Genomic DNA, 115,343 nt, shown 5'->3' with positions numbered 1-115,343 from the left:
CTTGACCTGCTGATAGAGCGGCAGATCGCCGATTTCGTCGAGGAACAGCGTGCCGCCGTCGGCCTGTTCGAAATAGCCTTTGTGCGCGACCACCGCGCCCGTGAACGAGCCTTTCGAATGGCCGAAGAACAGCGATTCGAACAAGCCGTCGGGAATCGCGCCGCAGTTCACCGCGACGAACGGGCCCGCGCCGTAGCGCGAATGCTTTTCGTGCAGCAGTTGCGCGATCCGCTCCTTGCCGACGCCGGTTTCGCCTTGCACCAGCACCGGCGTGTCACAGTCGGCGAAGGTATCCACTTCGTGCAGCAGCGACTGCATGCACTCGGAATTCGCGATCATCGCGCTGGCTTCGAGCGTCTTCGCGTTGTGCGCGCGCAGTTGCATCACCAGCTTGGTCGTCATCCCGCGCAACTCGGCGCAGGTGAAATCGAGCGGCAGGACATGCGAATACTCGGACGGATACATCTTCGGATCGTGATCGCGGGGCGCCGCGCCGACCCACACCACCGGCATCCCGTGCGCGGCCTGCCAGTCGCGCAGGATCAACGCGCCGCTATCGATCACCGACACGCTGATGATCGCCAGCGACGGTCGCTGCGCGCTGCGTTCCGGCGAAATCGCGATGTCGTCGGCGCGGATCACTTCGACGTCGAAACTCGCCATGCAGCGCGCGACCCGATCGACGATGTCGGCCTTGCCTTCCCAAACATAGATATCGAGTTCGTCGATTTTCAGAGGTGTTCTCATTGCCGGAAAAACCTAGTTGACGAGTTGGGCCGTGCCGCACATCAGCGCATGGTTGTTGACGGTCGCGGTGCCGACCTGAACGCCGAGCGCGCCGAGCAGCGGCACCAGCACGGCATCGAGTGTCGCGAAAATGGGGTTGAGCGCCGACGTGAGCACGGGCGTGATGATCGGACTCAGCAAACCAAGCAATACGTTGGTGTTGATCAGGCCGCCCAGCACGCTGACGTTGAGCGTCGTCGGCAAGGCGGCGAGCACGCTGCCGGTCAACGTGCCGACATCGCTACCGACCGCGTTCGAGTTGACGGTCTGGGAACCGACGCCGCCGTTCTCCGCCGTGAACTGCACCGTGGTCGGCGAACTGGGACCGACGCTCAGCTTGCCCGTCGGTCCGAGCGTGACGGCGACGCTGAGCAAGCCCTGACCGAGCTTCAGGATGTTGATCGGCTGCGTGCACGCGGCGTCGGCCGCAATGCACACCGACGCGATCTGCGGTTTGACCTTGATCGATGCGATCGTGGACGCGTCCGACGTATCGCAGTCCACCGAACTCAATTCGGCGGTGCCGGAACCCGACGACACGGACAGCACGATCGGCGTATTGAGCACCTGCACGATGAAGCCCGGAATCAGCGTGCCCGACAACGGCAGCGGCGCCAGCGTGACGCTCGCCGTGACCTGCGACACACGCGCGACGGTGCGCGGATGGCCCTGCGCGTCCGCGCCTTCGCCGATCGCCATCACCGGCGGCTGCAACAGTTGCAGCGACACGCCGGTCACGCCCGTCAGACCCGCGTTCACATTGACGATCGGCCCGCTCGTGCCGTTGCCTTTCCAGTTGCTCTGCGCAATCTGCGCGCTGATCAGCAACGCTTCGAGCGGGTTGATGGTCGCGGTCAGCGCCGAATTCACGTTCGACAGACCGATCGCCAGCAATCCCGGCGACGTGGTTCCGCCGTCGCCGATCGTGAATTGCTGGCCGCCCGGAATTTTCACGTTCAGTGCGCCGAGCAGGCTCGCGTTCGCGGTATCGCCGCCCGCCGTCAACGCACTGACCAACGCCGCCGACAACTGGTCGTACGTGACGCTGGTGGCGAGCAGGCCTTGCATGGTGGTCGCGTTCAACGCCACCATCAGTTGTTGCAGCGACACGTTCGCGTTCGCCAGTCCCTGATAACTCCCGACCGACAGATTCACCGACGCTTTCAGCAAGCCGCTGAGAATCCCGTTCAGCAACGCGGCCTGCTGCGTGTTGATCGTCGCGAGACCGGTGCTCAGTGAAAACGCGTCGATATTCGACACTTGCGCGGTCGCGCTCGCACTCACCGTCTGGCTCGGGCCGATAAACATGATCGGCACGCTGCGCGACACGTCCACCTTCAGCGCGTTGGCCGGCGTATCGGTGCTGCTGACGAATTGCGGTGTCGTGCCGGCGGGCGAACCGGCGGGCGCCTGGAACCGCCCGCACGTGACGGTGAGCGTGGCCGCGCCATCCTGACCCGCGACATAACCGTTCTGCGCGGCAATCTGGGTCGCCGCCGGCGTGGCGTCGGCGCAGCTTCCGGCGATCCGCTGGATGCCAGCGAGCACCGCCAGATCGGCGACGCTTTGCAGATCGCGACGCGCGAGATACAGGTTGCCGATATCGAGCACGCCCAGCGCCGCGACCGCGACACCCAGCCACAACGCAGCGACGATCGCGGTGACGCCGCGCTGCCGCCGACGCCCGCATCGTTCGCGGATCGGGCCGATCGCGCCGACGCGAATCCGCAGCGACGCGCGGGCGCGGATCGCGGCCGTCGCGGCCGTCGCGGCCGTCGTGGCCGTCGTGGCTGGGGCCGTGGCCTGCTGCGGGTTCCGCATCGTGACCGGCATCCGGGCGGGCATCCTAGTTCGCGCTCCCGCCGCTGCTGCCGCCGGTGTTGCTCTTCGTCAGCGCCGAGCCGTATGTCGCCGGGATCTTCGCGTTGAACGAGTCCATATAGCGGCGATATGCAGCGGTCGCCTCCGCGCCGAGCATCGGCTGGATGGGCGCGGCTTGCGCGTTGCTGCGCTGCAGATCGAGCCACGCGGTCGTCGATTGACCGGGTTCGCTGACGCGCGCGGGTTCCATGTCGGCCGATGCCGATGCGGTTTGCGCGTGCGCCGTCGCGACTGGCCACACGGTGCCCAGCGTGAGCGCCGACATCAACGTTCCAAGCAGCCGCCATGTTCGCATCGACGCGCGCATCGGTGCGCCGTGACGCGCGTGACTGTCGTGACGCGCAGCCGCCGCGTTCCGTCGTGTGTGTGTCATGTCCGTTCTCCCTGATCCCGCCCGCGCGATCGCGAGTACTCGTCTGTCATCGCGCGTCGTGCGTGTTTATCGTGTCATTGCGCAAACCGCTGCAACATCCGTGGTGCCTTGTCGATGCCTTGCGCACTTCCCTGCGCGCTGAGCATCGCCTGCACATCCGCCTGCGTCGCGCCGCGCGGCGCCGGCGCCGCCGCTGCCTGTGTGCTTACGCCTCCGCTTCCGCTTCCGCCAGCGTTGCCGTTCGCCGACGCCGCGTCCGCCGCCGCACTCGCGCGCTGACGCGAACGCTGCAACGTAGCGATCTGCGCCGCGTCGCTACGGATCGCGGCGCGCACGTCGGGCGCGAGTTTCTGTTGTTCGATCAACGCCTGCGCCTGCGCGGCGTCGCCGGACGCAAGCAGATACAGCGCGACATTGCTGACGATCTTCGGACTCTGCTGATCCAGTTCCGCCGCCTTCATCAGCGGCACGCGCGCCGCCGCGACGTCGCCGTTGCGCAATTGCGCATAGCCGAGATCCGACAGCACCGACGCGTCGGTCGGCGCGCGCTGCGCGGCCTCGCCGAGTTGCTGCGCGGCCTTCGCGAAATCGCCCGACGCGCCCGCCAGCAAACCCAGCCCGCGATAGCCGCGCGCAGCCAGCGGCGTCGACAGCAATTGCGCGTAGGCCTGTGCGCTCGCTTGCGGCTGGTCGGTCAGACGCAGCGCATCGGCGCGCAGCAGGATCGTGTCGGGGCTTGCGCCGTACTGCTTTTCGTACTGGTCGATATGCGCGAGCGACGCGAAGTACAGGCCTTGCGACTGCATCCGGTCGATCAAGCCGAGATACACGCCCGGCGTATCCGGCGCCGGATCGCGACCGGCCTGCTGGATCATCGCCTGCCGCTCCGCCTGCGCACCCACGCCGTAGCCGTCGAGCTTCGATGCGCACGCGCCCGTCAACGCCAGCGCCGTCAGCGACGCCGTCCACCACACGGCGCGCAACGCACCGGCTCCCCACTTCATACCGTTAGCGCCGGTCATCACTTCGCTCCCTTCGTCGCATGCATGCTGCCAAGTTGCTTCGATACCGCCAGCACGCCCGGCCCTGCCGTGACGATCAGCAACGCGGGCAACAGCGTCACGATCATCACGCCCGTCATCTTCACCGTCAGCCGGCCGATCCGTTCGCGCAGCATTGCGCGGCGCGTTTCGCGCAAACGGTCGCCGAACTGCTTCAGCGGTTCCTGCACCGCGCCGCCGTGACGGTCCACCTGAATCAGCAGACGCACGATCGCGCGTAAATCCTCGTTGTCGAAGCTCGCGGCCAGCCGGTTCAGCGACTGCTCGCGCGAGCGGCCCGTCGCAAACTGGCGCTGCGCGATTTCGAGTTCGCCGGACAGCACCGGCAACACGCCACGAAAATCGTTGACCATCACCTGCAAGCTCTGGTCGAGCGACAGCCCGACGCCTTGCAGCAGACGCAGCAGATCGACCATCATCGGCAGTTCGTCGACTACCGCGCGTCGCCGCGATGCAGCGCGCCGCGAGATCAGCAGCTTCGGCAACATAAAGCCGCCGATCAACGCGATCACTAGCCGCGACACCGGTCCGACACCGAACCTCAACCCGCCTTCGACCGCCATCACCAGCATCGGCAGCGCGCCCGCGCCGATCAGCCGCGAAATCAGGAACAGACCGCGCGAGCGCGCATCGACGAAACCGCATTGTTCGAGCAGCCGCCGGTCTTCGTCGGCGACGATCTGACGGCCCAGCGGCGTCTCGAGCAACACCATGCCGAGATGCGCGATCCGCAGCACCAGACCCTTGATACCGGTCGGACGCGCACGCGGCGCCTGCGCGTTGCGCGTGGCGTCGTCGTCGCGCGACGCGGCGGCGGTCTGCTGCGCGCGCCGGTCGAGCGCCGTCACCAGCACCCGTTCGCTGCGCCGCGCGACGGCCGCGCGCGCAAGTGCAGTCACCGCGAACAGGAAGATGCCGAGTGCGGCGAGCGCCAGCGCCAGCGAAGCCAGATGGGCGGGAGCGAGTGTCATCAGCGCGCCGCCCGCATCGTGATGGTGGCGAGGTTCGACGTGAATGCGATCGCGAACAGCGTTGCGTGGACCATGATTGCCGTCACTTCAGCCGCGCGAGGCGGAACAGCAGATACGCGCCGAGCACCTGCAGCCCGAACGCCAGATACACCATATTGCGACCCGTCGCGTCGTACCACATCGCGCCGAAATACTTCGGATTACCGAGCGCCAGAAACCCGCCGATACCGATCGGCAGCATGGCCAGCACCCACGCGGACATCCGCGTTTCCGACGACATCGCGACCAGTTCGCGCTCGGCCTGTTCGAGGTCGCGCATAAACGACGCCATCCGGTCGAGCATCACGTCCGCGCGACCGCCGTATTTCACCGACAGACGCAACACCGCGCCGATCAGTTCGAGTTCGCTCGCGCCGTACACGTGCGCGACCTGCGACAGCGCGCGGTCTATTTCGACGCCGGTGCGCAACATCCGCGACACGTGATCGAGGCATTCGCGCAGCGGCGCCTCGGTGGTTTGCAACGAAGCCTGGAACGCGGCCGGCACGCTGTTGCCGAGAATGATCAGCCGCACGATGCCGTCGAGAAACAGCGGCAGCTGGCGGACGATTTTCTGGCGACGCTTCTGCATCCGCCACGAAACGATGAAGTACAGAAAACACGTGCACGCGATCGCGGCGACGCTCGCCGCCACCCAGCCGCCCACTCGTGCCGACCACATGCAGAGCGCGAACGTCAACGCCGCCGCAATCGCGACCGCCACCCGCGCGTTTTTCACGCCCGCACGGGTGGACGCCATGTCGAATGCGTTTTGCGCGCGCGCGGCGAACGCGCGCCATCTGGCCTGCAAGTGTTCGGCGTTGCCGGCATTGCCGTTGTTCGCGGCATTCGTGGCGTTCACGGTGTTCGCCGCGCTCGTCCCGCTCGCGCCTTTTGCCGCGTGACCCGCTTGCGGCTGCGCGCCGCGCGCAGCCGCGCCGCCCGCCCCTGCGCCGCCCACGGCCGACGGCATCACCGCCGCTGCGGCGGTCGCCATCCGGCTATCGATAAAGCGCTCCGTGCTCGCACGGCCCTTGCGTTGCGCGCCACGTTGCAGCAAGAGCAGCGCACCGGCCGCGCACAGCAGCGCCAGTGCCGCGATCACGACGACCGCGCTAGACATTGAAGCCTCCGCCGAACCCGCCGAAGCCACCGCCGCCGCGCGAGTCGGCCGCTCCGCCGAGCACCTGACGGAAGCGCGCGAGTTTCGGCGAATGCGGATGAATCCCGAGCGACACCCATTGATCCCGCTCTTCGCCGTCCTGCGTCAACACCGGCTCGTAGCGGTACAACTCCTGAGTCGCGATGATGTTGTCGGACAGGCCCGTCACCTCGGTGATCGACAGGATGCGGCGGCGTCCGTTCGACAGACGCCCGATCTGCACGATAAAGTCGATCGCATTGGCGATCTGGCGGCGCAGGCTCGATTCGGTGCCCTGAAAGCCCGCGAAACCCGCGAGCATTTCCAGCCGGTACAGACATTCGCGCGGCGAACTGGCGTGGACCGTCCCCATCGAACCGTCGTGGCCGGTGTTCATCGCCTGCAGCATTTCCAGCACTTCGCCGCCACGCACTTCGCCGACGATGATCCGGTCCGGACGCATCCGCAACGTGTTGCGCAGCAGGTCGCGAATCGACACCACGCCCGCACCGTCGAAGCCGCCCGGCCGGCTTTCCAGCCGCACCACGTGCGGGTGATTCAGCGACAGCTCGGCGGTGTCCTCGATCGTCACGACGCGTTCGGCGTCCGGGATATAAAACGCCAGCGCATTGAGCAGCGAGGTCTTGCCGGAGCTGGTGCCGCCCGACACGAGAATATTGCAGCGCGCGGCGACTGCGGCTTCGAGCAGCGCGCCGATCTCCTGATTGAAGGTGCCGTTGGCGAGCAGATCGTCGGGACGCAGCGGGTCTTTGCGGAATTTCCGGATCGACACGATCGGGCCGTCGATCGACAGCGGTTCGATCACGACGTTGACGCGGCCGCCGTTCGGCAGACGCGCATCGACCATCGGATTGGATTCGTCCAGACGCCGGCCGATCGGCGCGAGAATGCGTCGCACGATCCGCAGCAGATGCGCGTTGTCGGCGAAACGCACCGGAATCCGCGTGAGGATGCCGTGCCGCGACACGTACACGTCGTTATAGCCGTTGATCAGGATGTCTTCGACGGCCGCGTCGTTCAGCAGATCCTCGATCGGTCCGAAACCGGCCAGTTCCTTGGTCAGCGCTTCGGCGATCAACCGCACTTCGCTTTCATTGATCGGAATCCGGCGCAGTCGCACGAAGCTGTCCATTTCCAGATCGACGAACTGGTTGATCGCATTGCGCGACCAGCGGCCGAACTCCGCGCCGAGTTCCTCGATCCGCGTGAGCAGATGTTCGTGCGCCGCGTTCTTGATGTCCTGGAACTGCTGGCTATGCGCGAACGCCGGAGCGTCGTCGGCAAATTCGATGTCTTTTGCCATCGTCTATGACCGCTTGTGGGAAGTTGGAATGAAGCGCCGCAGCGCGCCGAGTTTCGATCCGGCATTCGCGTGCGCCGCGCCGCCGAGCCGGTCGATCAACGGTTCGAGCGCGCGCACGTACGGGTCGCGCGGCGCGGCGTCGGACAGCAACTGGCCTTGATTGACGGTCTGACCGAGCACGATGCGCCGGTCGGGCAGTGTCGCGAGCAACGCGATGTCGAGGCGCTGCGCGATCTGCGCGGGCGTGAGGCCGAGCGCGGCTTCGTGCTTGTTGACGATCAGCCGCAGCTTCGTGGTATCGACGCCGTGTTCGCGCAAGCCGTCGAGCATCTCGACGGCCGACACGATCGACGCGACGCCCTGGTCGCACAACAGCCAGATTTCGTCGGCGACCTGGACGACGTTGGCGATGAATTCGGAATTCGAGAAGCCGCCGAGATCGACGATCTGCTGGTCGAAGAATGCGCGCAGCCGGTTCAGCAATCCCACCGACGACGCATACGACACTTCGCGCATCGCGCTCAGGTTGGCGGGCAGCGAACTCAGCGCAAGGCCGCTTTCGTGGTGCGACAGCGCGGTATGCACGAAGGTCTGGTCGAAGCGGCGCACGTTGCGCACGGCTTCGACGAAATCGAATTCGCTGCGGGTGTTCAGCAGCAACGAGCCGTCGCCGGCGGGCAGACCGAGATCGAGCAGCGCGGCCTGACGGCCTTCGGCCGCGTCGCGCCGATGCAGCATCACCGCGAGATTCGCCGCCAGCGTGCTCACGCCCATGCCGATCCGCGCGCCGAGCAGCACCGTCAGATGGCCGTGACGGCTGACCGGCTCGACGAGGTTGTCGATCACCTGGCGGGTGATCCGCAACGCTTCTTCGGCCGGTGCGGAGAAGTCGATGAAATCGCGCACGCCCGCGCGCAACGCGGCGAGCGCGCTCTCCGGTTCCGTCACCGAACCCGTCGCTACGATCTGCAAGCCCGGATACGCCAGGCGCGCCGCACTCACCGCCGCGCTCGCGGCCGCCGCCCGTCCGCCCGAAAAATCGACGAACAGCAGCGCCGGATTCAGGATCTCGATCCGCTGGCGCAATTGCAGCGCGTCGAGCGTCACCGCTTCGACCGCGCCCGCACCGACCAGCGTTTGCCCCAGCCAACGCACATGGTCGTCGGTCAACGAGGCGAACACAAAAATGTCGGTGACGGCGGGTTCAGTCAATGATTGCGTTCTCGCGTTCATGTTGGACATCCCTTTGCAGCGCAAGCGACCGAAGCCGCCCGACGGCCGCACTCATGTACAGCGTCTACTTCGAAAAACCAGGCACCGCGTCGTGCGCCGCGGCACCGCCCAGCAACGAGCGCCAGACCGGCCCGTTACGCTGTTCGGACTGCTCGCCCGGCGTGGCCGGCAGCGCCGCGCCCTTCTTCAGCGGCGACACCAGATGCGGTGTGACGATGATCACCAGTTCCTTCTCGTTCTGCTGATAGCTCAACTGCTTGAAAAACGTGCCGATGATCGGCAGATCGCCGAGCAAAGGCACTTTCGACACGTTCGACATCGTTTCGCGATCGATCAAACCGCCGATCACGAAGCTCTCGCCGTCACCGAGTTCGACGGTGGTATCGGCGCGACGCGTGGTGATGGCCGGCACCGACACGCCGCTGACCGTCACGGCGTTGGTGAAATCGAGCTGGCTCGCTTCGGGCGCGACCTTCAGCGCGATCCGGTCCGGACTCAGCACGGTCGGCGTCAAGGTCAGACCCACGCCGTACGGCTTGTAATCGATCGACGTCGAGCCGAGACCTTGCGGCGCGGGCACAGGAATCTCGCCGCCCGCGAGGAAGCTGGCGCTTTGTCCCGACAGCGCGACCAGCGTCGGTTCGGCCAGCACGCGCGCGAGGTTGTTGCTTTCCAGCAGGCTCAGATCCGCGAAGATCCCGTGCGTCGCCGAGCTGAACACGAGATTGAACGCCGACGACAACGGCGACGCGAGCGCCGGACCGATCGTCGTCGACGTGGTCGGATCGATCCGCGTCGCCGGCAACGTCACCGACGTCGACTGGTTCGGCCCGAAGCCGCCGAACGAAAAACCGTTGTTCTGGCGAAAGAAGTTGAAGCCCGCCTGCTTCAGCACCGAACGGCTGAACTCGACGACCCGCACATCGACCTGCACCACCGAGCGCGTCGCGATCGTCGAGGTATCGACGCCGTTGCCTTTCGCGCCGACCGCGTCCTCCGCCACCGCGACCGCCCGCTGATGCGCCTGCATCGTGCTGGCCGTGCCCGCGATCAACGCGGTCTTGCCGGTCACATCGACGCTCGGCGTATCCGGTCCCAGCAACGCGCGCGCGGCCGCAGGGACGACGCGCACCGTGTACGAAACCGGCGCATCGCGATTGCGCTCCCACAGCATCAGGCTGGTGGTGCCGGGCGCCTTGCCGATCAGCAGCACGCCGCCGCGCCGGTCGGTGCCACGCTCACTTCGCTCGCCGCGAATGATCAGCACGTCGGCCACGCCCGGATCGCCGATCGCCACCCGTTGCCATTGATGACCGCCGGCCAGCGGCTGCTGCGCACCGACCGTCAGTTCGATGGTCTGCGGCGCGGCGGCATCGCGCGATTGCAGCGTGTCGCGCGCGGCGCCCTGAGTGCTGCTCGACGTATTACGGGCCGGGCTGTTCGCGCCCGCCGCGTCGCTCGACGGTGCATTCAGGCCCAGGCCGAGGCCGGCGCCGATCGCAAACGCGACCGGCAGCCATTCGTGCAATCGTGCGGTCCATCCCAACGTGCTAATGCGTTTTCTTGTCATGTTCTATCGGACGCGTACGAACCGCCCATTCCCTGAAACCGCTACCAGGCGACCGTCTCGGCTCGCCCGCCCCGTATCACTTCGATGCCCGCGTCGCGTCCGTTCGCCCCGTGCGATCCGCTCTCGCCGCTGCCCGACGCCATCAGCCGAAGCTGCGATGCCATGCCCGCCGGCACCGGCGGCAACGGTGCGATCCGGTTCGCCGACGCGCTACCGCCATTGCCGTTACCAGCGTTGCCCGACAGTTCGTCGAGCGCAATCCCGGCGGCGGCCCGCGTCGAGCCGTCGGGATGCACGGGAGTCGTGCCGGGGATCGTCTGCGCGACGCCTTGCGTCGTTCCTTGCGTCGTTCCTTGCGTATGTCCTTGCGTGAGTCCTTGTGTGCTTTGCGCGACGGTCTGCAGCGTGCCTCGCGTGCCTTTTTCCGGAACGGCGACGGGCGCGGACACGGCTGGCACCACACCGCGCGCCACCGTCTTCAGCACGCCGGGCGTCGGCGCAAATGCGCTCGCGTCGAGCACGTCGTCGTCGCGCGGATTGCGCAACGCAAAGGTCAACCGGCCCGACGCTTCGGCCAGCGTCAGGCGATCGACGTCGCCCAGCGGCACGGCCAGCACCGCAGTGCGGGTCAGGCCGCTCGGATCGCTCTGTCGCGTGTTGCCCGCCGTCACGTTGCCGAATGCCAGCACACGCACTTTCGACAGCAACAGACGCGTCTGGCTGCGATCGATCTCGCCGCTCGAACCACCGCCGGAGTCGCGCCGCAACGTGAAAAACACATCGACGAAATTGCCGGGACGCAGCCGGTTGCCCACCGCGTTGCCTTCATCGACATGCACGGCCAACGCGCGCTCGCCAGGCTGGATGCCTTCCGCGAGACCCGACGACAACTGCGATTCGAGCACCGGCGCATCGGCGCCGACTTCGACCACCGGCACACGGCCGGTCAGCGTGGCGGGATCGCTGAATGCGCCATTCGGGTTGATCGGCAGCGACTGCACGCGCAGTGCATCGGCCTCGATCGGCTGGCCGGGCGCAAGCGGACGCGTCGCGACCACCACCGGGTAGCTGACCGGAACTGCGCTTGCGGACGGTGCGACAACCGGACGTCGCGCCAGCATCCACGCAAAGATGCCGAGCAGCAGCGCCAGTCCGATCAGAAGGCCTGCGGCAATCCTCGTCAGGTTCGGCATGATTCAGTCAACGAAATCGCTAGAGCGGTTAAGCGGGATTGCAGATTGCCCGTATCGGGGCAGCGTCGCACCTGATAATGCTAAGGATGGCGAATCAGGTACATAAGATGGGTTACGGCAAATTCGTGCACAGACCTGAGAGAACACAGGGATGACCCTCACAACATGTTCTGTGGATTCAACTGCACGGTCGCACTGCTGACGATCCAGTCGGGCATCGTGTACGTGAGGATCGGCAACGCGGGCAGCAGCGGATCGCTGCTGTAGTGATACTTCAGCGTGACGCTGACGCACTCGAGCGTCGGGTCGTACGTACAGCCGCCAGCCGCTGTCTGCGTGTTGCACGTGATGGTCTTGCCCGTGAAGGTTGCGAGCGCCGCGGTGGCCGCCGTGCATGCCGCGCTCTGACGCAACGTCAACGACGTGGCGATGGTGCTTGCCTGCTTCCAGTTCAGTGCGGCGCGCGCGCCCTCTTCGGCGGCCATCGTCATGTTCTGCTTGAGCACGAAGATCAGGCTGAACGACACGAGGCCGTACATCAGCACGAAGAACAGCGGGAAGATCATCGCGAATTCGACTGCGCTCGATCCGCGCGAGGTCCGGCGCGACGGTTTCGAATCGCGCGACGCACGCGAGCCTGTCGACAACCTGGGGCGCTTCGGCGCAATCGGGCGGTCGGTGGCGGCGTTCATCGCGCGAGTCCCGCGAACGGTTGCAGCAGCAGCCACGCGGCGGCCGGCACGGTCAGACACGCGGCGTACGGTGTCGCACGACGCTCGCCGAACGCGAAAGTCGGTGCGCGGCGGCCGAGCGTCGCGAGTGGCGTGCGGGTCGCGATCAGCAGCGCCGCAGCATGAATCCCGCCAATCAGGCTTGCCGCCACCCATAAGCCGAGCAATGCATGAATACCGCACCATGCGCCGAGTACCGCGAATATCTTGACGTCCGCCGCGCCCATTACACCGAGCGCATAGAACGGCAACAAAACCGCGAAACCGACCGCCATGCCGAGCAGTGCCTGAAATGAATGGACGCCGAAAGGATTATGTTGGGCAAATGCGCAAACAAATGCCGCGACCAGACCGGCCGCGGCAAGCAGATTGGGTATACGACGATTGCGGCAATCACAAACGGCAACCGCGACAGCCCACACGATAAACACGACGCCGCTAATCGACAGGCTCATTTTTAAACCCGACAGGCAGAATTAAACACGTGAATCGCTTTCGGCGATTCACGTGAAATTGCTTATTGACAGCATTCTTACCTGACTGGATTAACCGGTCGTCTTGGTGCCGGTTGCGCCGGTGATCGAGTTGCCGATCGAAGTGAACGCGTTGGAAATATCGGTACCCAGCGTCGATGCGGCACCCGCAATTGCGACAGCGATAAGACCTGCGATCAACCCGTACTCGATCGCGGTTACGCCCTTGTTTTCTCTCAGGAAACGTGTGATGAAGCTTTTCATTTTTTGGCCCTCGGAACAGCATTGAATATAGATACGCAAGCTGGGTTACTGCCGGACCCGGTCGGTGCGAAGGCTCGATGTACTCTCATCCATCAAGCCGGGTGTTCTGCACTGCCGAACCCTGACGTCACAGCTGGCTTAAATAAGCAACAGGCATGGGTGTGTCTGTTCGATATCGCACCTCCCTTGTGAAACTTCGATGCGTAACGGATTTATATCCCAACAATTCATGTTAAGCAAACGTTCCGGATATTGCCTGTTGTTTTGGAAACAACGTTTGTCTAGACAGAGTAACGGCATTAGGTACGGTCGCCCACATAGGATTAACCATGAGTTAGACGTGGTGCACTAACTACCGGGGTCGTTGAACTCTGCTTCTGTTCGAATCGAAACTCCTGTTTCAAGCAAATTAAATCGATCGTGCGTTACGCCGCACGTCGTAACGCGTCGCCCGTCCCGTTACGTTACGCACCTCGCACTTCGACCTTGAATCAAGTCGCTTTATCTGCTTGTCCGCGTTTTCGCGTTTCAGGCCGTTATCGCGCAAACACCGACGCCATAAGGCCGGCGACGCCATCCGGATTAATTGTGTGGGCCTGGAATTGCAATTGGCATAGCTGTTGCAGAGATAGGTTCGCGGCACTAACCAAAACACACGAATTTCCGAGGGCGCCATGACCATTCAAACGACCAGCTACGGTTTCCGGACCACGATGATTGCCGCGACGGTGGCAACCCTTCTTTCACTGAGCGCATGCGGCGGCTCGGGTTCGCTGAGCCAGGGCACGGGCAGCACCGGGAGTGGCAGCGACGGCGCCCTGACCACTGCCGGCGGAACCGGCTCGATGGGCTCGAACGGCACGGGCTCCGCCAGCGGTTCGGGCAGCGGCTCAGGCACAGGCAGCACCGACACCGGCGGCACCACGACGACCGCCACCGCCAACGCGCTCGGCGCCGTGACGGCCAACACCGGCGGCGTGATCAGCGATACCGGCACGACCGTTTCGACGATCGGCTCGACCATCGGCTCGACGTCGCTGCCGGGCGTCAGCTCGCAAACCACCGAAGCCACCGGCAAAGTCGTATCGGATCTCGGCGCGGCCGTCACGACGCTCGGCAACGGCGTCGCGCAAGGTCTCGGCCAACTCGGCGCATCGACCAATCCGGTCGGCACGACGGTATCGAGCGTCGGCGGCGTCGTCACGCAGGTCGGCAACGCCGTGACGGACACTGGCGCGGTGGTATCGAGCCTCGGCAGCGGCGCACTCGCCCCGCTGTCGCCGATCACATCGCCGCTCGGCAACGTGGTCAGCACGCTCGGCGGCGCGCTCGCGAACGGCGGCGGTACGCTGACCACCGCACTCTCGACCGGTCCGGTCCAACAGATCACGCAGACGCTCAGCACCGCCATCACGCCGATCACATCGACGGTCGCATCGACCACGCAGACCATCGGCAACACGACCGGTCTCGGCACGCCGGTCGCCGGTCTGCTCGGCACGCTCGGCGGCGGTCTGGGCACGGTCGGCGGCAAGCTCGCGTCGGTCGGCGGCAATCCGCTGACGGCCGGCCTCGGCACCATCGTCACCGATACCGGCAAGACCGTGACCTCGGTGGGCGGCCTCGTCACCGGCGGCACCTCGACTAATCCGCTGTCGCCGCTGACCAGCGCGTTGAGCAGCCTGTCCGGCGTCACCGGCGGCGGCCTGAGTGGCGGCAGCAGCCCGCTCGCGCCGGTCACCAGTCTCCTCACCACCGTCACCAGCACGTTGAGCACGGCAACCGGCGGATCGAAGAGCCCGCTCGCGCCCGTCACCGGCCTCACCTCGACGTTGACCAGCGCATTGAGCAGCACGGCCGGCAGCGGCAGCGGCGCGGCGGGCGCACTGGCACCGGTCACCGGTCTGCTCGCCAGCGTGACGGGCACGCTCGGCAGCGCAACCGCCGCGACCACGGCCAGCACGAGCACCACGACCAGCAGCACCGGAACCGGCCTGTCGTCGACCAGCGGCACGGCATCGGGCGCGGCGGGCGGCTTGCTGTCGCCGGTGACGTCACTGGTGGGCGGACTGCTCGGCGGCATCGCGAAGAAATAAACAATCGGAAATCGACGGCAATCAGTTAATCGACGTCGATTAAAGACATTAATAACAAGCATTCGAAAGCCGGTATTAAGGCTTTCATCAACCAGACCGATATCCAGAAAGAGATCGAGGAGCACACGATGACGATCAGCGCGCGTTTTTTTATTCCCGCTGCGGCAAGCGCAACAGTTTCGTCGCTGCGCGCGCCGCTCACGGCGATCGGGCTCGCGTGCCTGCTCGCAGCGTGTGGCGGCGGTGGTGTCACCGCGCCGCCGACCGCTTCAGGCAGCGGCAGCGGTAGCACCGGAACGGGTTCGACGGGCAGCGGCACGACCACCACCACATCGGGCACATCCGGCGTCGTGACGACGGCGGCGCAAACCGCCAAGGATCTCGGCAGCACGATCGCCGCGCAAACCATTCCCGGCGTGAGCCCGCAAGTCACGCAAGGGCTCGGCGACGCGGTATCGGGCACCAGCGGCACGCTGACGACGCTCGCCGACGCGGTCAGCACCGGCCTTGGCCAAACCGGCTCCACGGCGAATCCGGTCGGCACCACGGTCGCGGGATTGGGACCGGTCGTCACGTCGACGAGCGGCATCGTCAAGGGCGTCAGCACGGCTGTCGGCGGACTCGGCATGGGCAACCTCGCGCCGCTCTCGCCGGTCACGACGCCGTTGACGAGCGTGCTCGACGCGGCGGCCAACACGTTACAGGCGGGCGGCGGTTCGCTCGGCACGGCGTTGTCGTCGGCGCCGGTCCAGCAGATCACGCAGCCGTTGAGCACGGCGATCACGCCGATCGTCGCGACCGCCGGTCAGGTCACGCAGACCGTCGGCACGACGAGCGGGCTGGCCACGCCGGTCTCGGGCGCGCTCGCGCAGCTAGGCGGCGCGCTGAGTTCGGCGGGCGGCATGGTCGGCTCGGCGACGCAGAATGCAATCGGTTCGGACGTGGGCACGTTGATCGGCTCGCTCGGCAACACCGTGACCAACGCCGGCGGTCTGGTGAACCCGTACGGCGCGAACGGCGCCGCGCCGATTCCCGGTCTGATCACGAGTCTGGTCGGCAGCACGGCGACGCCGGTGCTGGCCGGCACCGGTGCCGCACCGAATCCGCTCGGACCGCTGACCGGCGTGCTCGCGAGTCTCGGGCTCGGCAGCAATCCGCTCGGCTCGGTCAACACGCTGCTGGGCGGCACGCCGCTGGCGGGTTTGACGTCGATTGCGAGCGGCACGCCGCTCGGCTCGCTGACGTCGCTGACTTCGATTACGTCGCTGACGTCGATCACGTCGCTGACCTCGATCACGTCGGGCGCGAGCGGGTCGTCCGGTAGCGCCGCAAGCGGCGCACTGCTGTCGCCGGTCACGACGCTGGTCGGCGATCTGACGGGCACGCTCGGCACCGCAACCGGATCGTCGTCATCGGGTTCGGGATCGGGATCGGGTTCGGCAACGGGCGGTGTGTCGTCGCTGCTCGGCGGCCTGCTCGCGGCTCGCAAGTAATGAGCAAGTAGCAAGTAGCAACGGGCAACGCAATGCAGTTCGCAGTACCACGTGTTCCGCACGCAACGAAATCGATCGCGTTGCACGCGGAACACGTGACGCATCAAATCGGCGCATGGCAACATGCGACCAGACACACATATAAGCGATCGTGACCAGACCGGCATCGGCGGCGCGTTTGCATGAGAGAAGGCATTACGAGGGCAGTCGATGAAATCCAGACAATGGACACTCCTGCTTGCGGCTATCGCAGCGGGCGCAGTGCACGCACAGTCACGCCCCCCGCCGGGCGGCAATCCCGTGGGCGGCAATCCGCTGGATTCGATCCCGCAAATCAAGGCGCCCGACAAAGGCCCCAACGTGACGCTGAACGTCGCGCCACAGGCGGCACCGCTTCAGGCTCTCCTCGCCCGTCACATCACGCCGTCGAAGGTGCAGATCGAAGGCGTCAAATCGATTCCCTTCGATGAAGTCGCCTCGCGTTTCACACCGCTCGTCGGCAAAGATACGACCATCGGCGATCTGATCGAGGTCGCCAACGGCGTCACCCGGCTCTATCAATCGCGCGGCTACGCGTTGTCGTTCGCGTTCGTGCCCGCGCAAAGCTTCGACGGCGGCGTGGTGCGCGTCACCGTGGTCGAAGGCTATGTATCGGCGGTTAAGGTGACGGGCAAGACCGGCGCGCTCGAAGACAAGATCCGCGCGATCGCCGATCACATCACCGCCGACCGCCCATTACGACGCGAGACGTTCGAACGCTATATCAACGTGCTCGGTCTGCTGCCGGGCGTGAAGGTCGCCGCGAACGTCGCGCCGCCGACCAATACCGATGGCGCGACCACGCTCGAACTGAACGTGGATCGCAAACCGTTCGACGTCAGTACCGGCATCGACTTCAATCATCCGGGCGTGCAAGGCTTGCTGACCGTCACCGAGAACGGCCTGACGAAGTTCGGCGAACAGCTGAGCGTGTCGGCGCTGCTGCCCAAAGGCCGCGACAACGTCACGTATCTGGCCGCGCACGCCGCCGTGCCGATCGGCACCAACGGCATCACCGCGAAGATCGACGCGACGCACTATCGCGGCAACCCGACCGACAATCCCGGCTTGCCCGGCTTTGTCGAACGCACGGTGATCAACGACCGGATCGGCGGCTCGCTGTCGTATCCGCTGTTGCTGAGCAATACGCGCAGCTTGACCGGCACGGCGTCGGTGTATGCGTCGCATGACGAAGACCGCTATCACAACACTGTCAACGGTGCGCAGATCGGGCTGCGTTCGCAGGTTCGCGTGATGCAGTTGCAAGCCGATTACGCGGACGTGCAAACCGGTCAGGTGCGCAAGGCGAGCGTGAATGTCGCGAAGGCGTTCGACATCCTCGGCGCGTCGAAAGCGGGCGACTCGAACATTCCCGGCGTGATCCAGACCAACCCGGCGTCGATCACGTTCGTGCGCACCGGCGGCAGTTTCTCGCAGACCAACGAGTGGCCGTTGAAGATCGGCACAGCGGTGTCGCTGACGGGCCAGTACAGCCCGAGTTCGCTGCCGACCTCCGAGCAGATTTCGTTCGGCGCGCAGCGTTTCGCGCTCGGCTATCAACCGGGCGAAGCGTCCGGCGATTCCGGCTGGGGCGCGAGCGTCGAAGTCAATCGCGCGTTCGCGCTGGGCTTCACGTATCTGCGCACGATCACGCCGTATGTGTCGTTCGACATGGCGCGCGTGTATCTGCATTCCGGCACGCCGGCGCCGTCGAAGCTGTCGTCGGTGGCGTTCGGTTTTCGTATCTCCGATTCGAAGTACTACAGCCTCGATCTGTCGGTGGCGAAGCCGGTCGGCGATGCGCCGGTCGAAAGCGCATCGCGCAGTCCGCGCATCAACGCGACGTTCTCGTATCAACTGAACTGAGTTCGAAGCGGGTTGGATCGCGCTGGATCGGGCCGCTTGATGGCGGGCGGGAAGCCCGCGTGATGCCCTCTTCGCGCGATGCGCGTCGATGTGTCGCCGGGCACGCGTGCGATCGCTGATTAGAGTGTCCACTATCAAACGGACACGGCACTTTCACGTATTCTGCCTGGGTCCGATGGACGACCCGATGCGCCTGCATCGCGTCACGGCCGCCGTTGCCAGGCGGCCGTCATCACAATGTCGCGCGACCACGATCGTGACGACTTTCTCAAGGAGGAAGACAGATGCCCCACTTCACGCACCGCGCTGCAAGCCGCTCGAAACGTTCGTTGCGCCATGTCGCGCTGGCTGCCGCGCTGCTCGCGAGCGCCGTCACCGCGATGGCGCAAACCAGCACGCCGATCGGCACCTGGCAAACCATCGACGATCACACCGGCCAGCCGAAAGCGCTGGTTCAGATCAGCCAGGACGGCAGCGGTAATCTGAGCGGCAAGGTCATCAAGGGACTCGGTCCGAACGATCAGCCCGACCGTCGCTGCACCGCCTGCACCGACGCGCGCAAAGACCAGCCGATCCTCGGCATGACGATCATCGACGAGATGAAAAAGGATAGCGAAGGCTGGGATGGCGGCCGCATTCTCGATCCGGAAAACGGCAAGCTGTACAAGTGCAAGATGCACCTGGAAGACGGCGGCAACAAGCTGGTGGTGCGCGGGTATATCGGCGTGGCGCTGCTCGGCCGGTCGCAGACGTGGGTTCGCCAGCAGTAAGCATCCACAATAAAAAACCGGCCGACGATTTACTCGTACGGCCGGTTTGTTTTGAGCGACGCGTCGCTCAGCGGGCGGACACCATCACGCCGCGTGTTTGAACGGATTGTTATACGTGAACGGCGGCGGCAGCGTCGGTTTGACCGGTGTGCGTCCGTAAGTGGGCCGCGGCGGCGGGGTGTCGGACGCGCCTTCGGCTTTTTCGTCGACGCTGGGATGCGAGCGCATTCGCGCCTCCATCAATGCGCACAATGCCGCGCTATCTTCGCCGAACAACTGGTCCACCACCCGACGCAACACCCCCGATTCATACCAGGCCTTGAAGCGGCGATGACACGTTTGATACGACGGGTATTTGCGGGGCATGGCGGACCACGTCGCGCCGCTGTACATCACCCACAGTACGCCGTTGAGCACCGAGCGCGTATTCGCGAGCGGCCGGCCACGCAACTCCGAACGCGGTCGCAGTTCAGGAAGCAGCGCCGACACGCGTTGCCATTCTTCGTCGTTGATATCACGATACGGGGTCATTAACTTCTCCTTTGACAGAACCGTGAGGAGAAGATAAAGGCTCACCAAAAGCCGGAATATAAGACCAGTCCGAATCCTGAAATTGTGCTTGAGGCCCCGCCGTATCGGGTGCGGCGTGCGCGACTTATCGCAAAAGGACTTTCGCGAACACGCCCGGACAGGCACAGGGCGCGCTCAGGTCAACGACGTATCGACGATCCGGCGCGGCGTATCCAGATATTCCTTCGACTGCATTTCGACGATCCGCGACACCGTCCGCGTGAATTCGTTGGCCATTGGACCGTCGATATACAGTTCTTCCGGCGGCACCGCGGCCGACATCAGCAGCTTGACCTTGTGGTCGTAGAACACGTCGATCAGCCACGTGAAGCGGCGCGCCTCCGACTGCATGCGCGGCGTCATCTGCGGCACGTCCGACAGCACCACCGCGTGGAAACGGCTCGCCAGTTCGAGGTAATCGTTTTGCGAGCGCGGACCGCCGCACAGCGTCGCGAAGTCGAACCAGACCACGCCGTCGGCCTTGCGCAACGCCTTCAGTTCGCGCTTCTCGATATGCAGCAGCGGACTCTCGTCGGGCACGGCGGCCAGACGGCCGAACGCGTCGCGCAGGGACTTGTCGGCGGCGGCGCCGAGCGGCGTGTGATAGACCTCGACCTGCGCCAGCGTGCGCTGCCGGTAATCGATACCGGCATCGACGTTCACCACGTCGAGCTTGCTCTTGAGCAGTTCGATGGCGGGCAGCATCCGGTCGCGATGCAAGCCGTCCGGATACAGCGTGTCGGGCGCGTAGTTGGACGTCATCACGAACTGCACGCCGTTCTCGAACAGCTTGTCGAGCAGACGGTAAAGAATCATCGCGTCCGCGATATCGGACACGTGGAATTCGTCGAAACAGATCATCCGATAACGCTTCGCGATACGTCGCGCGAGTTCGTCGAGCGGATCGGACTGGCCTTTCAGGTCTTCCAGTTCACGATGCACTTCGCGCATGAACTCGTGAAAGTGCAGACGCGTCTTGCGATGCAACGGCACCACCGTGAAAAAGCTGTCCATCAGGAAGCTCTTGCCACGCCCCACGCCGCCCCACATGTAGACGCCGCGCGGCAGGTCCGGGCGGATCAGCAGTTTCTTGAACGCATTCGAGCGGCGCGACTTGTATTCGGTCCACTCTTCGAAACACTGCTGCAGACGATCGACCGCCGCGCGTTGCGCCGGGTCCGATGTGTAGCCGCGCGTCTGCAGCTCTTTTTCGTAGTATTCGGTGACGTTCATCTTGGGTACGGCCTGCGGTAAAGCGTGGGTACGACAAATGAAGAAGGCGGGAGGGATTCACCCCGCCCGCCTTCGGTCTGTGATGCGAATGCGGTCCGAAGACCGCAGGCATTACATGTTCAGCGCGCGCTTGTCGACAGCCAGCGCAGCTTCACGCATCACTTCCGACAACGACGGGTGCGGATGGCAAATGCGGCCGAGGTCTTCCGACGCAGCCTTGAATTCCATCGCCACCACGGCTTCCGCGATCAGGTCCGATGCGTTTGCCGAGATGATGTGCACGCCGAGCAGTTCGTCGGTCTTCGCGTCGGCGATCATCTTGACGAAACCGTCCGCCTTATTGATGCCCAACGCGCGGCCGTTCGCCATGAACGGGAACTGGCCCGTCTTGATCTCGCGGCCTTCGGCCTTCAGCGCCTGTTCCGTCTTGCCGACCCACGCGATTTCCGGTTCGGTGTAGATCACCCACGGAACGCAGTTGTAGTCGATGTGCGGCTTCTGGCCGTCGATGATTTCGGCGACCAGCACGCCTTCGTCTTCGGCCTTGTGCGCGAGCATCGGGCCACGCACCACGTCGCCGATCGCGTACACGTTCGGCACCGACGTCGCGCAATGGTCGTCGACGTCGATGAAGCCGCGTTCGTTCGCCTTCAGGCCGATCGCTTCGAGGCCGAGGTTGTCGGTGTTCGGCACGCGGCCGATCGACACGATCAGGCGGTCCGCGTCCAGCGTCTGCGCGTTGCCGTCCTTGTCCGTGTACGCAATCGACACGCTGCTGTCGGTCGTCTTGATCTCGCCGACCTTCACGCCGACGTGGATGTCCAGACCCTGCTTCTTGAACTGCTTGGCCGCTTCTTTCGCCAGCGACACGTCAGCCGCGCCGAGAAATTCCGGCAGCGCTTCGAGCACGGTCACGTCCGCGCCCAGACGACGCCACACCGAACCGAGTTCCAGACCGATCACGCCCGCGCCGATCACGGCGAGCTTCTTCGGCACGGAGTCGAACGTCAGTGCGCCTTCGTTGTCGGCGACGATCTTGTTGTCGACCGGGATGTTCGGCAGATGACGCGCCTTCGAACCCGTCGCGATGATCACGTTTTTCGCGGTGACGACTTCGGCTTCGCCTTCGCCCGACACTTCGATCTGCACGCCTGCGTCGGTCTTGCCGGCAAACTTGCCGTGACCCTTGAGCCACGTGATCTTGTTCTTGCGGAACAGGAATTCGATACCCTTGGTCATCTTCTCGACGATGCTTTCCTTGCGGGCCAGCATCTTCGCGATATCGACCTTGACGTTTTCCACGGAAATGCCGTGGTCGGCCAGGTGATGCGACGCGTTTTCGAATTCTTCCGACGACGCCAGCAGCGCCTTCGACGGGATGCAACCGACGTTCAGGCACGTGCCGCCGAGCTTCAATGTGCCGGCCGGGTTCTTCCACTTCTCGATACACGCAACCGTCTTGCCGAGTTGCGCAGCGCGGATAGCCGCGATATAGCCGCCGGGACCGGCACCGATCACGACGACGTCAAATTCCTTGGACATGAGAATCCTTTCGATGACAGAACGGCGCGCGGCCATGCTTCATGGTGCGCGCCGTCCGGTTCAAACAGTTGCTGTGCCACCTAGATGGTGGCAAGTACGTTGAATTACAGGTCGAGCAGCAGACGAGCCGGGTCTTCCAGCGCATCCTTCATCGCGACCAGCGACAGCACCGCTTCGCGGCCGTCGATGATACGGTGGTCGTACGACATCGCGAGGTAGTTCATCGGGCGGATCACGATCTGGCCGTTTTCGACGACCGCACGTTCCTTGGTGGCGTGCACGCCCAGGATTGCGGATTGCGGCGGGTTGATGATCGGCGTCGACAGCATCGAACCGAACACACCACCGTTCGAGATCGAGAACGTGCCGCCCGTCATTTCTTCGATCGACAGCTTGCCGTCCTTGGCCTTCTGGCCGAATTCGGCAATCTTCTTCTCGATGTCCGCGAGGCTCATCTGGTCGGCGTTACGCAGGATCGGCACCACCAGACCGCGCGGCGAACCGACTGCGATACCGATGTCGAAGTAGCCGTGATAGACGATGTCGTTACCGTCGATCGATGCGTTGACCAGCGGGTACTTCTTCAGCGCGTGAACGGCCGCCTTCACGAAGAACGACATGAAGCCCAGCTTCACGCCATGTTCCTTCTCGAACTTGTCCTTGTACTTGCTGCGCAGATCCATCACCGGCGCCATGTTCACTTCGTTGAACGTGGTCAGGATGGCGTTGGTTTGCTGCGATTCCAGCAGACGCTCGGCGATACGTGCGCGCAGACGCGACATCGGCACGCGCTGTTCCGGGCGGTCCTTCAGCCACTGGTCGGCGGAAGTCGGGGCCTTGACGTCCGGCAGCGACGGCTTGGCAGCCTTCGGTGCGGCGGCCGGTGCCGGTGCCTTGGCGGCCGGAGCGGCAGGGGTCGAGCCCGCTGCGCCCAGCACGTCCTGCTTCGTGATGCGGCCGTCGCGGCCCGTGCCTGCGACGTCCGACGACGACAGATTCTGTTCAGCCATCAGCTTCGTGGCGGCCGGCGACGACGCCGTGGACGCGCCAGCGGCAGCCGTTGCGGCTGCGGGCGCCGGTGCTGCGACCGGTGCGGGCTTGACTTCGGCTTCGACGGCGGCTTCGCCGGCCTTGCCTTCGGTGTCGATCTTTGCGATCACCTGATCGGCCACGACGGTGTCGCCGTCGTTGCAGATGACTTGTGCGAGCACGCCGGCCGACGGGGCCGGGACTTCCAGCACGACCTTATCGGTCTCGATTTCGATGAGGATTTCGTCTTGCGCGACAGCCTCGCCGGGCTTCTTCTTCCACTGCAGCATCGTGGCTTCCGAAACCGACTCCGAAAGCTGGGGAACCTTGACTTCTACAATAGCCATTGTGATTTTCCTGAAACGTATCTGGTGACAACGAACCGTCTGCGGACCGTGCATGAACCTTTCAAACGCGGTACGGGAAAGCGCATGCGCTTTCCCGGTTCGGTTCTATGGGTTATTTAGCGATCGATGCGCTCTTCAGACGGCCGAATGCCCCTTCGATCAGCGCCTTCTGCTGCTCGTAGTGCTTCGCGTAGTAGCCGACAGCCGGCGATGCGGAAGCCGGACGGCCGCTGTACGCGAGCTTCTGGCCTTCCTTCATGCCTTCCTTCAGGTGGTGCTCGATGTAGAACCACGGGCCCTGATTTTGCGGCTCGTCCTGCACCCAGACCACTTCGGTCACGTTGTCGTACTTCTTGATTTCCGCTTCGAACTGCTTGTGCGCGAACGGATACAGCTGTTCGATACGCACGATCGCGACGTCGTTCGACTTCACTTCGCGGCGATGCGCCAACAGGTCGTAGTACACGCGACCCGAGCAGACGACCACGCGCTTGACCTTCTTCGCTTCGATCGTTTCGTCCACTTCGCCGATCACCGGCTGGAACGAACCCTTCGCCAGTTCCGACAGATCCGAAACCGCTTCCTTGTGACGCAGCAGCGACTTCGGCGTAGCGACGATCAGCGGCTTGCGGAACAGGCGGATCATCTGACGACGCAACAGATGGAAAATCTGCGCCGGCGTGGTGGGCTGAACGACCTGCATGTTGTGGTCTGCGCACAGTTGCAGGAAACGCTCGATACGTGCCGACGAGTGCTCCGGACCCTGACCTTCGTAGCCGTGCGGCAGCAGCATCGTGAGACCCGACACGCGGCCCCACTTCACTTCGCCCGACGAGATGAACTGGTCGATCACGACTTGCGCGCCGTTGACGAAGTCGCCGAACTGCGCTTCCCACGCGACGAACGTATTCGGTTCAGCGGTCGAGTAACCGTATTCGAAGCCCAGCACCGCTTCTTCCGACAGCACCGAGTCGATCACGTTGAACTTCGCCTGACCTTCGGCGATGTTCTGCAGCGGCACGTACGTGCCGTCGTTCCAGCGTTCGCGGTTCTGATCGTGCAGCACCGCGTGACGGTGCGTGAACGTGCCGCGGCCCGAGTCCTGACCGGTCAGGCGCACTGCATAGCCCGACGCGACCAGCGACGCGAATGCCAGGTGTTCGCCCATGCCCCAGTCGAGCTTCGCTTCACCACGGCCCATCGCGCGACGGTCGTTGAGAACGCGCTCGACCAGCGGGTGAACCTTGAAGTTTTCCGGCACCGTGGTGACGCGCTCGGCGAGGCGCTTCAGTTCGGCGAGCGGCACGGCCGTGTCGGCTGCGTCGGTCCACTTGCGGTTCAGGAACGGAACCCAGTCCACCGCGTACTTGCTCTTGTAGTTCGACAGAACCGGGTCGACCGTGTGGTGACCTTCGTCCATCGCCTTGCGGTACGCCTTGACGAATTCGTCGCCTTCGGCTGCCGTGATCACGCCTTGCTGCACCAGCTTTTCAGCGTACAGCGCGCGCGTGCCCGGGTGCTTGGCGATCGTCTTGTACATCAGCGGCTGCGTGACAGCCGGCGTGTCCTGCTCGTTGTGACCCAGCTTGCGGAAACAGACGATGTCGACGACGACGTCCTTGTGGAACTGCATCCGGAAGTCGATAGCCAGCTGCGTCGCCAGAACGACGGCTTCGGGATCGTCACCGTTCACGTGCAGAACCGGCGCTTCGATCATCTTGACGACGTCCGAGCAGTACAACGTCGAGCGCGAGTCGCGCGGGTCGGACGTCGTGAAACCGATCTGGTTGTTGATGACGATGTGCAGCGTGCCGTGCGTGCCGTAACCGCGCGTTTGCGCGAGGTTCAGCGTTTCCATCACGACGCCCTGGCCTGCGAAGGCCGCGTCGCCGTGGATCTGCACCGGCAGAACCTGCACGCCGCTGTCGTCGCCGCGACGGTCCATCCGGGCCTTCGCCGAACCTTCGACCACCGGGTTCACGATTTCCAGGTGCGACGGGTTGAATGCGAGCGACAGGTGAACCGGGCCGCCTTCCGTCGACACGTCCGACGAGAAGCCCTTGTGGTACTTGACGTCGCCAGCCGGCAGGTCGTCGACGTGCTTGCCTTCGAATTCAGCGAAGAGGTCGGCCGGCATCTTGCCGAGCGTATTGACCAGCACGTTCAGACGGCCGCGGTGGGCCATGCCGATCACGATTTCCTGGACACCCTGCGCGCCGCCGTGACGGACCACTTCGTCCATCGACGCGATGAAGCTCTCGCCGCCTTCGAGCGAGAAGCGCTTCTGACCGACGTACTTGGTGTGCAGGAAGCGCTCGAGGCCTTCAGCAGCCGTCAGGCGATTCAGGATGTGCTTTTTCTTCTCGTTCGAGAAATTCGGCGTGGAACGGATCGATTCGAGCTTCTCTTTCCACCAGCGCTTCTGTTCCGGATCGCTGATGTACATGTACTCGGCGCCGATCGTGCCGCAGTACGTGTCGCGCAACGCCTTCACGATATCGCGCAGCGAAGCCTGTTCGAAACCGAAATACAGGTTGTTCGCGTTGAACGTCTGGTCCATATCGGCTTCATTGAAGTCGTAGAACGCAGGTTCAAGTTCGGGGATAGCGGGACGTTCGCGGCGCTTCAGGGGATCGAGGTTGGCCCATTGCGAGCCGAGGAACCGATATGCGCCAATCAGGGATTGCACGAAAACCTGCTTGCGTGCGGTAGTGAGATCTTCACCGCCGGCAGCCGTGCGCGGGATAAAGGCGTTCGCCTTGGCCCGTTGAGCAAACGATTCGACGATCGGGCCGTGGGCCACGTCGTTGGCAGCACTGCCATCCGATGCAGGGACGTTCTGCAACGCGTCGAAATAGCTACGCCAGTTCTCGGGCACTGACGCCGGATTATCGAGATACGTCTCGTACATTTCTTCTACGTACGGAGCGTTGCCGCCGAACAGATAAGAGTTCGACTGGAATTGCTTCATCATGTTTACGCTCACCTTTCTTCGAGTTTCTCGAGAAATAGCGGGTTGCTCAACCTTCCGCGACACGGCCTGACCGTTGGGCGGATTGCGCTAATCAAGTCTTGCTTGGAAGGACCTTAACTTGCATCAGCGGAAGCATATCACAGAATGGCCACTCCAGATAGCTGACCAATCGTCGCAAACGCCCGTCGCAGCTAGCTTTCAAGGCCATTTCGAGATGCGATTCGCGATCGTTTTGCGTCCTGAAATAGCCTTTTGTGCGCGTCCGGATGCAAAGTCTGCACAGGATTACGGCGCGATTCCGACGGACCTGAGCCCGATTGACGCAAAAATGCAAAAAAGCCGCCCGAGGGCGGCTTTCTTTCCATTTCCGAAGAGCCGCATGATGCGGCTTCTTGCGAAACACGGCTTGACGCTTAGTCCACCGCGCCCTTACGGCTGGCGCTGCGACGCTCGTGTTCCTTCAGGTAACGCTTGCGCAGACGGATGGACTGCGGCGTCACTTCGACGAGTTCGTCGTCGTCGATGAATTCGACTGCGTATTCCAGCGACATCTGGATCGGCGGCACCAGGCGCACGGCTTCGTCGGTACCCGACGAACGCACGTTGGTCAGCTGCTTGCCCTTGATCGGGTTCACGACGAGGTCGTTGTCACGGCTGTGAATACCGATGATCATGCCTTCGTACAGCGGCTCACCCGGCGACACGAACATGCGACCGCGATCCTGCAGCTTCCACAGCGCGTACGCAACCGCCGCGCCGTCGTCCTGCGAGATCAGCACGCCGTTACGACGCTCGCCCACCGCGCCTTCACGAACCGGCTGATACGAGTCGAACGTGTGGCTCATCAGGCCCGTGCCGCGCGTCAGCGTCAGGAATTCCGACTGGAAGCCGATCAGGCCACGTGCCGAAATACGATATTCGAGGCGCGTACGGCCACGACCATCGGACGCCATGTCGAGCATTTCGCCCTTACGACGACCCAACTCTTCCATCACGCCGCCTTGATGGCCGTCTTCCATGTCGACCGTCAGGTTTTCGTACGGCTCGTGCTTCACGCCGTCGATTTCCTGCATCACCACGCGCGGACGCGACACGGCCAGTTCGTAGCCTTCGCGACGCATGTTTTCCACGAGAATGGTCAAGTGCAGCTCGCCGCGACCTGCCACTTCGAACGTGGTTTCGTCACCGGTTTCTTTCACGCGCAGCGCGACGTTGTGGTTCAGTTCCTTCATCAGACGATCGCGGATCTGGCGGCTCGTGACGAATTTGCCTTCCTTACCGGCCAGCGGCGACGAATTCACGAGGAAGTTCATCGTCAGCGTCGGTTCGTCGACGGTGATCATCGGCAGCGCTTCCGGGGTGTCCGGTGCGCAGATGGTCACACCAATGCCGATTTCTTCGATACCGTTGATCAGCACGATGTCGCCGGCTTCAGCCGAGTCGACCTGCACGCGCTCCAGACCCTTGAACGACAGAACCTGGTTGATCTTGCGGTTGAGGATCGCGCCGTCAGGGCCCGAACGCACGGCGACCGACATGCCCGGCTTGATCGTGCCGCGCGTGATACGGCCGACGCCGATACGACCGACGTACGACGAATAGTCCAGCGACGTGATCTGCAACTGCAACGGCGCTGCCGGATCGGCCGGGCGAACCGGAACGTGTTCGAGCACGGCTTCGAACAGCGGACGCATATCGCCTTCGCGAACGTCAGCCGTCAGGCCGGCGTAACCGTTCAGACCCGATGCGTAGACGATCGGGAAGTCGAGTTGTTCGTCGGTTGCACCGAGCTTGTCGAACAGATCGAACGTCTGGTTGATCACCCAGTCGATACGCGCACCCGGGCGGTCGACCTTGTTGATCACGACGATCGGACGCAGGCCGAGCGCCAGCGCCTTCTTCGTCACGAAACGCGTTTGCGGCATCGGACCTTCGACGGCATCGACCAGCAGCAGCACCGAGTCGACCATCGACAGCACGCGCTCCACTTCACCGCCGAAGTCGGCGTGGCCCGGCGTGTCGACGATGTTGATGTGCGTGCCTTCGTACTCGACCGCGCAATTCTTCGAAAGAATCGTGATGCCACGTTCCTTTTCGATGTCGTTCGAGTCCATCACGCGTTCGGCGATAGCCTGATTGTCGCGGAACGTAGCGGTCTGACGGAGAAGTTGGTCGACGAGCGTAGTCTTGCCGTGGTCGACGTGAGCAATGATGGCGATGTTGCGTAGGGCGCGGGTCATAGGAACCTGGAGACGGTTGAGTGCGCACCAGCTGCTCAGCGGACAAACCAGCGAACCAGCCCAAAGCGCACTTTTGGGAACCCAAAATTATAGCACGCGATCGTGAAGGTTTCTGGTAATCCCTGATATCGCATGCTGGGCGAGGGTTTCCGGGCGCCCGCTTATCCTGGAAAGGCGGTACTTCATACATTTAGAGATACGTCCGCAGGCGCTGCGGACGCGCCGGGAACGGTCGGCCACGCACCTATCGAAGCATGCAAACCGATTGCTCCCTGTTTTGTCGAGAAACCTTTGCTCAGTCTGCAATAACGCTTGCCGCGTCAACTAACCGCGCCCTATAATCCTGCCTAGTCAACCATTGCATTCGCACGAGACTCATGCCGGCTCCGTCTTACACTCCGCCGCCCGAAATCGCCGACTACCAGCTGGGAGAAAGCGTCGGGTATCTGATTGCGCGGGTGAAATCCACCATGTCGAACATGGTGACCCAACGCACGATGGCCGAACTCGGCATCACCAGTCAGCAAGGCAGCATCCTGTTCATGGTGGCCAGCGGCAAATGCCTGCTCGCGGCGGAACTCGCCCGCGAATACGGCATCGACGCCAGCGCGGTCACACGGCTGATCGACCGGCTGGAAAAGCGCGGCCTGCTGACGCGGGTGCGCAGCAGCGAAGACCGGCGCGTCGTGCGGCTCGCACTGACAGACGAAGGTCTGTCCATCGCCCGCCGCATGCCGGCCATTTTCAATAGCGTGATCGATAACCTGCTGGGCGGCTTCACGCCCGAAGAAGTGGGCTTCCTGAAAAGTATGCTGCGTCGCGTGTTGATCAACACCGGCGACCTGACCGGCGTGGCGCGTGACACGACGACCAATCTTGACAGTAAATCGTAAGAAATTGGTTGCACCGTCCACCATTCAAATCCACTCACACTCAAAGAGTCGAGCGATGAAATCCCTTTCCCTGTCCGCGCCCGCGCTGTCTCGCCGGGCCGCTGTCGCCGCTGCGGTGACGGCGTTCGCCCTCGCGGGGTGCGCGAACTACATCGGCATCAAGAGCGACAAGCAGATCGCGTCGCCGGGCCAGTTCGAGTCGTCGCAAAGTCTGCCCAGCCAGAGCGGCCAATGGCCGTCGCTCGACTGGGCGAACCAGTTCGGCGATCCGCAACTGAGCGCGCTGATCAACGAAGCGCTGGAAGGCAGCCCGTCGATCGCGCAGGCGCAGGCGCGCATCGCGAAGGCGTCGTCGTATATCGAGACCAGCCGCTCGGCGCTGTATCCGAAGGCCAACGCCAGCTATTCGTGGAACCGCGAGCTGTTCTCGGGCAATGCGCTCTACCCGCCTCCGTACGGCGGCACCTGGTATAGCGAGAACAACGCGCTTGCGAGCGCGTCGTGGGATCTGGACCTGTGGGGCAAAAACCGCCAGCGTCTCGGCCAGGCCGTGTCGCAGGAAAAGGCGGCGGAAGCCGACATGCAGCAGGCGCGCGTGACGCTCGCGGCATCGGTGGCGAGCACGTATAACCAGCTGGCGCAGCTGTACGCGCTGCGCGATATCGCCCAGCGCGAAATCGCGAACCGTCAGGATATCGGTCGTATTACGAACGGCCGGGTGGCGGCGGGCCTCGACACGAATGTTGAACGCCAGACCGCCAGCGGCAATATCGCGACCAGCCAGTCCAGCCTGACCGAACTCGACGGCCAGATCACGACGACCCGTTACCAGTTGGGCGCGCTGCTCGGCAAGGGTCCGGATCGCGGGCTGCAAATCGCCCAACCGGCGTTGTCCGCGGGCGCCGCCGTCACGCTGCCCGATAACATGCCCGCCGATCTGATCGCGCGTCGCCCGGACATCGTCGCCGCGCGCTGGCAGGTCGAGGCAGCGATGCACGACGTGAAAGAAGCGAAAGCCGAGTTCTTCCCGGACATCAATCTGGCCGCAGGCTTCGGTTTCGACGCGTTCGGCTGGGGCCGTTTCCTGAACTTCGCGAGCCGTCAGGTCCAGTTCGGACCGGCCATCCATCTGCCGATCTTCGATGCAGGCGCGCTGCGTTCGCAATTGAAGAGCCGCTATGCCGATTTCGACCTCGACGTCGCGAACTACAACCAGGCGCTGATCAACGCGCTGACGGATGTGGCGACGCAAGTGTCGTCGATCCGCTCGGTTGACCAGCAATCGGGTGACGCTCAACGCGCGCTCGACGCGTCGACCAAGGCGTATCAACTGGCCGTGATCCGCTACAAGGCCGGTCTGTCGCCGCAACTGCAAGTATTGACCGCCGACCAGAACCGCCTCGCTGCCGAGCAGACCGTGACGAATCTGAAGATGAAGCGCCGCGATATGCAGATCGGGCTGATCAAGGCGCTGGGCGGTGGCTTCGACGCGACGCAAACCGGTCTGATCGTGCCAACCGACGCGCCCGCGTCGGCACCGGCGGCGCAAACCGCGGCGCAGGCGAGCAAGCCCGCCACGAACTGAACGCCGCGCGCAAGAACACAAAACAGATGCTTATCCGCATAAACGACGCAGATTGAGAGAACACGGAGCATATCAATGAGCACCCCCCAGCAACCCGCCGCACAGCCGGCGAACAGCGGCAAACGCAAGCGCATGATGACGTTGCTCGTTATCGTGATCCTGATTGCGGCGATCGCCTACGGTCTGTACTACTTCCTCGTCGCGCGCTTCCATGAAGACACCGACGACGCGTACGTGAACGGCAATGTCGTGCAGATCACGCCGCAAGTCACCGGCACGGTGGTCGCGGTGAACGCCGACGATACGCAGACCGTGAAGTCCGGCGATCCGCTCGTCGTGCTCGATCCCGCCGACGCGCGCGTTGCGCTGGAGCAGGCCGAAGCGAATCTCGCGCAAACGGTACGTCAGGTGCGCGGCCTGTTCGCCAACGACAACCAGTACCAGGCGCAAGTCACGCTGCGTCAGTCCGATCTGTCGCGCGCTCAGGACGACCTGAAGCGCCGGATGACGATCGCGCAAACGGGCGCTGTGTCGCAGGAAGAAATCTCGCACGCACGCGACGCCGTCGCGAGCGCGCAGGCTTCGCTCGAAGCGGCGAAACAGCAACTGGCGTCGAACCGCGCGCTGACCGCGAATACGTCGATCGCCGATCATCCGAACGTCCAGGCCGCAGCCGCCAAGGTGCGCGACGCGTATCTGGCCAACGCGCGTAACACGCTGCCCGCGCCGGTCACGGGTTACGTCGCGAAGCGCTCGGTGCAGGTCGGCCAGCGCGTGTCGCCGGGCAATCCGCTGATGGCGATCGTGCCGCTGAACGGCGTGTGGGTCGATGCGAACTTCAAGGAAGTTCAGTTGAAGCACATGCGCATCGGCCAGCCGGTCGAACTGACCGCCGACGTGTACGGCTCGTCGGTCGTGTATCACGGCAAGGTGGTCGGTTTCTCGGCGGGCACGGGTTCGGCGTTCTCGCTGCTGCCCGCGCAAAACGCGACCGGCAACTGGATCAAGGTCGTACAGCGTCTGCCGGTGCGTATCGCACTGGACGCGCAGGAACTTGAAAAGCATCCGCTGCGCATCGGCCTGTCGATGCAAGCCGACGTGAGCATCAAGGACGAAAACGGCAGCATGCTCGGAGAAGCGAAGAACACGGTCTATCAGACCAACGTCTTCGACAAGTACGGTGACGAAGCCGACGCGGAAATCGCTCGGATCATCACGGAAAACGCCGGTCAGAACGCGCAGAGCGTCCAGGGCGCCAGCACGCAGAAACCGGCTGACCACGCAAAGCCGGCGGCCGCGAAGCTGATGTAAGCGGCGACGCTCAATTTAAGGCTTTTCATGGTTCAGGCTAACGCGCAACTCCCTCACCCGCCGCTCGAGGGCGCGAAACTGGTGATCGGCACCATCGCGGTGTCGCTTGCCGTGTTTATGAACGTGCTCGACACGTCGATCGCGAACGTGTCGATCCCGTCGATCTCCGGCGACCTCGGCGTGGCGTCGGATCAAGGCACGTGGGTCATTACGTCGTTCGCGGTCGCCAACGCGATCTCGGTGCCGCTGACCGGCTGGCTGACCGACCGGATCGGCCAGGTCCGCCTGTTCATGGCGTCGATCATCCTGTTCGTGATCTCGTCGTGGCTATGCGGCCTCGCGCCGACGTTGCCGTTTCTGCTGGCGTCGCGCGTGCTGCAAGGCGCGGTTGCCGGTCCGATGATTCCGCTGTCGCAAACGCTGCTGCTGGCCAGCTATCCCCGCGCGAAAGCGCCGATGGCGCTATCGATGTGGGCGATGACCACGCTGATCGCGCCGGTTGCCGGGCCGATTCTCGGCGGCTGGATCTCGGACAACATTTCGTGGCCGTGGATCTTCTACGTGAACATTCCGGTCGGCACGGTTGCTGCGATCGCCACCTGGGCGATCTTCCGCAATCGCGATTCCGTGATCCGCAAGGCGCCGATCGACGGCGTCGGTCTCGCGTTGCTGATCACGTGGGTCGGCGCGCTGCAGATCATGCTCGACAAGGGCAAGGATCTCGACTGGTTCGCGTCCACGACGATCGTGGTGCTGACACTGGTCGCGGTGATCGCGCTGGCGTTCTTCATCGTGTGGGAACTGACGGCCGAACATCCGGTGGTCGATCTGTCGTTGTTCTCGAAGCGGAATTTCACGGGCGGCACGGTCGCACTGTCGATCGGGTACGGGCTGTATTTCGGCAATCTGGTGTTGCTGCCGTTATGGTTGCAAACGGATATCGGCTACACCGCCACCGATGCCGGTCTGGTGATGGCGCCGGTCGGCGTGTTCGCGGTGCTGCTGTCACCGTTGACGGGCAAGATCTTGCCGCGCACCGACCCGCGTTATATCGCGACGCTGTCGTTCCTGGTGTTTGCGCTGTGCTTCTGGATGCGTTCACGTTATACGACGGGCGTCGATACGCAGTCGCTGATGCTGCCCACGTTGATTCAGGGTATCGGCATGGCCGGATTTTTCATTCCGCTGGTATCGATCACACTGTCGGGCTTGCCCGGCAACCGGATTCCAGCGGCGTCGGGCTTGTCGAATTTCGTGCGGATCATGTGCGGCGGGATCGGCACATCGATCTTCCAGACCGCGTGGGATCACCGCACCATTCTTCATCACGCTCAGCTGACCGAGCAGGCGAATGCGTACAACCCGACGTTCGCGCAATCGGTCACGCAGATGGGCGCGGCGGGAATGAATCCGACGCAGGCGTACGGGATGTTCAATTCGATGGCGACGCAACAGGCCGCACAGTTGGGCGTGAACGATCTGTTCTTTATTTCGGCGGGGATTTTTATCGCGCTGATCGCGCTGATCTGGATCACCAAGCCGGAACGCGCGGGCGGCGATGCCGGCGCGGCAGCTGCGGCGGCGCACTGACGCAGATGTAGCTCCGACCGGAACGCAGCATTAAAAAAGGCGGGACCGCATCACTGCGGTCCCGCCTTTTTGTTGTGCGCTATCTGCTACGCGGAGTGCACCGTGTGCGCTTAACTGCCTGCCGTCACGATCAGCCGGTCCGGCGCCAGCACGCCTTCACCGAGTTTCGCCACGCCCAGCAACTTCGCGCGGCCGGCCGTGTAGACGCGCACACGCGGCGCATCGGCGGTGTCGTCGGGAAGCATCAGATCGGCGAGTCGCAGACGTTGGCCGTGCAGGAAACGACGCGTCGCGTCGTCGTCGAGTTCGACTGCCGGAAACGTGGACAGCAGCGCGTCGACCGGCTGCAACCACGCGTCGCGCGCGCCCTGTTCCGCATCCGACAATCGCGTCGAGCGTCACTGCGTTTTCCAACGTCAACGCGCCGACGCCCGTGCGCCGCAACATCACCAGATGCGCGCCGCAACCCAGCACTTCACCGATATCTTCCGCGAGCGTGCGCACATACGTGCCCTTGCTGCACGTGACGCGAAACGTCACGTCGGGCGAATCCGGCAACGTGCACGCGATCAGATCGAGCGCGTGAATCGTGACCTGGCGCCCTTCGCGCTCCACCGTCTGTCCGGCGCGCGCGTATTCGTACAGCGGTTTGCCGTCGCGTTTGAGCGCGGAGTACATCGGCGGGATTTGCGTGATCTCGCCGCGAAACTGCGCGATCGCCGCTTCGACCGCCGCGCGATCGCATGTGACGTCACGCGTTACGACGGCTTCGCCTTCGGCGTCGCCGGTGGTCGTGCGGATACCGAGACGCATCGTCGCTTCGTAGGTCTTGTCGGCCTCGAGCAGATCCTGCGAAAACTTGGTGGCTTCACCGAAACACAGCGGCAGCAGACCGGACGCGAGCGGATCGAGCGTGCCCGTGTGGCCTGCCTTCTTCACCAGATAGAGACGTTTCGCGCGAATCAGCGCGTCGTTGCTCGACAGGCCGACGGGCTTGTCCAGCAGCAACACGCCATCGAGCAATCGACGCGGCACGCGAGGCCGTTGATTTGCAGTCATATCAGCTTTAGAACCGGTTCTGGATCAGTCTTCTTTCGCGCGGTTCGCGTTCGCTTCGTCGATCAGACGTGACATTTCGACAGCCTGTTCGATGGTCTTGTCGTAATGGAAATGCAGCGTCGGCACCGTGTGGATATGCAGGCGTTTGAACAGCAGGTTATGCAAATGGCCGGCCGCATGATTCAGCGCGACCTGGGTTTGCTCCGGGTCGCCGGTCAGCGTCGTGAAAAAGACCTTGGCGTGCGCGTAATCCGGCGTCAGTTCGACGCTCTGGATCGTGACCATGCCGACCCGCGGGTCTTTGACCTCGCGCATCAACTCGGACAGATCGCGCTGGATCTGATCGGCGATCTGCACGTTGCGATTAGGGGAAGAACGTTTCTTGGGCATGATGAATCCGTGATCGCTATCGACGGATAGCAAAGTTGGGTTCGTGCGCGGCTGGCTCGCAGCGCTGCACGAATGGCAAGCACAAAAGCAAACGGGCGGGAGGGGCGCAAGCGCCCGCCCCGCCCGTTCAGCGTTGCGCCTGAATTACAGCGTACGCGCCACTTCGGTGACTTCGTAGACTTCGAACTGATCGCCTTCGACGATGTCGTTGAAGTTCTTGATCGACATACCGCACTCGAAGCCCTGACGGACTTCCTTCACGTCGTCCTTGAAACGCTTCAGCGAATCGAGTTCGCCGGTGAAGATGACGACGTTGTTGCGCAGCACACGCACCGACGAAGAGCGCTTGACGAAACCGTCCGTGACCATACAGCCGGCCACCGCGCCGATCTTCGGTACCTTGAAGACCTGACGGACTTCGACCATACCGGTGATGACTTCGCGCTTCTCCGGAGCCAGCATGCCCGACATCGCCGCCTTCACCTCATCCACTGCGTCATAGATGATGTTGTAGTAACGGATGTCGATACCGTTGGATTCGGCCAGTTTGCGAGCCTGTGCATCGGCACGCGTGTTGAAGCCGATGATGACCGCTTTCGAAGCCGTTGCCAGGTTGACGTCCGACTCGCTGATGCCACCGACCGCGCCGTGCACGATCTGCACGCGGACTTCGTCCGTGGACAGCTTGAGCAGCGACTGAACCAGCGCTTCCTGCGAACCCTGCACGTCTGCCTTGACGATAAGCGGCAGGTACTGAACTTCGCCTTCGCCCATCTGTTCCAGCATGTTTTCGAGCTTCGCGGCCTGTTGCTTGGCCAGCTTCACATCGCGGAACTTGCCTTGACGGAACAGCGCGACTTCACGTGCCTTGCGGTCGTCCGGCATCACGATCATTTCTTCGCCGGCTGCCGGAACTTCCGACAGACCTTGAATTTCGACCGGGATCGACGGGCCGGCCGACTTGGTCGGCTTGCCGGTTTCGTCGAGCATTGCCCGCACGCGACCGTAAGCGCTACCTGCCAGCACGACGTCACCGCGATTCAGCGTACCCGACGTGACGAGGATCGTTGCAACCGGACCCTTACCCTTATCGAGCTTCGCTTCGATGACCAGACCCTTGGCCGGTGCGGCGACCGGTGCCGTCAATTCCAGCACTTCGGCTTGCAGCAGCACCTGCTCCAGCAGATCGTCGATACCCGCGCCGGTCTTTGCCGACACCGGCACGAACGGCGATTCGCCACCGTACTCTTCCGGCACGACGCTTTCCGCGACCAGTTCCTGCTTCACGCGATCCAGATTCGCATCCGGCTTGTCGATCTTGTTGATCGCGACGACCAGCGGCACGCCGGCAGCCTTCGCATGGGCAATCGCTTCCTTCGTTTGCGGCATCACGCCGTCGTCGGCTGCGACCACCAGAATCACGATGTCCGTTGCCTTTGCACCGCGAGCACGCATGGCCGTGAAGGCCTCGTGACCCGGCGTGTCGAGGAACGTGATCACGCCACGCGGCGTTTCGACGTGATATGCACCGATGTGCTGCGTAATCCCGCCCGCTTCGCCTGCGGCAACCTTCGCACGACGGATGTAGTCGAGCAGCGAGGTCTTGCCGTGGTCGACGTGACCCATGACGGTGACGACCGGCGGACGCGGCAGCGCTTCTGCGTCGGAGATTTCGCCTTCGACCAGCATCGCTTCCGGATCGTCCAGCTTCGCCGCGACCGCGTGGTGGCCCAGTTCTTCGACGATGATCATCGCCGTTTCCTGGTCCAGCATCTGGTTGATCGTGACCATCTGGCCGAGCTTCATCATCACCTTGATGACTTCCGAAGCCTTCACCGACATCTTGTGCGCGAGGTCGGCCACCGTGATGGTTTCCGGCACGTGCACTTCACGAACGATCGGTTCGGTCGGCGCCTGGAACGTGGTGTTCTGATCCTGATGCTTGCCGCGACCCTTCGGGCCACCGCGCCAGCCACGATCGACACCGCCGCTCGAATCGCCACGCGTCTTGATACCGCGGCGCTTCGCTGCGTCGTCCTGCCAGCCGCCCTTGCCGCCCGGCTTCTTCTTGTCGCCTGCCGACGGTGCCGGCGTTGCCGACGGTGCAGCGGCCGTTGCCGGCTTCTTTGCAGCAGCCGGACGAGCGGCTTCACCCGCCGGACGTGCCGGCTTGTGCAGCGTGCCCTTCGCTTCGGCGGCCTTGGCCGGCTCGACAGGCTTCGGTGCCGGTTCCGGCGCCTTGACCTGCGCCTTGCGCGGCGTGTTCATCATTTCGCGGATTGCGCGTGCTTCGGCTTCAGCCGCAGCACGACGCTTGGCGATTTCGGCCTGCTCGGCGCGCGCCTTGTCGGCGGCTTCGCGAGCGGCGTCTTCCGCCTTCTTCGCAGCTTCGCGTTGTGCAGCGCGTTCGGCGGCAGCACGCTCGTCGTCCTGTTCCACCGGCTTCGCAGCAGCGGGCGCAGGCGTCGGCGCGGGCTGGGCGGCAGCCGCCGGCTTCGCGGCAGCCTGCTCGACCTTCTCGACTTGCGCCGCGCGAGCCTGTTGCGCAGCCGCTTCGGCCGCGGCGCGCTTCTTCGCCGCTTCTTCTTCCGCACGACGACGCTCGGCTTCAGCCGCAGCCTCACGCGCCTGACGTTCGGATTCTTCGCGCTCCAGCTGTTCCTGGCGCGCCTTCAATTCCTGAGCCTGCTTCTCGAGCAACTCGGCTTCGTGACGTGCTTCTTCCTCACGACGCTGAAGTTCGAGGTCTTCGGCCTCGGCCACATTATTCGATGCTTCCGCGCCTTCACCGGTCGCTTCATCGCGGCGGACGAACGTGCGCTTCTTACGCACCTCGACCTGAATGGTGCGAGCTTTGCCTGTCGAGTCGGATTGCTTGATCTCCGACGTATGCCGCTTCGTCAGCGTGATCTTGCGCTTGTCGGCATCCGTCGAACCATGCGACTTGCGCAAGTGGTCGAGCAGGCGCGCCTTGTCGGTCTCGGACAAGGTATCGGCCTCGCTTGCTTTCTCGACGCCCGCTGCCTGCAGTTGTTCAAGCAGCACGCCTGCAGGCATTTTCAGTTCCGCGGCAAATTGGGCTACGTTGTTACTCGCCATTCATTCCTCTTAATGCAAGGACCAATTCCTTGCGGTTAGCATCGGGTCATGCGGCCTGGCGGCCGCTTTCAGGTCAGTGGTTCATGGTCATAGATCTCATTGAAACCAGTGTTCACGGGCCTTCATAATCAACGCCTTCGCGGCGTCGTCTTCCATACTGGTCATCTCGACCAGTTCATCTACAGCCAGCTCGGCCAGCTCGTCGCGTGTCTGAACCTGATGTTCAGCCAGCTTCGCGAGCAGGTCGGCGTCCATTCCGTCCAGGCTCTTCAGGTCGAGCGCAACGTTTTCGACCTTTTCTTCGTTTGCAATGGCTTGCGTCAGCAACGCGTCGCGCGAGCGATTACGCAGTTCGTGAACGGTGTCTTCGTCGAACGCTTCGATTTCGAGCATCTCGTTGAGCGGCACATATGCGATCTCTTCGAGGCTCGTGAAGCCTTCGTCGATCAGGATGTCGGCGACTTCTTCGTCGACATCGAGACGCGCCATGAACAGGTCGCGCAGAACGCCGCGTTCCTGGTTCTGCTTTTGCGCAGATTCGTCCGGCGTCATGATGTTGATCTGCCAGCCGGTGAGTTCGCTGGCAAGACGGACGTTCTGGCCGCTACGGCCGATTGCGACCGCCAGTTCGCTTTCGTCTACGACGACGTCCATCGAATGTTTTTCTTCATCGACGACGATCGACTGGACGGCTGCCGGCGCGAGCGCGCCGATCACGAACTGGGCAGGGTCTTCCGACCATAGCACGATGTCGACGTTTTCGCCACCGAGCTCATTGCGCACTGCTTGCACGCGCGAACCGCGAATGCCGACGCATGTGCCGATCGGGTCGATACGCTTGTCATAAGCGACCACACCGATCTTTGCACGCACACCAGGATCACGCGCCGCAGCCTTGATTTCGAGCAAGCCCTGCTCGATTTCCGGCACTTCCATTTCGAACAGCTTCATCAGGAATTCGGGCGCCGTACGGGACAGCTCGATCTGCGGACCGCGAGCGGTGCGATCGACCTTGCCGATATAGGCGCGCACGCGGTCGCCCACGCGCAGGTTTTCCTTCGGAATCAGCTGATCGCGGCGCAGCAGCGCTTCGACACGGCCGGTTTCGACGATGAAATTGCCCTTATCCAGACGCTTGACCGCGCCGGTCATGATGCTTTCGCCGCGTTCCAGGAAGTCGTTCAGGATCTGCTCACGTTCGGCGTCACGAACCTTCTGCAGAATGACCTGCTTGGCCGCCTGCGCGCCGATGCGACCGAATTCGATCGACGGCACCGGTTCTTCGATGAACTCGTCGAGCTGGATTTCCGGATTCTGTTCACGCGCCTCGAACAGCAGAATTTCTTGATCCGGCTCTTGCAGACCGGCTTCGTCCGGCACGACTTTCCAGCGACGGAAGGTTTCGTGCTCGCCGCTCTCACGGTCGATATGGACGCGGATGTCCGCATCTTCTTCGAAGAGTTTCTTGGAGGCCGAAGCGAGCGCCGCTTCGAGCGCGGCAAATACCACGTCCTTGTCGACGTTTTTCTCGCGTGCCAGCGCATCCACCAGCATCAACACTTCGCGACTCATTGTTTGCGGCTCCTAAAGTCAACTTTCGGAACGAGGCGAGCTTTATCAATATCCGCGAGCGTGAAATCCAGCATCGCGGCGCCTTCCTTCCCTTCAAATTCCAGACCGATCGTTTCGCCTTGTGGAGCATGCACGATGCCCCGGTACGATTTCCGTCCGTCCAATGGCTTTTTCAATGTGATTACCGCTTCGCTGCCTGCGAAGCGCTCGAAATCTGCCAGCTTTTTCAGCGGGCGATCGAGACCCGGCGACGAAACTTCGAGCCGCTCGTATTCGATATTTTCGACCGTCAGAACGTGCTGGAGCTGACGCGTGACCTTCTCGCAATCTTCAATTGCAATACCGGCTGGCTGGTCGATATAGATGCAAAGCATCCCGCGCCCGGTGCGCTCGAGATCGACGAGTTCGTAGCCGAGGCCCACGACCGTGGTTTCAATCAGTTCCGTCAGTTGCACAGTGCCCTCTAAGATGTTCGCGCGGCGAGCCTGCGATACACCATGCGGGCCGCGCGCCAGACCGGCGCACGTTAGTGCTACCCGAGATGCCGAACCACTCCAAACTTGAGCGGCAAAAAAAAATGGGCTAAACGCCCATCATCTTATTGCCAGTGGTCGCACCTGAGCCGCACATGAAAAGCCGCACGCCCAGCGACTCCGCGATTGTAGCCATTTTTCGGGACAAACGCAAACCGCCAGACGGCCACCCACGCGCTTTTCGGCCTGATTTTGAGTCAATTACCGCCTGATGTGAGGCGGTAACCGTCAATTTTCAAGTCGTCGTCAGCGCGCTGGAAAGTCTGTTGAAAGTAAGTATCAAAATGCCCGGATATAACCGGGCATTCGATCATTCGGCTTGAGCGCCAGCCGGAATCTTGCGGACCGCGGAGCGGCGCCACAAGTGCCCGGCCACGCGTTTTAACGACCGCGCGAGCGACCGCGCGGTGCGCCGCGATTCGCGCCGCCGCCGGCCGGATTTGCGCCGCCCGCGCCGCGATTGGCGTTGCCGCCGCGATTGCCGCCTGCGCCTGCACCCGGACCACGTCCGCCGCCATTGCCCGGCGCAGCACCGCTACCGCCGCGCTTGCCGCCGGCCGCACGGTTGCCGTTACCGTTTCCGGTCGGCGCGCGATTGCCGTCGACATCACGGCCGCCACGCTGACCGCCCGAACCACCCAAGCCGCTGCTCATCGGACCGGCAAAACCAGCGCCGCCGCCGCGCGGGCCACGTGCGCCGCCGCCGAAGCCAGCACCACCGCCACCGCCAGCCGGACCACGTCGGCCTTGACCACGAGGGCCAGGCGTTTGCTGATCGAAACGGCCGTGCGACATCAGAACCGGCTCGCGATTGATAAAGCCCATCGACGTCTGCATCGGATCCGGCTGACGACGCTCCGGCGCGGCATTGCGACCGCCCTTCTCTTCAGCCGGCGCCTTCAGACCCACCGACGCCATCAACGCGCGCACCTGGTTGTCTTCGAGCTCTTCCCAACGACCGCGCTTCAGGCCCTTGGGCAGCGCGATCGGGCCATGACGCGTACGGATCAGGCGACTGACCATCAGGCCGGCCGCTTCGAACATCCGGCGCACTTCGCGGTTACGCCCTTCGGCGAGCGCAACGTGATACCAGTGATTCGTGCCTTCGCCGCCGCCGTCGCGGATTCGCAGGAAGCTGGCCGGGCCGTCTTCCAGCTCGACGCCGTGCAGCAGCTTCTGGCGCATGCCTTCCGCGAGTTCGCCGACCACGCGCACCGCGTATTCACGCTCGACGCTATAACGCGGATGCATGAAGCGGTTTGCCAGATCGCCCGACGTGGTCAGCATCAGCAGACCTTCGGTATTGAAGTCGAGACGGCCGACGGCGAGCCACTTGGCCGTTTTCATCGGCGGCAGGTTGTCGAACACCGAAGGACGGCCTTCCGGATCGGCATGGCTGACGATTTCGCCCGTCGGCTTGTGATAGATCAGCACGCGCGGCGGCTTGTTGGCCAGCTTGCGCTTGACCGGCTTGCCGTTGATGCGCACCTGGTCGGTCGGCATGATGCGCTGACCGATATGCGCCGGCTCGCCGTTCACCGAAACACGACCGGCGATGATCAGTTCTTCCATATCGCGACGCGAGCCCATGCCCGCTTCGGCGAGCACCTTGTGCAGCTTCGGTGCGTCGTCGTCCGGCGACAGCACGCGCTTCGGCGCCTGCGGCTTGCCACGGCGCACCATCGGAGCGCGCACGCCGTCGTTGGTGCTGTTGTCCGCATCGAATGCAGGCGATGTCACGTACGAGAACACGTCGTCCTGGCCGGCTTCCGTCGGCGCGGCCGTCGCTGCTGCGCCCGCAGGATTCGCTGCGTCGCCGCCACGGCGATTCTGACGCGGCTTGCCGCCTTCGCGCCGGTTACCGCGCTCACCGCTGCGTTCGCCACCACGTTCACCGCTGCGCTCGCCCGCTGCGGCGCGACCGCCGCCTTCGCCGCCGGCCGCTGCATTGCGGCGGCCGCCTTGACCCTTGCCCTCGGCGCTCTTGCGCGGCATCCGCACTTTCGCGGCGACGACACCGTCCGGCGGCGCCTCGGTGACGACCGGCGCAGCTTGTGGCGCGTCGCCATCCTGCGCGGGCGCGCCTTCGGCTTTACCCTTCGTCCCCGCGCGACGCCGCGCGATCAGGCTGCGCGGACCACGGCGCAGGCCGCGGCGCGGACGCTCCTCGCCGTCGCCCTCGGCGGCGTCGGGACGCGGTGCGTCGCCGGACGATGCCTGCTGCGAGCGCGCGTCGTCGGCGTGCGCGGATTTCACGGCGCGCTCGGATTCGGACGAATCGGTGTCGTGGGTATGTGTCAAAACAACCTCAAATGTCAGGTCGCGCGCGCCCGTTGCGGGCGCGGCAAAAGTTCGGTTACGTCAGGCGCTACGCGACGCGGTTTCGTCGTCGGTCAATTCGCCTGCGTCCTCGGCAGGAGCCTGGCGACCTTGTGGATCGTCTTGCGCCGCCTGTGTCGGGTTCGGTCCAGCGGCGAGATCCGCATCGCGGAGTTCGTCGGGGCCGTGCGCGGGTAATGCCGGATCCGCCGGATCGGCGTGTTCGGCCGGCTCCGCGTTCGATACGGCACCGGCGGCATGCTCGGCGTCGCCGGATTGCGAATCTTCGGGTGTTGCAGGTAATGCGTGTGCTTCGGGTGTTTCCTGATGCGTGTGGATTCGCGCATCGGACGACGCATCGACACCATCGCCGATCTCGGCTTCAGCCGCTACTTCGGGCTGAACACCATCTGCGGCGAGTGCTGCGTCATCGTGTGGTGCGTCGGCGCGTTGCGCTTCGGCGTGCTGTGCGTCGGCTTGCGACGCATGAACCGCCGCGTCCGCTTCGTCCGCGCCGGCATTGTGCTCGACTGGTCCGGCAACGGAAGTCTCAGCTATTTCCGTTCCCGCTTCGATCGCGACAGCCGCGACGCCCGATTCTCCCGCTCCGATTTCAGCGCCACTGTGTTCCAGCGCGCTTTCGACGGCTTGCGCGGACTCGCCTTCGGCGAATTCGATCGCATGCTGACCGAGCAGATCGACATTCAGTTGCGCGGACGGATCGACCAGCGGCGGCAATTCGTCGAGCGCGCGCAGACCGAGATCGTCGAGAAACTGACGGGTGGTCGCGTACAGCGCCGGACGGCCGGGCACATCGCGATGACCGATCACTTCGATCCAGTTACGGTCTTCCAGTTGCTTGACCACCTGCGTGTTCACCGTGACGCCGCGAATTTCTTCGATATCGCCGCGGGTGACCGGTTGGCGGTACGCAATGATCGCGAGCGTCTCAAGTACCGCGCGCGAATATTTCGGCGGTTTCTCGGGATGCAGACGATCCAGATAAGTCCGCATCGCGGGTTTGCTTTGAAACCGCCATCCCGACGCCAGCCCGACCAGCTCGACACCGCGCCCAGACCAATCCCGCTTCAGGTCTTCGAGCAACGTGCGGACCGTGTCTGCCGACACGCCGTCGGCAAAGAGCTTGCGCAATTCATTGAGCTTTAACGGCTCCTGCGCACAGATCAAGGCAGTCTCGAGGACGATCTTCGCCTCTTGGGTATTCATGCAGCTAGGTCAGACCCTGTGGTCAAAGAACCGGATCAAAACGACGAAACAGACGATATGGAACTGAAGACGCGCTCGCCCGATTCTGATCGGTCATATTGATGGGAGCACGCACCGGGGGGAGGCGAAACAGGCATCGAGCCAGACCCAGCCGGACGGAGCAGCGAAATTCCTGAAGGGAATCGCGTGAACTGAGCGCCATATTACGCAAAAACGTCCAGTGCGTAAAGACGAAATCCCGGCACACCGCATGCCGACGGCGCTCCACGGGCGGCTGTCCGGGGCTGGTCAGGCGCAGACGGTCGCGCCCGATGGATGCGCCGCCGACTAGCGATTCCCGAGAAACTGCCGCAAGCGTTCGACACCCATATCGAGCCGCGCCGGGTCGCACGCGTAGCACCAGCGGACGAAGCCCTCGCCTTCCGGTCCGAACGCGCTGCCGGGCGCGAGCCCCAATCCCACTTCGCGCACCAGCGACTTGCACAGCGTCAGGCTGTCGGACGCGCCGGGCAGGCTGAAGAACAGATACATCGCGCCGGGCGCGGCCTTCACGTCGACTCCGGGCAACCCCGACAACGCCTGCACCAGATGATCGCGCGACGCGTGCAGGTCGGCGACCAGCGCGCGTGTGACGGCTTCGCCCTGCTCGACCGCCGCGACGCCCGCCAACTGCACGAACGACGGCGCGCACGACGTGTTGTACTCGACCAGCTTCGCGAGATCGTCCATCAACGCGGCCGGTGCGACCAGCCAGCCTAGCCGCCAACCGGTCATCAGCCACGCCTTCGAGAACGAATTCACGCAGATCACACGTTCGTCGCGCGATGCCAGATCGAGGAACGACGGCGCGCAGCCCGCATCGTCGGAACCGGCGTAATAGAGCCGCTCGTACACTTCGTCGGCGACGATCCAGATGCCGTGCCGACGGCAATGGTCGAGCACGACTTGCTGCTGTTCCCGCGACATCACCCAGCCGGTCGGATTGTTCGGCGAATTGAGCAGCAGCATCTTCGTCTGCGGCGTCAGCGCGGCCAGCAGCCGGTCGAGATCCAGCGCCCAGCCATTTGCACCGTATTCGAGCGCGACCGTTTCGACCTGCGCGCCGAGGATCTTCGGAATCTCGACCAGATTCGGCCACAACGGCGTGACGGCGACCACCCGCTCGCCCGCGCCCACCACCAGCTGTGCAGCCAGCATCAACGCATTGACGCCCGCGCTCGTGACCGCCACGTGATCCACCGACGTCGCGCCGTGCAGCGCGCTGACATAACCGGCGAGCGCCGAGCGCAACGGCGCAATGCCCAGGTTATGCGTATAGAACGTCGCGCCGGCCGCGAGCGCATCGCTGGCGGCGTCGCGGATAAATTGCGGCGTGGTCCGGTCGGACTCGCCGAACCAGAACGGCAACACGTTATCGACGCCGAAACCGGCGTTCGCCACTTCACGAATCTGGGAAGGCCGCAGCGCGCGCACGGCGTCGCGTGCGTTCGGAGCGAGCCGGACCGAGTCAGTCATCGGAACATCCTGAAATTTTTTGAGGGCCAATGCAGCGAGACCGCCAGTGTAGCGTGGCGCGAACAATCAGATCAGATCAGATCAGATCCTCGGCACGCGCCGGAAGACGCCGGATCAAACCCCACACCGCCTCCGCCGCCGGCGACAGCGACCGGTCGCGCCGCCGCACGAGTTCGACCGTGCGCTCGGCGCGCGGCACCAGCGGGCGCGTGACGAGCGGCGCGTCGGCGGGCAGCGGCAGCGCCAGCCACGGCAGCACGCTGATTCCGATCCCCGCCTCGATTAGCCCGAAAACCGTCGCCGGATGCCCCAACTCCTGCACCACGTTGGCGCTGACGCCGTGTTGCGCGAGCAATGCGTCGATCAGCGGACGACTGCCGGACGCATAGTCGAGCATCACCAGCCGCTCGCCGGCCAGATCCGCCCATTCCACCTGCCGGTGCGCGGCGAGCGGATGATCGTTGCGCGTGACGATGCAAAACGCGTCAGTCATCAGCGGCTCGCTGTGCAGGTCGTCGGCTGCGACCGGACCGATCACGACGCCGAAATCCACTTCGCCCGACTTGATCTTGCGGATGCCGTCGCTTTGCACGTCGTCGCGCAGCGCCAGCGCGATATACGGAAACTGCTGACCGCACGCGGCCAGCACTTGCGGCATCAGACGGCACGCGACCGTCGGACTGGCCGCAACCACCACCCGCCCGCGCCGCTGTTCGCCGATTTCACGAATCTCGCGCAAGGTCTCGTCGAGATCGGTCAGCAACCGCGACACGCTCGACACCAGATTACCGCCCACATCCGTCAACTGGACTTCCCGCGTGGTCCGGTCGATCAGCTTCAGACCGATCTCCGTTTCCAGTTCGCGCACGCATCGGCTGACCGCCGATTGCGTCAGGCCGATTTCATCGCCCGCGCGACTAAAGCTCTGCAATCGCGCGACTTCGATGAAAACCCGCAATTGCCGCAGCGTCACATTCATCTTCTAGCCTCATCAATGAAAACAATTAATGCATTTTATATCGTTTCGAGACGAGCCAAAAAGCCCCGCAATCGTTTCGCTGCGATGCAGCAAAGAGGCGCAGACGCACGGCTGACGGGCCTGATTGCACAAGATTGGTGATTGTCCCGATTTGCTGAATGGTTTTTTTGGATTCTCATACGCCCCTAGCTAACACCGCCGCAGCCCCGATGCTGCGGGCTTTCCGGCGATTTACACGCACTTGGCACGCTTCATGCATTTGAAAGCGTACAGGGTCGGCGTCGAGGTTCCTGGTTCACGGGAACCGAGATATGCCAGATCCGGCCTGGGCACTCGAAAGAGTGCATGCAGAGTGCGCGGCGCGGGGCAGCGCACCGGAGTTAGCTTCGCTGAGGTGATACATGATGCTGTTCGACGATTTGAGAGACAACGAGTGGGCGCTGGTCGAGGCACTGTTCTGCGCTGAACCGGCACGTAGCGAACGACGCGGTCGTCCGCGTGTGGAAGCGCGTGCTGTGGTCAACGCTGTGCTGTGGGTGCTGTCGACGGGCGAAGGCTGGTCCAAACTTCCGGGCCGCTATCCGTCGCCGCCGACGTGCCGCCGCCGTTTCGACGAGTGGCAAGCCGACGGTACGCTCGCGGAAATTGTGAAACGACTCGGCACGAGCGGCCGTGAAGTCTCGCTGCGCGGCCGGATCGGCGCGACAGCAGCGAAGCCGCCGGCACCGCCGAGCCGCGATCGCCTGCGCGGCGCATTCTGGACCAATCCGGAATCCTGGCGCGCTCCGGTCAAGATGGCCTGATGAATTGTGTGTGACGATCGTGCGCTTCAGGCGCGCGATCGTCATCACTTCATCGTCCTCTGACCCGTTTGCGACGGACAATCGGCGGAATCCGTTCCTGCCCGATACGACCTCACGGTCATCGACAGCAGCCCGAAGGCACACCGCCTTCAGCTTTGTCACCAACACGCCGGCACCGGCGTTGTGCTTGACTCCCTCTCGTGGACTCCGATATGGCACCTGCTTCGTGCAGCGAGCCAGACTTGTCGTGCGCGTCGGTTCCGCGAATCTGCCGGATGACAGCCGCGTGGCAACGCACGCACCGGAAAGCGGCATCACGTGACGGTTCCGATTTGCGGCTCACCCGTTTTAGCGCTTCGAACCGGAATTCGCACGTAGCCCGTGTGGCAGCGAGCACGAAGCGCGCCATCCGATGAAGGCGGCACTTCACGAAACATCCATTTACTTTTAATTACAGCGTGCTTTCGCCGATGAGCCTACCGTAGACGTATGCAAACAAGCCTGCATCGCCCGGCTTGACGGGAGCCCCACCATGAAACCAATGTCACTGCTTCTGTGCGGCATTGTCGTTTCGTCGCTCGCCGCACCTTTGTTGGCGCAACAGCATCAACAGGGCTGGAACTGGCCGCCCGATCGCCCCACGGCGATCGAGACGCGTCAGCAGAACGATCATCCTCATGACTTCACGCCGCCTGCACCGCGCGGCGACCTGCGCGGCGATATCGCAAGCAACGTGCGCACGCGTCCGGAGCCGAATCGCGATGAGTCGCCACGGCGGCATTGAAGTGCAGTACGAAAACATTCGGTAATCGGGTGGAACCACACTGCCCGCAGCAAGTCTCATTGAATGCCATCAGCACAGCGTGGCAGAAGTAATCCGGTATGCCCGTATCCTCGTGATACGGGCTTTTTTTGGCCGGTTCAATATGCGGCGACGAATGCGCACGCGTACGACGTCCACGTGTGAACGCTCAGGAAAGCGACGCGGATCAGAAGCGAACGGGAAGACGAGTTGAGGAGAGCTTGAAGACGGCTTGAAAACCGATGACACCGGATAAAAAGCCCGGTAACGGCGTATCGCGCGGGGCGAAGAGTCCTCATCGCCGCTCGTCGGAGCAGCGAGGCATTTGAGTCGGAAGCCGATGCCGGAGTTACGGCCTGGCTTCGAGCACTGCGGCCGGCTCGGGATGCAGCGCGACGTATTCGTTTGTCCGGTGCGCGTCCCAGGTCAGAGAGCGTTCGTCGCGAGCGAGCCGTTGAAACTCGGCCCTGCCCCGATCGGTCAGCACGGCGATATCTACGGGTGCATGAAAACCGGGAGCCGGTGCGACGGTGCGCTGGCGAACCGTTTCCATCAGGCCTAGCGCGCGCAGATATCCGAATACGCCCGGGCGTCGAGCCCATGGCACCTGGCGATATTGCGCCCGCCTCAGCGCTTCAAGTACCGCTTCGTTGGAATACGTGGTCATCTCACTTCTTTCTTAAAGTGCAGCCATGACACAACTTTGCGCAGCACATCACGGCGTCGCTCGTGACGCGCGTAGCACCCACCCGTAGCCGGAGTGCACGCGGGATCGCCGCGGTCGCCTCCTGCCTGGCGCTGTTTGTTGTCTTTCAGGGACCCCCGTATTACCGCGTGATAGCGTTCTGCTGGCGAGCCGACGATGCAACCATTGCGGTGCGATGGCCGGTGCGTTCGCGTGTCCCTAAACCCATACGTTACCCCAATTAAATTGATTCTATTCACTTTATTAGTGCTTTTTTTTGCAGCAATCCTGCTTTGGAAACGCGCCCGCGTGCCGCTCGCAATCGCCGCTGCGCTGCTGTTCTGGCTGATCGGCGCCGGATGGCTCAGCGCGCCACTATTGCACTGGGCGCAAGACAACCGGACCAACGGTGAAGCCACGCACTTCGCGGCGCGCACCGCAATCGTGGTGCTGGGCGGCGGTACGGAATACGACGATGACGACCATCTGATTCCCAAGCACGACGCGCTGACGCGCGTGAAAGTGGCCGCCACCACCTATGCCGATTGCCGCAAAACCGGCGCGACGTGCACCGTCATCCTGAGCGGCGGCAATCCTCAGCATCACGAAGCGGCCGAAGCCGACGTCTACCTGCCCTATCTGCTCGAACGCGGCGTGCCGCGCACCGACGCGATCGTCGAAAACCGCAGCCTGACCACATACGAAAACGCACGCTATGTCGCCGGCATCGTGAACCACAATGGCTACGACGCATTGATCGTCATCACGTCCGCCTACCATATGCCGCGCGCGCTGCTCGACTTCCATCGTTTCGCAATGTCGCCGCAACCGCTGATCTCGAATACGCGCCACGTGCGGGTCGGATTTCTGCCGCGAATCGATAACTGGATCAGCGCCGAAACCGCGCTGCACGAACTGATCGGGATTGCACAATTTCATGTGTATCGTGCAATCGGACGCTTTTAGGCGAGTGTTGTTAAGGATGTTTTTAAGTGTCGACAACGCCGTTCGCGCCCTGCGACTTCGCACGCATTCGCTGGAATGTGGCGGTTTCACCCACGTTTTATTGACCGATTCACCGGATTATCCGAACAAGCTGCGACGCAGTGTGGTGTAACGGGATGTAACGATACGCGGGCAAGGTTACAAAATCTGTCGTGGAGCGGAAATTGCTGCCTAGAATTCACTGTCTTCCCGGTCGGAAGGGCGTAAGCCGGCCATAACCACTGTACGGAGGTAACGATGAAAAAAGTGTCCCTGGCGATTCTGGTTTCCCTCTCCGCGTTGACGGGCGCCGCGTATGCGCAAGACAACGGCGTCATGATGAGCACCGACCCCGCCAAGGCGGCCGATGTCGAACAGCGCGCGCAAGCTCTCCAGGCGCAGCAGCAGATGAACGACAGCGCGCCCGCGCCGATGCACAAGAAGCCGATGCATCACAAAAAGCCTGCCAAGAAGATGAGCGCCGCGCCCGCCGACGCCGCAAGCCAGTAATCCAGCGCGCCGACGCGCGTCGAGCGCCCGGTTGCAAGGAGAGAAAGCCGAAGCCGGTCATGCCGGTTTCGGCTTTTTAGTTGCTGGGGCGCGGCTGACGGTATGCTAAAGTCGCGCACCGAAATTTCCCCAACCCATGCGCACCTTGGTGCGGAGGACAGAATGAGCAACATCCAACTGGATATCGAATGGACCGAAGCGGCGTCGCGCAAGATCGAGAAGCTGATGCCGCGCGGCGGACAGGAAGCGTATCTGGCGCTGCCGCCGGTCGAGTGCCTGCCGATGGAAGGCGACGTGCTGTTTCTTGGCCCTGACGGCAAGCAGCAACCGTTCATCGTCGTGGAGCGTCAATATCACCACGACGGCGACGCCGACTGGACCATCATCCTGATCCTCGACGTGCCGCAAGCGGCGCATTGATATCCCGCTGACGCGACGCCGCGCCGGGCAACCGGCGCGCAAACCGCGACCAGCGAACAGAATGGCCGGCGATGCATCCGACGATGCATCGCCGGCCGTTTCATTTTCGTGCTGCGCAAACCGCAAAACGCGGCCGCAAACGTATCGCTGCAACAGTGCGCACAGCCCGCGCCGAAAGCGCTTCCACGCCCGCCACGAGAGTCCGCAACGGACGTGTCCGGCCGCACATTTCACGGGTGGTTTAACCCGTACAGTCACTCCATATTCGAACTGCTAGACTGTTTTCGACCAATCCGTGGAGACCAGCGTGGCTGCCAATGTTCTGCGAGTCTGCGGGGCTGGCCGGCATCGCCGTGCCCGGCTGACGACCGCACGTCGGTACGGTGCGGCAAGGCTGCGCGTTGAGCTTTCCACCTTACCTTGGGTCATGACTTGCGCGCCGCTCTCTACCCTTTCGCCTCTGCCGCCATGCCGACCGTCGACGATCCGACGCTGACCGGTCTTCTGCCGCATCTCACGCGCGAAGAGTCCGGCTGGACCGCCACCTGGCGCGCGCTGACCTTGCACAGCGTGTTCCAACCCGTGCTGTCGATCACGCATCAGCGGATCGTCGGATACGAGGGTTTGTTGCGCGCGTTCGATCCGGTCGGCTTGCCGGTGTCGCCCGAAGTGCTGTTCTCGGGCACGCGCTCGGCTGCCGAAGCGCGTGAACTCGACCGCATCGCGCGCTGCCTGCACGTCGCGAACTTCATGGATCAGGGCATCGAAACCGGCTGGCTGTTTCTGAACACGCGGCCGCAGGTGTTCGAGACCGGCTGGCCGCAACGCGCGTTTATCGACGAGTTGTCCGCGCATTTCGGCCTCGCGCAAGAGCGCATCGTGATCGAAGTGCTGGAGCAACCGGCGGACGACGAATCGGCGGTCGCGAGCATGCTGACTGCGTCGCAGCCGCGCGACTTCCTGATCGCAATCGACGATTTCGGCACCGGCTTCTCGAACTTCGACCGCGTGTGGCGCTTCCGCCCGGACATCGTCAAGCTCGACCGTTCGCTGGTGCAGCGCGCGGCCAAACAGGAAGGCGACGATTCGCTGATCAGCCATTTGATCGCGATGCTGCATCAGTCCGGTGCACTCGTGCTCGCCGAAGGCGTCGAGACCGACGAAGAACTGATGATCCTGATGCACGCCGACGTCGATTTCATTCAGGGCTTCCGCCTCGGCCAGCCGAAAGGCTCGATCGAGGCCGCCTCTGCACTCGTGCCCGGCGTGCTCGAATCGATGTGGAGCCAGTACGCCGACTACGAACGCGCGCATGCACGCGGTCCGCGTCTCGGCTTCGACGGCTTTGCCGAAGCCGTGCTCGACGCGGCGAAAGACTACGCGTCGAACGGCGATCTGACGGCGGCTGCGCAACATGTGTTTCGGGTCGCGTCGGCGCGTCGCGTGTTCGTCACCGACGAGCGCGGCGAGCAGATCATGCCGTCGGTGACGGCCTGCTATGTCCCACCGCCGCCGCAACGCCTCGCGCCGCTGTTTACCGACGTCAAGACCAACTGGTCGCGTCGCGCGTATTTCAAGCACGCGCTAGCCGCGCCCGGTCGCGTGACGATGATGGGACCGCACTGCTCGCTGATCGACGGCGAGGATTGCTATACGGCGGCCGTGGCGCTCAAACGCGGCGACGCCACCTATGTGTTGTGTGCGGATTTCATTCCCGCCGGTGCCTCGGCGAACGGGCCGGGTTGCGGGCGGCGTTGAGCGCGTGCTGAACCGGACTGATTGAGTGCGGCAAAACCCGCGTGTTCAATCGTCCGTGTGACCGCGCCCGCGTCCGGATTTGATCTCGCTGCGCTTCGACTTGCCGTCGAGCCGACGCAGATTCGACGCCCGCGTGGGCCGCGTCGCGACCCGATGCTTGCGGGTCGCGCTGACGCTCTCGATCAACTGCTCCAGCCGCGCCAGCGCCGCCGCCCGGTTCATCTCCTGCGTGCGGTGTTCCTGCGCCTTGATGATCACGACGCCGTCTCGCGTCAAACGATGATCGGACAGCGCCAGCAGACGCATCTTCAACACTTCCGGCAATGACGACGCCCGCACGTCGAAGCGCAAGTGAATCGCGCTCGATACCTTGTTGACGTTCTGACCGCCCGCGCCTTGCGCGCGCACTGCGGTGAGTTCGATTTCGTTCGGCGGGATCGGATAGCGGACGGTCATGGTGTCGATGATGGACGGCGAATTGCCGGTGTGCCAGTGTACACAGCGCTATCGGCGACGGGTTGCGGGCTGACCGGGAGATCGCCGATACTGGCGCGCTGCCGTCTGTTTCCCACCTCGCCCCTCACACCTGTCCAGATGAAACTGCGTCCTGCGTTCGTGCTCGAAATGCTCTTCAACCTGCTGCTGCCGTGGCTCGCTTACCGGTATGCGCAGCCGCATTGGGGCGAGACCGGCGGCCTGATCGCGTCGGCGGTTCCGCCGCTGGTGTGGAGCGCCGTCGAACTCGCGCGCTTTCGCCGCGTCGATGCGCTGAGCGCGATCGTGCTCGCCGGGATCGTGCTGTCGATCGGTGCGATGGCGCTGGGCGGCAGTCCGCGCATGCTGCTGTTGCGCGAATCGCTGGTGTCGGGCGCGGTCGGCGTCGCTTTTTTGATGTCGCTCGCGATGCGCCGTCCGCTGATCTTTCACCTCGCGCGCGCGACCGTCGCCCGCGAATCTGCCGATGGTCCCGCGCGTCTCGACGCCGCGTGGCACGAGCGCCCCGCGCTCGCATCGACCTTCCGGCTGATGACGCTCGTATGGGGCAGCGGACTGACCGCCGAAACGGCAATCCGCGCGTGGCTCGCATGGACGTGGCCCGTCGAGCGCTTTCTGGTGGTGTCGCCGGTAATCAGCTACGCGATCTACGGTGGACTGACCGCCTGGACCTTCTGGTTCCGCAAGCGCCTGCAAACTCGCGTCACCGTGTCCGCCGCGCCGCCGAACGCGCAGTAGCCGGCGCGGGCCGCGCCATCTCGGCGATCCGCGCCGCCAGCCCCGAATCGCGTTGCGTCGGCGTCGCGACCGCCTGCGCGAACACAGCGCGCGCGCCGATCACCTCGACCCGCGTCCGCGCACGCGTGATCGCCGTATAGACCAGCTCACGCGACAACACGCGACTGAAGCTGGACGGCAACATCAACACCGCATGCTCGAACTCCGAGCCCTGCGACTTGTGCACCGTCAACGCGAACGCGGTGTCGTGCGGCGGCAGCGCGGCCGGCGACACCGCGCGCATCCCGCCGTCGCCGGTGCGGAAATACACGCGCAACGCGCCGTCCGCGCCCGGCAACGCAATGCCGATATCGCCGTTGAACAGACCCAGCGCATAGTCGTTGCGCGTCACCATCACCGGACGTCCCGGAAACCATTGCGCGCCCACAGCGAGCGGCACGCGCGCCGCGCGGCGAACCTGCGCGGACATGGTGGCATTCACCTGATCCACGCCGCGCTGACCGGCGCGTGTCGCGCACAGAATGCGGAACCGGTTCAACGCGTCGAACAGCGGTAACGGATCGGGCGAGTCCGAGGCCAGCGCATCGGCGAGCGCGTCCGCATACGGTGCGAATCCGGCCGCCAGTCGCGCGACCGTACGCTCGCCCGGCGACGCCTGCGTGTCTTCGTAGAGCGCGGCGGCGCACGGCGCGGACGGATCGATGTCGAGCGTGTCGAGCGCTTCGGTTGCAGCGCCGCGCCGGATCGCCAGCGACAGACGGCCAATCGCCGAGTCGAGTCCGAACCGGTAATTCCGTTCGAGCCAGACGACGCAGTCGGCCAGCGGCGTGTCGGTGTTGGCGCCTGCTTTTGCATGCGCGCGTGCGTCGCCATCGGCAAGATCGCTGGCGTCGGCGCCGCCAAAGTCTCCGGCAAAGCGTTCCGCGCCACCCGCGCCGGCATCGTCCGCCCGATCGAACCCGGCGAACGCGTCGTCGCCGCCGAAGCCCGCGAACCCGTCGAATTCGTCGACGATGTCGCCGTCGTCCTGCGGCGCATCGGCACGCGGCAACGCCGCCGAAAACTGCTGCGGATCGATCTGCAGCGCAGCCGCGATCGCATCCACGCCCGCCGTCGAAAATCGCGGCTGTGCGCTCAGTTCCGCGAACACCGCGCCCGCTTCGACCGCCGCGAGCTGGTCCTTGTCGCCGAGCATCACGAGCCGCGTATGCGGCGCGACCGCGTCGAGCAGATGCGCGGCCATCGCGACGTCGATCATCGACGCCTCGTCGATCACGATCACGTCGTAAGGCAACGGATTATCGCGATGGTGGCGGTAGCGCCCGTTCGGCCCCGAGCCCAGCAGACGATGCAGCGTATACGAGGTTTGCGGCAAGCTGTTCGCCAGCTCCGGCGGCAGATCGCCGGCTCGCGCGAGCAACGCTTCCTGCATCCGTTGCGCGGCCTTGCCGGTCGGCGCCGCGAGCGCGATCCGCAAATCCGCGCGGCTATCGAGCAGGCACGCCAGCACGCCGACCACCGTGGTCGTCTTGCCCGTACCCGGCCCGCCGCTGACGATCGTCAGCCGTCCGGACAGCGCCATCACCGCCGCAACACGTTGCCAGTCGACCTCCGCGTCGCGCGGCTCGCCGAAGTAACGCAGCAGACGCGCGTGCAACACGTCTGCGCTGGCGGCCCGATGCGCGTCCGATCCTTCCGCAGCGCTGACCGCGCCCGCATGCGCGACCAGTGAACGGGCAAGGCGTCGCTCGTAATCGTAGTAACGCGCGAGATAAAGACGCCCCTGTCCGTCGACGACTAGCGGCCGCAACGCCGACGCCGCCTGCGTGCCGTCGCACGCGACGCCGCTGTCGAACAGCGCACGGCGCACCTCCGCGGCCGCCGCGTCGTAACGCAACGCCAGCACCGGCAAGGGCACGCAGACGTGGCCTTCGGCGGTCGCGCGACTTGCGGCGAACGCCGCGCGTGCCGCCCACCGGATGCTTGCCGGCGACGCGCCCGAGCGCCGCGCGAGCATGCCGATGCGCCGCGCGAACCCTTCGGCCAGCGCCATACTGAAATCGGCCGGCGCGGGAAACGCCGGAAGATTCAGTTCGATATCGAAACCCGCCTGAACCGGTGTGCTCATACCGCACCTCCGCGCATCAGCGCGTCGAGCGCGACCACGAGTTCATACGATGGACGCCGCGCATGCACGCCTGCCGCGCGACTGTCGCCGCCCGCGTCACTTGTGAGGTCGCGCCACGAAGGCCGCACCCCGCGCACGAACAGATACAGATAACCGCCGATATGCGTGTCGTACGCGTAATCGCGCACGCGAACCCGCAAATAACGATGCAGCGCGACCGTGTAGAGCAGCGCCTGCAAGTGATACGCGTGACTCGCCATCGCCGCTTCGAGCGACCCCGCGTCGTAGTCTTGCGCCGATTCGCCGAGGTGATTCGACTTCCAGTCGAGGATCCAGAAGCGCCCTTGATGCTCGACGATCATGTCGATAAATCCTTTGACGAAGCCGCGCAACGCGCCGTTTTCGAGCGCGACGTCGGGGTAACCGTGCGCCGTCAGCAACGCGCGCAACGCATGAAAATCCATCGACGGCGCGGCGAACATAAACTCGAGTTCATTCAGCCGACGCTCGGGATCGAGCGTCGCGAGCGTGAAGCCGGGCACGAGTTCGGTTGCGACCACGTCCGCGAGCAGGTTGTGCATCATCGCCGGCAGTTGCGCGGCAAGTTCCGGCGCGGCAGGCGCAGGCCGCTCGCGCAACGCGCCTTCGATCGCTTTGGGCCACGTCGAGCGATCCGAGAAATCGGCCAGCTCGAACATCCGGTGCAGACAGTCGCCCGCCGCCGCGCCGCGCGGGAAATGCAGGATGTCGTCGGCCGGCACCACGAATGCGTTCGGCTCGCCACGGCGCAGATCGAGCGCGAACGCATCGAGCGACGCATCCTTCAACGCATCGGCTAGCTCATCGTGATCGGGCCGCGCGTCTTCCAGTTGCAACGCGCTCGCTTCGAGCCGGTGACCCGCCGCGATCAAACCGCTGAAACTCGCCATGCGCCACTGATCGCGCAATTGACGCCGGTTCGAACGCGCGCGCATCGTCTGGCCGCTGTCGTCGCGGCTTTCGAGCGGCGTGCGCCCGGCCGGTTCCGGCAAACGCCCGATCGAGATCGGCCCCATCGCGAGCGCGCGCCACCGGTTCATCACCTCGGATTCTTCCGGCGGGTCCGTCAGCCAGTCGTCGAACTGATAGCCCTCGCCCGCCACCAGCCAGTTCAGCACGCTGCGCCGCGATTCCTTGGTCGAGCGCTTGGCCAGATACGCGCCCGTCACCAGATAGCAGCGATACACCGCGCGCGTCAGCGCCACATAAACGAGGCGCGCGCGTTCGGCAGCCTGCTCGCGCATCGCGTGACGCGCCGCACGTTCGGCCTGCTCGTCGTCCGCGCCGTAATGGAGCACGGCGTCGCCGCTGTCGTCGTGATATTCACGCGCATCGGGCAAGCCGGTGGAAGGCGGATCGCGCAACGCGCCGTCGTTCAGGAACGGACAGAACACGACCGCATATTCGAGACCTTTCGACTTGTGGACCGTGACGATCTGCACCAGATTGCGGTCCGATTCGAGCCGCAGTTGCGCCTCTTCGCCGCCACCGCCTTGCGCGCGTTGCGCGGCCAGCCAGCGCAGCGTCGGCGCGATGCCCGGTTGTTCGGCGGCACGCGCCTGCACGAGTTCGGCCAGATGATTCACGTTAGTCAGACGACGCTCGCCGTCCGCACCCGCAACCAGCCGCTGCGCGACCCGCAATTCGCGCATCAGCGTGCGCCACATCACCGCGAAGCCGCGCTCATGCCACAAGGTCCGGTAACGCGAGAAGCGCTCAACCCAGCCCATTGCGTCGGCGGCATGCGCGGGGTCGTCGGCGGATGCGGGCGCGTCGGCGACCTGCTCCATCCGCCACAACGCGGACGCGTCGAGACCCAGCCAGTCGGTCGACAAAGCGGCGCGCAACCGACGCAGATCGCCGGGCGTATCGACCGCGGCCAGCACCCGTTCGATCTGCTCGGCGTCGAGCGTCGCGAACACCGACGCCTGCGCCAGTTCCACGCTGCCGACGCCCCACGCGGCCAGCACGCGCTTGATCAGACTGCCCTGCTTGTGGGTCTGCACCAGCACCGCGATATTGCCCGGCGCGAGCGGCGTATCGCCGATCATCACCGCGCCGTTGCGCGCCCCGCGCAGCAGCCGCACGATCTCGGCCGCACAGGCTTCGGCGGCGGCGCGCTGCGCGTCGCGCTTGGTCAGCGCGGCATCGCCCGACGGCAAGGTCCAGATGCGGAAATCGCCGTTCGCGGACGGCGTGTCGAACGCGTCGAACGGATCGGCCTCGCCAGCGGTCGCGTCGGTCAACGGCGGACGCTGGCGCGCGCCCGCTTCGACCGGTTGATAGTCGAGACCGTCGAGCACGAACGCGCGCGGATTCGCTTCGAAAATCCAGTTGCACGCGGCGACGATCGGCGCGGTGGAACGCTGGTTGACGGCCAGCGTATAACGCGCCGACGCTGCCGCACGCGCGGCCAGATACGTATGCAGATCCGCCGCGCGAAAACTGTAAATGGCCTGCTTCGGATCGCCGACCAGGAACAGCGGTCCGGCAGGCGCGAAAATGCGGCTGAAGATCGCGAACTGCAACGGGTCGGTGTCCTGAAACTCGTCGATCAGCGCAGCCGGATAGCGCGCGCGCAACGCATCGGACAACCACGGATGCGCGGCCAGCGCGCGATAGAGATTCGACAGCAGATCGTCGAACGACACGACCCGACGCGTGCGCTTGCGCGCCGCGAGTTCGACGGGCGCGTAGTCGAGCCAGCGCTGCACGATGTCGAGCCAGCGCGCGCGTTGCGCGTCCTCGGCCGCGACGACCGCCGCCGCGAGTTCGTCCGCGTGCAGGAAAAACGGATGCTCGGGTGGCTCGAACTTGACCTTGGTCGCCTTCTTCAACGCCGACGCAGTCAGCTTCAACGCCGCGCGCGGTGGCGCGGCGTGGCAATCGTCGAGCGCGAAATAGTCGTTCCACGCGGCAATCGCGGCCGCGACGAGTTCCGGCTTGTGCGAGGTTTTGCTCAGCCGCTCCTGAACCTGTTGAAGCAGCGCGACGATCGAATCGCGTTCCGCGCGCCACATCGCGCATGCGGCGTCGAAACCGATCCGTGGATCGGCTTCGACCGTCGACGTGGCCAGACCATTCGCGCCGCCCCAACGCAGCACCGCGAGCGGCTTCTTCAGACGACGCGCCAGTTGCTCATCGAGCGATGCCGGCCCCGCGCGTTTGCCCACCAGCCACGCGGCGAACGCCGGAAAACGCGCGGCGACCGGCTCGACGCGCTCGCGCCAGAAGTCGGCGGCGAGTTCGAAGCGCAACGACGCGTCGTCGGCTTCCATATCGAACGCGAACGGCATCGCAGCGGCAAACGGCGCTTCCTGCAACGCGCGCTGACAGAACGCGTGGATCGTGTGGATCGCGGCCTGATCGAACGTGCGCAACGCGCGTCGCACGATCTTCCCGGCTTCGTCGCGATCGATGCCGCCGTCGTACGCGAGCGTGGTGTCGAAAAGTTGCTCGATAAACGGGTCGCCTGCAGGGTCGTCGAGTTCGATTGCGCGTTGCAGTTGCGCAAGCCGTCCGCGAATCCGCTCGTGCAGTTCGGCGGTGGCCGCTTTCGTGAACGTGACCACGAGGATCTGATCGGCGTTCAGCTTCTTTTCGAGCAGCAGACGCACGTACAGCGCGCAGATATTCCACGTCTTGCCGGTTCCCGCCGACGCCTCGATCTGGTTCACGCCGTCGAGCGCGCATCCGAATACGTCGAGCGCTTCGGGTGCCTGCGCCTGGGTCCATCCGGCCGCGCTCATGCCGCACCTCGCAGATGCGCGACCAGCGGCGTAAAGACCAGTGACGCGAGCGCGCCGAACGGTTCGTCGAGCGATAACGGCGTGCCGCGCAACGCGATGCGCAATGCCGGATCGTCCGACTCGCCGCGCACCCGGTCGCTCATCCACGCCGATTGCGCGGCGGACTCGCTGTCGCTGATCTTGGCCCACGCGCTCTTCGGGAAAAAGCGCAACGGCAGCCGACGCCCCGCGCCGTAGAGCGCAACCAGCGGCGCGAGATGGTCGAGCGGCGCACTGACCGGCGCGAGTTCGAACGACTCGCCACTGCCGTGCCACACGGTGCGGCGCGAGCCGTCCGGCAGCACCGCGCAGTAGACGAGATGGGCGAGCCACGCCGACAGATAGTCGCGCGCGGAAGGTTTGGCGTAGCGGAAAATCACGTGTCCTGTTTCAGTCAGCAGATTCAAGGTGCCGTGCAGTTGCAACGGCTGTCGAACGCGCGCGCTGTCGCGCAGCGCGGTGTCGTGCGGGCCGAACAGCGCAATGCCGCCGGTATCCGGCCATTGCGGCACGACGTCGAGCACGAACGGCCGACGCTCGACACCACCGGCCACTTCGCGGCGCACGCTGTCGGCCAGCTGGTTCAAGGCATTCAGTTCGCGCGCGCGCCACACCGCGCCGGTCGCGCCGCCCGGCAATTCCGGGCTCGCTTCCGCGACACGCCGCACGCGTTGGTGCAAGGTGGCGTCGCTGTGCGCGTACGCATCGTCGCGCTGGTCCGCGCCGCTATTGAGCAGCACCGGCAACAGCCGCTCGGCGAGCGTGTCGCGCCCGCCGTAGTCGAGCTCGAACGGTTCGGTGTCGAGCAGTTCGCCTTGCGCGTCTCGCAACACGATGCCGAGCCGATCGCGCAACAACGCGCGCGCCGGATGTCGCCAGAAACGGTCGAAATCGTCGAACGCGATCAGAGGGTCTGGATCGGCGGGAAGCGGTTCGGTGAAGAACGGCCGGACCGGCACGCCCGACGGATCGCGCGGCGCGGCCAGCAATCCGGCCAGTTCCGCGCGGTCGCTGTCATAGGTGAACAGACCGGATTGCGCGCCGAAGTAGTCCGACGCGAAAGCCTGCAACGGATGCTCGACGATAAACGCGCCGCGCGCCGTTTCGACTGCCTTCGGGCTCGCATCGGGTCCGGCCGACACCTGCGCCAGATAGTCGAGCAGTTCATCGACGAGCGCCGCGGGCGGCAACGGCGCGTTGTCGCGAATGCTGCGCCCGGTGTAGGCGATCAGCAGACGGTCGCGCGCGGCCAGCAGCAGGTCGAGAAAAAGGTTTTGCTCGTCGTCGCGGCGCTGGCGGTCGCCGGGCTTGCCGAACGCGGCCATCAGATCGAACTCGTCGGCGCGCGCGAGGCTCGGCAACACGCCGTCGTCCATTCCGAGCAGACACACGACCCGATACGGCAAACCACGCAAGCTCGTCAGCGACGAGAACGTCACGCTGCCCCAAGGCACGCCGCCGCGCGCCGGATCGTCGAGCGCTTCCGACAACGCCGTACGCACCACCGACGCCGGAATCGCGACGTTGTGCGCGCCCGCGCGCATCGCGTCGCTCATCGAATCCAGCGCATCGCGGACATCGGCGATCGAATCGGCAAACTCGACGCCCGGATCGAAGCACAGCGCCAGGGTTTCGAGCAGCAACTGGGTCCATTCGCCCGGCTTCTGATCCACCGCCACCGCGCGCGAAAAGCCGTCGATGTCGTCGACGAAACGGCCCAGACGGCCGAGCAGTTCCGCATCCGAGCCGTCGGCGCCCTCGACCGGCAACCATGCATCGACCGGCTCGCCGCCGTCCGGCATCGCGTAGCCGAGAAAGAGCCGCGTCAGCGCGTCGGAGAATGTGTGGCGCGCGACCGGCACGTCGGCTTCGGTCGGCTCGACGGGGGTGATGCCGCGCCGCGCGCCTGCCGCCGCGAGCCATTCCTGCGCCGCTTCCAGCGATGCGGCGTCGATTCCGTAACGCGCGCCGACGGCATCGACGCGCAGCCATTCGATCAGGTCCGGCGCACCGACGCTGCGCTCCGGCAACGCGAGCCAGTCGAGCAGCAGTCGCGCGACCGGGTTGGCCTGCGACGGCGGCAAGCCGGTAATCCGGTACGGAATCCGGCGCGTGTCGCCTGCGGGCGCGGTGCCGAACACCGCGTCGATCAGCGGACCGGCCACGCCGAGATCCGGAAACGCGACCAGCACGTCGGACGGTTGCAGGTCGTCGAACTCGTCGAACCAGCCCAACAAACGATCGTGCAACACTTCGAGCTGACGCGACAGGCTGTGGCACACGTGTATTTCGATGCCGCGTTGTTCCGGCATCACACCCGACTCCAGTTCCGGTTGCAGATCGAGCATGCCGTTTTGCAATGCGGCGAGCCATGTGGACGCCGGATTTTCCACGTAGTGTGATGCGTCGGCGAATGCGGCGCTCTCGGTCAGCTCGTTCAGCATGTGCAACTGCGCCTGGGTTTGACGTCCCCATTCGGCCAGCAACGGATGACCGCTGGTCTGATAGTCGAGCTGGTTGGCCGCGTCGAGCGATTCGATGCGCCCTTCGCTGACGATGTCGAACCAGAACTCGCGGCACGGGTTCATCACGTACAAACGCACGTCCACCCAACGCGACAGTTCGCGCAACAGCGCGACGTGCAGCGGCGGCATGGTCGGCAACGCGAACACGCTGACCGACTCCGGCCACTTCGCGCGCGAGATCGCGTCGAGATCGAGCGAGCGCACTTCCTCGAGGAAGCGGTAGGCAGGCGGCAACGCCTGTTCGCTCGCGTCGGACTTCGCGCCCCTGCGCGAGACGGGCGCCACCGGAATATCCTGCTGACCGTTGCGGTCGCCCTGAAGTTGCGCGAGTTCGGCGAGCAGCGCGCGCCACAACGCGGCCTGCCAGCGCTCGTCCTCGCGCGCGGCTTCGCTCGCGCCGACCAGACGCGGGCCGCCTTCGTCGGTTCCGCCCGCGAAGATCGAGCCGCCCTTCTGCCAGTGCAGCAACCATTCCGGACGATAGGTCAGATAGTGATCGAGCACGGTGGCGACGCGGCGCGCGAGTTCGTAGCGCATGGTGGCGTCGGCGGCATCGAGATAGGTGCGAAGACGCGGCGACGCGTTCCACGGCAGCGAGTCGTGCGGGTCGCCGAGCAGACGGTAGCAGCGCCACACGAGGCGATCCGGCGAGAACGGCGAGCGCTGCGGCACTTCGATCACACCGCCGATCCGCGCCCATAACCACTGCGCGAGATAGCTGAATTCGACGTTCGCGCACACGCCCTGGCGCACGGCGATATCGAGTTCGAGCCGACGCCTCACGGCCGCGCTCGGCACGATCACCGGTTGCGCGGTCCAGGGGCTGGACGGGGTGGCCGTCAGACCGTCGAGCAACGCATCGACGAGCGTTTCGTAACGGTTCGAATAGAAGAGCTGGAGCATGGAACCTATGGAAGCAGGCGGGCGCGCCGTCACATGACGGGCAGCCGCGAAAGACATGAAGCGACAGCATAACAAAGCGACACTTTCAACATAACCTGGCCGAATGGCCGAGGTCAGGAACGACGCGAAATCAGTTAGACTCGACGGCAGTTTTTATCGGACCTGCGCCGGTCGCCGGCCGGTCTTCTTTCGTCGTTTTTTTCATCTGAGTGAAAACCCAGGTAGTCGATGCGCTATTCGGTCGAGATAAAAAAGTTTCTCTACAGCCAGTATTTTTATGGCGGTCTGCGTATCGCGGTCGGCGTATCGTTACCGGCTGTTCTGTGCCTGATCGTGTTTCACAATCGCGAACTCGGTTTCACGATTGCCACCGGCGCGCTCGGCGCATGCGTCGTGGATATGCCGGGGCCGCTGAAGTACAAGCACAACGAGATGCTCGCGTGCTCGGTGATCGGTTTTCTGTCGGCGCTGGCCACGGGTCTGGCCACCGTCAATTCGGTCGCGCTGTGGTGCACCGTCGTGCCGCTGACCTTCGTGCTGTCGTTGATCGTCGTGTACGGCAACCGCTGGCCGCAAATCAGCTTCGCCACGCTGTTCATGATGATCATGACGCTGGAGGAGCATTTCACGCCGATGCAGGCGCTGATCAACGCGTCGTGGATTCTCGCGGGCGGGCTCTGGTACACGTACTGGTCCACCTTCGTCAGCCGCTGGCAGATGCACCGGATCGAACAACAGGCGCTGGCCGAAAGTGTGTTCGCGTGCGCCGACTATCTGCTGGCGCGCGCGCAGTTTTACGATCTGGATAACGACCTCGACGAGTGTTACCGCAATCTCGTCGCGATGCAGATCGCGGCCGTCGAACGTCAGGACGCCGCGCGCGACATCGTGTTGCGCAACCTGCCGAAGCTCAAGAGCGGCAAGCTCGATCCGCGCCGGGCAATGCTGTTCAACCTGTTTATCGATACCGTCGATCTGCATGAACTGTTCGTCGGCACGCACACGGATTACCCGCTGGTGCGCAATACGTTCGGCGGCTCCGACCTGCTGACGTTCTATCGCGATCTGATCCGCAAGGCCGCGGCCGATCTCGAAGATATCGGTCTTTCCGTGTTGCAGAATCATCCGCCGCGTGCGCGCGTCAACGTGAAGGCGGAATTGCGCGCGATCGAGTTCGAAATCGAACTGATGCGCAAGCAGGAACTGCCGACGAAAAATCCCGAAGCGTATTCGGCGATCTCGGCCACGTTCCGTCGGCTGTGGAGCGCCACGCGTCTGATCGACAAGATGCGCCGCAACCTGTCGAGCGAAACCGGCTCGTCAGAAACCGAATTGCGGCTCGATCAGGCGTTGACGCGTTTCGTGTCCAGCCGGCGCGTGCCGTTCCGGCAGATCTTCTCGAACCTGACGATGGCCTCGCCGAGTTTCCGGCATGCGTTGCGCGTGACGATCGCCGTCGCGGTCGGATTCTGGCTGGGACGCCTGCTGCCGCTGACCAACGCGTACTGGATCGTGATGACCACCGTCATCATCCTGAAGCCCGGCTATTCGCTGACCAAACAACGCAACGGCCAGCGGATCGTCGGTACGCTGATCGGCTGTACCGCGAGCATCGCGCTGATCGTATTCGTCAAGGAACCGCACATCCTGCTGGTGGTGATGTTCGGCTCGATGGTGATGAGCTACAGCCTGCTGCTGTTCAATTACGCGGCGAGCGTGGTGTTCACGTCGTCCTACGTGTTGCTGATGTTTCATCTGCTCGCGCCGGGCAGCATGCACATCATCGGCGAACGTGCGATCGACACCGTCGTGGGTTGCGCGATCGCCATTGCCGCGAGCCATCTGTTCCCGTATTGGGAATACCGCTTGATGGGCAAGCTGGTCAACACGATGATCGCGGCGACGCGGCAATATCTAGAAGCGAGCTGGTGGTGGAGCGGCAAGCCGTTGGCCGGTGCGGCGACGGTCGCCGCGGCGGTCGTCACCGAAGGCGGCGCGTTCGCACCCGCCGCGGCCTTGTCCGGAGGCGCGGGGACGCTGGAGTTGAGTGGCGTGGCAAGCGGCGCAGCGGGCGGCAATACGACCGTGACCAGCGCGACCGCAAAACCGGCGGCGGCTAGCCCGGCGGCATCGGCCGCCGCGACTGCGCTCGAACGCGACTACCGTTACCGGCTGGCTCGCAAGAACGTCCACGTTGCGTTCGCCAATCTCGGCCAGGCGTTTCAACGGATGATGCTGGAGCCGAAGAACGCGCAGAAGTTCGTCCCGGAACTGAACGATCTGCTGGTGCGCAGTCACGTGCTGGCATCGCAGATCACGGCTGCCGCGCCGTTGCTGCGCACGTCCGCGCAACAGGCGGACAGCGTGTCGCAACAGCCGCTGCAACGCGCGCTCAGCGCGATTCGCGACAACCTCACGCAAGCGGAAAACGGCGAAGCGCCGCCCGCGGATCAGGCCGATGTCAACAAGCAGTTGTCCCGCGAACTGGACACGATGGTGATCGAAGCGGAGAAGTCGGAAGACTACGGCGCGGACGCCGTGCACGAACTGAAGCTGCTCGCGCATCAGTGCAAGCAGATGCTGGCCGCGTCGACGCTGATTCGCAAGGCGGCGAGCGTGATCCGACTGCCGGATCAGTGAGAGACGTGGGCTACGTGACGGCTGTCTGTGGCCGCGCGCACCGCTGACGTGCCGCGCGACGCGATTACTGCGAAGCGCCCGTCGCGGCAGCCGCGCCAGTCGAGTTGACGCCGGTGCCGCCGGCGTTGGCGGACGTGCCGCTGCTGCCGACCGCCAGTGCAGCCGCCGCCGAAGCCGGTGACGTGGCGCTCGCGTTCTGCGCGTCGAACTCGTGCTTCTCGGTGATGGCGTTATAGGCCACCGTCGCAATCACCAGCAACACCACGACCACGATAAATATGGCCACACCAACGGTCGGGTTCTTCTTTTGCGGTCGATTCATGGGCAGGCTCGTTGAACGACGATATCGGGGACAGCAGGAATTCTACGCCGTGCCGCCTTGCGAAAGCCTTGCATAAACGGCACGTCCGGCGACGCAGCGCAAACCACCGGGCGTGATGCCCGATTGCGCACGCGTCAGCGTGGATGCGCAACCGCTTCCGGACGCACCGGCAACGCGGTCGAATATTTCAGCTGTTCCATCGCAAAGCTCGAACTCACGTCCGACAGCGGCACCGACGCGATCAGTTGCTTGTACACGCGGTCGTAATCGTCGATGCCCGACACCACCACGCGCATCAGGTAATCGGTCTCGCCGCTCATCCGGTACACCTCGACGACTTCCGGAATATCACGAACCGCGAGCGTGAACGCCTTCGCCCACGCCTCGGTGTGCTGGTTGGTGCGGATCGCGACGAACACCGTCGTGCCCACCCCGAGTTTGCGCGCATCGCACAGCGCAACCTGCGCGCGGATCACGCCGGTTTCCTTCAGACGCTGAAGCCGCTTCCAGCACGGCGTCTGCGACAGGTTGACCTGCTGCGCCAGTTCCGCCACCGGCATGGTTGCGTCCTGCTGAAGCAACGCCAGCAGCTTCTGATCGATCATGTCCATTCCCACGCCCGCCCATTTATAGAATTTTTTTCTACTTCCTGTGCCAATCACAGCAATTATATGAAAACTTTTTCTCCGGACAAATGGGTATAAATAAGGGATACGACGTTCCGCTCAACCGCATCAGCCACCTCGCCGCCGTCGCGCGGCACAACCGATCATGAACCCTGCAATCCGTCCGCACGCCATCCTCGCCGAGCGCGCCGTTCATGGCGCGGCCATTCACGAGATCGGCGGCGACGTTACGCCGTCCGCATCGAACGATGCGCCGTTGATGCGCCTGTGCGCCGCGCTCGATGCCGCTTTCGACGCGGCTTCCGATAGCGCTTTCGACGATCCGGCGTTCGGTGCGGCCGTGCGTGCGGCGCTCGCGCAAGCCGTGGCCGATCCTGCGCTGCTGACGTCCGCGCAGCGTGAAGGCGCGGCCGCCACCTACCGTCGTCATCTGCTCGCCGCCGATCCGCGCGGCCGGTATGCGATTGCGTCGCTGGTGTGGATGCCCGGTCAGGCGAGTCCGGTGCACGCGCATCACACGTGGTGCGGCTACGCGGTGATCGACGGCACGTTGACGGAATCGGTGTATCGCTGGGACGACGCGCGGCAATGCGCCGACGAGATCCGCTCGCACCCGCGCACGACCGGCGCGGTCTCGTTCGCGCCGGGTGGACGCGACGGCGTGCACCGGCTGATGAACGTCGCCGATGCCGACACCGGCGCAGCGGCGGTATCGCTGCATATCTACGGTGTTTCCGGCGAACAGATCGCCACGCACGTGAACGATGTCGTCGCGGTCGCGCCGCGCGAAACGATGGCGGCTTGAAAGACGCGCCGACGTCGCGAGCGGTGCGAGCGAAAAAAGCGCGCTAGGTTTTTCCCACGTCGCCGGCTGTGGGAATTTGCGGTGGAATCGGCGCGGTCTGACCTGTCGGCGGCGGAGCGGGCCGCGGCTCGTGCGACACATCCCGCGCCGCTCCGACACCGGCTACACCCGCTACGCCCGATACACCCGCCATACCCGCCACCTCGGCCACATCCACCAGCCCCGCCCTGCCTGCGGCCATCCGCTCGCGTCGAAGGCTCGCGGCACGCTCGGCGGCGGCCACCGCCAACGCCGCCTCGGCTTCCGCCTTCTCCATCGATTCAACCGTTTCCAGCGGCTCGCCCGCTTCGTCGGTCAGCACCGTCGAGGGCGCTTCGTCGTCCCGCAGCGGCTGGCCTTCGCTGTCTTTCGGCGACTGATACAGCCGCATCTGCGGCACCGGAATCTGGATACCGGCCTCGTCCATCTTGCGCTTGAGCCGCGCATTGAACGCCCGCGCGACGCTCCATTGCTGCAATGGCCGCGTCTTGATCTGACCTTTGACGACCATCCAGTTCGGATCGAAACGGTCCAGTCCCCACACCTCGATCGGCCCCAGCATTTCGCGTCGATAGCGGAAATCGGCCATCAGGTCCGCACCGACATCGCGGATCAGTTGCGTGACTTCGTCGACGTCCGCCGAGAAATCCATCCTCACTTCGAACACCGCATACGCGAAATCGCGCGACAGGTTCTTCACGATCTTGATCTGCGAGAACGGAATGGCGTGGATCGCGCCCTGCCCGTCACGCAGCCGCACGGTACGAATCGACAGATGCTCGACCGTGCCCGCGTGACCGCCGTCCACATCGATCCAGTCGCCGACCGAAATCGTGTCTTCGATAATGATGAACAGCCCTGTAATCAGATCCGACACCAGCGATTGCGCGCCGAACCCGATCGCCAGCCCGATCACGCCCGCGCCCGCCAGCAGCGGCGTCACGTTGATGCCGAGGTTGGCGGCCGTGACGATGCCCGCGATCGTCACGATCAGCACGAACAGCGCGTTGCGCACCAGCGGCAACATGGTTCGCGCGCGCATGCTCGGATTGCGCGCCTTGTTGCGCGGACCGGTGGGCGTGAGCGCTTCGAGAATGGCCGTGTCGACGAAAATCCACAGCAGCCACGCGATAAACACGGTCGACAGAATCGCGACGACCGAATGCGCGATGCCGCGCGCGGCGACGTTTTCCTCGATCATCGCGGCCAGCGACACGTCCCACAGACGCGCCGCCATTTCGAGAAACGCGAGCCAGATAAACAGCACCAGCAAGGTGCCCGCGAATTTCAGCAGCCGCATCAGATACGGCGAACGGCGCGCGCGCTTGCGCATGTTGTGCGGACGCGTGACCCGCAACACGATGGCCGACAGGAAAAAGGCGATCACCAGCAGCAACGCGGTCACCACCGAGATCTGCAACACGTTTTCCGACGACCCTGAACCGCCGAGTGTCGCGATCACCGAAATGCCGGACAGCACCAGCACCGGCACGTGCCACAGCGACGCGAGCACGTCGAAGCCGTCGGTGGCGGCCTTGTGGGTGTGACGCTGCTCGTAGGGCCGGTTGCGGATCAGATGCGCGACCGGACGACGGAACGCTAGCGCGAAATAAAGCGCCAGCGACGCCGCCGTCATGTTCGAGATGGTCGAGATCAGACCGGCGAGATTGGTGCCGAGTTGATGGGACACGTCGTAATTGACTGCCGCGTCGCCGAGCGCACCGAATACGCCGATCATAAACAGCAGCTTGCGCGCCTGTTCGATCAGCAGCCGCACCGCCGTGCGCCGGTGTCCGGAGCCGAACAGCGAGAACATGATCAGGCAGATCGCCGAAAACACCGCACCCGCGACGATCGCATAAGCGACCACCATGCCGAGCGTGCGGCCGAGCGCGTCGGGCATCGCGCGCACGAACATCAACGCGGCGAGAAACGCGAGCAGCCACGGACCGACGCGCCGCAACGCGTAGACCAGCAACTGGCGCGTGGTCGGATTCGGGTCGAGCCGCATCACGATGCCGAAGCGCCGGTAGACGCGCAATTGCAGATGGATCAGCACCCACACGCACGCGCCCCACCCGGCCAGCATCGCGAACATGTCGAACAGGATGCGGCCGAGGCTTTCATGCCCCTGGCTGGAAACGATCGTATAAAGCTCGTTGCCCGCCGCATTCATCCGGCCGGACCAGTAATGGACGGGCGTGCGGCCCTGCTCGACATCGGCCTCGAACGCTGCGATGCCCGACGCGATCGCGCCAAGCAGGCCGGGGCTCGGCTGGACCGGCGCGGGCGGCGCCACGTGACTGGTGACGTCGCGGAGCTTTTTCAGTTGCGCGACCAGCGCGGTGCGTTGGCGGTCGCTGTCGAGCGTGGCGATCACGCTGTTCAGCGACTGCGCGAGTTCGGCCTGGCTGGCCGGCGACGGCGCGGACGCGGCATCGGCCGCCGACGCGCTGGATGCCGCCGCAGGCGCGACCGTCGCGCTATTGATCAGGCTTTGCAGCGCCGGAATCACCGGCGTCGCGGTCGCACCCGCCGCATGCGCAGGTCCGGACGCGAGCAACCCCATCCCGCCGAGCGCGAACAGGCACGCAACCGTCCAAGCCTGAATCGCGGACAGCCGCGAAACCCGCATCGGACAATCGGTCGAAATCCTTGAGAAACGTGAAAAGCCCGCGAGAACGGGCTGAAAAAACAGTCGGGCGAGGAGGGAAAACGCGGCGTGGCGTGCCGGTTGGCCGCCGGTAGACGGCGCGGCCCCGGTTCCACGCCGCCGCAGACATGACTTCATGGCGATTGGTGACAAAACGGGACACGCCAGTGTAGCCGCAGTGCGATAGCGGCGCGGTTTGCGTGCGTAACCGAATGTTAGGACGCTTGCGCGTTTGCGCCGGAGCGCATCGCGGGCGCCGTCAATCGTGTAATTAGTAAGCGACCGTTGCAATCTGACGGACGAAGCGGCCTTGCTCCAGTTCATCGACAAACGCGATCGCGTAGTCTTCCGCCGAGATGCGGCTGTTGCCTTCGCTGTCGGCGATCAACGTGTTCGCGCCCGTGCGGAACTGGCCGGTGCGCTCGCCCGGCGCGATCATCGCGGCCGGCGCGAAGAAGGTCCAGTCGAGATCCGTCACCGTTTGATAAAAGGCGAGCACGTCGCGATGCGCGAGCGCGATGGCCTTGTAGGCATCCGGAAAGCCGTCGACATCGACCAGTTGCTTGCCCGGCGCCACTTCCAGCGAACCCGCGCCGCCGACCACCACGACGCGCTTGAGGCCCGCCGCACGCACGCCTTCGACCAGCGCCTTCGACGCTACCGTCAGCGTCGCGAGGTCGTTCATCGGCGGGGCGTACGCGCTCGCGACGACATCGTGACCGCGCACCGATGCAGCAACGCTCGACGCGTCGAGCAGATCCGCCGACGCGGCCTTCAGATTGGCGACGTCGGCCGGCACGCGCGACGGATTGCGCGACAGCGCCGTCACCTGATGCCCGCGACGCGCGGCTTCCGCAGCGATCCGCGAACCGACCATGCCGGTGGCGCCGAACAGCGCGATCTTCAGTTGCTTGCTCATGGTAATGCTCCTCGAAAAAGACGTTTATGTAACCGTGACGATTACATATAAAGCGGAAAAAATAGGGGCATTCGCCCCCGGTTCCTGATTTCGATGCCGATCTGACCACCGTCGCGCGCAGCGCTTTGTACGCTGCACGCCGGTTTCGGATCGCAGCCCGCCTACGCGGTCGATCGGCGTTTGCGTTCCAACTTGCGCTCGGCGCGGACCAGATCGCCGGTCGCGTCGGCCAGCGTACGACCGGCCAGCGACGCTTCCATCGCCTGCTGCGCTTCGTCGATGATGCCGCGCAACACCGTCTGGATATTACGTCCGACCATGCACGCCGGATTCGGCTCCTCGCGATGCATCGCGAACAGCTGTGCTTCGTCCACCGCGCGATACACGTCGAGCAGCGAGATGTCCTGCGGCGGCCGCGCCAGCAACGCGCCGCCACCCGCGCCCAGTTGCGACGTGGTGAGTCCGGCTTGCGCGAGCATGGTCAGCAGCCGGCGGATCAGCGCAGGGTTCGTGTTGACGCTCCCGGCGATGATGTCCGACGACAGCGGCACGCCCTGCTGCAACGACAGCAACGCAAGCACATGAACCGCAAAGGCGAACCGGCTACTCGTATTCACTGCAAACGCACCTCACGCCGTCACGCGGCGATGTGTAACTATGGTAATTACATTTAACCGATGTGTCAAACCGGCCGACCGGTCGCGACGCACACGGCGAAACGCCGCCTATTTGTCCATCTGCTTCTGCGCGTCGCTGCCTTCGCCCGACGACGAAGACGACGATGCGGTCGAACTGGCGTTCTCGTTCGACCATTGCTGCAACTTGCGGCCTGCGTTTTCCAGTCCGGCGCCGGTCGTGGCCGCCGCGTGGTTGACGGCGGCGTTGGTCGCGCTCGCCGCGCTCTGGAAGTTGCTCTGCGCGTCCGATGCAAGGCTGCCCGGATCGATCTTCACCGTCGGCACGGTCGATGCCGATTCGAGGTTCGACTGCGCGGTCGCCTTGGTGTTGTCGACCTGCTGGCCGACGTAGCTGGCGGCCTGATCGAGCTTTTGCCCGGCCAGTTGCGTCGCGGCGTCGAGCTTCGCGCCGACCTGGCCGGCCGTCGCGTCGTTCTTCTGGCACGCGCCGAGCACGACGAGACACGCGAAGGCGAACGCGGACCGGCGCAGGAGCGGAGAGTTAAACAGTTCAGTCATGGTGATGTATGGCCGCTCGACGCGGCGTATGCATGCGGAAACGCGCTCATGATACGCCGTTGCGCGTCGTGATCCGGAGATCGTAATCCCGATCCGGTTGCGGATTCGTCGTCATCCTGTCAAACCCGCTGGAGTAGACTGCAACACATTCGATGTGGTCCGGGTGAGTCCATCTTCACAACAGGAGGCATGCGATGGCAGCAAAGAAGATTCTGTTTCTGACCGGCGATTTCGCCGAAGATTACGAAACGATGGTGCCGTTTCAGGCGCTGCAGGCGGTCGGTCATACGGTCGATGCCGTCTGCCCCGACAAGCGCGCGGGCGATCGCATCAAGACCGCGATCCACGATTTCGAAGGCGATCAGACCTACACCGAAAAGCCTGGGCACCAGTTCACGCTCAATGCGACTTTCGATGACGTCGAAGTCAGCCGCTACGACGCGCTGGCAATCGCAGGCGGACGCGCGCCGGAATATCTGCGGCTCAATCGTCGCGTGATCGAAATCGTGCGGCAGTTCGCGGAAGAGAAAAAGCCGATCGCTGCCGTCTGTCATGGCGTGCAGATCCTGGCCGCCGCCGACGTGATTCGCGGCAAGCGGATCGCCGGCTACCCGGCCTGCGGACCGGAAGTCAAACTGGCCGGCGCCGATTACGCCGACATCCCCGTCGATGCCGCCGTCACCGACGCGAACTTCGTCACGTCGCCCGCATGGCCCGGTCATCCGGAATGGCTGCGGCAGTTCCTCGTGCTGCTCGGCACGCGCATCGAACTCTGACGCGGCATTGAATCGAACCTGACGATGCGCATCCAGCTGCAACGCGGGCCGCCCATGCGCGGCCCGTTTCTTTTCCGCGGCGACAAGACACGCCACGCCACGCCACACGCACGTCGGCGCGGTCGCATTTCCAACGGCTCAATCCGTTTGAGATTCATCCGATAGCCCGTCCAGCAAGGCTTTCCCTAAAGTTGAAGCTGACTTTGGAGTAGCTTCGATGGAACTGACTGACTGGATCGTGGCGCTGGCTGTCGCGTTGATCGCCATTGCGTTTTTTTGCCGTCGTGCACCGGCCACATGGTCGCCGGAAAATCGCGCGCGGCGTTTTGCCGGCATGCGCACGCTGGCGCTTGCGGCGTTATCGCTATGGATGGCATTGCTGCTGATCGCACGTGGCGTGTTTTCCACCCGCGGCGTGCCCGGCGTTCACGCTGAACCGCTCGTCGCGCTGAGCGTCGCCGCCGCGTTGATCACGCTCACCGCGTGCTGCGCGTTTCGCGCGATCAGGCTACTGAAGCCGCGCCGGCTGTTCGCCTGTTGACGGCAGCGCCGCAGCGGCATTCGCTTCCGCGTTCGCGCTGATAGCCGCGTCGAGGGTCGCGTCGAGACGCGCTTCGCCCGGCGTGGCACTGCGTTGCGCCGCCGGTCGCGTCGGCGTGGCGCCTTCCCGAGGTGTCGGCGGCGTCGCTTCCGGCAGCGACAGATAAAACGTGGTGCCGACCCCTTCGGTGGATTCGGCCCATACCCGGCCGCCGTGCCGCTCCACCACGCGCCGCACCAGCGCCAGCCCGATCCCCTCGCCCGCCGCGACATTGCGGTGCAAACGCTGAAACGCGTTGAACAGCCGCGGCAACGCGACGGCCGGAATCCCGAGCCCGTTGTCTCTCACGTAGAAAATTCGCAACGAATGCACGCCCGGCGGCGCAGGCGTCGTGCCGATCTCGATCCGTCCGTCGCGCGATGCGTCCAGATAATTGACCGCATTACCGAGCAGATTCGCGAAAACCTGTTCGAGCGCGGTGGGATCGCCCCACACCGACGGCAAGCTCTCCACCTTGACGTGCGCGCGACGCGCGCGGATCGACACCTGCATCGCATCGATCACGCGCTGCACCAGATCGGCGACATCGACCGGTTGGCGGCGATATTCGACCCGTCCGACCCGCGACAGCCGCAACAACGCGTCGATGATGTGCGACGCGCGCAATACGGCCGTCTGCAGATAATGCAGCGCCTCGCCGATATCCTCGTCGACCACCTGCTCGATATGCTCGCGCTGCGCCGGCGTCAGCGACGACGCGCGCACGGCCGCACGCAAGTCGTCGCATGCGTGGATCAACTCTTTCGAAAACCCTTGCAGATTGACCAGCGGCGCGCGCAGATCGTGCGACACGCTGTAGATGAACATCTCGTTTTCCTGCGTCTGCTGACGCAAGGTTTCGTTGATTCGCGCGAGATCGTCGGCGCGACGCGCGAGGTCGGCCTGGAAGCGCGCCTGCAAACGCTCCGCTTCGAGCAGACGCCGGCTGGTGTCGTGCAAGGTCTGATCGAGACGGCCGATTTCGTCGGTGCCGGGCGTGAGCGGCGCGAGCGGTTCGTTGTTCGCCAGACGCTGCGCGTTGTCGGAAAGCTGCGCAAGACGCCCGCGCATCCCGCGCGTGAACAGCCACACCGCCATCGCGACGAACAGCAGCGAGCCCAGCACGGCCGTGACGATTAGCGTCAGTTGACGTTCGCGCGCGGCTTCGGCATCGGCGGTGCGCTGCGAATCGAGACGCCGCTCTTCGGCCTGAAATTCGGCGATCTGCACGCGAAACCGGTCCAGCACGTCGGTGCCGGCAAGATCGCGAAAACGCTCGACCACATCGCGACGACGCCCCGAACGCAACAGATCCTGCACCCGGTCCGACCATTGCCGATACGCCTGCGCGGCCTGCCGGATCTGCGCCGCGCGCGCCACTTGCGCGGGGTTGTCCGCCACCAGTTCGGCCAGTTGATCGATGCGCCGGTCGACGTCCATCCACAGCGAAACCGGCGTGGTGATGTCGGACGGATTGCCCAGCATCGCGCCACGCAGCCGCACGGAATCGCGCAATACCGGTTCGAGAATCGCGGTGGACTGGCGCAGCACGTCGCTGCTATGCACGGCCCAGAATTCGGCCTGGCCAGCATCGGCCTGCGCCTTGACCAGCCCGGAAAGCAAGGCCAGTTCGAAGACGGCCGGAATCGCGATCAGCAACAGCCCTTTAGTTGTCAGTCTCATGCGTGCGCGAAGCAGTTCGAAAACCAATGCGGCCCGGCATCGGGGAACGGCTCATTATGTCGGCGTTTCTCAACTATGACAAAGGATGGCTGCGATCGCCAATGGCCGTCAGCCAAATCGAAACCGTCGTTATGTAAATCGAATAAATGGCCCTGACTTGGGTCAGCACATTGCGCCATTTTCACGCAAACGCACCGTCGTGGTGCTTTTTTATGCGTCGTCGGATCTTAACAGCGCGCCGCCGCATCCACTGATTGCCACGACACACCTCATTGCGGTGCGCAATTGCACCGCAACAGACACGCATGCGCAACTTTGGCCCACTTCTTGCATTGTAGCCCCGCTTTTTGCCCCAAAACGGGACTCGCATGGACAGCTTTAAATCCGGCACGGACACCTTGTTCCTGCTACTCGGCGCAGCGATGGTTCTGGCGATGCACGCCGGCTTCGCTTTTCTGGAACTCGGCACGGTTCGCAAGAAAAATCAGGTCAATGCGCTGGTCAAGATTCTGGTCGATTTTTCGGTATCGACGATTGCGTACTTCTTTATCGGCTACACGATTGCGTACGGCGTCCAGTTTTTCGGCAGCGCCGAAACGCTCGCCGTCCACAATGGGTATGCGTTGGTGCGCTTTTTCTTCCTGCTGACCTTCGCGGCCGCGATTCCCGCGATCGTGTCGGGCGGGATTGCGGAGCGCTCGAAATTCAATCCGCAACTCTTTGCCACGTTTGTGCTGGTCGGTTTTATCTATCCGTTTTTTGAGGGCATCGTCTGGAACGGGCATTTCGGCATTCAGGCGTGGTTGCAACGCGCGCTCGGCGCGCCGTTTCACGATTTCGCGGGATCGGTGGTCGTGCATGCGTTCGGCGGCTGGGTCGCGTTGCCCGCGATTCTGCTGCTCGGCGCGCGCCACGGCCGTTACCACCGCGACGGCGGCATCGCCGCGCATCCGCCGTCCAATATCCCGTTTCTGGCGCTCGGCGCGTGGGTGCTGGCGGTCGGCTGGTTTGGCTTCAACGTGATGAGCGCGCAGACCGTCGACAAGATCAGCGGCCTCGTCGCGGTCAATTCGTTGATGGCGATGGTCGGCGGCACGCTGGCCGCGTGGTTTGCCGGGCGCAACGATCCGGGCTTCACGTACAACGGCCCGCTCGCCGGGCTGGTCGCGGTGTGCGCGGGTTCGGACGTGATGCATCCGCTCGGCGCGCTGGTGACCGGCGCGGTCGCGGGCGCGCTGTTCGTCTATATGTTCACGTATGTGCAAAACCGTCTGCGTATCGACGACGTGCTCGGCGTATGGCCGTTGCACGGCATGTGCGGCACATGGGGCGGGATTGCGGCGGGCATCTTCGGGTCGCGCGCGCTGGGCGGATTGGGCGGCGTGTCGTTCTGGGCGCAGGTTGCGGGAACCGTGTCCGGCATCGTGATCGCGACGGCGGGCGGCACGCTCGTCTATGGCGCGATTCGGCTGACGGTGGGTTTGCGGCTGGATCAGGAGGACGAATACAACGGCGCGGATCTGTCGATCCATCGTATTTCATCGACGCCGGAACGGGAAACGGTCGGTTGAGCGGCCCAAACCGGCGCCCGCGCGCAAGTTAGTCGCGGGTGCGCCGGTGATAGACTGACGCGCGAAAAATCCTCGTGCGGCTCGCTGCCACTCCACTCCTTCTTGCCTAACACCTTATGTATCTGTCAATTCTCGCCGTCGGGATCGGTGGCGCGCTGGGCTCGCTGCTTCGGTGGTTTCTGAGTTTGCGCCTGAACGGCCTGCTGACGACGCTGCCGCTCGGCACGTTCGCATCGAACGTGATCGCCGGCTATGTGATCGGCGTCGCGATCGCGGGGTTTTCGCGCGTGCCCGACCTGACGCCCGAATGGCGTCTGTTCGTGATCACCGGTCTGATGGGCGGACTGTCGACCTTTTCCACGTTCTCGGCCGAAGTCGTGCAGCGTCTTCAGGAAGGCCGTCTGGGCTGGGCCGCGACGGAAATTCTCGTGCACGTGGCGGCATCGGTCGCGATGACGGCGCTCGGTATCGCGACGGTTTCGCTGGTCACGCGCTAATCCGCGCGCACGCCGCGCACCGACGCGGCGTTCAACGCGCCAACGGCACCACGTTCGCCCGTCCGCGCGCTTGCGCCGATCCAAACCGGTAAGTCGAGCGACCCGCCTGCTTCGCGGTCCGCGTGGCGGTTTCCGCGACGCCGAGCAGTTGCCCGACGCTGTCGGCCCGATCCGGATAGGTCGCGATGCCCACGCACGCGCCGATCGGGAAGCGCCGCGCATATTCGCGCTCGCCGACATCCATCACCCGCGCGATCAGCCGTCCGGCGAGATCGCGCAACTGCGCGTCGTCGCCGCAATTGACGGCCAGCAGCGCATACGCGTCGCCGCCGAGCCTGACCAGCAGATCCTGCTGGCGGGTCGCGCCGCGCAATGCTTCGCCGACGCGCTGCAACAACCTGTCGCCGGATTGATGGCCGAGCGCGTCGTTGACGTGGCTAAAGCCGTCGATGTCCAGATACAGCAGCGCAATCCGGTTCGCGACCGGTTGCTCGGCCAAGCCGTTGAGCACCGCCAGCAGCCGACGCCGGTTCGGCAGGCCGGTCAACGGATCGCGCATCTCGTCGGGCTTGCGTCCGGTAATGCCTTGCAACGTGGCCTGCGACATGCCCTTGCCCGCGACCAGCGACACCAGCGAAGCCAGCGAGATCCATCCGATCAGCAACGCGAGCGCCGCCAGCGCCACCGCGCCGTCGATCATCTTCGCGGCCATATCGCGGCGGTCGGATGCGCGAATCTCGCGCCACGTGTCGAGCAGTTGCGCGACGTCGGCGTGCAGGCGTTCCATCTGCACACGCCCTTCGCCGGTTTGCATCAACGTCAGCGCGGCGCCGCGATTGCCGTCCTGCGCGAGATCGACGGTGCGCGCCAGTTCGCCGCGCTTCGCGGTCATTGCCTGTTCGATACGGCGTACCAGTTCGACGGAGCGCTCGTCCGCCGACACCAGTTGCTGTAGTTGCGGCAACGACTGGTCCAGATCGAGCAGGCCGCGCCGGTACGGATCGAGATAGCGTTCGTCACGGGTCAGCAGGTAACCGCGTTGCGCGCTTTCGGCCGTTTCGAGATCGTGCAGCATCCGGTTGCCGACCGCGAGCACGTCGAACGCCTGCGCGCCACGCGCCGAATCCGTGATCAACGCACGCGCCTCATACATAAAAACGGCGGCCGCGACGAGCAGCCCCACCACCAACGCGGCGAAAAGCGCGAGATAGCGATGCCGGACCGCGCGAATACGACGAAACAGGGACGACACGACTTCTCCCGACGGGCAGATTGAAGAACGCACATCATAAAGAAACCTGAGATCTTTCGGACATAAGCCTGGAGCTATCCGACAGCATTCGAAGTATTTACCTGGAAAAAATCATCCAGTGCCGAGAATCAAAATCGATCTGACTGTTTTACGCAAATGACACATTCCATCTGGCGAAACACGATTAATTCCAACCTGACGTGCGGCAATATCTTTTGAAATATTTTGAAAGAAAAGCGCGAATGGAAAAGACAATCCCATGCAAAGTGTGGAACCGCCAAAAAGCACGCGTGTTGGCAGCCGTACACTGGGAAGCGGACGCATCCGGTGCGCGCGCAGCACAGCGGATTAAACACGTGCTTGAAAATCGCGTTTGATTAGAACGGTAGGTGTTTCGAAACGCGAAGACAAAAAAAAGGCGTCACGTAACCGTGACGCCTTGAAAAGTTCTAGCCATTCCGAGGGCCGTGCTAGAACCTGAGAGACGGGATTCGAAGGACGGGCGGCTGGCGTGCTGCTCATGGCCCCAGGGGCCGCTGCGCGCGATGCCGGTGGTCTGAATGCCCCGCCGCAACAGCGCTTTGGCTTGACTGCGGGCTTGATGAAGGGCTTCGTCCAACTGGCGTCACAAGTGAACCGCTTGCGTACTTTCGAAATATGGTTCCATTTTTTATGGTTATGCTGACTAAGTCAAGCAAAACTTAATGAGAAAACACTCGATTCGCAACCCCCTTCCACTACAATGAATTGTCGTAGGAAAAGGGGCCGGGACCGCACTCTGAAGGGCACTTAAGCGTTGCATAAGACTCGCCGCTCTATTCGGCAACTTTGTACAAATCTGAAATAAAGTTTCAAAAAAATATGACCCAGACTCCGAGGTCTTTCCGCAGCGCCGAGTCCGTGAAAGACAAAGACGGCTCCGGCGACGAAGTCACCGCACTTGCTCGCGGGCTGACCGTGTTGCGTGCCGTCGCCGCTGCCGACTCTCCGCTCAGCAATCGCGAACTGACCGAACTCACCGGCATTCCTAAACCCACCCTATCGCGGATCACGGCCACGCTGGTCAGCGCCGGCTTCCTGTTCCGGCTGCCCGACAGCGAACGTTTCGTGCTGACTTCGTCGGTGCTGGAACTGAGCAACGGCTTTTTGCGCAACTTCGACATCCGCGCGCGCTCGCGGCCGTTCCTGATCGAACTCGCCGAGCGGACCGCGCTGTCGGTGCATCTGGCGGTGCGCGACCGGCTCGATATGGTCGTGATCGACGCGATCCGTCCGCGTTCCGCCGTGCTGGTGTCGCGGCTGGAAGTCGGATCGAGGATGGACCTGAGCCGCACCGCGGTCGGCCGCGCATATCTGGCGGCGTTGTCGGAATCGGATCGCGAAAGTCTGCTGATCGGCCTGCAAGCCGCCGAAGGCGACGAATGGGGTCTCGTCAGCAACCGGCTGGAAAGCGCGCTGCACGAAACCGCCGCACAAGGCTTTGCGATCGCCACCGGCGAATGGCACGGCGGACTGAACGCGATCGCCGCCGGCTTCGTCGGTCCATCCGGCGAACGGTATGCGGTCAACTGCGGGGGCTCGGCGTACCAATGCCCACGCGACTGGCTTATTTCTCGGGCCGCGCCCGCCCTGCTCGAATGCATTGAAAAAATCGTCCAGGAAATCGGTGGAACGCCGCAACGGCGTCTCGATAACTAATACGCACGAACCCACCCACTGGATGCAGCGCGATCTGTCCAGCTTGTAACTTTCGTAATCAATCGAAAAATACAGCGCTGGACGGTAATGAAACGCAAGACATAACATCATGCTTTCCGCGCGACGGCCCGCGGCGCACGCTCCGGTCCACGGCGCGACAGGACCGTCCGGCATGCGAACGCTGCATCGGCCGCCGTGCGCTGCAAGCTCGCCGTGCCTTCACCTTGTTGCCCCGCACTTCGCGTACGATCGCTGAACGCGCGCGCAGCAGCCGCTGTCGAAGCCGACAACGCGGCCGCCCGCCGATGCCATGCCTGGGGAGCGCCATACGGTTTTCCATGCCGCATCGTCCGGCCGTCCGCACGCGTTGCACGTCTTGCTCAACTTCACGCCAGCCACCTGACCGAACCGATGGACGAAAAACAAAAGCATTCGGATAAAACCCCCTCGCCCGCTCCCGCTCCTGGCCGTGAGACCGCCCGTGAACCCGCCTCCGCCTTGACCGGCGGCCCCGGCCATCCGGTCGCAGAACGCAAGAAACGCCGCACCCGCACCGTCGTCGCGGTCGTCGTCGTGCTGATCGTGGCCGGCATCGTGTTGTGGCGCTGGCATCCGTGGGGCGGCGCGTCGACGGGCGCCAACGCCGCGAACGGCGCAAGCGGCGCAGCCGGCCACGGTCGCCGCGGCGGCGCTCCCGGCGGATTCGCCAACCAGCCGCAACCGGTTCACGTCGCAACCGCATCGCAAGGTGAAATGCCGGTCGTGCTGACCGCGCTCGGCACGGTCACCCCGCTTGCCAGCGTGACCGTCCAGAGCCAGTTGAGCGGCGTGCTGCAAGACGTCTATTTCAAGGAAGGCCAGATGGTCAAAAAGGGTGACGTGCTCGCCCAGGTCGACCCAAGGCCGTATCAGATCTCGCTCGCGAACGCGCAAGGCACGCTCGCGCGCGATCAGGCGTTGCTGCAGACCGCGCGCCTCGACCTGAAGCGCTATCAGACGCTGCTGTCGCAAGACTCGATCGCGAGCCAGCAGGTCGATACCCAGTCCTCGCTGGTCAAGCAGTACGAAGGCACGGTCAAGTCGGATCAGGCCAATATCGACACCTACAAGCTCGACCTCGTCTACGCGCGGATCACCGCGCCGGTGACGGGCCGGGTCGGTTTGCGGCAGGTCGATCCGGGCAACTACGTGACGTCCAGCCTGACCAACGGCCTCGTGGTGATTACGCAATTGCAACCTATCAGCGTGATCTTCACGACCTCCGAAGACAACCTCCCGCAAATCCTGAAGCAGGTGCAGGCGGGTCAAAAGCTATCGGTGACGGCCTATGACCGCAGCAATACGACGTCGCTGGAAGGCGGCTCGCTGGAAACCTTCGATAACCAGATCGATACGACCACCGGCACGGTCAAGCTGCGCGCCACCTTCGAGAACAGGAACAACCTGCTGTTCCCGAATCAGTTCGTCAATACGCGCCTGCTGGTCGATACGATCCGCACCGCCGTGATCGTGCCGACTTCCGCGGTGCTGAACGGCTCGATGGGTCAGTTCGTCTACGTGGTCAAGGACGACAACTCGGTGACGGTGCGTCCGGTGAAGATCGGTCCGGTGGACGGCGAGCGCACCAGCATCGCGTCCGGCCTTCAGGTCGGCGAGCGCGTCGTGATCGACGGTTCCGACCGGCTGAAGGAAGGCGCGAAGATCACGATTCCCGCCGATCGCGCAAAAGGAGCGTCGGGGGCATCGGGCGCATCCGCTGCTTCGGGCGCTTCGGGTGCTTCGGGTGCACATGGCGCATCGTGGGCGGCCCACGCTTCGGGTGCGTCCGGCACGCATGGACATCGTCGACATCCGGCGCAAGCCTCGCAATAAGGCGCACTGATACCGCATGAATCCATCCCGCGCCTTTATCCTGCGCCCGGTCGGCACTGCGTTGCTGATGGCGGCGATCATGCTGGTCGGGCTTGTCGCGCTGCGCTTTTTGCCGCTCTCCGCGCTGCCCGAAGTCGATTATCCGACCATCCAGGTTCAGACCTTCTATCCCGGCGCGAGCCCGGACGTGATGACGTCGTCGGTCACGGCGCCGCTCGAACGCCAGTTCGGGCAGATGCCGTCGCTAAACCAGATGTCGTCGCAAAGCTCGGCCGGTTCGTCGATCATCACGCTGCAGTTCAGCCTCGACCTGCCGCTCGATATCGCCGAGCAGGAAGTGCAGGCCGCCATCAACGCCGCCGGCAACCTGCTGCCGTCCGACCTGCCCGCGCCGCCGATCTACGCCAAGGTCAATCCGGCCGACGCGCCGATCCTCACGCTCGCGATCACGTCGAAAACCTTGCCGCTGACGCAGGTGCAAGACCTCGCCGACACGCGTCTCGCGCAGAAAATCTCGCAGGTGGCGGGCGTCGGTCTGGTGAGTCTGTCGGGCGGACAGCGACCGGCTGTGCGGATTCAGGCCAACCCGCGCGCCCTCGCCGCATACGGCCTGAATCTGGACGACCTGCGCACGTCGATCTCGAACCTCAACGTCAACACGCCGAAGGGCAATTTCGACGGCCCGTCGCGCGCGTACACGATCAACGCGAACGACCAGCTGACCGACGCGGACGCGTACAAGAGCGCGGTGATCGCCTACAAGAGCGGCCGCCCGGTGATGCTCACCGACGTCGCCACCATCGTGCAAGGCGCGGAAAACACCAAACTCGGCGCGTGGGTGGACAACACCCAGGCCATCATCCTGAACGTGCAGCGCCAGCCGGGCGCGAACGTGATCCAGGTCGTGGAAGGCATCAAGAAGCTGCTGCCGCAGTTGCAACAGTCGCTGCCGGCCGCGCTCGACGTGCAGGTCGTCACCGACCGCACCACCACGATCCGCGCATCGGTGCGCGACGTGCAGTTCGAGTTGCTGATGTCCGTCGTGCTGGTCGTGCTCGTGATGTACCTGTTTCTCGCGAACATCTACGCGACCATCATCCCGAGCCTGTCCGTGCCGCTGTCGCTGATCGGCACGCTCGCGGTGATGTACCTGTGCGGCTTCTCGCTCGACAATCTGTCGCTGATGGCGCTGACCATCGCAACCGGCTTCGTCGTCGACGATGCGATCGTGATGATCGAAAACATCGCGCGTTACGTCGAGGAAGGCGAACCGCCGCTTCAGGCCGCGCTGAAAGGCTCGAAGCAGATCGGCTTCACCATCATCTCGCTGACGGTGTCGCTGATCGCGGTGCTGATTCCGCTGCTGTTCATGGGCGACGTGGTCGGACGGTTGTTCCACGAGTTCGCGATCACGCTCGCGGTGACCATCGTGATTTCCGCCGTCGTGTCGCTCACGCTCGTGCCGATGCTCTGCGCGAAACTGCTGCGCCACACGCCGCCGCACGAAAGCCACCGCTTCGAAGCGAAAGCGCACGCGTTTATCGACTATGTCATCGGCCGTTACGCGGTCGCGCTAACCTGGGTGCTCGACCGCCAGCGCTCGACGCTGTTCGTCGCATTGCTGACCATCGTGTTCACCGCGCTGCTCTATATCTTTATTCCGAAGGGCTTCTTCCCGGTGCAGGACACCGGCGTGATCCAGGCCATTACGCAGGCACCGCAATCGGTGTCGTATGCGTCGATGGCGGAACGTCAGCAGGCGCTTGCCGCGCAGATCCTGAAGAACCCGGATGTCGAGAGCCTGACGTCGTTTATCGGCGTGGACGGCAGCAATATCACGCTGAACAGCGGCCGGATGCTGATCAACCTGAAACCGCGCGACGACCGCGACCACACCGCGAGCGAGATCATCCGCCAGTTGCAGCAGGACGTCGCGCATATTCCCGGCGCGACGCTGTACATGCAGCCGGTGCAGGATCTGACGATCGACTCCACGGTCAGCCCGACGCAGTATCAGTTCATGCTGACCGATCCGAACATCACGGAGTTCGCCGCGTGGGTGCCCAAGCTGGTCGAGCGCCTCAAACAGGCGCCCGAACTCGCCGACGTCGCCACCGACCTCCAGCAGAACGGCCAGTCCGTCTACGTGCAGATCGACCGCGCGACCGCGTCGCGTTACGGCATCACGCCGGCCACGGTAGACAACGCGCTGTACGACGCGTTCGGCCAGCGCATCATCTCGACCATCTTCACGCAATCCAACCAGTACCGCGTGATTCTCGAAGCGCAACCGTCCGTCCAGCACTACACCGAGTCGCTGAACGCGATCTATCTGCCGTCGTCCACATCGAGCGGCGGACAGGTGCCGCTGTCGGCGATCGCGAGCTTCCATGAACAGCCGTCGCCGTTGCTGGTCACGCACTTGAGCCAGTTCCCAGCCACCACGGTGTCGTTCAATCTCGCGCCCGGCGCGTCGCTCGGCGCGGCCGTCAAGGCGATCGACGCGGCGGAAAAAGACATCGGTTTGCCGGCGTCGTTCCAGACCCGCTTCCAGGGCGCGGCACTCGCGTTCCAGGCGTCGCTGTCGAACGAACTGTTCCTGATTCTCGCGGCCATCGTGACGATGTATATCGTGCTCGGCGTGTTGTACGAGAGCTTCATCCACCCGATCACGATTCTGTCCACGCTGCCGTCGGCGGGCGTCGGCGCGTTGCTGGCGCTGCTGATCACCGGCCACGACCTGGACATCATCGGCATTATCGGCATCGTGCTGCTGATCGGCATCGTGAAGAAGAACGCCATCATGATGATCGACTTCGCGCTCGAAGCCGAACGCGAGCAAGGCAAGCCGCCGCGCGAAGCAATCTATCAGGCGTGTCTGCTGCGCTTCCGCCCGATCCTGATGACCACGCTCGCGGCGCTGCTCGGCGCGCTGCCGCTGATGCTCGGCACCGGCGCGGGTTCCGAATTGCGTCATCCGCTCGGTATCGCGATTGCGGGCGGCCTGATCGTCAGCCAGTTGTTGACGCTGTTCACGACGCCGGTGATCTATCTCGGCTTCGACAGTCTCGCGCGGCGTGCGCGGGCGCGCTTCCATCGCGACGATCCCACGCCGTCCACCGACGCCGAGGGCTGAGCGATGAACCTGTCGCGTCCGTTTATCTCGCGCCCGGTCGCCACGACGTTGCTGGCGATCGGTATCGCGCTGGCGGGGATTTTCGCGTTCACGAAGCTGCCGGTCGCGCCGCTGCCGCAAGTGGATTTCCCGACCATTTCGGTGCAGGCGTCGTTACCGGGCGCGAGTCCGAACACAGTCGCTACCAGCGTCGCCAGTCCGCTCGAACGGCATCTGGGCTCGATCGCCGACGTCACCGAAATGACGTCGAGCAGTTCGGTCGGCTCGGCGCGGATCACGCTGCAATTCGGCCTGAACCGCGATATCGACGGCGCCGCGCGCGACGTGCAGGCGGCCATCAACGCAGCGCGCGCCGATCTGCCGGCCAGCCTGCGCAGCAACCCGACCTATCACAAGGTCAACCCCGCCGACGCGCCGATCCTCATTCTCGCGCTGACTTCCAAAACCTTGCCCGCTGGCCAGTTGTACGACTCGGCGGCCACGGTGCTGCAGCAGTCGTTGTCGCAGGTGGACGGCGTCGGCGAAGTGGACGTCAGCGGTTCGGCGAATCCGGCGGTGCGGGTCGAGCTGGAGCCTCAGGCGCTGTTTCACTACGGCATCGGTCTCGAAGACGTGCGCGCGGCGCTGGCCGCGGCAAACGCGAACAGCCCGAAAGGCTCGATCGAGTTCGGTCCGAACCGCGTGCAGATCTACACCAACGACCAGGCGAGCAAGGCGTCGCAATACCGCGATCTGGTGATCGCGTATCGCAACGGCTCGGCCGTCAAGCTGTCGGACGTGTCGGAAGTGGTCGATTCCGTCGAAGATCTGCGCAACGCCGGGATGTTCAACGGCCAGCGCGCGGTACTGGTGATCCTCTACCGACAGCCGGGCGCGAACATCATCGAGACCATCGACCGCGTGAAGGAGATGCTGCCGCAACTGAAAGCCTCGTTGCCCGGCGACGTCGAAGTCACGCCGACCGCCGACCGCTCGATGACGATCCGCGCGTCGCTGAAAGACACCGAACACACGCTGATGATCGCGGTCGGGCTGGTCGTGATGGTGGTGTTCCTGTTCCTGCGCAACTGGCGCGCCACGCTGATCCCGAGCGTCGCCGTGCCGATCTCGATCATCGGCACGTTCGCGACCATGTACCTGCTCGGTTTTTCGATCGACAACCTGTCGCTGATGGCGTTGACCATCGCGACCGGCTTCGTCGTCGACGATGCGATCGTGGTGCTCGAAAACATCTCGCGGCATATCGAAAACGGCGTCACGCCGATGAAAGCGGCGTTTATCGGCGCGCGCGAAGTCGGCTTCACCGTGCTGTCGATCAGCCTGTCGCTGGTCGCGGTGTTCCTGCCCATTCTGCTGATGGGCGGCATCGTCGGGCGGCTGTTTCGCGAATTCGCGCTCACGCTGTCGCTCGCGATCGGCGTGTCGTTGCTGGTATCGCTGACGCTCACGCCGATGATGTGTTCGCGGCTGCTGCGTCCGCATCACCAGAAAAAGGAAGAAGGCCGCTTCGGCCGCTGGCTCGAAAGCGGTTTCGCACGCATGCAGCGCGGCTACGAACACACGCTCAGCTGGTCGCTGCTGCATCCGCGGCTGATCCTGACCATCCTGATCGCGACCATCGGCGTGAACGTCTGGCTCTACATCATCGTGCCCAAAGGCTTTTTCCCGCAGCAGGACACCGGGCGGCTGGTCGGCGGCATCCAGGCCGACCAGAGCACGTCGTTCCAGGGTATGAAGGGCAAGTTCAGCGACATGATGTCGATCGTCGGCAAGAATCCGAACGTCGATAGCGTGGTGGGTTTCACCGGCGGCCGGCAGACCAATTCGGGCTTTATGTTCGTGTCGCTGAAGTCGAAAGCCGAACGGCGCGCCACCGCCGACCAGGTGATCCAGCAACTGCGCGCGCCGCTCGGCGACGTCGCGGGCGCGCGCACGTTCCTGCAAGCGGTGCAGGACATTCGCGTCGGCGGCCGGCAATCGAACGCGCAATACCAGTTCACGCTGCTCGCCGATTCCGCCGCCGATCTCTACAAGTGGGGACCGCTGCTCACCGACGCGCTGATGAAGCGCCCCGAACTCGCCGACGTCAACTCCGACCAGCAGCAAGGCGGTCTCGAAGCGATGGTGACGATCGACCGCGAAACGGCCGCGCGGCTGAAGATCACGCCGTCGCAGATCGACAACACGCTGTACGACGCGTTCGGCCAGCGTCAGGTATCGACGATCTACAACCCGCTGAACCAGTATCACGTGGTGATGGAAGTCGCGCCGAAATACTGGCAAAGCCCGGAGATGCTGAACCAGATCTGGATCAGCACGTCGGGCGGCACGGCGAGCGGCGCGCAAACCACCAACGCGCCGGCCGGCACGGTGTCGTCGGGTACGACCACTAACGCGTCCACCAGCGCATCGACGGGTGGGACCGCGGGCACCACCACGACCAGCGCCGCGACCATCGCGGCGGATTCCGCGCGCAACCAGGCCACCAACTCGATTGCGGCAAGCGGCAAATCGAGCGCGTCGTCGGGTTCGGCGGTCTCCACGTCGAAGGAAACCATGGTGCCGCTGTCGGCCATCGCGACCTTCGGGCCGGGCACGACGCCGTTGTCGGTGAATCACCAGAGCCAGTTCGTCGCATCCACCATCTCGTTCAATCTGCCACCGGGCACGTCGTTGTCCGACGCCACCCAGGCGATCTACGACACGATGGCGGAGCTCGGCGTGCCGGGCACGATTCACGGCAGCTTCCAGGGCACCGCCCAGGCGTTCCAGCAATCGATGTCCGACCAGCCGATCCTGATTCTCGCCGCGCTGGCGGCGGTCTATATCGTGCTGGGCATGCTCTACGAGAGCTACATCCATCCGCTGACAATTCTTTCGACGTTGCCGTCGGCGGGCGTCGGCGCGTTGCTGGCGCTGCTGCTGTTCAAGACCGAGTTCAGCATCATCGCGCTGATCGGCGTGATCCTGCTGATCGGCATCGTCAAGAAGAACGCGATCATGATGGTCGATTTCGCGATCGAGGCATCGCGCCAGGGACTGTCGTCGCGCGACGCGATTTTCCAGGCGTGTCTGCTGCGGTTCCGCCCGATCATGATGACGACCTGCGCCGCCCTGCTCGGCGCGTTGCCGCTCGCGTTCGGGCGCGGCGAAGGCGCGGAGCTGCGCGCGCCGCTCGGCATTTCGATCGTCGGCGGTCTGATCGTCAGTCAGATGCTGACGCTGTACACGACGCCGGTGGTCTATCTGTATATGGACCGGATTCGCGTACGCTGGGAAAACCGCCGCAACCGTAACGCGCCGGCGGCCAGTTAGGCGCAGCGGGCAACGTCAGCGAAAAGAAAAAAGGCTTCGAGATTCTCGAAGCCTTTTTCACTTGAATACGTCACGCCTGCGCCATCGCCGCGCCGACGGTGCCGGCGCTCACAGCTTCTGTCGGATCGCCAGCGACAGAATCCGCTCCCACTGTTTCGCCACCCGCGACGAACCGACCGGCAGCACCCACATATCCTGCTTCGCGTTACGCACGGACACCACCACGCACCACGCGTTGCCGCGCGCTTCCGCGCGCGCGGATACGAGGTCGGCGAAGATGAAGTCGCCGCGTTGTGCGGCGACGTCGATCCGGCACAGGCGCTTACCGGCGGCGAGGCGGACGAAACCCCACGTGCCCTTGAGTTCGTGAGTCCAGTCGCCGTCGTGGATATTGGCCGCGACATCGCGCATCCGCTTGATCCACCACCCGATGGCAAACAGCAGCAGCGCCGCCGCGACCACCGCCGCGCCGATCGCAACCGACAACCCGAACGCGGACGACAACGCATGAAACGACCAGAACGCACCGTAAATCAGCGCGCCCAGCACGGCCAGAGCAACAATAATCGGCATCCGTGAATCAACCCCCAAAAGCGAACCCGGCTGCGGCGCGCGATATCGCGATGGCGTGCAGCAGCGTGACAGGATTACTGCGCCTTATGCGTCGCGCTCCATTCCTTCAGCGCCTTCAGCGTGTTCTCGACATGCTTCTCGGGCGACAGGCTGGTGTATTCGTAGATGATCTTGCCGTCGGGCGCGATCACATACGACACGCGATTGGCCATCGAGTTGTGCATCGGCATGCCCGCGTCGTACTGATTGATGACCTTCGAATCGGGGTCGGCCGCGACCGGGAATTTGCTCCGGCATTCACTGACGGAGAACTTGGTGAGGGTATCGATGTTGTCGTGCGACATGCCGATGACGGTGGCGCCGTACTGCTTGTATTCATCGACCGCTTCGGCGAACTCGTGCGCCTCGATCGTGCAACCCTTGGTGAATGCCGCCGGATAGAAGTAGAGCACGACCGGACCTTTCTTCAGCTCGTCGGCGAGCGAATACGTGTAGGTCTTGCCGCCCAGCGAAGCGGGCGCGGTGAATTCCGGCGCGGCGTCGCCGGGCTTGAGCGTGGCGGATGCGCTGACGCAAAACAGTGCACTGCCGATCGACACGACGGCGGCGAGCGCCACGGGTATGAGCTTTCGTTTCATTGGAGCCTCTTCGAACGTTGAGCACGCCAGCCGTGCACGGCGACCGTGGGGATGAACCCCACAGCCCCGTATTGAACCACGTCCCTGCTCAACGCGTAGCGAAGCCCTTCATCCGGACGCCGTCAGGCGATCTGCGCTTCCTGGCCGACATGCGCGCCGAACCACGCGGCCGCCGCCAGGTTCAGCTCGGCCAGCACCGACGGTGTCAGCTTACGAAACTCTTCCGGCACGCCCGGCCCTGCCGCGATCGCGGCGGCATCGCCGCCTTCGCCCGCGGCTTCGGCGATCCGCAGCAGCAAACCCAGCTCGCCCGAACGTTCGACGATGCCGTCGCGAATCCGGGTCGCGAGACCCAGCTTGTCGAGCGTCTTCGACGGCGTCGAGCCGAGAACCACGTGGACCAGAGAAAAAATGCCGGTCATGAACGCCGAATCGGCAAAAGCTTCGTTGGCCGGCCGCAGCCACTTCGCCGCAAGCTCCATGAAACGCGATCGCGTGCCGGCGAGTTGGACGAGCGGGTCCGAATGCCACGGCAAGTCGCTACCGTCCGCATACAGCAGCAGCTGCGCCCAGCGTGCGATCTGCCGCGTGCCGGTGGCGAGAATCGCCTCGCGCAACGACGAGATATCGCGGCCCAGCCCGAACGCGCTGGAGTTCACCAGCCTCAGCAACTGCACGACCACGTTCGGATTGCGCTTCAGTTCGGCTTCGAGCGCGACGATGTCGGCATCGGCGGCGAGCAGCGCCAGCAGACGCAGCAACGACGGCCGCGACGACCGGCTTTTCGGCGCGACCAGCACCTGCGGCCGCGCGAAGAAATACCCCTGGAACAGATCGAAGCCGAGGTCGCTGGCCAGCGCGAAATCTTCACGCGTCTCGACCTTCTCCGCGATCAGGATCTTGCGATGCTCGCGCACCACGGCAGCGAGCTTCGGCAACGCCGCGCGCTCGGTCATCAGGAAGTCGATCTTGACCACATCGGTATGCGGCAGCACGGACAGCAGCCCGTCGGACAGTTCGGTCACATCGTCCAGCGCGACCTGAAAGCCCGCGCGCCGCAACTCGCGCAAGCGCTTGACCAGATGCGAATCGAACTCGACCGTCTCGAGAATCTCGAGCACGAAGCGCTCCGGCGGCATCAGATGGATGATGTCGTCGAACAGCAGCTCGCGGCCGATATTCACGTAGCCGCGATACGCGCCCAGCACGGCCGGCACGCCGATGCCGCCGATCGTGCGGGCCACCACCTGGGCGGTGGCCTTGGCGTCGTCGCTGACTTCGGCATAGTTGTGCGCGCCGGAGCGGAACAGCAACTCGTACGCACTCAACGCACCATCGCGGCCCAGGATCGGCTGGCGACCGAGATACACGAACTCCGCCTGCGCTGTTGCGTCGGCCGGTTGGGCATCGTCGTCTTCCTGCGCATGCAGATCGACGGGCCCGGGCTTGCCCCTGACAGGAAACGGTTCAGACATGGATCTTCTGTGGTGCATGGAAACGGAATGGCCACGCGGCAAACACATTAATGAATTCGTCGCGCACATCGGATAACGCTCTTTACTTCTCTCTTTATCGGTCGACAAGCCGCGCCACTTTAACCGAATCCACTCAAAGGAGCCGATGGGCCGCCGGAAAGTCCATTACAAGATGTTTTTCGCCGAACTATTCAATAACTATTAAAGATTTCGGTATCGGGGTCGTTATCGTGTTCTGATGGGCGGCTTCAGCGTTCCCGATCATCCCGTGTCGCGGGATCGCCGGAACCCCGCCGCTCCCCGCTGAAGAACAGAATACGAGCTGCCAGCCAAACTACATGGAAGCGAACAGGATCACCGCGTCCCGTCAGGGCGCCTTGCGCACGGTCATCGACCGGTTTCTCGCCTTTGGCCGTCGCGGCCATCGGGAGGACGGCGTCGAGCGCGCCGACCGTGCGGAAGTGACGAGCCGCGTCAGCCAGCCGCTTTCGTCGCTCGAGCAGACCGTCGGCGCCGTCGATCTGCTCGCGCATATCGATCGCGACCTGCGCTTTCTCTACGTGTCCGATGCGAGCCTGCGCTTCATCGGCTATCACCGGGAATACCTGCAAAGCATCACGCTGCACGATATCGTCGCGCCGGCGGACGTCGGCCGTCTGGATGCGCTGCTCGCGCGCGCGTCGGCCACCGGCTCGGTCGAAAAAGCCACGCTCGACCTGATCAAGTCGCTGACCTATCCCGTCAGCGTCGAGCTGCGCGTGGTCCGCAACAGCCATGACGGCGTCGAAGGTTTCGCGATTGCCGGTTTCGACGTCAGCGCCTGGCGCGCCACCGAAGAGCGTCTGCTGCACGCGCTGCATCACGACCGCCTGACCGGTCTGCCGAACCAGGCGGCGCTCACGCCCGCGCTCCAGGAAGCGCAGCGGCGCGCGGACCGCGAAGGCACGCCCGCCGCGCTGCTGCTGGTCGATCTCGACGACTATCAGCGCGTCAACCGCGCGCTCGGTTACGACGCCGGCGACGAAATGCTGCGCGACACCGCGCGCCGTCTGTCGAACATGATCATGCCGGGCGATACGATCGCGCGCGTCGCCAGCGACGAGTTCGCGATCCTCGTGCCGACCTCGGCAAACCGCACCGACGCCGCGGCTACCGCCGAAGCGCTCGCGCGCCGTCTGCTGACCGCCGTGCAGCAACCGTATTCGTTCAACAACCAGCCGGTGCATCTGGCGGCGAGCATCGGCATTGCGCTGTATCCGGACGTTCGTCATCCGGGCGACACCGAAATCGCGGTGCGCGACAACCATCTGCTGCGCTGGGCCGACCGCGCGCTGTCGCAAGCCAAGGCGGCCGGCGGCAACACGCTCGCGTTCTACGTGCCGGACGACGATCCCGCCGACGCCGAACGTCTGAAGCTCGAATCCGACCTGTACGACGGCGTGCGCAACGGCGAGTTCTCGCTGCACTTCCAGCCGATCACCAGCAGCCAGTCGCACGGCGTGGTCGGCGTCGAGGCGCTGATCCGCTGGCAGCATCCGGTGCACGGTCTGGTGCCGCCGTCGATGTTCATTCCGCTCGCGGAGTCGGTCGGGCTGATCAACTACCTCGGCAACTGGGTGATGAAGATCGCCTGCATGCAACTGATCCGCTGGGACGCGCAAGGCATCACGCTGCAATACGTGGCCGTCAACGTGTCGCCGCAGCAGTTCCGCGATCCGCGCTTCAAGGACAGCGTGCGCGAGGCGCTCGAACTGACCGGCATCGATCCGCGCCGGCTGGTGTTCGAAATCACCGAAAGCCTGCTGATGCACGATCCGGCCCACGCAAAGGTGCTGCTCGAAGAGCTGACCGCGATCGGCATCCGCTTCGCCGTCGACGACTTCGGCACCGGTTATTCGAGCCTTGCCTACCTTCAACGTTTCCCGTTGGCGAAGCTCAAGATCGACCGGAGTTTTATCGAGAATCTGCTAACCTCCCGTAACGACCAGGCGATCGTCACCGCTGTCGTCGGTCTGGCGCAGACACTGGATCTCGAACTGGTCGCCGAAGGTGTGGAAACGGAAGAGCAGCGCACCTTGCTCACCAAGATGGGATGTGATCATATTCAGGGTTGGCTCGTCTGCAAGGCGCTGCCGTCCGAGGAACTGGCGCAGCGCTTCCAGGCGCGCACGCTCCATCTGCACAGCGCGACCTGATGCAACGCGAGCGTTTGCGCAGCGGACGAAGCCGGCTTGATACCGGCCAGGCACTCACTGGAACATGTATGGCTTTCGCGGGAATCACATGGTAAAGGCGGCAGTGCTCGACAGGCTCTGGACTCGAATGAGCGAGCGCGGCGATTTCCCCATGCTGTCGCAATCGCTTCGCACGACGATGGCCGCCATGAAAAACGACGATCTCGACTTCACGTCGCTCGTCCAGGTCGTGCTGTCCGATTTCGCCTTGACGCAAAAGGTGCTTCGCCTCGCCAACTCGGCGATGTACATGGCGTTCGGCGGCAACATCACCACCGTCAGCCGGGCGCTGATGGTGCTGGGCATGGACGCGGTCGGCCATCTGGTGGTCGGGCTCAAGATCGTCGATCACTTTCATCACAGCGTACCGCGTCGCATCGACGCAAAACTCGAACTCAACCGCACGCTGCTCTCGGGCTACGTCGCGCGCAAGCTGACCGAGCGCGGCGATCTGCGCGCGGGCGAAGAAGCGGTCGTCTGCACGCTGATGCGGCAGATCGGCAAGCTGCTGGTGGTGTTCTATCTGGATTCCGAATGGGACCAGATTCGCCGTCTCGCCGAAGCCGAAGCGAACGAAACCGAAGCGTGCATCACCGTGCTCGGCGTGACCTTCGAAGAGATCGGCCAGGAAGCCGCCACCCGCTGGCGTCTGCCGGACATCATCCGCGAAGGGATGCAGGAGTTTCACGAGGAAGACGACGAGCCGCGCCAGGTGCAATGGCTGCGCGCGATCACCAACTACTCGACCGAAGTCGCGAACATCCTGACCGCCGCGCAAGTGCCCGATGCACAGCGCGAAACGCAGATCGCCGAGCTTGCGCAGCGCTACAGCAAGGCCTTGTCCACCGATCCCGAAGTACTGATCGACATGAGCGTCGCACTGGCCCGCGAGGAAGCCGGCGACGGCGTGATGAAAGACATCGTCGAGCTGCGCGCGAATGCCGATGCGATCGCGCGCGAGGCCTTCGATCCCGAAGCACGGATCGGCGCGGGCGTCGAAGATCTGAAAGCGCTGCCCACCACCAGCGGGCTCGCGCCCGCGCTGGCGATGGCATCGGAAACGGTGCTCAAGGGGCTCGGCTTTGCGCGCACGGTGGTGTTCGTGCGGCACAGCACGGGCGTCTTCAAGGCCCGCATCGCGTTCGGCCCGAAGATGGATGAAGCGTTGCCGTCGCTGGCGTTCAACGCCGCGTTCGAGCCCGACGTGTTCCACCTCGCCATCGCCAATTCGGTGGGCATCTTTATCGAAAATGCGCGCGACCCAAAAATGGTCGCGCGGTTGCCGGAGTGGTTCCGGCGCACGTTCGACGACGCACGTTCGTTTGTCTTGTTGCCCGTGGTGGGTGAAGGCCGCTCGCCGGTCGCATTGGTCTATGGCGACTGGTCGCTGGCACACGAACCACGACGGATCTCACAAAAAGAAATGGCCGCACTCAACGAGTTGGCCCGGGAGCTAGCGCGTTTTTTCTCCCAGGCGCCGACGCGGGAAATGGAAATGTTGTGAGCGGACCGTCAGAGCACTGACAGTCCCTCGCCTCGGCGCGAAAACAGAGTGGTACCGGACGATCAGGGACGCGATAGACGTCCCCGTCCAATGCGGTCGCAACCGCAAAAACGTGTTTGAAAAACCACAGAATCGGCTTCCGAAAGGTGCCGAAAGGAAAACGAAACGGGCCGCCGCAGCAGCCCGTTTATCGTTAGATGCTCACTGCTTCAGGCTGCGATCAATCTTCGATCCGCTCCAGCCCCGCCGCTTCGGCACCCTGCTCCGCAACCCCCGCCCACGCCGCCGCGCCCAGCGCCAATTCCGCGACATCGCCGGTCGTCAGCGGTGCAAGCTCCGCACAGATTCCGTCGATTTCATCCCACGCGCCGCGCTCGATCGCATCGATGGCCGCGAGCAGACGCCCGAGACGCCCTTCGCGATGAAGAATCGCCGCCTGGATCGGCTTCGACAACGTCAGCACGTTCAGCGTGCTTTCGAGCGAGCCGCCGAACACGGCATCCACGAACGAGAACACGCCCGTCAGGAACGCGGCATCGGCTTCGTCGCGGCCCGCTTGCGGCAGACGCTCGATCGCGAGTTCCATGAACCGCGCGCGCGTGGCCGCCAGTTGCAGCAGCGGATCGTCTTCGAGCGCGACCTTGCGGCCGTCCGCGTACAGCAGCAGTTGGGTCCAGCGCGCGATCCGGTCGGTGCCGGTGGCGTTGATCGCATCGCGCAACGTCGAGACCTTCCGGCCCAAACCCATGCCGCCGGAATTGGCCAGCCGCATCAGATGCATCACCAGCACCGGATTGAGCTTCAACTCGTTTTCGAGCTGCGCGACGGTCGGGTCGCCCGCCAGCAATTGCAGCAGGTTCAGCAACGCGTGACGCGGCGCGCTAACACGACGTGTGCTCGAATTCTGCGCACGCGCGAAGAAATAGCCCTGAAACCGGTCGAAACCGAGTTTCAGCATCTCTTCGAATTGCGTTTGTGAATCGACGCCCAGCGCGATCAGGATTTTCCCCGCCGACTTCAGCACGCTGGCGAGCTTCGGCAGCAGCGCCGGCGCGATCCGCGCGATATCGATCTTGACGATGGCCGCGTACGGCAGCAACCGCGCGAAGTGGTCGTCGGGTGCCACCACTTCGTCGAGCACGAAGCGAAAGCGCCGGCCGTGCAGCACGACCAGCCGGGCGATGACTTCATCGTCGGCGACCAGCGCGGCCGGCAGTTCGAACAGCACGTGCTCGGGCGACAGGCGCTCGAATGCCGGCTCGAACAGCATCTCGCGGGTCACGTCCAGATGCGCGGGATGACCGGTCAGCGCGGCATGCAAGGCCGGTTTGACGAGCGCGACGGCAACCGCCTGCGCGTCTGCCATACGCGCGACGACCGCGGGATCCGGCGTGTCGGCGCCGCTGCTGCCGGTGTCGTCGTCGAGCGCGAACGTCCGCGTCGGCGCCGCTTCCACGGCGATGATTTCCACGACGTCGCAGCGTGCCTTCAACTCGAAGCCGCACAGCATGCCGTCGCGATTCAGGATCGGCTGACGGGCAAACCATGCGTCGCGGCGCTCGATACCGCCGGCTTGCGCCCGTACGTCCGGTTGATGTGTTTCATCGACTGTATTGCTGGTCATCCATTCCCCCGCTAAGCGCCCTCGCGCTGCCTGCTGTTTTTTGATTATCGTCACGCCGTGCGTCGCCGCAGGCGACCGCCGATTCTAACGCACGCGAATTCAATCGCGGCAACGCGTTCGGCACAATTCGCGCAAAGTTCAAACGGCTGTGTCAGGATAAGCGGCGTCGCGCTGCATGTCAGGCGCGCGTGCACCTGTCCGCCCCGCCGTTCCGCGTTCCGTCGTTCCGCCATTCCGTCGTCAAGCACCACATCTACGCCTTCGAGGAAAACCATGGACGTCAAAAGCGTGCTGTCCGATGCCTTCGCGATGCCGATCACGAGCCCCGCCTTTCCGATGGGTCCGTACCGGTTCGTCGATCGCGAGTTCCTGATCATCACCTACCGCACCGATCCCGCCCGGCTGCGCGCGGTCGTGCCCGAGCCGCTGCAGATCGGCGAGCCGCTGGTCCACTACGAATTTATCCGGATGCCGGATTCGACCGGTTTCGGCGACTACACCGAAAGCGGCCAGGTGATTCCCGTCAGCTATAACGGCGTGGCCGGCAGCTATACGCTCGCGATGTATCTCGACGATCATCCGCCGATCGCCGGCGGGCGCGAATTGTGGGGCTTTCCGAAGAAGCTCGCGAAGCCGGTGCTCGAAGTGCATACCGACACGCTGGTCGGCACGCTCGATTACGGTCCGGTGCGAATCGCGACCGGCACGATGGGCTACAAGCATCGCCAGCTCGATCTCGCGCAGCAGAAGCAGCGGCTCGCCGCGCCGAACTTTCTGCTGAAGGTGATTCCGCATGTGGACGGAACGCCGCGTGTCTGCGAACTGGTGCGTTACTACCTGCAGGACATCGAGCTCAAAGGCGCGTGGACCGGTCCTGCGTCGCTGCAACTCGCGCCGCACGCGCTCGCGCCGATCGCGGAACTGCCGGTGCTCGAAATCGTCGAGACGCGCCACCTGGTCGCCGATCTGACGCTGGGACTCGGCGAGGTGATGTTCGATTATCTGAAGTAGCGTCGCGCGCGCGGAAATGAAAAACGGCCACCGGGTGGCCGTTTTTCATGGTCGTCAGCGACGCGAGGTCATGCGCTTACTTCAGCACGACCTTGACGTCGAAATACTTCGCGGCTAGATGGTCGATCGTGCCGTCCGCCTTGAGCGCTTTCAGTGCGCCGTTCAGCGCGTCTTTCAACGCCTTGTCGTTCTTGCGCACGCCATAGCCGACGCCCGCGCCGAGCAGCTTCTCGTCGGTGACGGCCGGACCCGCGAAGTCGAAGCCCGCGCCTTGCGGACGCTTCAGAAAGCCCTTCGATGCCGCTTCGGCGTCCTGGAACGATGCATCCAGACGACCCGACACCAGATCGGCGTAGACCTGATCCTGCGTCTGATACGGCACGACGTCGACACCCGCCGGCGCCCAGCGCGCCTTCGCATAGGTTTCCTGGATCGTGCCTTGCAACACGCCGATATGCTTGCCCTTCAGCGAGGTCGCGTTCGGCAGCAGGCCGCTGCCCTTCTTCGCGATCATCTGGTTCGGGATCGTGTAGATCGGATCGGTGAAATCGACGGCCTGACGGCGTTGGTCCGTGATCGTCATGTCCGAATTGATCGCATTGAACTTGCGGGCCTGCAGCGCCGGAATCAGGCCGTCGAAAGAATTCTCGACCCACACGCATTTCGCATTCAGCTTCGCGCACACGGCATTGCCGACATCGATATCGAAACCTTGCAGCTCGCCGGTTGCCGACTTCGATTCGAACGGCGCATACGACGCTTCGACGCCAAAACGGATTTCCTTGATTTCCGCAGCCGACGCGTGGGTCGCTGCGAAGCTCGTCGCCGCGAACGTCGCGAGCGCGGCGAGGGTTCGCCAATTCATTTTCATCAGGGTGCTTCCTCAAACGGGGATGACAAAAACAGCGCCGAAATTAGCGGCCGATCATCTCGACGCCAAAATTGCGCTTCAATTCCGGGCGGCCGTCTTGATGCAGTGCAACAGCCGCGAGGCGGCGATTGTACAGCGTGTGCGCGCGCGGCCCGTCGGGCGACGAAGGGAAAAGTTCGACGTGAAGGCAGCGAAGTGCCTGAAGTTTGCGCAACGTGAATTCGCAACTTCGTGTCGCTGGCGCGAAAGAAACGGTCGCGTTCGACGCGTCAAGCGAGCGCGGCAAGCGTCTCGCGCGTCGTATCGACGACCAGCAAGCCGGCACGCAAACCGGGCTTCACAGTGGGGTTCGGAAACACGATGCGCTCCTCGTCGTGACTCACCGTGTAACGATAATCGCCATCCACCGCGAGCACGGTGTCTTTCGGATACGGCGTGAAGTTCGACACGTCGGCGGCGATCCGCAAATCGAATGCATCGCTTTGCTTCGTGATCTGACCGATGACGGTGAACACCTGCGGCATCGACGCCGACGCATCGCCCGGCGTGCCCGCGAGCAGATCGCGCAACGCGTGATCGGCGCCGGCGAAACGCGTCAGGTCGTTGTGACCGAAGGCCATCACCTTGCCGAGTTCCAGCGTGCACGCGAGCGCGCCGCACGCGTGCGCGGTGAAGTGCGAATACGTGTTGCCTTTCGCGGTGTGCAACAGCACCGCCGAGATCCGCGCGTCGCGCAAAAACTCGAACATCGCCCGCGACAACGGATGCAGCGTATGCGGCAACAACGCGAACTGCTCGAACACCGACGCGCGGATCGCCGTATGCATGTCGATGTGCCAGCGTGCGCCCGGCGTGTCGGGCGTGTCCGCAAAAAATTGCGTTGTCGCCCGTTCGAGCGCGATCGCACGTGGCGCTTCGTGGCTGTCCGGCACGTCGGCGTGACGGCCGCTGAACAGACGGTTCAGATCGTCGTCGAGATACCGGCGCGCGGCGCGCATCGCCGTGACGTTGCCGAGAATGACCAGCACGCGGCATCCGAGCGCGGCATCGCCACGCGCGATATCGCGCACCAGCGACGACAGCAATTCGATCGGCGCGGTTTCGTCGCCGTGAATCCCCGCCGACACCAGCACACTGCGCGACGCACCGCTATCCGCGTGGTCGCGCGGTTCGAGTTGCAGCACGCCGTCGTCGAGCCAGCGAAACCGCACGCCGCTCGCGCCGACACCGTGTGCGTCGTCCGGCGACGGGCGTTTGCCCGCCAGCGTGTACGTCAGGAAATCGTCCAGCATCACGCTGCTTGTACTCATTGCCGCCTCAGCGCTGGAAGTCATACAGCGAGCCGAGCTTGAGAATCTGCGTCAACTCATCCAGCGCCGTGCGCGATTCGACCAGCAATTCCGGATCGGTCAGATCGCTGGGCGCGAGCCGATCGCGATAATGCTTTTCGATCCACGCGTCGAGTTTGCCGAACAGCGTTTCGTTGATCCACACGTCCGGCGACACGGCCGCGCGCTCGGCTTCGTTCAGCACCACCCGCAGACGCAGGCACGCCGGGCCGCCGCCGTTCTTCATGCTTTCACGCAGATCGAACACCAGCACGTCGTCGATCGGACCGCTGTGCGCGGCGAGATCGTCCAGATACGCCGCGACCCGCGCGTTCTCGCGGCACTCTTGCGGCACGACCAGAATCTGCTTGCCGTCGGGGCGCGTCAGCAACTGGCTGTTGAACAGATACGACGACACCGCATCCGCAACGGCAACCTGTGCATCCGGCACTTCGATCACGTCGAACGGCGACTTCAGTGCTTCGAGCTTGCCGCGCAACGCGTCGTACACCGCGCTCTGGTCGACGAACGCGCGCTCGTGACAGAACAGCGTGTGGCGATTGCCGACCGCGATCACGTCGTTATGAAACACGCCCGCATCGATCACGTCCGGCGTTTGCTGCGCATAGACGGTGGCCGAATCGTCGAGCCCGTGACGATGCGCGACCGCGCGGCTCGCCTCGAAAGTCTGACGCGCGGGGAAACGCTTCGGCTCGGGACCGCGACGATACTCGCTGCGCCCGTACACGAAGAATTCGACGCCACGCTGGCCGTATTCCGCCGCGAAGCGCGTGTGATTCGCCGCGCCTTCGTCGCCGAGCGCGGGCGTGCCCGGCAGCGCTTCATGCACCGCGAAACGCGACTCGTCGGCGAAGATGGTGGACAAGGTGCGGCGCGTCGATTGATGTTCGATCGCGCGATGCAGCTTGCTGCACAGATTCGCGGGCGTGAAATGCACGCGGCCATCCTGCGTGTCGGCGGACGGGCTGACGGTCGCCGCATTCGCGGTCCACATCGCCGATGCCGAACTCGCCGCGGCCAGCAACTCGGGCGCTTCCTTCGCGACCTTCGAGATCACGCTCGCGTCGTCGCCGGAAAAACCGAGTTCACGCAGCAAACGGATGGACGGCCGCTCTTGCGGCGGCAACACGCCCTGATGAAAACCGAGGTCGGCCAGGCGCATCATCTTGCGCAGCCCCTGCTTCGCGGCAGCCTTCGGATTGGCGACGGATTTCTCGTTGTTCTGCGACGCGACATTGCCGAACGACAGCCCCGCGTAGTTATGCGTCGGGCCGACGAGACCGTCGAAATTCGCTTCAGTGGCTTGCATCGGCGATCCTCAGAAATGAAGGCCGGGCGACACGCTCGCCGGCATGGACAGTTGCGCGCTTTCGACGGACGCCATCGGGTATGCGCAGTAATCCGCCGCGTAATACGCGCTCGGACGGTTGTTGCCGGAGCGGCCCGTGCCGCCGAACGGCGCACCGGAAGACGCGCCGTTGGTCGGCCGGTTCCAGTTAACGATGCCTGCGCGGATCGTGCGCTGGAACAGCGTCCACTGCGCTTCGTCGTCGGCGAGCAAACCGGCTGACAGACCGAATTCGGTGTCGTTCGCGCGCTCGATCGCTTCGGCGAACGTCTTGTAGCGGACGATCTGCGCGAGCGGGCCGAAGTGTTCCTCGTCGGGCAGGTCGCGCACGTTCGTGACGTCGAGAATGGCGGGCGTGACGAAGCCGAGTTGCGCGTCGCGTTGGGTCATCGTCAGCAATGCGCGGGCGCCGCCGTCGAGCAGTCGCTGTTGCGCCGCGACCAGACGCGCCGCGGCGCGCGCCGAAATCACCGCGCCCATGAACGGCTGCGGATCGGCGTCGTATTCGCCGACGGCGATCCGCGACGTGACGTCCGTGAAGCGTTCGACGAAGCGGTCGCCGGATGCGTCTTCCGGCACGAAGATGCGCCGCGCGCACGTGCAGCGCTGCCCCGCCGACAGAAACGCCGACTGGATCGTGTGATGTACGGCGGCGTCCACGTCTTCGACCTGCGCGATCACGAGCGGATTGTTGCCGCCCATTTCGAGCGCGAGCACGATCTCCGGGCGTCCGCCGAACTGCTTGTGCAACAGCGTGCCGGTGTCGGAACTGCCGGTGAAAAACAGCCCGTCGATCTGACGATGATTCGCCAGCGCGACGCCGGTCTCTTTCTCGCCTTGCACGAGGTTCAGCACGCCTTCGGGAAGACCCGCGTCGCGCCATACCTCGACGGTCGCGCGCGCGACGCCGGGCGCGAGTTCCGACGGCTTGAACACCACCGCATTCCCGGCGATCAGCGCGGGAACGATATGCCCGTTCGGCAGATGCCCAGGGAAGTTATACGGGCCGAACACAGCCACCACGCCATGCGGACGATGCCGCAACACGGCCGTGCCGTCGGCCATCGCCGCGCGCCTCTCGCCGGTGCGTTCGTTGTACGCCTGAATCGAGATCTCGACCTTCGCAGCCATCGACGCGACTTCCGTGCGCGCTTCCCACAACGGCTTGCCGGTCTCGCGACCGATCGCCTGCGCCAGCGCTTCCTTGCGCTCGGTGATCAGCGCCGCGAAACGCCGCACGATCGCGCAGCGTTCGTCGAGACTCCACGCGGACCACGTGACGAATGCGCGACGCGCCACCATCACCGCGCGCTCGACATCCGCCGCCGATGCGCTGTTGCCTTCCCACACGACAGCGTTCGTGCCGGGGTTGCGCGATGCGAACGCGGGGCCGTTACCAGCCGTCCATTCGCCGTCGATGAAAAGCTCGCTCATGTTCATCCTTGTTTGTTTTTCAGCGGCAGCACGCGCACCGGATCGCCTGCCTTCACGTCCAGCGCGGCGGCTTCTTCGGGATTCAGACGGAACACTCCATCGACCGGCACGCCCACCGCGACGCCGACGCGGAAATCGCCCAGCGACGTGTTCGACACCATCGAGCGCAGACCGTCCTGGTACGCATCGACCGTGGCGATTTCAACCGGCACCAGCACGCTTTCGCGCACGGTGCGAAGGTCGTTGATATGGCATTCGAGCACCGGACCCGCATCGAAAATATCGACGTGATTCTCGTAGCGCAGCCCTTCCGCTTCGAGCATCCGGCGCGCGGGAATCGTGTCGTTATGCGTGAGGCCGACGCAGTTCTGCGCTTCTTCCGGCAAAAGCTCGACATACACCGGATAGCGCGGCATCAGTTCCGCGAGAAACGATTTGCGGCCGTGCGAACTGAGGTAATCCGCCGCGTTGAAATCGATCTGGTAAAAATGCGAGCCGACCGCGCGCCAGAACGGCGACGTGCCGTTCCCGTCGAAATGGCCGCGCAGTTCCGCGCAGATCCGCTGCGGAAAGCGCTCGCGAAATTGCGCGAGAAACATGAAGCGCGAGCGCGACAGCAAGCCGCCGACGCCGCTCGTCCGGTAACGCGGGCTCAGAAACAGCGAGCACACTTCCGAATAGCCGGTCAGATCGTGCGAAATGTTCAGCGCGCGCATCTTCGTCCAGATACCCAGATCCTGGCTCGCATGCACGACCGTGCTGACGCGATAGTTGTAAAACGGCTGTTCCAGCCCGACCGCGGTTTCGATGCCGCACACACCGGCGACGTCGCCGGTTGCGGTGTCTTCCATCACGAAGAAATAACCGGCTTCATGGGCCGCGGCCTGGTTGTCCATCGTGCGACGCGAACGCGCGACGCGCGCCGTGAGCGCATCGCGGTCCGGCTTGAACGTGGTGAGACCGGGACCGGTCTCGTGAGCGAGCGCGACCAGCGCGTCCACATCGCCCGTCTGCACGACGCGAACGACGATCATTGTGCGTCTCCCGACAAATCCTGATCTACCGAAGCCCGCCGATGCAGCGGGACACAGCGCACCGCATCGCCGTCGCGAACGTCGAGCGCGCGACCGGCGTCCGCGCCCAGACGCGCGCCGATACCCTTGCCCGCCTGCAGGTCGGCGAGCACGCAGCGGAATTCGCCGGGCCGGTTGCAGGCGACCAGATACGGCTCGCCCGGCGCCACCGACGTCACTTCGTGCACGGTGCGGGTTTCATTGAAAGCGACGCACGCGCTGCGATCCACGCGCGCGGTCAGTACCGGACCGGCATCGAAAATATCGACGAAACGGTCCGCCTCGAAGCCTTCTTCGAGGTGAATGTCATAGGCGAGCAGCGCGTTTTCATCCGGCTCGCCGAGCACGCGTTGCGCGGCTTCCGGCAACAACGGCACATAGATCGGATACGCCGGCATCACTTCCGCGATAAAGGTGCGGCTACGGCCGCCCGATTCGATTTCGATGTCCGCGAAATTGCGGCCGAAAAACTTGCGCCCCACCGCTTCCCAGAACGGCGACACGCCGTCGTCGCCGGTCACGCCGAGCAGCAGCGAGAACACCTCGGGCGTGAAGCGCTTGCGATTGGCGGCGACGTACATCATCCGCGCGCGCGACAGCAGATGCGCGGCGGGCGAGTCGCGCAGCGCCGGGTCGATATAGAAACCGGCGAGACGGCTTTTGCCGGTCAGTTCATGCGACATCGTCAACGCGTGAATCTTGCGGTTCACGTGCAGTTCGCGCGACGCATGGATCAGCGCGTCGTTGCGAAATGCGTAGAACGGCTCCGAATACCCGGCCGCGGCGACGATGCTGGCGGTGCCGAGCAGCTTGCCGGTGTCGAGATCTTCGAGCACGAACAGATAGAACTCTTCGCCCGGAAAATCCACGTCCGCACGAAACGAATCCTCGGACAGCGCGACCCGCGCTTCGAGCGCACGACGGTCGTGCGGCAGCGAATGCAGCACGGGTTGCGCGGTGCGCGCCATGTGCTGGAGCGCATCGAGATCGGCGAGGCGGCCGGGGCGTACGAAGAGCATCATCGTTCCAGGAAGAAATAAGCGCGTGCCGGAGCACGCATTGACGATGCGCGCATCAACGCGCGGCTGCGGTGGCGTCGGCCTGCGCGGCTTCGGCCGCGACGGCCGCGATCACTTCTTCGATCGCCTTTTCGAGGCTGGCGAAACCCGCGTCGATATCCGCTTGCGGAATGATCAGCGACGGCGCGAAACGCAGCACGTCCGGGCCGGCCATCAGCATCACGAGACCGTGACGGCCTGCCGCGGCGACGAAATCTTTCGCGCGACCCTTGTACGTATCGACCAGTTCCGCGCCGATCAGCAGCCCCTTGCCGCGCACGTCGCTGAACAGCGTGAAGCGTTCGTTCAGCCGGGCCAGATGCGCCTTGAACGATGCACTGCGCGCCTTCACGCCTTCGAGCACCGCCGGGTCCGAAATCAGTTCGACGACCTTGTCGGCGATTGCCGTACCGAGCGGATTGCCGCCGTACGTCGTGCCGTGCGTGCCGACCTTCAGGTAAGCGGCGAGTTCGCTGGTGGTGAGCATCGCGCCGATCGGGAAGCCGTTGCCGAGCGATTTCGCGGTGGTCAGGATGTCCGGCGTCACGCCGGTGTCTTCATACGCATAGAAATGGCCGGTGCGGCCCACGCCGGTTTGCACTTCGTCGAAAATCAGCAGCGCGCCGTGCGCGTCGCACGCGTCGCGCAGTGCTTTCAGGAACGCAGGGTCGGCCGGAATCACGCCGCCTTCGCCTTGCACCGGCTCGACGATCACCGCGCAGGTTTTAGCCGTAATGGCTTTGACGGCCGCGTCGATGTCGTTGTACGGCAGATGCACGATGCCGGCCGGCACCGGGCCGAAACCTTCCGAATACTTCGGCTGTCCGCCGACGCTGACCGTGAAGAAGGTGCGGCCGTGGAACGACTGCAAGAACGACACGATTTCGTATTTGTCCGCGCCATGACGGTCGAACGCGACGCGGCGCGCGAGCTTCAGCGCGGCTTCGTTCGCTTCGGCGCCCGAGTTCGCGAAGAACGCGCGGTCGGCGAACGTGAGCGCTTCGAGGCGCTTCGCGAGGCGCAATACCGGCTCGTTGGTGAAACCGTTGCTGATATGCCAGAGGTTGCCGCCCTGCTCGTGCAGCACCTTCAGCAGTTCCGGATGCGAATGGCCGAGCGCGGTGACGGCGATACCGCCCGCGAAATCGACATATTCGCGGCCTTCCGTGTCCCACAGACGCGAACCGAGGCCGCGCGTCGGGATGAATGCGGCAGGCGCATACGTCGGCACCAGCGCTTCGTCGAAAGTCTCGCGGGTCACAGTCAGGTCGTTCATGGCAAATCCTCGTTACGGGTAATGACGGTAGTGTAGGAAACTGCGCGCGAAACGTCTTGCGCATACGCGACGCGTTCTATCGGGCAAAAGCGTCAATGTTAAGGCACGCGCGCGACAAAAGCGTCGCGGCGCTCATGCGTCGCGGTCTGGCGGTTCGATCAGCGCGCCCGCGCGCGGCTCGACCAGCATGCCGCCGTGCTGCTTTTCCAGCCAGTTGCGGCGTTCTTCGCGCGGCGTCACGTTGAAACGCTCGCGATACGCGTTCGAAAAGTGCGCCGCCGACGAAAATCCGCATGCAAGGCTGATCTGCACGACCGATTTGCCGGTGCGCTGCAATTGCGTGCGCGCTTTCGACAGACGCAGGCCGAGGTAATACTTCGACGGCATCGCGTCGAGATACTGGCGAAACAGCCGCTCCAGCTGACGCCGCGAGATCCCGACCAGTCCGGCGATTTCATCGGTGGTCAGCGGGTCTTCGATATTCGCTTCCATCAGTTGCAGCGCGTCGTTCAGACGCGGATGCCGCTCGCCGGGCGCGGTCACGTACGGAATCCGCTGACGTTCGTCGCCGTTGCGCAACACGCCGACGCCGAGCGTGTCGGCGATCCGTTCGGCGAGTTCGGGGCCGTGATCGCGGCCGATCATCGCCAGCATGAAATCGACGCTCGCCTGACCGCCCGCGCAGGTGGCGCGATCGCGGTCGATCTCGAAGATCTGCTGGGTGACGATCGAGCGTTCGAACTGCTCGGAGAACTGCTGATAGGTTTCCCAGTTGACGCTCACGCGATAACCGGAAAGCTGCCCCGCCATCGCCAGCCACCAGACGCCGTGATGGATGCCGGTGACGAGCGGCGTGCGCTGGCCGACCCGCGACAGGCTGGCGAGAAACAGGCGGTAGTCGGCGAATTGCTGGTAGCGCTCGCTGATCACGATCAGCCAGTCGCACGCGATCGCGTCGCCGAATGCGGCGTCGGCGGGTAGTTGCGCGCCGCCCGACAGCGGCACCGCGCGACCGTCCCACGAACACACCTGCCAGCGGTACAGCGCGCGGCCGTCGATCTCGTTGGCGAGCGTCAGCGCATCGACGATCGGCCCGATGCCCGACAGCGAGACCGGCGGCAATGCGACGATGGCCACTTGCGTGGTGCGAGCCGGAGGAACGGGACGGGACATCTTCAGACGACTGAGCCAGGGAGAAACCGCGATTGTGCCGGAATGTGCGGCGCACGCTGCGCCGCGGACGTTATTTGAGGCTGCCCGACAGGAACTGCCTGAGCCGTTCGCTGCGCGGTGTCGTCAGCACGTCGGCGGGCCGGCCTTCTTCTTCGGTACGACCTTGATGCAGGAACATCACATGATTCGACACGTTGCGCGCAAAGCCCATTTCATGCGTGACGACGATCATCGTGCGCCCTTCTTCGGCGAGCTTCTGCATCACCTTCAGCACTTCGCCGACCAGTTCCGGATCGAGCGCGGAGGTGGGTTCGTCGAACAGCATCACGTCGGGATCCATCGCCAGCGCGCGCGCAATCGCGACGCGCTGCTGCTGGCCGCCCGACAGATGCGACGGATACTGCTTCTCCACGCGCGGTGCGAGACCGACCTTCTCCAGATACGCGCGGGCCCGTTCCTCCGCTTCCCGGCGCGGCACGCCGAGCACGTGAATCGGCGCTTCGACGATGTTTTCGAGCACATTCATATGCGCCCACAAATTGAAGTGCTGGAACACCATCGACAGCCTGGTGCGGATGCGCTGCAACTGCTTGTGATCAGCGACTTCGAGGTTGCCGCTGCGGTCGGTTTTGGTGCGCACCGCTTCGCCATCGACGATGATCTGTCCGGCGTTCGGCCGTTCGAGAAAGTTGATGCAGCGCAGAAACGTGCTCTTGCCCGAGCCGCTCGCGCCGATGATGCTGATCACATCGCCCTTGTTCGCATTCATCGACACGCCCTTGAGCACTTCGTTGTCGCCGAAGCGCTTGTGGATATCCAGGACAGCGAGCTTGCAGGCGTCGGTTTGCGTGGTGTGGAGCAAGATGCTCTCCCTTGATGGATGCAATGACAGGATGCTTCGGGACGGCGATCAGTGCGGCCGCACCGCGAGATACGCGAGCCAGCGGCGCTCCGCGCGACGGAACAGCGCAACCAGCGCGAACGATACCGCAAGATAGAGCAGCGCCGCGAGGCCGAACGCGTTGAACGACTGATACGTGGCCGAGTTCGCGTCGCGCGCGACCTTCAGGATATCGGGCACGGTGGCCGTGAACGCAACGGTGGTCGCATGCAGCATCAGGATCACTTCGTTACTGTACAACGGCAGCGCGCGGCGCAATGCGGACGGCAGAACGATGCGCCGGTACATCGTGAACGGCGACATGCCATACGCGCGCGCCGCTTCCACTTCGCCATGCGAGGTCGAGCGGATCGCGCCCGCGAAAATCTCGGTCGTGTACGCGCAGGTGTTCAACGCGAACGCGAGCACCGCGCAGTGAAATCCGCTGCGGAAAAACGCGTCGAGCCACACATGCGAGCGGATGAATTCGAGGCTGTACAGGCCGGTGTAGATCAGCAGCAACTGCACGTACAACGGCGTGCCGCGAAACACATAGGTGTAGAGCCGCACCGGCGTGGACAGCCAGCGGCGCTTCGAGACGCGCGCGACCGCCAGCGGCACCGCACCCACGAAGCCGATCGCAATCGACGCGACCAGCAGCCATAACGTGACCGCGAGTCCCGAGAGTCCCTGGCCGTCCCAGTAGAGAAATGCGCGGCCGAACTGTTGAACGATGTCGAGCATGATTCGCCTTGTTTTACAGGTCTGCGTGACGCACGCCGGTCGAATAGCGGCGTTCGAGCCAGATCAGCACGAGGTTCGAGACGGTGGTGATCGCGAGATAGATCAGCGCGGCGATCAGGATGAAGAAGAACATGTTGAAGGTGCTTTTGCCCGCGTCCTGCGCCGCCTTGACGACATCCGCGAGGCCGATGATCGACACCAGCGCAGTGGCTTTTACGAGCACTTGCCAGTTGTTGCCGATGCCCGGCAACGCGAATCGCATCATCTGCGGAAACATGATCCGCGCGAACACGCGCGCGCCGCTCATGCCGTAGGCGCTGCCCGCTTCCAGCTGACCGCGCGGCACCGCGAGAAACGCGCCGCGAAAGGTCTCGGTGAAATACGCGCCGTAGATGAAACCGAGCGTCAGCACGCCGGCCACGAATGGATCGATATCGAACTGCGGCAGATCGAGCGCGTCGGTCAGATTGTTGACGCCGATCTGGATGCTGTAGAACAGCAGCAACATCAGCACGAGGTCCGGCACCGAACGGATCAGCGTGGTGTACGCGGTGCCGAGCGCGCTGAATGCGCGGTTGCGCGACAGTTTCGCGGCCGCGCCGACCAGCCCGAGCACCACGGATGTCGCCAGCGATAACACCGACAGTTCGATGGTCTGCATCGTGCCGGCCAGCAAGACCGGGCCAAAGCCGTAGAGGAACACGGGCGTCTCCAGGGATGATCCGCGATAGGTATGAACGACCGGGGCGGCCGGCGCACACAGGCCGGCTTCAGATGACGCGCATCGTCGCCAGCGAAAATAAATTGCTCAAACCGGTCCGGCGCGCGTGCTGCGATGCAGCATGCGCGGGCGGAATCGCCGGAAAGGCCGGAAAGCACGCGAGGTGCGGTGTCTCAGCGAGATCGGAGGAATGTGGCAGGCGTCGCGGCGCAGCGCGCGCCGCACCGAATTAGCAAACTTTGGGTCGCTTTTTCGATAGGCGCAACGGCCGAAGATTCGCGATGTCGCGCGTCATTGCGCGACGTCGCGGCCAAGCCCGGTTACTAGAAACCGTCGAGCCCGAGTCGTGCGCGGATCGCCGGCATCATGTGTTCGACGGCCGCGCGTCCTTCTTCGATTGCGGGTCGCGCGCGATGGAAATCGAAAATTCCCATACCGCCGAGACGCGGCTGGATCAGGATGTCGGCGGGTTCGCCGGCGAGGCGGCTGCGCGTGATCCGCACCTGCATGATGTCGATGCTTTGCGCGACCGCGCTGAGCATCGACGGCAAGCGCGCGCTCGGCGGCGGCGGCACGCGGACGTCGCGCGTGAAGCGGCTGTCGGCCGACGGCGCGAGCCAGCGCGGCCACGGCTGGCCGTTCTTGCGCAGCGAGCCGGGCGGTGGCGCATCGGGATCGACCGCGAGCGTATCGACCACCGCGCCGCCGAAATCGCGACCGTTCAGGATGTCGTTGTTCAGATCGACGGCGATCACGAAGTCCGCGCGCATCCCGCGCGCCACCGACACCGGCACCGGATTCGCGAGCCCGCCATCGACCAGCCACACGCCGTTGTGCCAGACCGGCGTGAAGATGCCGGGAATCGCAATCGACGCGCGCACCGCGTCCACCACGCTGCCGTCTTGCAGCCAGCTTTCACGACCGGAATCGAGTTCGGTCGCGACCGCCGCGAACGGCATCTGCAACTGGCTGATCTCGCGACCGGCGAACTTGTCCGCGAAAATCTGGATAACCTTGCGTCCACCGAGCAGGCCGCCGGAAATGCGCAGATCGAGCAACCGCACGACGGTTTGCCAGGTCAGGCTCGACACCCAGCCTTCGAGCCAGTCGAGGTCGCCGTTCGCGTAGACCGCGCCCACCAGCGCGCCGATCGACGTGCCGCAGACGACGTCGGGCTTGATGCCCGCTTCGTGCAGCGCGCGGATCACGCCGATATGCGCCCAGCCGCGCGCGGCGCCACCGCCGAGCACGAGACCGATGCGCGTATGTGGCCGTCGACGAGCCATGTTTTCTCCCTTCGTTCCAAGCTTTCGAATCGTTTTCGATCGAAGCGTTGCGATGTGTTGTGTTGCGTTGCGTCCCGCTGCGGCGCGTGGCGCGTGGTGCGGAGCCGCGGCGCGATATGGCGCGAATGTTCCGGATTGTCTGCGCAAACCCGAACTCGCGCAGCGAAGTGCGCGAGCGGAAGGCGCGTCAGCCATGCACGACGGCGATGTGTGCGACAGCGATGTGTGCGACGTGGGGCACTCAGTGCCCGCGAATCACGTCCGAGCGCGAGGTCGTATAAACCACATGCGTGGCATCGAAATGGACGTTGAAGAAGGCTTCGTCGGTCACGCCGCCTTCGTGCCACTTCCAGCTCCAGACCGTTTCCGGCTTCAGCGGATACACGGCGACCTCGCCGGGTCTTCCGAGCAGACGGCGCACTTCGTCCTCGCTCATGCCGGGACGGATCCGCGCGAAGTTTTCGGCGGTGAGCGCTTGCGTCACGGCGGCCAGCGTGCCGTCGGCGGCGATATCGACCATATAGGTCGCCAGTCCCTGCGGACCGCGCGGATATTCGAGGCGCCTGGAGCCATCGGTGAAGCTGCGTTCGGTTTCGGGCTTGCCCATCTGATCGCGGATCTGGGCTTCGGTGGTGACGCCGGGCGTGAGGCCTTTGAGCAGCAGCACGTCCGGTTTCACCGCGTTGAAGAATTCCTTGAGCTTTTGCACGGCTTGATCGGCCTGTTGATCGTCGCAGCCGGACAGCGCGAGCGTCGCGCCCAGACAGGCGCATAGCGCAGCGACGGTGACGAGCGGTTGAAGGCGGGAAAGCATCGGATGAGGGCTACCTGTTCGGGCGATACATGACAGGATAACCGGGAAGCGGAGACGCCACGACGGTGTGGCGACGGTGAAGCGCGGGATCGAAGCGATCGACCGATCGACCGATCGACGACATGCAGCGGTCTCTGAGGGAAGGAGTGGTCGGGGGTTGCATTGACCCCCGACCTGCGCTACCCCCGGAGTCCGACCGCTGCTCACGGTCGTCTGGTCCCTCGACTTTAAGTGTCGTCCAGGTGTGCGTAATTTAATCGGATTTTTTTCGATTCGCGAGACGGTGTTTACGTGAAATGTTCAGAAGATTGATTGACGGGGCCTTCGGCCGCCCGCGCGGGTTTTAAACATGGCGCGGTGGCGTGCCGGAAAAAGACCCTACGGCGGTCTCCGCTTTCGGTGCGTCGTCAGCACAAACCCGCCCGCTCGGTCACAATCCAGCATCGACGCTGACGGCGCACCGGCGCGAAAGCGCCCGCTCGCGGCATCACAAACACGACAGACTCTGCACCACACGACCCTTATGATCCCCTTCTCAGTCCTGGACCTCGCCCCCATCCCGGTCGGCGCCACCGCCGCCGACGCGTTCCACCATTCGCTCGACCTCGCGCAGCACGCGGAGAAGTGGCAGTACCGCCGCTTCTGGCTCGCCGAACATCACAACATGACCGGCATCGCCAGCGCCGCGACGTCGGTGGTGATCGGCTATGTCGCGGGCGGCACGAAGACGATTCGCGTCGGTTCGGGCGGCGTGATGCTGCCCAATCACGCACCGCTGGTGATCGCCGAACAGTTCGGCACGCTCGCGTCGCTCTATCCCGGCCGTATCGATCTGGGTCTCGGCCGCGCGCCCGGCACCGATCAAACCACGGCCCGCGCGCTGCGCCGCGATCTGCAAGGCAGCGCCGATTCCTTCCCCGACGATGTCGTCGAACTGCAGCGCTTTTTCGCCGATCCGGTTGCCGGTCAGCGCGTGCGGGCCGTGCCCGGCGCGGGCCTTCATGTGCCGCTCTGGCTGCTCGGCTCGTCGCTGTTCAGCGCGCAGCTCGCCGCCGCGCTCGGCTTGCCGTTCGCGTTCGCGTCGCACTTCGCGCCGGATCACATGCTGACCGCGCTGCGACTTTACCGCTCGCAATTCCGCCCGTCGGCGACGCTCGACAAACCGTACGCGATGGTCGGCGTGAATCTGTTCGCGGCGGAAACGAATCACGAAGCCGCGCGCCTGTTCACATCGTTGCAACAGCAGTTCATCAACCTGCGACGCGGCACGCCGGGTCAGTTGCAAGCGCCCGTCGAGCGCATCGAAGCGTCCGACATGGAACTGAACAACGTCGCGCATTCGCTCGCGTATTCGGTGGTCGGCGACCGCGAAACGGTCCGCGAAGGCTTGCGGTCGATCATCGACGAAACCGGCGCCGACGAACTGATGCTCACCGCGCAAATCTACGACCACGCGGCCCGCCTGCGCTCGTTCGAAATCGCCGCTGAGGTGCGTGACGAACTCGCGTCGGCGAAAGCGTCGGCCTGACGGTCGGATTCGGGCACGCGGATCGCGGTTAAGCGGGCAGATGAAAAAAGCCGGCGCATTGGTTGCGCCGGCTTTTTTTCGTCGTGGAGGATTTGGGCTTAGCGGTTCGCTTGCGTGGTGCTTAGTGCCCCCCCCCCCCCCCCCCCCCCCCCCTCCCCCCCCCCCCCCCCCCCGTGGGTGACTCGACGCTCACCTTTGGCCCCCCCCCTCTCCCTCCCCCCCTCCCCTCTTCTCCCTCCCCCCTCCGCCGGCGTGTCCTGTGTCCTGGCGGCGCGTTGCTTCGGTTCCCCGCCGTTCGTCCCGGATTGTCCGCCCCGTTCTCGCCCCCCGGCATCCCCCTTGAGTGCGCCGGCGCCGCCCGGCCTTTTGGCGTTGTCGCCCTCGGCGGTCGTCCGGCTCTCCGGCGCCGTCTCGCCGCGGGTCCGGCGTCGCCCGCGGCGGGTCGGGTGGTCGGTCTGGCGGTCGGTGGATCCCCCTTTCGGCGGTTGCGCCGGCTCCGGCCGGCCGCGCTCGTGATGCCCCCCCCCCCCCCGCCCCCCCGCGGCCTCGTGTTTCCGTGCGCCCCGCCCCCCCCCGCGTCCCCCCCTCCTTCCCCCCCCGCGCCTTAACGCCGCGGTCCGCCGGCCCGAGCGCCGCCAACCCCTCCAGCAACGCCTTATGAAACGCCTGCGGATCCTGCATCTGCGGCGCATGGCCCGCGTCCGGGAATTCCACCAGCGTCGCATGCGGAATCGCCTTCGCGGCCGCCCGGCCCAACTCCGGATAGTGACCGATCTTCGCGCGCACCTCGGGCGACGCCGCATCTTTTCCGATCGCGGTGGTGTCCTTCTGGCCGATCATCAGCAGCGTCGACATCGACAGTTGACCGAGTTCGTAGACGACCGGTTGCGTGTAAATCATGTCGTACAGCAGCGCCGAATTCCACGCGACGATCTGCTTGCCCGGCCCACGATACATGCCCGCCAGCATCTGCACCCACGGCTCGTAATCGGCACGCCAATGACCGGCGTAATACGTGGACTGCTCGTAGCGGCGAATGCCGTCGGCGGTGGTTTTCAACTCGCGCGCATACCATTGATCGACCGACAGCGACGGCACGCCCTTCGCCTTCCAGTCTTCCAGACCGATCGGATTCACCAGCACCAGTTGCTGCGTATCCTGCGGGTACATCAGCGCGTAGCGCACCGCCAGCATCCCGCCCGTCGAATGACCGATCATCGTCGCACGCGTCACGCCCAGCGACGCGAGCAGCGCATGCGT

Annotated in this window: 84 protein-coding genes and 4 pseudogenes (2 of these 88 only partly in view); 29 read left to right on the top strand and 59 right to left on the bottom strand. The window is 64.3% G+C overall.

Annotated features, from left to right (window positions below; translation table 11 throughout):
* The 13 genes and pseudogenes from PW947_RS30125 to PW947_RS30065 all read right to left on the bottom strand — a co-directional run.
* Window positions 1–747: the 5' portion of a sigma-54 dependent transcriptional regulator gene (locus PW947_RS30125; protein WP_299636396.1), read on the bottom strand. 645 nt of this gene lie to the left of the window's left edge; only the first 747 of its 1,392 coding nucleotides appear in the window; the start codon lies at window positions 745–747; the stop codon falls past the left edge of the window.
* Between the two features lie 12 nt (window positions 748–759).
* On the bottom strand, window positions 760–2,607 hold the full coding sequence (locus tag PW947_RS30120) for a TadG family pilus assembly protein (RefSeq protein WP_299636395.1): 1,848 nt from the start codon (window positions 2,605–2,607) through the stop codon (window positions 760–762).
* Between the two features lie 25 nt (window positions 2,608–2,632).
* On the bottom strand, window positions 2,633–3,040 hold the full coding sequence (locus PW947_RS30115) for a DUF3613 domain-containing protein (protein ID WP_299636393.1): 408 nt from the start codon (window positions 3,038–3,040) through the stop codon (window positions 2,633–2,635).
* Between the two features lie 74 nt (window positions 3,041–3,114).
* Window positions 3,115–4,062 carry a tetratricopeptide repeat protein gene (locus PW947_RS30110; protein ID WP_299636392.1) on the bottom strand — a complete coding sequence of 316 codons (948 nt, stop codon included), beginning with the start codon at window positions 4,060–4,062 and terminating at the stop codon, window positions 3,115–3,117.
* On the bottom strand, window positions 4,062–5,072 hold the full coding sequence (locus PW947_RS30105) for a type II secretion system F family protein (protein ID WP_299636390.1): 1,011 nt from the start codon (window positions 5,070–5,072) through the stop codon (window positions 4,062–4,064). Before PW947_RS30105 ends, PW947_RS30110 begins: the two co-directional genes overlap by 1 nt.
* An 82-nt stretch (window positions 5,073–5,154) precedes the next feature.
* Window positions 5,155–6,234 (bottom strand): type II secretion system F family protein, encoded by a 1,080-nt coding sequence (locus PW947_RS30100; protein ID WP_299636388.1) that lies wholly within the window; start codon window positions 6,232–6,234, stop codon window positions 5,155–5,157.
* Entirely contained in the window at window positions 6,227–7,576 is a 1,350-nt protein-coding gene (locus PW947_RS30095; RefSeq protein WP_299636386.1) for a CpaF family protein, read from the bottom strand. The genes PW947_RS30100 and PW947_RS30095 overlap by 8 nt, the downstream gene beginning before the upstream one ends.
* Window positions 7,577–7,579: 3 nt before the next feature.
* On the bottom strand, window positions 7,580–8,809 hold the full coding sequence (locus PW947_RS30090; RefSeq protein ID WP_299636384.1) for a fimbrial protein: 1,230 nt from the start codon (window positions 8,807–8,809) through the stop codon (window positions 7,580–7,582).
* Window positions 8,810–8,873: 64 nt separating this feature from the next.
* Window positions 8,874–10,379, bottom strand: coding sequence for a type II and III secretion system protein family protein (locus PW947_RS30085; protein WP_299636382.1), 1,506 nt, complete (start codon window positions 10,377–10,379; stop codon window positions 8,874–8,876).
* Window positions 10,380–10,846: 467 nt separating this feature from the next.
* A pseudogene (gene cpaB / locus PW947_RS31300) lies at window positions 10,847–11,575 on the bottom strand (Flp pilus assembly protein CpaB); the annotation flags it as partial.
* A gap of 155 nt (window positions 11,576–11,730) precedes the next feature.
* Entirely contained in the window at window positions 11,731–12,264 is a 534-nt protein-coding gene (locus PW947_RS30075; RefSeq protein ID WP_299636377.1) for a TadE/TadG family type IV pilus assembly protein, read from the bottom strand.
* Window positions 12,261–12,758, bottom strand: coding sequence for a prepilin peptidase (locus PW947_RS30070; RefSeq protein WP_299636376.1), 498 nt, complete (start codon window positions 12,756–12,758; stop codon window positions 12,261–12,263). Before PW947_RS30070 ends, PW947_RS30075 begins: the two co-directional genes overlap by 4 nt.
* A gap of 90 nt (window positions 12,759–12,848) precedes the next feature.
* Window positions 12,849–13,040 carry a Flp family type IVb pilin gene (locus PW947_RS30065; RefSeq protein WP_299636374.1) on the bottom strand — a complete coding sequence of 64 codons (192 nt, stop codon included), beginning with the start codon at window positions 13,038–13,040 and terminating at the stop codon, window positions 12,849–12,851.
* A 674-nt stretch (window positions 13,041–13,714) separates the two neighbouring features.
* Between PW947_RS30065 and PW947_RS30060 the strand changes: the two genes are divergently transcribed.
* From PW947_RS30060 to PW947_RS30045, 4 genes are all read left to right on the top strand, one after another.
* Complete coding sequence (locus tag PW947_RS30060; RefSeq protein WP_299636372.1) at window positions 13,715–15,136, top strand: collagen-like triple helix repeat-containing protein; 1,422 nt, start codon at window positions 13,715–13,717, stop codon at window positions 15,134–15,136.
* 128 nt (window positions 15,137–15,264) lie between these two features.
* Complete coding sequence (locus PW947_RS30055; protein WP_299636370.1) at window positions 15,265–16,629, top strand: collagen-like triple helix repeat-containing protein; 1,365 nt, start codon at window positions 15,265–15,267, stop codon at window positions 16,627–16,629.
* A gap of 210 nt (window positions 16,630–16,839) precedes the next feature.
* The gene (locus PW947_RS30050) at window positions 16,840–18,534 is read left to right on the top strand and encodes a POTRA domain-containing protein (RefSeq protein WP_299636369.1); all 1,695 of its coding nucleotides are present in this window, start codon (window positions 16,840–16,842) and stop codon (window positions 18,532–18,534) included.
* Between the two features lie 284 nt (window positions 18,535–18,818).
* A complete protein-coding gene (locus PW947_RS30045; protein ID WP_299636368.1) occupies window positions 18,819–19,304 on the top strand; it encodes a DUF2147 domain-containing protein in 486 nt (161 codons plus the stop codon).
* A gap of 84 nt (window positions 19,305–19,388) precedes the next feature.
* Here PW947_RS30045 and PW947_RS30040 read toward each other — a convergent pair whose 3' ends face one another.
* From PW947_RS30040 to typA, 6 genes are all read right to left on the bottom strand, one after another.
* A complete protein-coding gene (locus PW947_RS30040) occupies window positions 19,389–19,835 on the bottom strand; it encodes a transposase (protein ID WP_299636367.1) in 447 nt (148 codons plus the stop codon).
* A gap of 174 nt (window positions 19,836–20,009) precedes the next feature.
* A complete protein-coding gene (gene zapE / locus PW947_RS30035; RefSeq protein WP_299636365.1) occupies window positions 20,010–21,107 on the bottom strand; it encodes a cell division protein ZapE in 1,098 nt (365 codons plus the stop codon).
* A 111-nt stretch (window positions 21,108–21,218) separates the two neighbouring features.
* Window positions 21,219–22,649, bottom strand: a complete 1,431-nt coding sequence (gene lpdA / locus PW947_RS30030) for a dihydrolipoyl dehydrogenase (protein WP_299636363.1) — start codon at window positions 22,647–22,649, stop codon at window positions 21,219–21,221.
* Between the two features lie 104 nt (window positions 22,650–22,753).
* Entirely contained in the window at window positions 22,754–24,025 is a 1,272-nt protein-coding gene (odhB, locus tag PW947_RS30025; protein ID WP_299636361.1) for a 2-oxoglutarate dehydrogenase complex dihydrolipoyllysine-residue succinyltransferase, read from the bottom strand.
* A gap of 112 nt (window positions 24,026–24,137) precedes the next feature.
* A complete protein-coding gene (locus tag PW947_RS30020) occupies window positions 24,138–26,999 on the bottom strand; it encodes a 2-oxoglutarate dehydrogenase E1 component (RefSeq protein ID WP_299636359.1) in 2,862 nt (953 codons plus the stop codon).
* 413 nt (window positions 27,000–27,412) lie between these two features.
* A complete protein-coding gene (typA, locus tag PW947_RS30015; protein ID WP_299636357.1) occupies window positions 27,413–29,239 on the bottom strand; it encodes a translational GTPase TypA in 1,827 nt (608 codons plus the stop codon).
* Between the two features lie 377 nt (window positions 29,240–29,616).
* Here typA and PW947_RS30010 point away from each other — a divergent pair, with 377 nt between their 5' ends.
* The 4 genes from PW947_RS30010 (at window position 29,617) to PW947_RS29995 (ending at window position 34,618) form a co-directional block, all read left to right on the top strand.
* A complete protein-coding gene (locus PW947_RS30010) occupies window positions 29,617–30,132 on the top strand; it encodes a MarR family winged helix-turn-helix transcriptional regulator (protein ID WP_299636355.1) in 516 nt (171 codons plus the stop codon).
* 55 nt (window positions 30,133–30,187) lie between these two features.
* Complete coding sequence (locus PW947_RS30005; protein WP_299636353.1) at window positions 30,188–31,717, top strand: efflux transporter outer membrane subunit; 1,530 nt, start codon at window positions 30,188–30,190, stop codon at window positions 31,715–31,717.
* Between the two features lie 75 nt (window positions 31,718–31,792).
* Window positions 31,793–33,028 carry an EmrA/EmrK family multidrug efflux transporter periplasmic adaptor subunit gene (locus PW947_RS30000; protein ID WP_299636351.1) on the top strand — a complete coding sequence of 412 codons (1,236 nt, stop codon included), beginning with the start codon at window positions 31,793–31,795 and terminating at the stop codon, window positions 33,026–33,028.
* A gap of 27 nt (window positions 33,029–33,055) precedes the next feature.
* Complete coding sequence (locus PW947_RS29995; protein ID WP_299636350.1) at window positions 33,056–34,618, top strand: DHA2 family efflux MFS transporter permease subunit; 1,563 nt, start codon at window positions 33,056–33,058, stop codon at window positions 34,616–34,618.
* 110 nt (window positions 34,619–34,728) lie between these two features.
* Here the strand turns inward: PW947_RS29995 and truB are convergent.
* The 9 genes and pseudogenes from truB to PW947_RS29950 all read right to left on the bottom strand — a co-directional run bounded on the left by truB (window position 34,729) and on the right by PW947_RS29950 (window position 47,311).
* A pseudogene (gene truB, locus PW947_RS29990) lies at window positions 34,729–35,677 on the bottom strand (tRNA pseudouridine(55) synthase TruB).
* 24 nt (window positions 35,678–35,701) lie between these two features.
* Complete coding sequence (gene rbfA / locus PW947_RS29985) at window positions 35,702–36,067, bottom strand: 30S ribosome-binding factor RbfA (RefSeq protein ID WP_299636348.1); 366 nt, start codon at window positions 36,065–36,067, stop codon at window positions 35,702–35,704.
* 144 nt (window positions 36,068–36,211) lie between these two features.
* A complete protein-coding gene (infB, locus tag PW947_RS29980) occupies window positions 36,212–39,166 on the bottom strand; it encodes a translation initiation factor IF-2 (RefSeq protein ID WP_299636346.1) in 2,955 nt (984 codons plus the stop codon).
* Between the two features lie 96 nt (window positions 39,167–39,262).
* Entirely contained in the window at window positions 39,263–40,738 is a 1,476-nt protein-coding gene (gene nusA, locus PW947_RS29975) for a transcription termination factor NusA (protein WP_299636344.1), read from the bottom strand.
* Entirely contained in the window at window positions 40,735–41,193 is a 459-nt protein-coding gene (rimP, locus tag PW947_RS29970) for a ribosome maturation factor RimP (RefSeq protein ID WP_299636342.1), read from the bottom strand. The genes nusA and rimP overlap by 4 nt, the downstream gene beginning before the upstream one ends.
* A gap of 459 nt (window positions 41,194–41,652) precedes the next feature.
* A complete protein-coding gene (gene rluB, locus PW947_RS29965) occupies window positions 41,653–43,572 on the bottom strand; it encodes a 23S rRNA pseudouridine(2605) synthase RluB (RefSeq protein ID WP_299636340.1) in 1,920 nt (639 codons plus the stop codon).
* Between the two features lie 60 nt (window positions 43,573–43,632).
* The gene (gene scpB / locus PW947_RS29960) at window positions 43,633–44,817 is read right to left on the bottom strand and encodes an SMC-Scp complex subunit ScpB (protein ID WP_299636338.1); all 1,185 of its coding nucleotides are present in this window, start codon (window positions 44,815–44,817) and stop codon (window positions 43,633–43,635) included.
* Window positions 44,818–45,144: 327 nt separating this feature from the next.
* Window positions 45,145–46,332: a pyridoxal phosphate-dependent aminotransferase gene (locus tag PW947_RS29955; RefSeq protein WP_299636336.1), complete on the bottom strand. Its 1,188-nt coding sequence runs from the start codon at window positions 46,330–46,332 to the stop codon at window positions 45,145–45,147.
* A gap of 76 nt (window positions 46,333–46,408) precedes the next feature.
* Window positions 46,409–47,311, bottom strand: coding sequence for a LysR family transcriptional regulator (locus PW947_RS29950; RefSeq protein WP_299636334.1), 903 nt, complete (start codon window positions 47,309–47,311; stop codon window positions 46,409–46,411).
* 404 nt (window positions 47,312–47,715) lie between these two features.
* Here PW947_RS29950 and PW947_RS29945 point away from each other — a divergent pair.
* Window positions 47,716–48,102: pseudogene (locus PW947_RS29945) on the top strand (transposase); the annotation flags it as partial.
* Between the two features lie 544 nt (window positions 48,103–48,646).
* Window positions 48,647–48,898 (top strand): hypothetical protein, encoded by a 252-nt coding sequence (locus PW947_RS29940; protein ID WP_299636328.1) that lies wholly within the window; start codon window positions 48,647–48,649, stop codon window positions 48,896–48,898.
* Between the two features lie 367 nt (window positions 48,899–49,265).
* Here PW947_RS29940 and PW947_RS29935 read toward each other — a convergent pair whose 3' ends face one another.
* Entirely contained in the window at window positions 49,266–49,583 is a 318-nt protein-coding gene (locus PW947_RS29935) for a hypothetical protein (protein ID WP_299636326.1), read from the bottom strand.
* 264 nt (window positions 49,584–49,847) lie between these two features.
* Here PW947_RS29935 and PW947_RS29930 point away from each other — a divergent pair, with 264 nt between their 5' ends.
* The 4 genes from PW947_RS29930 (at window position 49,848) to PW947_RS29915 (ending at window position 53,273) form a co-directional block, all read left to right on the top strand.
* The gene (locus PW947_RS29930; RefSeq protein WP_299636324.1) at window positions 49,848–50,567 is read left to right on the top strand and encodes a YdcF family protein; all 720 of its coding nucleotides are present in this window, start codon (window positions 49,848–49,850) and stop codon (window positions 50,565–50,567) included.
* Window positions 50,568–50,843: 276 nt separating this feature from the next.
* Complete coding sequence (locus PW947_RS29925) at window positions 50,844–51,095, top strand: hypothetical protein (RefSeq protein WP_299636322.1); 252 nt, start codon at window positions 50,844–50,846, stop codon at window positions 51,093–51,095.
* A gap of 162 nt (window positions 51,096–51,257) precedes the next feature.
* The gene (locus PW947_RS29920) at window positions 51,258–51,515 is read left to right on the top strand and encodes a DNA-binding protein (RefSeq protein WP_299636321.1); all 258 of its coding nucleotides are present in this window, start codon (window positions 51,258–51,260) and stop codon (window positions 51,513–51,515) included.
* 468 nt (window positions 51,516–51,983) lie between these two features.
* Window positions 51,984–53,273, top strand: a complete 1,290-nt coding sequence (locus PW947_RS29915; RefSeq protein ID WP_299636319.1) for an EAL domain-containing protein — start codon at window positions 51,984–51,986, stop codon at window positions 53,271–53,273.
* A gap of 45 nt (window positions 53,274–53,318) precedes the next feature.
* On the opposite strand, the gene arfB is transcribed toward PW947_RS29915, so the two are convergent.
* On the bottom strand, window positions 53,319–53,729 hold the full coding sequence (gene arfB / locus PW947_RS29910) for an alternative ribosome rescue aminoacyl-tRNA hydrolase ArfB (protein ID WP_299636317.1): 411 nt from the start codon (window positions 53,727–53,729) through the stop codon (window positions 53,319–53,321).
* A 138-nt stretch (window positions 53,730–53,867) separates the two neighbouring features.
* On the opposite strand from arfB, the gene PW947_RS29905 reads away from it, so the two are divergent.
* A complete protein-coding gene (locus PW947_RS29905; RefSeq protein WP_299636315.1) occupies window positions 53,868–54,506 on the top strand; it encodes a VC0807 family protein in 639 nt (212 codons plus the stop codon).
* On the opposite strand, the gene PW947_RS29900 is transcribed toward PW947_RS29905, so the two are convergent.
* From PW947_RS29900 to recC, 3 genes are read right to left on the bottom strand one after another with little or no spacing between them, the layout of a single operon-like run.
* The gene (locus PW947_RS29900; protein WP_299636313.1) at window positions 54,472–56,634 is read right to left on the bottom strand and encodes an AAA family ATPase; all 2,163 of its coding nucleotides are present in this window, start codon (window positions 56,632–56,634) and stop codon (window positions 54,472–54,474) included. The two genes, PW947_RS29905 and PW947_RS29900, sit on opposite strands and share 35 nt — an antisense overlap.
* Window positions 56,631–60,422 carry an exodeoxyribonuclease V subunit beta gene (gene recB, locus PW947_RS29895; protein WP_299636311.1) on the bottom strand — a complete coding sequence of 1,264 codons (3,792 nt, stop codon included), beginning with the start codon at window positions 60,420–60,422 and terminating at the stop codon, window positions 56,631–56,633. Before recB ends, PW947_RS29900 begins: the two co-directional genes overlap by 4 nt.
* A complete protein-coding gene (recC, locus tag PW947_RS29890; RefSeq protein ID WP_299636309.1) occupies window positions 60,419–63,889 on the bottom strand; it encodes an exodeoxyribonuclease V subunit gamma in 3,471 nt (1,156 codons plus the stop codon). The genes recB and recC overlap by 4 nt, the downstream gene beginning before the upstream one ends.
* Before the next feature lie 228 nt (window positions 63,890–64,117).
* On the opposite strand from recC, the gene PW947_RS29885 reads away from it, so the two are divergent.
* The gene (locus PW947_RS29885) at window positions 64,118–66,529 is read left to right on the top strand and encodes an FUSC family membrane protein (protein WP_299636307.1); all 2,412 of its coding nucleotides are present in this window, start codon (window positions 64,118–64,120) and stop codon (window positions 66,527–66,529) included.
* Between the two features lie 64 nt (window positions 66,530–66,593).
* Here the strand turns inward: PW947_RS29885 and PW947_RS29880 are convergent, their stop codons facing one another.
* Both PW947_RS29880 and PW947_RS29875 read right to left on the bottom strand, forming a co-directional pair.
* Window positions 66,594–66,851, bottom strand: a complete 258-nt coding sequence (locus PW947_RS29880; RefSeq protein ID WP_299636306.1) for a hypothetical protein — start codon at window positions 66,849–66,851, stop codon at window positions 66,594–66,596.
* A 134-nt stretch (window positions 66,852–66,985) separates the two neighbouring features.
* Window positions 66,986–67,462, bottom strand: a complete 477-nt coding sequence (locus PW947_RS29875) for an Lrp/AsnC family transcriptional regulator (protein WP_366146151.1) — start codon at window positions 67,460–67,462, stop codon at window positions 66,986–66,988.
* Between the two features lie 274 nt (window positions 67,463–67,736).
* On the opposite strand from PW947_RS29875, the gene PW947_RS29870 reads away from it, so the two are divergent.
* Window positions 67,737–68,282 carry a cysteine dioxygenase family protein gene (locus tag PW947_RS29870; protein WP_299636511.1) on the top strand — a complete coding sequence of 182 codons (546 nt, stop codon included), beginning with the start codon at window positions 67,737–67,739 and terminating at the stop codon, window positions 68,280–68,282.
* A 43-nt stretch (window positions 68,283–68,325) separates the two neighbouring features.
* Here PW947_RS29870 and PW947_RS29865 read toward each other — a convergent pair whose 3' ends face one another.
* The 4 genes from PW947_RS29865 to PW947_RS29850 all read right to left on the bottom strand — a co-directional run bounded on the left by PW947_RS29865 (window position 68,326) and on the right by PW947_RS29850 (window position 73,089).
* Window positions 68,326–71,112 carry a mechanosensitive ion channel domain-containing protein gene (locus PW947_RS29865; protein WP_299636302.1) on the bottom strand — a complete coding sequence of 929 codons (2,787 nt, stop codon included), beginning with the start codon at window positions 71,110–71,112 and terminating at the stop codon, window positions 68,326–68,328.
* Window positions 71,113–71,245: 133 nt separating this feature from the next.
* Window positions 71,246–71,893 carry an NAD(P)-dependent oxidoreductase gene (locus PW947_RS29860; RefSeq protein ID WP_299636300.1) on the bottom strand — a complete coding sequence of 216 codons (648 nt, stop codon included), beginning with the start codon at window positions 71,891–71,893 and terminating at the stop codon, window positions 71,246–71,248.
* A gap of 161 nt (window positions 71,894–72,054) precedes the next feature.
* Window positions 72,055–72,510: an Rrf2 family transcriptional regulator gene (locus tag PW947_RS29855; protein WP_299636299.1), complete on the bottom strand. Its 456-nt coding sequence runs from the start codon at window positions 72,508–72,510 to the stop codon at window positions 72,055–72,057.
* A gap of 108 nt (window positions 72,511–72,618) precedes the next feature.
* Complete coding sequence (locus PW947_RS29850; protein WP_299636298.1) at window positions 72,619–73,089, bottom strand: hypothetical protein; 471 nt, start codon at window positions 73,087–73,089, stop codon at window positions 72,619–72,621.
* A 194-nt stretch (window positions 73,090–73,283) separates the two neighbouring features.
* Here PW947_RS29850 and PW947_RS29845 point away from each other — a divergent pair, with 194 nt between their 5' ends.
* Entirely contained in the window at window positions 73,284–73,865 is a 582-nt protein-coding gene (locus PW947_RS29845; RefSeq protein WP_299636297.1) for a DJ-1/PfpI family protein, read from the top strand.
* Between the two features lie 217 nt (window positions 73,866–74,082).
* Window positions 74,083–74,406, top strand: a complete 324-nt coding sequence (locus PW947_RS29840; RefSeq protein WP_299636296.1) for a hypothetical protein — start codon at window positions 74,083–74,085, stop codon at window positions 74,404–74,406.
* On the opposite strand, the gene PW947_RS29835 is transcribed toward PW947_RS29840, so the two are convergent.
* On the bottom strand, window positions 74,374–76,128 hold the full coding sequence (locus PW947_RS29835; protein WP_299636294.1) for a sensor histidine kinase: 1,755 nt from the start codon (window positions 76,126–76,128) through the stop codon (window positions 74,374–74,376). The two genes, PW947_RS29840 and PW947_RS29835, sit on opposite strands and share 33 nt — an antisense overlap.
* Window positions 76,129–76,496: 368 nt before the next feature.
* On the opposite strand from PW947_RS29835, the gene PW947_RS29830 reads away from it, so the two are divergent.
* Window positions 76,497–77,699, top strand: coding sequence for an ammonium transporter (locus tag PW947_RS29830; protein ID WP_299636292.1), 1,203 nt, complete (start codon window positions 76,497–76,499; stop codon window positions 77,697–77,699).
* A 116-nt stretch (window positions 77,700–77,815) separates the two neighbouring features.
* Window positions 77,816–78,196 (top strand): fluoride efflux transporter CrcB, encoded by a 381-nt coding sequence (gene crcB, locus PW947_RS29825; RefSeq protein WP_299636290.1) that lies wholly within the window; start codon window positions 77,816–77,818, stop codon window positions 78,194–78,196.
* Window positions 78,197–78,227: 31 nt separating this feature from the next.
* Here crcB and PW947_RS29820 read toward each other — a convergent pair whose 3' ends face one another.
* The gene (locus PW947_RS29820; RefSeq protein ID WP_299636288.1) at window positions 78,228–79,448 is read right to left on the bottom strand and encodes a diguanylate cyclase; all 1,221 of its coding nucleotides are present in this window, start codon (window positions 79,446–79,448) and stop codon (window positions 78,228–78,230) included.
* Window positions 79,449–80,309: 861 nt separating this feature from the next.
* Here PW947_RS29820 and PW947_RS29815 point away from each other — a divergent pair.
* The 4 genes from PW947_RS29815 (at window position 80,310) to PW947_RS29800 (ending at window position 89,469) form a co-directional block, all read left to right on the top strand.
* Window positions 80,310–81,146 carry an IclR family transcriptional regulator gene (locus PW947_RS29815; RefSeq protein WP_299636286.1) on the top strand — a complete coding sequence of 279 codons (837 nt, stop codon included), beginning with the start codon at window positions 80,310–80,312 and terminating at the stop codon, window positions 81,144–81,146.
* Window positions 81,147–81,557: 411 nt separating this feature from the next.
* On the top strand, window positions 81,558–83,018 hold the full coding sequence (locus PW947_RS29810) for an MdtA/MuxA family multidrug efflux RND transporter periplasmic adaptor subunit (RefSeq protein WP_299636285.1): 1,461 nt from the start codon (window positions 81,558–81,560) through the stop codon (window positions 83,016–83,018).
* 16 nt (window positions 83,019–83,034) lie between these two features.
* The gene (locus PW947_RS29805; protein WP_299636284.1) at window positions 83,035–86,154 is read left to right on the top strand and encodes an MdtB/MuxB family multidrug efflux RND transporter permease subunit; all 3,120 of its coding nucleotides are present in this window, start codon (window positions 83,035–83,037) and stop codon (window positions 86,152–86,154) included.
* Window positions 86,155–86,157: 3 nt separating this feature from the next.
* Window positions 86,158–89,469 carry an efflux RND transporter permease subunit gene (locus tag PW947_RS29800; protein WP_299636282.1) on the top strand — a complete coding sequence of 1,104 codons (3,312 nt, stop codon included), beginning with the start codon at window positions 86,158–86,160 and terminating at the stop codon, window positions 89,467–89,469.
* Between the two features lie 108 nt (window positions 89,470–89,577).
* On the opposite strand, the gene PW947_RS29795 is transcribed toward PW947_RS29800, so the two are convergent.
* The 3 genes from PW947_RS29795 to PW947_RS29785 form a co-directional block, all read right to left on the bottom strand.
* A complete protein-coding gene (locus PW947_RS29795) occupies window positions 89,578–90,042 on the bottom strand; it encodes a hypothetical protein (protein ID WP_299636281.1) in 465 nt (154 codons plus the stop codon).
* Between the two features lie 74 nt (window positions 90,043–90,116).
* Window positions 90,117–90,680: a peroxiredoxin gene (locus PW947_RS29790; protein WP_299636278.1), complete on the bottom strand. Its 564-nt coding sequence runs from the start codon at window positions 90,678–90,680 to the stop codon at window positions 90,117–90,119.
* A 122-nt stretch (window positions 90,681–90,802) separates the two neighbouring features.
* On the bottom strand, window positions 90,803–92,155 hold the full coding sequence (locus PW947_RS29785) for an EAL domain-containing protein (protein ID WP_299636276.1): 1,353 nt from the start codon (window positions 92,153–92,155) through the stop codon (window positions 90,803–90,805).
* 338 nt (window positions 92,156–92,493) lie between these two features.
* Here PW947_RS29785 and PW947_RS29780 point away from each other — a divergent pair, with 338 nt between their 5' ends.
* Complete coding sequence (locus PW947_RS29780) at window positions 92,494–94,350, top strand: EAL domain-containing protein (RefSeq protein WP_299636274.1); 1,857 nt, start codon at window positions 92,494–92,496, stop codon at window positions 94,348–94,350.
* 88 nt (window positions 94,351–94,438) lie between these two features.
* Window positions 94,439–95,893 carry an HDOD domain-containing protein gene (locus PW947_RS29775; RefSeq protein ID WP_299636272.1) on the top strand — a complete coding sequence of 485 codons (1,455 nt, stop codon included), beginning with the start codon at window positions 94,439–94,441 and terminating at the stop codon, window positions 95,891–95,893.
* A 220-nt stretch (window positions 95,894–96,113) separates the two neighbouring features.
* Here PW947_RS29775 and PW947_RS29770 read toward each other — a convergent pair whose 3' ends face one another.
* Window positions 96,114–97,403: an EAL domain-containing protein gene (locus tag PW947_RS29770; protein ID WP_299636509.1), complete on the bottom strand. Its 1,290-nt coding sequence runs from the start codon at window positions 97,401–97,403 to the stop codon at window positions 96,114–96,116.
* A 387-nt stretch (window positions 97,404–97,790) separates the two neighbouring features.
* On the opposite strand from PW947_RS29770, the gene PW947_RS29765 reads away from it, so the two are divergent.
* Entirely contained in the window at window positions 97,791–98,528 is a 738-nt protein-coding gene (locus PW947_RS29765) for an acetoacetate decarboxylase (RefSeq protein ID WP_299636271.1), read from the top strand.
* A 76-nt stretch (window positions 98,529–98,604) separates the two neighbouring features.
* On the opposite strand, the gene PW947_RS29760 is transcribed toward PW947_RS29765, so the two are convergent.
* From PW947_RS29760 to PW947_RS29700, 13 genes are all read right to left on the bottom strand, one after another.
* Complete coding sequence (locus tag PW947_RS29760) at window positions 98,605–99,399, bottom strand: ABC transporter substrate-binding protein (RefSeq protein WP_299636269.1); 795 nt, start codon at window positions 99,397–99,399, stop codon at window positions 98,605–98,607.
* A 269-nt stretch (window positions 99,400–99,668) separates the two neighbouring features.
* Window positions 99,669–100,709, bottom strand: a complete 1,041-nt coding sequence (astE, locus tag PW947_RS29755; RefSeq protein ID WP_299636268.1) for a succinylglutamate desuccinylase — start codon at window positions 100,707–100,709, stop codon at window positions 99,669–99,671.
* A gap of 7 nt (window positions 100,710–100,716) precedes the next feature.
* Window positions 100,717–102,057, bottom strand: a complete 1,341-nt coding sequence (gene astB / locus PW947_RS29750) for an N-succinylarginine dihydrolase (protein WP_299636266.1) — start codon at window positions 102,055–102,057, stop codon at window positions 100,717–100,719.
* 9 nt (window positions 102,058–102,066) lie between these two features.
* The gene (gene astD / locus PW947_RS29745; protein ID WP_299636264.1) at window positions 102,067–103,530 is read right to left on the bottom strand and encodes a succinylglutamate-semialdehyde dehydrogenase; all 1,464 of its coding nucleotides are present in this window, start codon (window positions 103,528–103,530) and stop codon (window positions 102,067–102,069) included.
* A 2-nt stretch (window positions 103,531–103,532) separates the two neighbouring features.
* Window positions 103,533–104,564 (bottom strand): arginine N-succinyltransferase, encoded by a 1,032-nt coding sequence (gene astA, locus PW947_RS29740; RefSeq protein WP_299636263.1) that lies wholly within the window; start codon window positions 104,562–104,564, stop codon window positions 103,533–103,535.
* Window positions 104,561–105,622 (bottom strand): arginine/ornithine succinyltransferase subunit alpha, encoded by a 1,062-nt coding sequence (aruF, locus tag PW947_RS29735; RefSeq protein ID WP_299636507.1) that lies wholly within the window; start codon window positions 105,620–105,622, stop codon window positions 104,561–104,563. The genes astA and aruF overlap by 4 nt, the downstream gene beginning before the upstream one ends.
* Before the next feature lie 55 nt (window positions 105,623–105,677).
* Window positions 105,678–106,937 carry an aspartate aminotransferase family protein gene (locus tag PW947_RS29730; RefSeq protein ID WP_299636262.1) on the bottom strand — a complete coding sequence of 420 codons (1,260 nt, stop codon included), beginning with the start codon at window positions 106,935–106,937 and terminating at the stop codon, window positions 105,678–105,680.
* 132 nt (window positions 106,938–107,069) lie between these two features.
* Window positions 107,070–108,110 carry a GlxA family transcriptional regulator gene (locus PW947_RS29725; RefSeq protein WP_299636260.1) on the bottom strand — a complete coding sequence of 347 codons (1,041 nt, stop codon included), beginning with the start codon at window positions 108,108–108,110 and terminating at the stop codon, window positions 107,070–107,072.
* A 70-nt stretch (window positions 108,111–108,180) separates the two neighbouring features.
* On the bottom strand, window positions 108,181–108,972 hold the full coding sequence (locus PW947_RS29720) for an ATP-binding cassette domain-containing protein (protein WP_299636259.1): 792 nt from the start codon (window positions 108,970–108,972) through the stop codon (window positions 108,181–108,183).
* Window positions 108,973–109,020: 48 nt separating this feature from the next.
* Window positions 109,021–109,734, bottom strand: a complete 714-nt coding sequence (locus tag PW947_RS29715; protein WP_299636258.1) for an ABC transporter permease — start codon at window positions 109,732–109,734, stop codon at window positions 109,021–109,023.
* Window positions 109,735–109,747: 13 nt separating this feature from the next.
* Complete coding sequence (gene hisQ, locus PW947_RS29710) at window positions 109,748–110,437, bottom strand: histidine ABC transporter permease HisQ (protein WP_299636257.1); 690 nt, start codon at window positions 110,435–110,437, stop codon at window positions 109,748–109,750.
* 341 nt (window positions 110,438–110,778) lie between these two features.
* Entirely contained in the window at window positions 110,779–111,741 is a 963-nt protein-coding gene (locus PW947_RS29705; RefSeq protein ID WP_299636256.1) for a patatin-like phospholipase family protein, read from the bottom strand.
* 241 nt (window positions 111,742–111,982) lie between these two features.
* Complete coding sequence (locus tag PW947_RS29700) at window positions 111,983–112,555, bottom strand: hypothetical protein (RefSeq protein ID WP_299636254.1); 573 nt, start codon at window positions 112,553–112,555, stop codon at window positions 111,983–111,985.
* Between the two features lie 523 nt (window positions 112,556–113,078).
* On the opposite strand from PW947_RS29700, the gene PW947_RS29695 reads away from it, so the two are divergent.
* A complete protein-coding gene (locus tag PW947_RS29695) occupies window positions 113,079–114,083 on the top strand; it encodes an LLM class flavin-dependent oxidoreductase (RefSeq protein ID WP_299636251.1) in 1,005 nt (334 codons plus the stop codon).
* A gap of 612 nt (window positions 114,084–114,695) precedes the next feature.
* Here PW947_RS29695 and PW947_RS29690 read toward each other — a convergent pair.
* Window positions 114,696–115,343 (bottom strand): annotated as a pseudogene (locus PW947_RS29690) (alpha/beta hydrolase) (its annotated part continues 438 nt past the right edge of the window); the annotation flags it as partial.

The sequence above is a fragment of the Paraburkholderia sp. genome (genome assembly GCF_028283785.1).
In the GTDB taxonomy this organism is placed as follows: Bacteria; Pseudomonadota; Gammaproteobacteria; order Burkholderiales; family Burkholderiaceae; genus Paraburkholderia.
This window is presented reverse-complemented; position numbering and strand designations above follow the sequence as displayed.

Coding starts and splice junctions, on each gene's coding strand:
- PW947_RS30120 (WP_299636395.1), bottom strand. CDS start 2,607: ATGCGGAACCCGCAGCAGGCCACGGCCCCAGCCACGACGGCCACGACG.
- PW947_RS30115 (WP_299636393.1), bottom strand. CDS start 3,040: ATGACACACACACGACGGAACGCGGCGGCTGCGCGTCACGACAGTCAC.
- PW947_RS30110 (WP_299636392.1), bottom strand. CDS start 4,062: ATGACCGGCGCTAACGGTATGAAGTGGGGAGCCGGTGCGTTGCGCGCC.
- PW947_RS30105 (WP_299636390.1), bottom strand. CDS start 5,072: ATGACACTCGCTCCCGCCCATCTGGCTTCGCTGGCGCTGGCGCTCGCC.
- PW947_RS30100 (WP_299636388.1), bottom strand. CDS start 6,234: ATGTCTAGCGCGGTCGTCGTGATCGCGGCACTGGCGCTGCTGTGCGCG.
- PW947_RS30095 (WP_299636386.1), bottom strand. CDS start 7,576: ATGGCAAAAGACATCGAATTTGCCGACGACGCTCCGGCGTTCGCGCAT.
- PW947_RS30090 (WP_299636384.1), bottom strand. CDS start 8,809: ATGAACGCGAGAACGCAATCATTGACTGAACCCGCCGTCACCGACATT.
- PW947_RS30085 (WP_299636382.1), bottom strand. CDS start 10,379: ATGACAAGAAAACGCATTAGCACGTTGGGATGGACCGCACGATTGCAC.
- PW947_RS30075 (WP_299636377.1), bottom strand. CDS start 12,264: ATGAACGCCGCCACCGACCGCCCGATTGCGCCGAAGCGCCCCAGGTTG.
- PW947_RS30070 (WP_299636376.1), bottom strand. CDS start 12,758: ATGAGCCTGTCGATTAGCGGCGTCGTGTTTATCGTGTGGGCTGTCGCG.
- PW947_RS30065 (WP_299636374.1), bottom strand. CDS start 13,040: ATGAAAAGCTTCATCACACGTTTCCTGAGAGAAAACAAGGGCGTAACC.
- PW947_RS30060 (WP_299636372.1), top strand. CDS start 13,715: ATGACCATTCAAACGACCAGCTACGGTTTCCGGACCACGATGATTGCC.
- PW947_RS30055 (WP_299636370.1), top strand. CDS start 15,265: ATGACGATCAGCGCGCGTTTTTTTATTCCCGCTGCGGCAAGCGCAACA.
- PW947_RS30050 (WP_299636369.1), top strand. CDS start 16,840: ATGAAATCCAGACAATGGACACTCCTGCTTGCGGCTATCGCAGCGGGC.
- PW947_RS30045 (WP_299636368.1), top strand. CDS start 18,819: ATGCCCCACTTCACGCACCGCGCTGCAAGCCGCTCGAAACGTTCGTTG.
- PW947_RS30040 (WP_299636367.1), bottom strand. CDS start 19,835: ATGACCCCGTATCGTGATATCAACGACGAAGAATGGCAACGCGTGTCG.
- zapE (WP_299636365.1), bottom strand. CDS start 21,107: ATGAACGTCACCGAATACTACGAAAAAGAGCTGCAGACGCGCGGCTAC.
- lpdA (WP_299636363.1), bottom strand. CDS start 22,649: ATGTCCAAGGAATTTGACGTCGTCGTGATCGGTGCCGGTCCCGGCGGC.
- odhB (WP_299636361.1), bottom strand. CDS start 24,025: ATGGCTATTGTAGAAGTCAAGGTTCCCCAGCTTTCGGAGTCGGTTTCG.
- PW947_RS30020 (WP_299636359.1), bottom strand. CDS start 26,999: ATGATGAAGCAATTCCAGTCGAACTCTTATCTGTTCGGCGGCAACGCT.
- typA (WP_299636357.1), bottom strand. CDS start 29,239: ATGACCCGCGCCCTACGCAACATCGCCATCATTGCTCACGTCGACCAC.
- PW947_RS30010 (WP_299636355.1), top strand. CDS start 29,617: ATGCCGGCTCCGTCTTACACTCCGCCGCCCGAAATCGCCGACTACCAG.
- PW947_RS30005 (WP_299636353.1), top strand. CDS start 30,188: ATGAAATCCCTTTCCCTGTCCGCGCCCGCGCTGTCTCGCCGGGCCGCT.
- PW947_RS30000 (WP_299636351.1), top strand. CDS start 31,793: ATGAGCACCCCCCAGCAACCCGCCGCACAGCCGGCGAACAGCGGCAAA.
- PW947_RS29995 (WP_299636350.1), top strand. CDS start 33,056: ATGGTTCAGGCTAACGCGCAACTCCCTCACCCGCCGCTCGAGGGCGCG.
- rbfA (WP_299636348.1), bottom strand. CDS start 36,067: ATGCCCAAGAAACGTTCTTCCCCTAATCGCAACGTGCAGATCGCCGAT.
- infB (WP_299636346.1), bottom strand. CDS start 39,166: ATGGCGAGTAACAACGTAGCCCAATTTGCCGCGGAACTGAAAATGCCT.
- nusA (WP_299636344.1), bottom strand. CDS start 40,738: ATGAGTCGCGAAGTGTTGATGCTGGTGGATGCGCTGGCACGCGAGAAA.
- scpB (WP_299636338.1), bottom strand. CDS start 44,817: ATGAATACCCAAGAGGCGAAGATCGTCCTCGAGACTGCCTTGATCTGT.
- PW947_RS29955 (WP_299636336.1), bottom strand. CDS start 46,332: ATGACTGACTCGGTCCGGCTCGCTCCGAACGCACGCGACGCCGTGCGC.
- PW947_RS29950 (WP_299636334.1), bottom strand. CDS start 47,311: ATGAATGTGACGCTGCGGCAATTGCGGGTTTTCATCGAAGTCGCGCGA.
- PW947_RS29940 (WP_299636328.1), top strand. CDS start 48,647: ATGAAACCAATGTCACTGCTTCTGTGCGGCATTGTCGTTTCGTCGCTC.
- PW947_RS29935 (WP_299636326.1), bottom strand. CDS start 49,583: ATGACCACGTATTCCAACGAAGCGGTACTTGAAGCGCTGAGGCGGGCG.
- PW947_RS29925 (WP_299636322.1), top strand. CDS start 50,844: ATGAAAAAAGTGTCCCTGGCGATTCTGGTTTCCCTCTCCGCGTTGACG.
- PW947_RS29920 (WP_299636321.1), top strand. CDS start 51,258: ATGAGCAACATCCAACTGGATATCGAATGGACCGAAGCGGCGTCGCGC.
- PW947_RS29915 (WP_299636319.1), top strand. CDS start 51,984: ATGCCGACCGTCGACGATCCGACGCTGACCGGTCTTCTGCCGCATCTC.
- arfB (WP_299636317.1), bottom strand. CDS start 53,729: ATGACCGTCCGCTATCCGATCCCGCCGAACGAAATCGAACTCACCGCA.
- PW947_RS29905 (WP_299636315.1), top strand. CDS start 53,868: ATGAAACTGCGTCCTGCGTTCGTGCTCGAAATGCTCTTCAACCTGCTG.
- PW947_RS29900 (WP_299636313.1), bottom strand. CDS start 56,634: ATGAGCACACCGGTTCAGGCGGGTTTCGATATCGAACTGAATCTTCCG.
- recB (WP_299636311.1), bottom strand. CDS start 60,422: ATGAGCGCGGCCGGATGGACCCAGGCGCAGGCACCCGAAGCGCTCGAC.
- recC (WP_299636309.1), bottom strand. CDS start 63,889: ATGCTCCAGCTCTTCTATTCGAACCGTTACGAAACGCTCGTCGATGCG.
- PW947_RS29885 (WP_299636307.1), top strand. CDS start 64,118: ATGCGCTATTCGGTCGAGATAAAAAAGTTTCTCTACAGCCAGTATTTT.
- PW947_RS29880 (WP_299636306.1), bottom strand. CDS start 66,851: ATGAATCGACCGCAAAAGAAGAACCCGACCGTTGGTGTGGCCATATTT.
- PW947_RS29875 (WP_366146151.1), bottom strand. CDS start 67,462: ATGGACATGATCGATCAGAAGCTGCTGGCGTTGCTTCAGCAGGACGCA.
- PW947_RS29870 (WP_299636511.1), top strand. CDS start 67,737: ATGCGCCTGTGCGCCGCGCTCGATGCCGCTTTCGACGCGGCTTCCGAT.
- PW947_RS29865 (WP_299636302.1), bottom strand. CDS start 71,112: ATGAAGTCATGTCTGCGGCGGCGTGGAACCGGGGCCGCGCCGTCTACC.
- PW947_RS29860 (WP_299636300.1), bottom strand. CDS start 71,893: ATGAGCAAGCAACTGAAGATCGCGCTGTTCGGCGCCACCGGCATGGTC.
- PW947_RS29850 (WP_299636298.1), bottom strand. CDS start 73,089: ATGACTGAACTGTTTAACTCTCCGCTCCTGCGCCGGTCCGCGTTCGCC.
- PW947_RS29845 (WP_299636297.1), top strand. CDS start 73,284: ATGGCAGCAAAGAAGATTCTGTTTCTGACCGGCGATTTCGCCGAAGAT.
- PW947_RS29840 (WP_299636296.1), top strand. CDS start 74,083: ATGGAACTGACTGACTGGATCGTGGCGCTGGCTGTCGCGTTGATCGCC.
- PW947_RS29835 (WP_299636294.1), bottom strand. CDS start 76,128: ATGAGACTGACAACTAAAGGGCTGTTGCTGATCGCGATTCCGGCCGTC.
- PW947_RS29830 (WP_299636292.1), top strand. CDS start 76,497: ATGGACAGCTTTAAATCCGGCACGGACACCTTGTTCCTGCTACTCGGC.
- crcB (WP_299636290.1), top strand. CDS start 77,816: ATGTATCTGTCAATTCTCGCCGTCGGGATCGGTGGCGCGCTGGGCTCG.
- PW947_RS29815 (WP_299636286.1), top strand. CDS start 80,310: ATGACCCAGACTCCGAGGTCTTTCCGCAGCGCCGAGTCCGTGAAAGAC.
- PW947_RS29810 (WP_299636285.1), top strand. CDS start 81,558: ATGGACGAAAAACAAAAGCATTCGGATAAAACCCCCTCGCCCGCTCCC.
- PW947_RS29805 (WP_299636284.1), top strand. CDS start 83,035: ATGAATCCATCCCGCGCCTTTATCCTGCGCCCGGTCGGCACTGCGTTG.
- PW947_RS29800 (WP_299636282.1), top strand. CDS start 86,158: ATGAACCTGTCGCGTCCGTTTATCTCGCGCCCGGTCGCCACGACGTTG.
- PW947_RS29795 (WP_299636281.1), bottom strand. CDS start 90,042: ATGCCGATTATTGTTGCTCTGGCCGTGCTGGGCGCGCTGATTTACGGT.
- PW947_RS29790 (WP_299636278.1), bottom strand. CDS start 90,680: ATGAAACGAAAGCTCATACCCGTGGCGCTCGCCGCCGTCGTGTCGATC.
- PW947_RS29785 (WP_299636276.1), bottom strand. CDS start 92,155: ATGTCTGAACCGTTTCCTGTCAGGGGCAAGCCCGGGCCCGTCGATCTG.
- PW947_RS29780 (WP_299636274.1), top strand. CDS start 92,494: ATGGAAGCGAACAGGATCACCGCGTCCCGTCAGGGCGCCTTGCGCACG.
- PW947_RS29775 (WP_299636272.1), top strand. CDS start 94,439: ATGGTAAAGGCGGCAGTGCTCGACAGGCTCTGGACTCGAATGAGCGAG.
- PW947_RS29770 (WP_299636509.1), bottom strand. CDS start 97,403: ATGCTGTGCGGCTTCGAGTTGAAGGCACGCTGCGACGTCGTGGAAATC.
- PW947_RS29765 (WP_299636271.1), top strand. CDS start 97,791: ATGGACGTCAAAAGCGTGCTGTCCGATGCCTTCGCGATGCCGATCACG.
- PW947_RS29760 (WP_299636269.1), bottom strand. CDS start 99,399: ATGAAAATGAATTGGCGAACCCTCGCCGCGCTCGCGACGTTCGCGGCG.
- astE (WP_299636268.1), bottom strand. CDS start 100,709: ATGAGTACAAGCAGCGTGATGCTGGACGATTTCCTGACGTACACGCTG.
- astB (WP_299636266.1), bottom strand. CDS start 102,057: ATGCAAGCCACTGAAGCGAATTTCGACGGTCTCGTCGGCCCGACGCAT.
- astD (WP_299636264.1), bottom strand. CDS start 103,530: ATGAGCGAGCTTTTCATCGACGGCGAATGGACGGCTGGTAACGGCCCC.
- astA (WP_299636263.1), bottom strand. CDS start 104,564: ATGATCGTCGTTCGCGTCGTGCAGACGGGCGATGTGGACGCGCTGGTC.
- aruF (WP_299636507.1), bottom strand. CDS start 105,622: ATGCTCTTCGTACGCCCCGGCCGCCTCGCCGATCTCGATGCGCTCCAG.
- PW947_RS29730 (WP_299636262.1), bottom strand. CDS start 106,937: ATGAACGACCTGACTGTGACCCGCGAGACTTTCGACGAAGCGCTGGTG.
- PW947_RS29725 (WP_299636260.1), bottom strand. CDS start 108,110: ATGTCCCGTCCCGTTCCTCCGGCTCGCACCACGCAAGTGGCCATCGTC.
- PW947_RS29715 (WP_299636258.1), bottom strand. CDS start 109,734: ATGCTCGACATCGTTCAACAGTTCGGCCGCGCATTTCTCTACTGGGAC.
- PW947_RS29705 (WP_299636256.1), bottom strand. CDS start 111,741: ATGGCTCGTCGACGGCCACATACGCGCATCGGTCTCGTGCTCGGCGGT.
- PW947_RS29700 (WP_299636254.1), bottom strand. CDS start 112,555: ATGCTTTCCCGCCTTCAACCGCTCGTCACCGTCGCTGCGCTATGCGCC.
- PW947_RS29695 (WP_299636251.1), top strand. CDS start 113,079: ATGATCCCCTTCTCAGTCCTGGACCTCGCCCCCATCCCGGTCGGCGCC.